The following is a 90,243-nucleotide window of genomic DNA, read 5'->3' as shown; positions in this document are numbered from 1 at the left end:
ATTAATATCATCAGCAAGTGCGCTTACACCTGAGCTGAACCTGAAACTAACTGGAGCATACAGCCCGTCTTTTGAATAGGACAGCCACAGGTTAACCGATGAATGTCTAGTGCCCCTGAATTGCTAAAGGACTGGTCATCAGGCAGCGGTAAACGCCGCAATAAGAGAGCCTCTATATGTGTTTGCTGTAAGTGTATTTAACAGCCGACAGAGACAGATGAAGTAAACGACCTTGCTAATGGTTTTACAATTGGCCGCTAACGCGGCCGATAAGAGTTACTTTGGCTTATTTACTTGAGAAGGCTCATATGTGTTAGGTCATTGTACCAGTGATGAGCACTAACCCGACTATTCTTCCCTTTTCTTCAAAAACTAATTTCATTGCGCGTATTTCTTCAATTGCTTTATCAAATTCACTCTGCTGGAAACTACATATAATGTGCTCTCTTAGTTCTGAAAATGTTCGTATTTCTTTTTCAATATACAACATCACTGCAACGCATATGTCATCCAGAGTTTTTTCACTAGTTTTTGCTATTGGACGAGTATCAATAAGAACATTTTTAGATCCAGAAACATTAAGTTTTAGAGTGTATTTTTCCTTATTTTCAGTCCAGTCACTAACTTGATGATCAATCGCTCGATAGAGCAAGTTGAGCTCACTACAAATAGGATATTGTTTTTCGAAAACATAACAATATTTTTCGAGGCAAAATGAGGTTGATCTAATAAACTCTTCTGAAAAAATCACATTATAACGATAATGGTATTTCCTATCGTTTTTAATACCAAATTTCCCAGGTTTTTCAGCTAGTGGTGAATTTCTAGTAATGAGGACTTCTACGCTTGTATTAGGAGGATCAAAATGAAAAAGTTGAGGTAAAAGAGCTAAAAGATTTTCATATTCTTCTATTGTGTCAACTGGAAACCCATATAGGATATTGTAGTGAACAACAATCCCCAACCTTTTGGCATTCTGCAAGAACATGACATTCTGTATTGCGCTTACCCCCTTTTTCATATACCTGAGAATAGGAGTACTAAAAGATTCAATCCCTGGTTGAACCTCGATAAATCCAGCATTCGCCATTGCATCTAACTGGCCTGGAAATAGATTCGCTTTCATCTCACACGTAAGGGATACTTTTTTTTCCTGAGGCAGGTTTTCAAGAATCGGAATCACAGATTTTCGGTAAGAATATGGGAGTATATAGTCGACCACCCTTACTATACTTGGGTTGTATTTTACACGCACTTCATTCAATAACGAAATAAAGTTATTTGGAGATCTAGCTCTATATTTCATAGCATCTTCATCTATACCGCAAAATATACAGTGATTCTTTTGTCCCCACCAACACCCTCTTGAGCTTTCTATAGATAACGATTTAGATCTTATCTCAACTTTATAATTGCTTTTCATCACTGCCAATTGATCATAGAAGTCTGAATAATCAGGAGCTGGGGATTCATCCATCTCAACTTTTGGCCCCTGAGTTTCCTTCTGAGAATATGAATCATGACTAGCAGCAATTACCGACGTGCTGTGGGCTAGCTGCTTGCAAATATCCACAATGGCATTTTCACCATCACCATAATGAACATGATCAATCCAAGGAAAGACCTCCAGAATATGTCGTCCTGTTTCTCCGCTAATCGAATACCCTCCAAAGACAACTTTAATATTTGGGTGCAGCTCTTTGATTTTTTTTGCTAACGCAATTGACGGTATGGTTTGTTCAAACAGGCAGGTAAATCCAACTATTTCTGGGCTGTATTTAGTTATCTCTCTAGCGCAGTGATCAATGTATTTAGGCGTTACTTCCTGCCGTATTTTTAATAAAAGGTCGCAGATTTTAGACGGCTTATCAAAACGTTTTGACCAATAGTGGCTGCTTAGCCATAACCCTTTTGTTATACCTATAAGAGCTTCTAACTGAGTATCATCGAGATCTTGATCTAGCTCACTAGAGAAAATAAAATCACATAACGCCCATAAATCAGCTATCTCTCTGTATGTTTCATATTTCATCCAGTTTAGAAGTTCTAAATTAAAATAAAATACCTTTGAATCAATATTTTCGCTTTTTAAGCATGTTTTAAGTATTGAAAGCCCTAAAGAAGGTTCCGTTAACTCTCCCCACGGCATATTTACGAGAGCTATTCGCATAAGATTAAAACTTTTCGATTTGGGAAAAATCTAATACAGGTGGGATTCCACCTTCATGGCCGTTAGCGATGCGTACTCCAGCGTATACGACTACAACTACTGTAATGAGCCCTATCCTAAGTACCGCCTGCTCACCTTCCAAATCTATTAGGTCGCTTATCTCTAGCTGCTCTAACTCATTAATGGTTTCAGGGTTGCTCGCTATTCCAAGCTCAGTCAGAGTTGAAGGGATATCTTCCTTCCAAGAGGATATATATCGCCCATCCAGTATAATCGAATTTAGAGCCTCTAATGCTCCATTGGATAGATTAGCAGCCCGTTCTGCAAGAACCGATTTATCGATCGATTTTATTCCTTCAATTAGTTTTTTATCGATATCAATGTCAGTAAAGTTTTTAACTGAACTAGGATCATCAGCAATGCTTTCTACACTTAATCCAGCTTGAATGCCATCTCTTATCAAGCGGACTTCTCGTAATCCAATCATTTCTTTTTTCATAGCACTTTACCTTTATAGTTGATGGAATTTTTATTCTCAATGCCAATAAATATATTGACCTAACGCCTTTGTCAGCCGCGTTTTGGTTGTAGTAGATTTTTGTGCAAAGATGGCCGAAGGCCATGCACAAAAAGGAGCGAAGACCAAAACGTCAGCTGGACAAACTTGTTAGGCTTTTTGTACATTAGAATATTTCCATTACGAAGGCTTCACCTTCTGGAAGAAAATCGAATATTACAGATTCGTACTGGCTTTCCTCGGTTTCTATATCGATTGAGTCACCACTTTCGAACTCTATGGTTAATAACTTGGGTGATTTCAAAACAGCTTTTTTAGCAAGCTGCCTGCCTAAAGCACCCCAAGGACCAGAGTTCGGAGCATCGTCCCACTCATATTCTTTACCGCTTATTGATGCGAATACCCGCTCATTACATTGAACTCTAAAATTGACGAACTGGATATTGAAACCATATGAGGCAAGCAGTATCGACTCAACACGCTCGTCTTCTTTGGCGAAATATTGATTGAGTAGTTCAACAATTTTTTCGTTAAATAAAATCATTCTTGATCCACTTGGAGCCTAACATTTGTATATACGGGGGTCCGTGTATCTACCCACACTGTTATTAATTAAAAACAGATGTAATCGTTTGAAAAGGAAGGTAAATCTTTAGAAATATAGAAACCTCTTCCGTGGCAAACCGCGCATGCGTGTTAACAATTGATATACGGGGGTCCGTGTATCTACCCATGCCAGACATCCATCAGTCTGATTTTCTTATATTTTTAACGCAACCTCTGAAGCAATACAAGCATTTGTGCCGTTCTAGTTTGTGTAAACAAGCATGAATTTTGCCAACCTATAAATATACTGTATATTAAAACAGTAATTACAAGGAGGTAATTTCATGTCTCAGAGCTCATTTTTAATAAAAGTACGTAAAGAAATTCGACTACGGGGTTACAGCATTCGTACGGAAAAAACCTATATATACTGGATCAAACAGTACATATATTTTCATCATTACAAACACCCTGAGGCAATGGGCGCAGAAGAGGTGAAAAGTTACCTTTCAAGCATGGCTGAAAATAGATCCGTGGCTATTAACACTCAAAAAGTGGCTTTAAATGCATTAGTTTTCCTTTATCACAAAGTACTTAACAAACCATTAGGTGATCTTAATTTTCGTTATGCGACTAAACAGCGACACATACCTACAGTTCTCTCCAAGACTGAAGTTCACAAAATAATCAGCTGCACGAGCGGGCGAAATAAAACCATTTTTAAAATACTTTACGGTAGCGGCCTCAGATTAAATGAGTGTCTAAGGCTGCGAATTCAGGATATTGATTTAGTCCAAAATTCACTGACGATAAGAGATGGCAAAGGAAATAAGGATAGAGTTACCCTACTCAGTCCTTCTTTGAAGATGGAACTAGAACAACTAATAGATAAAGCAAAGAAAACACAGGCTACCGATAATAAACAAGGTATTGGCCCTTCCTTACCTCATGGGCTTTGTAAGAAATATCCTAATGGTTTTCGCCAACATAAATGGATGTATATATTCCCTTCAAGTGGAATATGTACTTATCCAGATTCCTCTACTCAATGCCGTCACCACTTACACGACAGTGTTATTGGTAAGGCTCTAAGAAAGGCGGTAGCCGCCTCAGGCATCACTGATAAACGAATTACTTGCCATACTTTTCGGCATTCATTTGCGACCCATTTACTCCAAGATGGGCGTGATATCAGGACAGTTCAAGAGCTGCTTGGCCATAATGATGTAAAAACAACACAGATTTATACTCATGTTATTGGATTACACTATGCAGGGGCAAGCAGCCCTCTTGATTCATTAGATTTATAACTTATCGCCACAAGGTGTGCGGTTGGTAATAGATAACAACAATGAAACATCAGCTTTTAGAGGCGCCTTTACACGCCGGTGACGGCATGACTTCTCCGTTCTTCTTGGTCCATTCATCTTGAGTATAGAGGTGCATTGATAATGCATGGATAGGGCTTTGTAATTCTTGGGCAAGCGTTTTGTATATCATTTGATGGCGCTGCACTAAGCGCTTTTCTGCAAAGTCATCCGACACAAGTACCAGCTTAAAATGGCTGTCTGTTGCCGGCCCCGAGTGCATATGGCTTTCATTTAATATTTGTAATTCAATTACATTAATATCTGCACGTAACTTTTCTTCAACAACGATCGCAATACTCATATTACTTTTTCACCTTAGTGCGCACTTTTTCATCAGCTAGATCTGCATCTCGCTGCTCTTTTGCCAAAGCAAGGAAATGCTTATGGATTTTACGGGTCGCTAACCATACGCTGCCAATAACAACAGGGACTGCTATGCCTAAAGCCATGCTTTTATTAAAGTCTAAGCCACTATCATAGGCAGCATCCATTAGTATTTTAACCAGACCAACAGAGTAATAACTAATGGCAGCTACCGACAAACCCTCAACGGTGTGCTGCATCATCAATTGAATTTTTGAGCGCCTGTCCATCGAAGCGAGTAGCTGCTGATTTTGCGCTTGAATAGATAACTCTACACGTGTACGCATCATATCAGACACTCTGTCGATGCGCTTTGACATATCTTCTAGACGCTCTCCCACTGCCTGACAGGTACGAACAGCCGGTGTTAAGCGTCGTGTTAAAAACTCAGTCACGGTTAAATGCCCAGATACCTCATCTTCGCGCAACTCAACTAAACGCTGTAAGACGAGCGCATGATAAGCCTTTGTGGCCGTAAAGCGAAAAGTGGTCTTAGCGCGGTAATCTTCTACATGGGCGGCCATGTCTGTAAGTTTGCATAATACCTCTTGCTCATTCACTTCGATGCTTTCTGAAAGTTGATGGGTCAAATTAGCTAACTGTCGATCCATAGAACCTAAATGAGGACCGCACTCTCGTGCTAAAGGTAGCGCTATTAATGTCATTAATCGGTAGGTTTCAATCTCAATAATACGCTGCGCTAAACGCCCCAGCTGACTATCACTCATACGTTTATTATAAATGAGAAAACGCCCGAATCCATCGCTATGCAAACGCAGTGTCGTCCAGACTCTCGCATCGCCTTGCTGCGGGCTACTACCGACCAACCTCATTCCTTCAAAGTACTGTTTTACCAGCGGAATCATCACTTCATCATCTTCAGAGGACTCTTCTACCGATAAATGAAATGCAGTGACGACTTCGCCAGGGATACTTTCTAACCACCCAGCCGGCAAAGCGGCAGCTCCTGTTGTATCAAATGGATCCGAGCCTTCGGGGATATCAAAATTGATAAAGGTATATGCTGTAAACTCCAGATGTTTTTCGCGTCGAATTCTTAAACCACCTAAGTCATATTGAAGGCAAACGTCATCGTGCTCAGGCGGCATAACAAAGAATTTGTTAAAGAGTATCTTAAGATGCTCAAACTGTTCTTTTGACTGCTCTTCGTCACAAAATACAGCAAGGTGTGTTATGCGTGCAGGGCTAGGAATAACTTGAAACGGCCGCGAATGCATCTCTTCATACAGGGCCTCACGAAGTGGGTGAAACCTCATTTCGTTTTGCACTACTGGCTTAATTTCATCATTCATGCCGACATCATCATTCAGGTAAGTTATCTAAAGGCGCAACTAACAAGACGTCGTCTGATACATCAAACGCCATAATCTGGTTAGCACATTCAAACCATTCAACAAATAAGTTGTAAGTGAGTACTTCAGGCCAATGGTCGCCAAATTCATCCCATGCACCTAGCTCATTTTTAAAGATGTCCTGCCAAGAGCCTTTTAAGATTTCAGTAAAGTCGGCTTCTTCCTCAACCTCATTAATCAGGTACACATTCCCCTCTTTTCTCAATTCATCCAACGAGACGGGAGCATTCATCAGCTCGCTATCTAACGGCAAACTTGCCACCCATTGTGCGAACGGAGCCCGAGCTAACAAAGTGATAGCTGATCTATTCAATAGTTTCATGATGCGTTGTGTACCTATTCTCTTTATAATCTTGAAAAACTGACCGACCTATAATGATGCATATTCCCGTTCTAAATCAATTAGAAACCCGTACTGAGTGGATCTCCTTCTTTAGAAGGGAGCGATCATACGCATATTTGACCCATCCTTTATGCCTAATTGATCTACAAACGACTTTTTTACAAATCACATTACTAGAAGAAGATATGCTGGATGGCCGCCAAGCTACCAAATATAGCTTAGGCTCAAAAAGTAGCATAGAGCCTATTTGGAAAATGATTAAGGCCTGTAACTGGCAACTATCGGCCATTATTAGTGGCCTTGACGAGCTTTCTTTTGGAAGTAATGCCCGTGACAACGCGTTTCCTGATATACATCGAGAACTCACCGTCAGAAAATTTTTCGCGAAAGATAAGCAGCTACTAGCCCCCTCTCTTATCGGGCCACTTGAACCTTTGCTCGCTACGCCAGAAATATGGGACCTTAAAGCAGTGTGTCGATTGCTAAGCAACGGCCAGTTCAGTGATATTGAGTTTATGCCTAGCGCTAACGCTAAAAAGCCTGGTTCTCAAAAACCAGTCCCTATACGCAGTATTCTGCTTAAAGTGTTAGATTCACCTTCTGGCTGGTCTGTTTCTCTAAGCAAGCATACAGTGCTTCTTAGTTACACCAGTAAGGTCATACTGCGCATAGCACCTTATCTGAAAAAACCAGCCCCTCGATTAAAAGAGGCCCGTTAAACATCACACTGTTTCTAACAACCCGTCAGACAATTCAGCTTGTTTCATTAGCTTATGCGGGTTGTCTGAGTTAAGCAGCTCTTTACCTTTTTGCGTTGGGAATTCCACATCAATATCAACAATACGTCCATCACGACATACGTTGATAATGGTTTCCATGCATGAAGATAACAACGAATACTTTTCATCCGGTGCGGCGATAATCGTTTGCAGCCCCAAGTCGGTCATGAAGCCGAGAGACGTTATGGTATTTTCTGAATCCAGTTTGTTAAAGGCTTCATCAAATACCGATAGACTCATTCCACCAACGGCCTTACCATCTGGCCCTTCTTTTAGACGGTAAGCCGCACCCATTGCAGCCGCCATAGCCACATAGAATGGAACTTGATGCTCACCACCAGAACCGGTTTTAATACGCTGAGTTAAGGTTGTTTTACGATGACCGTTAAGGTCTTTAACCACCAGCTCAAAGTTATAGAAGTTTCGGTAATCTTGCAAAAGACTACTTTCACCTTCATCTTTTAATACATCGTGAATCTTTGACAATGCATCTTGATGCGGTTTGTCTTCATCAAACTTCAAGTCAAACAATGAACCTACGTTGGCCTGATCCAGGCGTGTATAAGCCTCTACTAGCTCAAGGATATCCTTGAGTTCTGGATTAGGCATCATCTCAAAGCTATACATTTCCTTATGGAAAGGACGGTTCTTTAGATGGTTATTCAACTCACGAATTAGATCTTTGATGTTGTTTATCTGGTCGTTCAAGTGCGCAACAAAGTCTGATCTAAATGATGTTTCTGCTTCCAAACGAGCACGCTCTGCTTTTTGCGTATACAAGGCCAACTCAGAATCAGTTAACGCTTGAACCGTTTCATCAACATATTGCTCTAACTCTTCATGGGTCGAGTCTGGGCCAATTTTATCTAAGCCCTGATGGCTCATACCGCCGCCATGAAACTTCGCTTTATAATTAGCGATAGCATCACGAACCGAGTACTTTTTCTTTTCGTGTAATGAGAGTTCTGATTGTGCTTTTTTGGCCGCTTCAAAAATAATACGCTCTAACTCACCCGCACATGTTTCATCTAAGTAGTCGCGTTTTTCTTGAGCAGATTGTGCATCAAAGTCCGTTTTGGCTTCACATACGTTACGTGCTTCAGAGTGCTCTGTTAGCTCTTGGTCCAATACTTCTAATGCGGCTGAATCTTTTATCATATTCGTACGGATACGCTGCAGTTTATCCATCAGAAGCTTATTCTTTTCTTCTGCTGTTTTCTGCTCTTCTGCTAAATCAGCAATGCGTTGCTGTATACCCGTATCGTCGTGATTTCGCATATCGGTAATCGCTTGGCGATAACCTTCAATCTCGGTACCTAGTTGCTCACGCTGCTGAACGAGATCAAATACTTTTTCACTCGCACCCACTAAGCTTGTTGTCAGGTTAATCAAACTATCACGTAGTTTTTCTAATGACTCATGACGTTTACCCAAGGTAGTAAATTCGGACAGCATCTCATCGACTTGCTTACCTTTTGAGGCAAGCTGGTCACCACGACGACGAACACCCATAATTGGCGACATTTCATTAATCGATGTTGTCGAACCTTCCGTTTGCAACATGCAGTCGTACGTCAACGCACGTTCTTGGCGAAGGAGCTCAGCTTCTGTTTCTACAGCAATCACTCCACCTAAAGCACGGTTCATATACGCTTGCGCATGCTCATTATCGGTATCAACAAAATGCGCCAATGACTGTGGCTTAGAGCGACGCAGCCAATCCTGCGATTTTGTTGTATTAATAATACGGCAACCTTTCAAATGACGCCCTTTACGGCGGTACAGGGTAATCGCTTCTCTTACATGCTCTGGGTCAACAATTAAGGCTTCACGGCGCGCACCCAAGAAAGACTCAATCGCAATGCGCCACTTATCTTCATTGATATCTACAAGTTCGCATATGGGTGTTGATTCAATGCCATATTCAGCCAGCAACTCCATGAGCTCACGGGTGTTATGTCGCACCGGAGCACGCCCCTGCTTAAGCTGTTCAACAGCGCCTTTTTGGCTCTGAATATTTGTGCGCAGTTCATTAATACGAATGACCGATTCTTCAAATTTGCGACCGATATCGCGTCTTACTGAATCCACACTCTGCTTCAATTGATCGATGGTATTATCAACTTCAACAGGCTCAGGCGGCCACACATCCGCCATCATATCTTCACCCGATCGCCACAAGTCAACCGAGCGCTTTACCAACGGCAAGAATGTCTCAGGCAATAACTGCTCATAATTGGAAAAACCAACTGTAGTGCGGAACAAGCTATAAACGTTTTGGATCTTGTCTTTTACGACGCCTTCTTCATGCAAGCGTGCAGTAATCGAGTTTTCCAATGCCTTAATTTGATGAGCCGCGTTAGAGTTATTTAGCTGAGCACGGGCATCCGCTAGATGCTGCATTACACTGCTCATATTTGCAGCGTGATTTTCTAGTTCGAGTTGAACAACGGCTTCTTTCTCTTGGTTGGCGTCTAAGCGTTCCTGCGCATCTTCCTTTTTAAGATCTGCATTTTCAAAACGTGACTCGTGTACAACCCATTCATACTCTGCAGCGTTTTTGATATTGCGCTGTATGCCTTTGCACTGCTCTTGTACTTTTTCCAGCTCGGCAATTCGATTAAATACTTCTCGTGTTTTTTGCTCCATCGCACGATACTCATCGAGCGATTTACGAAAAGCACCTACGTGAACAATATTTTCATCGAGCACAAACTCACGCACAAAGCGCGTTGGGCTATCAATCGGCACAAAGCGCAGCGCATTTTTAAAGTTCTTAACAAACTTTTCATCATCATTCGGCATCTGCGCATCATGACTCAGCGCCGTTGTCACTTCGCGAATAAACTTACTGGCACGTTTTTCTAAAATCATATCAGGACACTGCTTCAGCAATTGGTCCCGTACTTGTGTCCATGGCTTAGGTAAACGACCATCGCCCTCCATTATGGAGAAGTCATCCAAACCAACCGAAAACTCAGGCATGATAAAACGTCCGAGTATTTCTTCTTCTGGCGATGAGGTTGAGGCATTAATGGCTATGCCTATACAGGTTTCTTTCGCAGTTTCAGTATCAAAAAAACTCAGTGCCATATAAGTAAGCGAGTCCTCTCGGGCCATTGCTTTCTTGCTACCATCATCAAGGTAACCCAAACAATAAGTGCGCAGAGAGCGCTCACTCTTTTGGCCTGCCGAGGCGTTAAAGCTTAAGTGACGCTTATGCCCACCCATCAAAACAGTTTGAATAGCATCCAGCAAAGCCGACTTACCAGAACCATTAGGGCCTACAATTGCAACATTGCCCTTAATAGGCACTTCAACGGCACCTAATACATACCAGTTAACTAATACTATGCGGTTAAGCTGTTTCATCAGCGATCGCCTCCTCTTCTTCGGTCAGAGCATCTCGTGTATCTGTATCACACAAGGCTTCTAGCTGGCCGATAAAATCTTCTACTACAACCTGACGAATAGTCGGCTGAATGCTGAATGGTACATTCTTAGGCTCTGTTTCGTTTGGTTTGCCACGCTCAATAACACCATGACGAGCGAACAACGAAAGAATCTCTTTCATTCGTGTTTCATTCGGAATCTCTTTGTTGGTCAAGTTTTCGTATAAAGACAGCAACTCATTAATATTGGTGTACGCTTTGCCACTTTCTACTTCGAACTTTTCTAGTTTTTCTTCATATTGTTGGCGCATACACAACAGCAGTAGAGACTCATCCAAGCGCAACTTCAAGTTACGTTCGCTATCTTGCGGCAAAATACCGAGATAGGCTTCATCAGGTTGATAGATAAAAGACCAGCCAATCGCTTCGAATAAGTTAGTAAAGTAATCAATATGTGAAGAGACAAGGAAGTAGCTATCCCTGTGTGATGAACGATCAGCATGTAAGAACTGGTTGGTCAGTAACAGATTGGCTGCATGCGAAAAATCGGCAGCTTCATACTGATCGCTTCGGCTGATTATTTTTTGTAGATCACCAAGCATTAGCGTTTCCTATAAATAACAAAATCACGACACTCAACCATTCCGGCCACACTGGTGTATTGATCATTAAACTGGATATTGAACTGTTCAGCTGTTTTCTTGGCTTTTTTACCAAGTGAGGCCAAATGGCGGATATAACTGAAGCAGATATAATCTTCGATACTGTCAATCTCAAACTCATCTGCGCGTAACGTTTCTTTGCTACCCAAATGACGATCAAGATACGCATCTATACGGTCTATCTTCACTTCGCGGCGTTCTTTAAAGTCTTTAAATAACTGCCTTAATTGAAGCGCTTTAGGATCAATAATTTGCTGACGTATTACTCGAGGCTCAGCCTGAATACGCCGTTTAAACGGGGCACGTACGCTGGCAGGAGAGATGAAACTAACTTCCTCTAGGGTATCAATCACGGGTAAAGCATCGTCTTTCGCCACTTCTTTTATTAAGCGAGACAGTCGAGATGCCATGCCGGGAGTCGTTTTATCCATATAACGGACAGTATCTGCCACGCGCTTCTCTAGTCGGTAACGGAAGTCATCAATGGTATCAAGGCGCTTATCTACTGAGTCGAAGATACGCACAATTCGATTTATATGCAGATGAACCATCGCCTCAGCATCGTCGTAATCGGATTCAAACTGTTCTTGGTAGTGCCGCGTTAACGTATCTAGCTTAATCGTATCAAACTGTAAATCACGTAATAAAGATAAGATTTGGCGTCTAAATCTAAAAGGGTTATTTTTAGTTTTCAGTGTTTTGTAATCGGAAACTAAAATTCGTTCAACAAAGCGGTCAAAGAAGCCACGTACAACTTCCTGTGGGCTTTCAGCATGAGACAAACTAATTTTGAGTTCTCGTAAACCCAACATCATATCCGTTAAATGGGCACTAAAGTCCGCAGCAGTTTGTGCCGCTTCTGACAGCGTAATACCGCGCCCTGCGGGATCATTAACGGCAGACTCTAACGAGCTAAGAACATTTAAAACTGCACCACCGTATGAACGCTTCTCAAGATTAGAAATAGACACTAAAGAGCGTAACAAGTAACTGATAGAGGGTGACATTAAAACAAACGTGCGATAGATGCGCTGCTCTTCTTCTACCCAGCCGGTTTTTACAAGGCGCCTGTATATGCGGTTAGTGTACTCAGCTGTGGAGCGTGGTAACTCTTCTCCTTCGGAATCGTCTTCGTCTTCCGGTTCCCAGCGACGCACACCCAAACGAACGACGGCGTTCTCAATAGTAGAGCGTACCAAATCCTTTGGAATAAATGGGTCTATTAAGTCTTCATCAAAAAACAGATCTGCTAACTGCAGCAAAACGGCTTGATAGATATGACGATTTTTGCCTGACAAGGGCAAAAAAAGATCATCAGGGAGCTTGTTAAAAAGCATTCAGCATCCAATATGAATTAGGCTACTTACTCAACAAGCAGCGCTTTGTTATAAATTTGTATCAGCACTGAATTTTAGCCTAGCTAGACATGACAAATCTATACATCTGGATTAAAGGAGCCATATTAACAGTGCTATAAAAACAAAAACCCCAGCACAGAGGCTGGGGCTTCTCACAAACCGCTTTAGCAACACGGATAAAAACTGAATAAACTATTGATCCATTCTAGTCATTCGACGTTGATTCTATTTTATGGATGCTTAAATCAGCACCGTTAAATTCTTCCTCATCACTGAGACGTAATCCAAGCACCGCTTTAATACCACCGTAGACAATTGCAGCTCCCACGACAGCAACAAGGATACCTGCAAACGTTCCGATAATCTGAGATATCAGGCTAACACCGCCCAAGCCGCCCAATGCTTCACTGCCAAAGATTCCTGCAGCAATACCACCCCAAACACCACATAATCCATGCAGTGGCCACACACCTAGCACATCATCAATTTTCCATTTGTTTTGCTGCAGCGTAAACATCCAAACAAAGACGACACCTGCAATAGCCCCCACAACCAACGCACCAATCGGGTGCATCACATCAGAACCTGCGCACACTGCGACTAAGCCCGCTAACGGACCGTTATGTATGAAACCGGGGTCATTTTTACCGACGATTAACGCAGCAATAATACCGCCCACCATCGCCATTAAGGAGTTAACGGCAACCAAACCAGAGACGCCATCGAGAGTTTGAGCCGACATCACATTAAAGCCAAACCAACCAATAGAAAGAATCCATGCGCCTAATGCCAAGAAGGGTATATTTGACGGTGGGAAAGCAACTAAACGGCCATTGCGGTAACGCCCTTTACGTATGCCTAAAAACAGTACGGCGACTAATGCAATCCACCCACCAACACCATGCACAACAACTGACCCTGCGAAATCATGAAAGCCAGCACCGAAAGAGGATTCTAACCACGCCTGAAAACCGTAATTACCATTCCAGATAATGCCCTCAAATAGCGGGTAAACAAAAGCCACTGTTAACGTTGATGCTAATAAAACAGGCCAGAATTTAGCACGTTCAGCAATACCACCTGACACAATCGCCGGAATAGCCGCAGCAAAAGTCATCAAGAAAAAGAATTTAACTAATTCATAACCGTTACCTTTGGCCAATGTCTCAGCATCTTGGAAAAAAGTAACGTCATACGCAATCCAGTAGCCTATAAAGAAATAAGCTACAGCAGAAAAACCAAAGTCTGTCATGATTTTTACGAGGGCGTTTACTTGGTTTTTATGACGTACTGTTCCCACTTCAAGAAAGGCAAAGCCAGCATGCATGGCAAACACCATGATAGCTCCCATCAGAATAAATAGGGTATTAGAGCTTTGAACTAGTGTCTCAACGGCACTATTAACATTATCCACGAATATCTCCTCAGTTCATGCAGGTGCACACTTTTGCACTGTCTTGGTGCGCTTTCTTATATTTAATCCCAAAGAGGTGCATTTATATCGATATCGGCTTACTTAAATACAACATAGAAACTCAAAAACAGAGGCTAATATGTTGTTTTATCTAGAGTAAATAACGAAACGCGCACGTTTGGTGCAACAAGACCTCTAAAAGAGATCTTGTGTCGCACTAATACAAAGCATGAACTATGCCAGAAAGAGATGAACGCACTGACTTAAGGCCAGCGTATTTCGAAACAACTATGAATGCGCGCATTACGCTTAAAATCAGGATCAATGGTTTGTTGTGTTATTTCTTTAATATCAAAGCCTGAAAGCAACTCATAATCCAACTTAAAGCGGCGATAATTATTAGAAAAAATAAGCACACCACCTTTGCGGAGTAGTCTCATTGAGAGCTTGATCAAATCAACATGATCACGCTGCACATCCAAGACATCTAACATTTTCTTAGAGTTTGAAAACGTTGGAGGGTCTAGAAAGATCATGTCATAGGCAGGCTTACGTTGCTTTTTCAACCAGCTTAAACAGTCCGCTTCGATAAAGTGATGCTCTTTACTGTTAAAGCCATTCAGTGCCATGTTTTTCATTGCCCACTGAAGATAGGTCGCAGACATATCCACACTGGTAGTCGATCTAGCACCGCCAATAGCAGCATGAACACTTGCTGATGCGGTATAGCAAAAGAGGTTTAAGAAGTCTTTCCCATCTGCTTGTTGCTGAATTTGATGGCGTATAGGGCGATGATCCAGAAACAAACCTGTGTCGAGGTAATCGTGTAAGTTAATTCTAAAACGGCACCCATGCTCCTGGACTTCAAAAAAGCGACCCACACTGGCTTGTTTGTTGTACTGCCCTGTACCACTTTGGCGCTTACGTTGCTTTAAGACGACCTTACGTGGGTTAACATCAAGCGCTTCAGGAATAGCGGCCAACACATCTTTAATACGGTCAAACGCTTTAACCTTATCAACCGAAGCGGGAGCTGCATATTCTTGTACATGTACCCAATCATTATACAAATCAACCGCTACCGCATACTCAGGCATATCGGCATCATAGAGACGGTAACATCCAATGCCCTGCTGCTTTTGCCACTTTTTCAAACCTTTAAGATTTTTCTTCAGGCGATTTGCAAACATTTGAGCATTGTCGCTAAGCGCAGCCACAACGTATTCTTGGTTCTCTTCACCAGGCTTAACGTCATTACGGTCTGCGTATAGAGTGTACAAAAACAAACGACCGTCGATCGGACCATTATTCAAGCTATAGCTTTTATCTGCTTTTAGCCCCACTACCTGGCAAAGTTCAGGGTTACCGGTAAAGATGGCAGCCTTCCAGCCTGCAAAATCTTGCTTTAAAGCATCGCCAATATGGCGATACAAAAACATTAGTTCAGATTCATCTCCCATGCGCTCGCCATAAGGAGGGTTGGTAACCAGCAGTCCCGGAGAGTTTTCCGGTACCACCATCTGCTCGACAGAAGCCCTTTTGAAACTTATAACGTCGCTAACGCCTGCTCTTTCAGCATTATCTTTGGCTAGTTCGAGTACTGAACCGTCCTGATCAGATCCATAAAAGCGCGCTGTTAGGTTCTCTAAGCCTGCTTTTTTACGTGCATCTGCTTCATCTAGAAGCGCTAACCAAAGCTCAGCCTTATGTTGTTTCCAACGCTCAAAACCAAACTGCTCTCGTAAGATGCCCGGTGCAATATCTGCAGCCATTAAAGCACCTTCAATAACCAAGGTGCCTGATCCACACATAGGGTCAAACAGAACAGGACTGTCTGCAGCCAATTTTGGCCACGACGCACGGCATAATATCGCCGCTGCTAAATTTTCTTTTAAGGGCGCGGCCCCTGCACGTGTACGATAACCACGACGATGCAAACTACCTCCAGATAAATCCAGAGATAAACTCAGCTTACCGCGATAGATGTGTGCATGGATGCGCAAATCAGGATTGTCACGATCAATACTTGGGCGCATTCCCGTCTTATCTCGCACCTGATCAACAATCGCATCCTTAACTTTTAAGGCGCCAAAATGAGTGTGGTTAATGGCATCAGTTTTACCCGTAAACGCTACCAAAATTGAAGCTTCTTCGTGCATATGCTCTAACCAATCAACTGATTGAACTGCATCATAAAGCTGGTCTGCTGTTTCTACGTTCTCTTCAATAAGAGGTAGTAAAATTCGATTGGCTAGGCGCGACCATAAGCATGCACGGTATGCTTGTTCAATTTCACCACTGAACTCAGCGCCGGTTGCCGTTTGTTTGACCTCAGCTGCTCCTAACTCAGTTAATTCAGTTACTAGCAGTAGTTCCAGCCCTTTTGGACAGGTTGCAAAAAATTTCATATGTATTCCAATTTAGGGGTACTGTCTGTAAAAAACCATGAGATCAAACAGTTACAATTTCATTCAATAAAAATCACATCATAGTGATTTTTTTTCATATCTTTTTTCAGCATTAATGAACTGATCTAAGCTGCTGATAGCGCTCCATTTTTGCAAGCGCTTACTATTAAAAACAATAAATCAATAGATAATTCCAATCGCACTTCTTAATAAATTTCGTTATCTATAGTGTTCTGTGATGAGCCACTAATGGAATAAATCACTACCTTGAGAACATACAGTCTCAACTATCCACACTCTCATAATAACGTAATAGAGGCACTTTTATATGAAGAGACAGAAACGAGATAAAACTTCGACTCTTTTCAATCGCGGCTTTCAGGCAGGCCTAAGTGGGAAATCTCGCGATGATTGTCCTGTCAAAGTAACCGACTTGCGTAGCCACTGGTTGAGTGGATGGCGTCAAGGTCGAGAGGCACAATGGGATGGAATGGCAGGCGTTTCAGCCATTCAGGCTCACCCAGCACTACATTAATGTTGCTCCCCCTTTACAACAGACTAAGCTCCTCTGTTTGAGGAGCTTCTTTTTACTCCCCTTCTTACTTGCTTGGCAATGCCTGAATAGCCCTTACAGAATCACTTATTAGAGTCGGCCCTTTATAAATAAAGCCTGAGTAAGCCTGAACCAAACTAGCACCCGCTTCAATTTTCTCAGCGGCATCAAAGCCTTCAGTTATGCCACCCACACCAATGATAGGCAAAGCACCATCCAGTGCTTTTGATAAAGTCCGAATCACTTTTGTTGATTTATTCCTTACTGGCGCGCCACTCAGCCCACCCGCTTCTGATCGCATGGGTGAATCTTCTACACCTTCTCTAGAAAGCGTTGTGTTAGTTGCAATCACTCCATCCATTTCATAGGTTTTTAGAGACTCAGCAACCATCTCAATCTCTTCTTCAGTCATGTCAGGTGCAATTTTCACTGCAATGGGAACATAACGGTCATGCAGATTAGCTTGTCTAGCTTGCTCATTCTTAAGCGCTTCGAGCAAGGTATTTAAAGAGTCCCCAAACTGCAGTGTTCTCAATCCGGGTGTATTCGGAGATGAAATATTGACCGCTACATATGAAGCCCTTGAATATACCTTTCTTAAACAATAGATATAGTCACTGTTAGCATCTTCATTACTGGTGTCTTTATTCTTGCCTATATTAATGCCCAGCACACCGTTATAACGTGCTCTATCAACATTCTTTAGCAGCTCATCAACCCCATGGTTATTAAAACCCATTCGATTAATAATCGCATTATGCTCTGGAATACGAAATAACCGTGGTTTTGGGTTGCCTATTTGAGGGCGTGGCGTCACAGTGCCTACTTCGATAAAGCCAAATCCCATCGCCGCCAAACCATCAATAGCAGAGCCGTTTTTATCTAGCCCAGCTGCCAAGCCAACAGGGTTTGCAAAGCGAATACCCATTACTTCCGTAGGCAAATCTAGCGTTTCTGCGCCCAGGACCGTTGGCAGACCCAGTGCTGCTGCAACATTCATACCACTTAAAGCAAGGTGATGCGAACGCTCAGCATCCATATTAAACATAAGAGATTTTGCCAAGGAATAAAGCATAGCTAGACCGTTATTGAATAAAGATTGCGGCATTATAGCGGTGCAACGATAGTTTTACATCCCGCCTAACCAACTCGCGTGATTGTTTTAAACTTCCCTGCTGAATCAAAGATAATTCTAAAGCTACCAACAATGCCATTATGAAGCAGAAACGGTTGTAGAATATCTGCGGGAAAGCGCACCGAACGCCCATCTCTTGCATGAGTGCTCACCATACAGCTAGGGGCCCGGTACTGCTTTAGATACTCATCAGGTGAAATACGTATATCAACAATGATTTCATTCATAATTACTTAGATACTGCTACAGGCACAACGACGATAATAGAGCCGTTATTATACTGATTTTTTGTTTGTGTCGGGAAGCATTACATCTTCACTCAAATTAAATAAACTGCGATACTACTTAACACCGCCCCACAAACAACGTTGTTTACATTCAGTTTGCCATACTCCAATCAAGTCATTGATATTACAGGCTGCTTAATGAATAATAAATGCTCGTTTACCTACTTTCTGCTTGGATCACGAACACGGAATGCGAACCTTCCTGCTCTTCATATTTGCCTTAGCCTCTTCTGCTCACGCGGACGTTAACACCTACCTGAATAAATACAGTATTTCTATCAATGAAACCGTTCGGCTAACGATTGAGTCAACGCAACAAGGTCAGCCCCAAAGACCTGATCTATCCGTATTAAATCAAGACTTTACTTTATTAGGCAGCAAAAAAATAACCATCTCTAGCTTCCAAGGAAACACTCGTCAAGCAACCACACGCTGGCAGGTATTGTTACGCCCGAAACATTCTGGCGAGTTAAAAATTCCTATATTGTCGGTTAATGGCAAACAAAGCTCACCTATCCTTTTATTAGTAGCAGGTAACGTAAATACACCGTCAAGTTCGACTACACTTTACCCACAAGCGATACAGGCACCTGTCTTTATTACTACGTCCATCGATCATACTGAAGCCTATAAAAACAGCCAGCTCATATATACGGTCAAGCTTTTTCATAAAGAGACACTCAGTAAAAATGCCGCTCTCTCTGAACCATTTTTGAACCAAGCACTCGTCATTCCTGATGAAGATGTGAAGCGCAGTGAAACATTAGTAAAAGGGCAACCTTACTTTCTTGAAGAAAGACGCTACTTCATTTTTCCAGATGAACCGGGAACTCACTCAATTGAGCCTCCTCTTTTTTCTGGTGCTTCCCAAACTGGCCAATATTACGAAACACAGGGGAGTGAAATTGAAATTGCTATTATTCCTCAAGCTAATACCAACGCTAAAGGGTACTGGCTACCTTTATCGTATCTTCAGTTAGAAGAAAGCATAGACAAAAATGCTCTGCTTGAACCAGGCACTTCTCTGACAAGAACACTCACTCTTACTGCTCATGGGCTTCCAGCTGCTCGCTTACCTTCACTGTCCGTTCTAAGCAACGAACTGGCAGATATCGAGCTACTATCAACAGAGCTAATTGAAAGTTTTGATGAGCAAGGCTTAGTCAGCAAGCGCACTGAAACAATTAAAATAACAATGAAAGAGAGAGGAGAAATCACTCTACCTCCTATTGATATACATTGGTGGGATACTTATGAGGATCGCAGTAAAATTGCATCACTTCCTCCTGTGATTTTGTATGTAGAAGCAAGTCAAATAAAAGCTCAGTCAACTACATCAGAAGAGCTAGAAGATCCAGCATCTACTCCGGCTAAAGCAGCACAAGAATTTAACAACTTAAAACCTCAAGCAAGTACAGCGCAGACGCAAAATATACCACTGTTGGTTTTTTTAACGAGTATCAGCATCATTTCATCTCTTGGGTGGCTATATAGCTACAACCGCCTACGAAAGATGAAAAAGCACACACAGAAAAAAAGAAACGCTGTTACTGAAAGACAAAAAGAGAAAAAGAAACTCACACACTCCCTAGCAGAAAAAAACACATTTCAAGCACTTGCTATGGCATGCCAACAAAATAATGTCGATATCAGCAAAATTCGCTTAGTAGAGTGGGCTCAGCATTTTTGGCCAGAAACCTTTATTGAAACCCCTGAAGATATCTGCAGACTTGCTAAAAACCAAACACTCGACTTTCTAATTATTGATTTAGAGCAATATCTTCACTCATCCGAAAAATCTTTGTGGCAAGGTGATCTACTCTTACAAGCAATAGAAACGCTTCGTAAACGCCGTCAAAAAGGCAAAGCATGACTAAACGGAATCCATAATGACTTACCACAAACACCAAGCCTTTCTTAGCAAACTTGGCTTTGGTGGTGTAGACGATAAAGAAAATGTCAGAGCCCAGCGTTGGTCACGACGCTTAGAAGGTCCCATGATGCTGGTTGCCCTTTGGATTATTGTTGATTGGTATCTTCGTGAAAAGGGCTTGTCTGCACCTAACATCACATTTTTTACCGACTGGTTTATCTGGCTATGCTTCATTGTAGAAACCAGCATATTGTTAACGTTAGTTGATAGCAAAAAACTGTATTTACGCAACAACTGGATGAACATATTAATCATCATTGCCGGTTTACCTATCATATGGGGAATGGAAACATTCTATGCGGGTGTGCTTAGGAGCCTGCGTTTACTTATTATGTTCGGCATATTCCTACGCATATCAACCGATGTACGCGCTGTACTCTCACGTCATAGCTTGGGGCTAACGCTCTTTATCAGTTTTCTGATTATGCTATTTTCTGGTTTTATCATTTCAGGTATCGACCCTGCTTTTGAAACTCCCATAGATGGCATTTGGTGGGCTTGGGTGACTATTACCACCGTAGGGTATGGAGACCTAGTTCCCAGCACAACAATTGGGCGCCTTTTTGGTGCTTTGTTAATTTTGCTGGGTATAGGCTTGTTCTCAATGTTGACAGCTAGTTTCTCTGTATTTTTTATAGAGCAAGATGAAAAAGACATGATAGAACGTGAAGATGAAAATATTCGCCGAATAAGTCGAATAGAAAGCCAACTTGAGCGTATCGAAGCTCAGTTGGAAAAAACATTAGTTCACCTTGCCCAATCAAACACCCACAACTCAGACTCTCAGAGCACACTTTTAGATGAGGATCCCCCTGCAAAATAAGACAATTTTTATACAGAATGCTTTAGTGCTTCTTCAAGTTCAGTGTAAGTAAACTCAAACCCTGCATCTAACAATCGCGCCGGATATACCCTTTGCCCCTCAAGCAGCAACTCACTGGCATCTCCTAGCAACAGCTTCATCACAAATGCGGGCATCCTTAATTTTGCAGGCCTATCAAGCACACGGCCTAATGCTTGACTAAATACTTCATTTGTCACTGCATTCGGAGACGTTGCATTAAAACTTCCTAGCAAAGTTTGGTGCTCCATCAAAAACCGAATGATAGATACTTCATCTAACAAATGAACCCATGACATCCACTGCTTCCCACTACCTATGGGCCCACCCAGACCGAAATTAAAAGGCGGTAACATTTTAGCTAATGCGCCACCTCCCTGCCCTAGCACAACACCCGTTCTCACTAAGCACACTCGCGACCCTAAAGCCTTCTCTGCCTCAAAAGCAGCGGCCTCCCAGTCACGACATAAATCATGCGTAAAACCTGATGATGGGTGACTTACTTCATTTAACGGTGCGCCTCCCTCGTGCGCGCCATAAAAACCAATAGCTGAACCACTAATAAAGAATTCAGGCCGGGCACTGGCGCGCTTCAACTGTGCTATTAGCTCTCGGGTAAAATCAATCCGGCTTTCACAGAGTAATTTTTTTCGAGCTTCACTCCAACGCTTATCAACAATGGGCTCTCCGGCTAAATTAATGACACCGTCAATCTTTTTGCTAATCTTATTTACTTCATCAAGATCAATGCTTTGAGTTGCGCCTTTAAAAAGAAGTGCCACTTTCTCTGGGGCACGAGAAATGACCGTTATCTGATGCTCTTCACCCAATAAAGCATGAATCAATGCAGTCCCAATAAATCCTGTTCCACCACTGATCAGATAATGCATGCGAACCTCCTAAGGTACAGGTATTTTACTTCTATTTACGCTATCCTCTACGCTCAAGATTAATCGCAAGACACAGGAAAGGTAAAGATGTTTACAGGTATTGTGCAAGGACTCGCTAAAGTCATCGCACTCAACAAGCGTGATCAATTTATGCAATTACGCCTCAGCTTGCCTGAGCGCAGCTCCTCAAACCTGAAAATAGGCGCCAGTATTGCCGTTAATGGTACCTGCTTAACGATTACCGAATTCAATCACAATGAAGTGCAGTTTGATGTAATTGAAGAAACACTAAATGTGACTAACTTAGGAAATTTTAACGTAGGTGACACTGTCAATTTTGAACGAGCGGCACGCTACGGTGATGAAATCGGCGGGCATCAACTATCTGGTCATATTTCATCTGTCGTTACTATAGATGAAATTATCCGCACGTCTGATAACTGTACTCTTTGGTTAAAAACACCGGAGCGGCTACTCCAATACCTACTGCCAAAAGGATTTGTATCATTAAACGGCTGCAGCCTAACTATAGGAGAAGTACTGGGCACACGTTTCAGTATTCATCTGATTCCTGAAACACTAACAGTTACTACTTTTGGAAACGCCCAACAAGGTGACAATATCAATATCGAAGTCGACCCTCAGACGCAAGCTATTGTAGATACCGTCAATCGCTTTCTAAACAACCGCAACCTATAAACTGTCGTAGAAAAATCATATATGAGCACTTTCGAATACCTTAGACAAAGTTTTTTCTTCTTTAAACAAAACTTCGCTGTCATTGCAAAAATACAGTTACCTTTCCTTATTATTTTAAATGGCCTGGCACTATGGTTAGATATCAATGTAACTGACACCAATGAGTTTAGAGAAAAGACTGCTTACATCTCAATTCTTAGCCTGTCGTTTTTGCCCATCTATTGGGGCGCCACTATTCTATTAATGCAGTCTAAATTAGAGAATACCCCTCTTTCAGCCTCACAGGCTATTATTGCTAGCTTGTCGTTCTGGCGTAGCTTATTGTTCACCTTTATTTTGACATCATTTGCTGTATTTGGTGGACTGTTACTATTTATCCTGCCGGGCGTGTACATAGGGGTACGTCTTGCTTTTGCAGATTACATCTGTGTCTTAGAAAAGAAGTCAGCACTCGATAGCTTAAAACAAAGCTGGAAAGATACTTCTGATTATTTTTGGGTTCTGCTACCTGGCTTGGCCATCCTTTTTACAGGCATCCAACTAATAGAAATGCCAATTGCTCATACACTTCGTAATATGGAAGAGCGAAATATTCTCGTTGAACTGCCGATTGTTGCTGTAGTCGACCTTTTAGGCGCCCTCATTACTGTTTTTGGTTTTCGAATCTATTGCGTTATGCGAGAAGAAAATAAGCCAAAAGAAAACGGGCCAACCCAACTTGATGATAATTCCACTGAAAATGACCAATAATAACCTCCCATTAATATGAAAGATGGTATTAAGACTTAATAACGGTATTATCAGTATCGATTTGAATACCAATAATTGTAATATATTGTAACTTTGAGTAACTACAGCAATGTCAGAGAAAAAAATTCCTGCCCAAGTCAACATCAAAATGGTGTTACTTGACCCGCATGGTGAATACCTTAACTGGCCAAAGTTACTCAATAGTACAAACAGAAACTGGGATATCACTCGCGTAGATGACCCTGAGTTATTAATCTTCCATCTTGAAGCGAATAGTTACGATGCTGTCATCATTAGCAGCACAGTTAAAGACTATACTGAGTTGAGCGTTTTACGCCGAGCTCAGGAAATACAACCTGCTATATTACGCTTTCAGCTTGGTAGTAAGCTTGAAACGCCTAAAGAAATGGCGCAAAAATTAGAACTAACGCACCGAATCTTCCCCATACCCTCTGATGTCGAGAAAATAGCAGAGACTATTGAGTACTTATTTAAAATTACGCGCTTGATTAACCGCCCAACGTTAAAGCAGTTTATCAGCCAAAATAAGCGCCTCCCTGCGGCACCTACAACCTATAAAGAGCTCAGCCAAGCACTCAGCTCCGACACTACTGACGCAAAACAAATTGGGGCAGTTGTTGAACGCGACCCCGCGCTTAGTGCGAAGATTATTCAACTCGTTAACTCTTCTTATTTTGGCTTGCCTAGGCAGATTAGTCATATCCCTGAAGCGGTTTCAATTATCGGAATACGGATGCTACGTGGATTAGCATTATCCAGCCAAACATCGGGCATTTATCCGCCTCATAAAAACTGGACGTATTTTTCATTCGAAAAAGTCAACCAACGATCTTTATTAGTTGCACGTCTTGCACGTGATATTTGTCAAGATGTCGGTGTTGATAAAGGGATAATGGAGCAAGCATTTTTAGGTGGCCTTCTTCACAATGTCGGTATTCTTGTTATGGCATCTCAAGACCCAACCTCTTACCTTAAAGTGCTTCAATACGCAGTAAAAGAAGAAAAATCCTTACATGCAGCAGAGAGAAAAATCACAGGTGTATATCACGGAGAAGTAGGTGCTGCCCTCATGGCTCTTTGGAATATTCCGGCATTAACTGTTGAGGCGATTCTTTTTCATCCAATCCCTGCCTTGTCAAAAGACGAAGGTTTTCAACCGCTCACCGCCGTACACGTTGCAGACGCCTTAATACCCCCCGTATGGCAACATAACGAAACAAAAATGAACAGCCAGTTATCTAAAGCGTATCTAGAAAGAATAGGCCACCTCACAGATTTACACCGCTGGAAACTGATTGCATATGACTACAAGCTATTAATGCAATCGGCCTAAATCTTACCTCTCGTCCTGTATTCTCAACTTACTATAGAAGGATATTGATCAAATAAAGCAGTTTAAGAGCACATCCCTTGCTCTTAAACCCCCTCTTTACACAGACATCTCTTCATGACTATTAGTACGGCGGCTGTACATAAATATGGCCACAAAAACAGCCAATGATATCAAGCTAATTAAGATTTGATGGTGCGGCCACAGTAAACCCAACCCAGCCACTCCCGACATGAGTCGTAGTACCAGTGGTAATGGCCCTTCCAGATAGCCTTCCATAAAACCTACCAAGGCATACATTCCAAAAAGAGAGAATGCAAAGATAGTCAAAACCTCTGTGGCTGATCCACCAATAAAATTAGTATATGCAAACAACACAGGTACAACATACATACCCTTCGCTATTTTCCATGCAGTCATTCCTGTAGCCATCGGCGGAGTTCCAGCAATAGCCGCAGCCGCAAAAGCAGTCAAACACACCGGAGGGGTAACATTTGAATCTTGTGAGAGCCAAAAAATGATCATATGTGCTGAAAGAAGTAGCATGGCCAAAGACGTAGGGTCAATAGCTTGCTGCAACAGCTGTCCCTTTAAATCACTAGGGATCAGATCGACCAATGCTAATGCATCCACTTCAGACATAGGGGCAGCTAACAGAGCCGCTTTATCCATATCAACTAACATAAAAATTGTTTTTGCTACCTCAGGCAAAGCACCTTCAACAATTAATTGAACCAACTGCATCTCTGCCATCAAGCTATAAAGAGCAGGTGCTGATAGCGTTGCTAACACAATATAAGCAGCCGTTACTGGCAACCCCATCCCTAACACCAAGGAGGCTAATGCTACCAATACCAAAGTAATCAGCAAGCTCCCTCCAGCCCACTCAGTCACCATTAGCGAGAACGTATTACCAATCCCTGTCATTGCAACAACGTTCACGACTAAACCTACCGCGATCAATAAAATAGCGGTTGTGGCCATATTTTTTGAGCCTTGCGCTAGCGCATCAAGAATATCTTTTATACCCATAGGGCTTTTAGATAACCATGAAGAAGCAACAACAGACAAAATTGAAATACCCGCAGCATAAGTCGGCGTAAAACCATAAATAAGCAAACTCACTAAAACACCCAGTGGTAATAAGAAATGCCAGCCTTCTTTTAATACTTCCTTGACCGGCCGAGTATCGAGTTCCACTGCTTGAGCATGACTGCGCTGCGCTTCAACGCGCACATAAAAACCAACTGACATGAAATACAATAGAGCAGGCAGAGCCGCTATCGCAATGATGTCTACATAAGGAATCTGAGTGTACGAGGCCATTATAAAAGCACCCGCGCCCATTACTGGAGGCATAAGCTGCCCACCAGTAGAGGCTGCCGCTTCAACACCCGCGGCAAAGCGTGCAGGAAAACCTGCTTTTTGCATCAGTGGAATAGTAATAACACCCGTTGATACTGTATTCGCAACAGAAGAACCCGAAACAGACCCCATCAAGCCCGAACCTAACACAGCAACAAAACCTGGACCTCCAACAAAGCGCCCCGCTGCACAGCGGGATAATTCAATAATAAATTCCCCTGCGCCGGACTTCACCAAGAAAGCACCAAAGAGGATAAACATGAAAACATAGGTCCATGAAATACGGGCTATTTGCCCGAACATCCCTTCTGATGAAAAATAACTACGATACATCACGGTTTCAAGACTAAGTCCCGCAAAGCCAAACATACCATCTATGTACGGCCCCCACCAAAACACATAAGTGAGTGCAAATAAGATCATCGTCGGAATAAACCAACCCGTGGTTCTTCTTGTCAGCTCTAGCGCGATACCAATAGCCAGAGTCGAAAACACCCAATCCCAGTTTGAAAACTTCACGCCGCGCTCATACAAAGCATCTTCAAAGCCAATCAAATACAACGCGCATATTACGGCGGCTACACCGAGCAAAATATCTAATAAAAGAACTGATTTTCTAGCACCACTAGGCCCCTTCATCATGGGAAACATTAATGAGCAAAGCAAAGCAAAGCCACCAAAATGCAGGGCCGAGACCCATAACTCTGACAAAGTTCCTAGTGTATTAAAGTAGATATGAGCAATAGCAAAACACACGCCTGCCCAATAGATAAAACGGCCTATGGGGCTGGCATCATCACGCTGCGCTAACTCCAATTTTTTTAATTTTTCCGCAGTGTCCTGCACAGAAACAGATGATGCCTGAGTCATAATCACTCACCTTGGTTTTAAAAGACAAAAGAAAAACCGATGCGGCTGGTTGATAGCCGCATCTCTTGAGATGATCAGTTAGCGATCAGGTGAGCCGGAATAGTTAATCCCATCTCTTTATAATAGCGCGCAGCACCCGGGTGCAGAGGTAACGGTAATCCAGCAATAGCTTTATCAAGCGCCATCGCTTTCGTTGCTTTATGAATACCATTTAGGAACGGAAGGTTTTCATAAAACGTTTTAGTTAACATATATACATCATTTTCTGAAACATCATCACGTACTGCCAGAAAGTTTGGCTGTGCCATTGTGTTAATTTCTTTTGTTTGTCCAGGATAAGTATTTGCTGGGATATTAAACCTTGTCCAAAGTTTGTATTCTCCGTTTGCTTTCCTAATTTGCTCATCGGTAAAATCCAGCACCGTGATGTCGCTACCCATCGCTGCATATGCACGAGTAATCGCTGACGTTGGCACGCCTGAAGGAATATTCATACCTTCGATTGTTCCATTTTGCAGGGCATCAGCTGAAGATCCATATCCCATATATGCAAAATTAAATTTTTCGGCATCAGATCCTAAATTTTTCAGAATTTCGCGCCCGGAACCTTCTGTTCCTGAATTCTTTTTACCTATCGAGAATTTCTTACCATTTAATGCATTAATATCATCAATAGTGCCCGAATTTGCATACTTACTCTTGACTACAAACTGCTCAACGTTTTGCCACAACATAGAAACCGAACGAAGATTTTTTTGTGGTCCATTGGCTTTAAGTTTTCCGTCACCTCCCCAAGCCCAAGCACCATACAAGCCTTGAAGAATCGCAAACTGTGCTTCATTTTCACTCAACAGCTTAATATTCTCTCCAGATCCAGCAGAGTTGATAGCCGACATTGAAATTTTATGTTTTGGTTCAAGCTTCACCTTTGCCAAGGTTGCTAATGCAACACCAACGGGGTAATAGGTACCACCGGTTGAGGCCGTCGCCAAGATATAAGAGCGCTTTTCAGCCGCCTGAGCTAAACCACTTGCACCTGCAACCGTGCTCAGAGCAATAGCCATAGACAATGTTTTAACCAATGTGCGTTTACTAATTTTCATTCTGTCACCTTTTATGATTGTTATAACTGCAACGTAGATACAGAATAACTAGAGCAGAAAGCAAGCCAACAAACACAACCAATTGTTTTATAAGTGCTTTGTATATTATTTAACTATTTCTAACTAAAAATGAGCATTTTATTGCTTATATGCCAGCAGCAATAGGCAACAAATAGCTTATCAGTTATTCCCCCGTGACTACGGGGTTTCAGGAGAGTAACGGCTTGTTTAAAGAAGTATTCGCACCAAAGTGCGCTATTTTCTGCCTATTCATAAAAAAATGACTCACCTGCACAGCAAGTAAGAATGAAGACGAGCTAGCTTTTAAAATCATTCCGGTTGATACCGTAACGAATCATCTTCTGGTTAAGGGTGCGGCGTGGCAGGTCTAGCTGCTCCATTGTTAGTTTGATATTACCTTTATGAAACCGTAAAGCATCACGAATAGCATCCGCTTCAAAGTTTGCTACCTGTATTGCTAACGAGAGTTCCCTAGAGTGGACCTTACTCATATTTGGCATCCCTTCAGACGCCATGAGAATATCAGCAACCGATAAGTCAGGATCCAACGAATAACGGATGGCTATATTCTTTAATTCTCTAACATTACCCGGCCACTGGTAGCCGATGAGAGTCGATTGATCTTGAACAGACAATACTCGAGGGTTTCTGTCATGGTCAGATGCAACAATTTTTAAATAATGATTGAATAATAGAGGCACATCTTCGAGGCGCTCTCGCAATGGAGGAATATGCAATTGAGCAATACTCAATCGATAAAACAAATCTTCCCTAAAATTTTCTTCATCTCTTAAATCTACTTTTGCTGCAGCAATAACGCGTAAATCAACATGAATAGGTGTATTTGAACCTAAACGCTCTATCACCCCTTCCTGAAAAGCGCGAAGCAACTTAACCTGCAGATTTAGAGGCATACTCTCAATCTCATCAAGAAACAGTGTTCCTTTATCTGAGTATTCAAACTTGCCTATTCGTTTTTTTGCAGCGCTAGTGAACGCCCCAGCTTCATGTCCAAATAGTTCACTTTCTATTAAAGACTCAGGTATTGCTCCGCAATTTATTGGAACAAAATTATACTTTGTCCGATGGCTATACTCATGTAAACATTGTGCCACTAACTCCTTACCCGTCCCTGTTTCGCCGTAAACGATTACATGCGTACCTTGCTCTGCCAGTTTTACTAACTCCCGCTTCAAGCGCTGAATAGCTGGCGAGACACCTATAATTCTTGCATCTACGCCAGACAACGAAACAAGATTTTGCTGTAGTTTTTGGTTTTCTAAAATGAGCCTACGTTTTTCACAAGCTCTATGTACAGTTTCTGCTAAACGCTCAGGAACGTAAGGCTTTTCAATAAAATCATATGCTCCATTTCGCATCGCATTGATTGCCATATCAACATCGCCATGGGCGGTTAGTAATATTACCGGCACACCCGATACTTTTAATAATGCTTCTTGTAGAAGTTCCAAGCCATCCATACCTGGCATCTTCACATCAGTGACAACGACGCCGGAAAATGAATCATTTAGTACCTGCAGAGCATTTTCTGCTCTACTAAAGCTATCGACAGTAAAGCCACAGACCTTCAGCCATTGCTCTGTTGACTGACGCACAATCTCTTCATCATCAACTAAAACTACGTGCCCACGAATGTCCAATTAAAGCTCCTCGCTATTTTTTACTAGAGGTAAATAGACGGTAAAACATAAACCTTGCTTTTGGTTTTTACTGACTTCCACCTTGCCACCCAAATCTCGAACAATCCCCTGTGCAATAGGCAAGCCTAAACCTAAACCATTCCCCATCAACTTTGATGTATAGAATGGCTCAAACATATGGGCAAGCTGTTCATCATTCGCTCCTTTTCCTGTATCTCGAATGCTAAGAACTACCCAGTCACCCACTTGATCAAGTGACCGACTTTCAAGATGAGTAAGCGTAATAGAAATCTCACCAGAATGTAGCTCTAGCATAGAATCACATGCATTCGTCATCAGGTTAACTAACACTTGTTCGATACGAACAGCATCACCTTGTATCCAGTAATGTGGCAATGCGTGCTCAAAACCATGAACGATAGACTGCTCAACAAATCTTTCTTTATACTGCTTAAATACATGTTCAATCGAGAAAACTAAGTCGACCACACTGCGTGTATCCACACTTTTATATGCAAAGGTTTTTAGCTGTCCTGTAATAGTTGCCATCCTATCAACCAAACTATTCATTATGCTCAAATTTTCATTCAACATTGAAGGCTGATCAGCCAGCTTACGTATTATTGCTAGGTAATTTCTCATAGCGGTTAAAGGTTGGTTCAACTCGTGGACCATCACCGCAGACATCCTTCCCAGCGCAGCTAACTTCTCCGCTTGAATGAGTTCATTTTGTGCAGACTCCAACGCCTTGGTGCGTTGTTGCACTTTAAACTCAAGCGACTCATTGGCCTCACGTAATTTATATTCCAAGCGTTTGCGGCGCGTAATATCTATGATTGTCACTAAATAGCTTGGTTCGGGAGTCGCCGTCATCATTCGAATCGAAAATAGAACGGGAAAAACAGAACCGTCCGAGCGACGCCCAACCACTTCATATCCAGTAATAGGTGTAAACTCTCCTTGAGACAAACCATTTAACCAACGTTTCAATGGTGTGAATTGATCAATATCTGCAAAAATAGATGTTAACGGCTGGCCAATTATCAGCGATAAGGACACGCCAAACTGCTGCATAACCATTGAGTTAATAAAAACAACTGCACCCTGACGGTCCACAGTAATTAGTCCGACCTGTGCGGTGTTGATAATATAACGTTGCTGTTGTTCGCTCTCGATTCGCGCTCGGATCACTTGTGCTTGCGAACGCCGTTTTAACCGAAACTCTCTTAAATATAAAACCAATAACACAAAAGCTACACATCCACCCGCAACAGTGAAGCCTACATAAACAGCTCTTTGCTCCGCTTCAGACAACGGACTAAGAACACCCACTTCCCATTTCAGATCATCAAGCAATACCGATTCAATTAGTTGTCGCTTGCCGACAGAGGTCCAGATAGAAACATCTCGACCATCAAATAACTGATCATGTTTGATCGGAGCAAAAGGCCAAGTGTGATCAGCCCCCTCGAATAATGATTGACTCGCAAACAACAACTTACCGTTTTGATCTGCAACGTAATAAGAATGCTCAAGAGAAAGCTGCTCTTTTAAGGCCGCTATATCTAATCGCATTACGGACACACCGATTAACATTTGACGATGATAGATAGGAGCAGAAAGATAGTAAGAGGGCCGAGTTGTATCACTATCAAACATAAAGTATCTCCCTTGCTCTCCCGCTAAAGCCTGAAGAAAAAATGGTGCATTGGCATAATACCTTCGCGAAGAAGAGCCTTGGTCCCGCCAGTTACTATAAGCAACAATTTGACCTGTCAGGTCTAAAACAATTAATGCTGCAGAACCGGCTACCAAATTAGTTTGCTCAAGATAGCGGCTTACTTTAATAACTTTATCTGGATTAGCCTGAACCAAAAGGTCTTTCACATCATGATTTTGAGCAAGCAGAAATGGCAGATAACGATACTGATCAATGGCAACACGCAATGCACTGATGGTATCTAATAATCGAGAAGCACCTTGCTGATGAGCTTGAACACTTCCCCAGCCACGTGTGTATATGTATGACTGCCAAGAAACAAGCAAGCCACACAAGACAGCAACAACAAAAATGATAACTGACCGCTTAATCTGCAAACCTTCTCCTTATGTGTTTATATTACCTAAGAAAACTCATTAGATTATTGCTTAGAAAGATTCAACCTGTATACATGCCTGTGACATAATAACTCATAACCTACCGACAACTGACTCACGGAAACAACACTATCATGAGTACCAACATCATCGCTTACCAGGGCCATAAAGGCGCCTATTCTCATCTATCATGCCACCATGTCCACCCTGAAATGGAAGCATTTGCATGTGAGAGTTTTGTTGATGCGATGTTTATGGTTGAGCGTGGTGAAGCTCAACTTGCCATGATTCCACTCGAAAACTCTACCGCGGGTCGAGTAGAAGAAATTTATCGCCTAATGCCTAAAACACAGTTACACATTATTAGTGAGCATTTTGAACCGGTGAACCACTGCTTAGTAGCTAGGAAAGGCACTAAAATATCAGACCTTCACACAGTTTCATCACACCCTCAGGCACTGGCCCAGTGTGACGGCAACATTAAAAACCTAAATCTAGCCCAAGTAGCCAGCTTAGATACAGCGGGAGCGGCTGAAGCGCTATTAAGTATTGAAGAGCCAGGGCATGCTGCCATCGCATCAAGCCTTGCCGCTGAACTTTATGATTTAGATATATTGAAAGAAAACTTTCAGGACAAAACCGGCAACACCACTCGCTTTGTTATTTTGGCAAAAGACAGCCATATGCCCATTCTAGAATCAAACGTAACATTCATTACTACTATTATGTTTACTGTTCGAAACATGCCAGCGGCACTATACAAGGGCTTGGGAGGGTTCGCCACGAATGGAGTTAACGCTGTGAAACTAGAAAGCTATATGGCTTCAGACACAATGCAAGCCACCAGCTTTCACCTTGATGTTGAGGGTCACCCAGAACAGAAAAAGATGCAGTATGCACTTCAAGAACTTGATTTTTTTGCTAAAGAGGTCCGAATTATCGGCACATACCCTGCGCATCCTTTTCGCATAAAACAGTTTAAAAAAACACAAGATTAATCAAAGATGAATGCACTGCACAAATGCAAAAATTAAAATTTACTTTATAAATATTAACAAGTTAATCATATACTACTAAAGTATAATTGTGCAGCGCACAATAAAAATCGATAGTAGTAACTGATAGACACATTCGTATTGTATTCACGAAACCACGTATCTATCACATCCCTACTTTCAACTCTCTCCTATTGAGTTGTCTTTTTTTGCCCCTGCTTATCAGGGGCTTTTTTTTATGCATTTTTAACGACCCTCACGTGCAAAACCCAGATAGCCAGCTTGGGTTAAGATTCAATATGGAATTATAAGCTTCTAACTTAAGCAACCGCTTACTCACACACTTAAAAGGATTCATCATGGGTTTATTTGATTTTGCCTCAAACCTCGGAAAAAAACTCTTTGGCTCAGATGATGACCCAGCTGAAGAGATTCAAAAACATATTGAATCAGATAACCCAGGTATTGATGGCCTAACGGTTTCGGTAGAAAACGGAGTAGCAATGGTATCAGGGTCTGCACAAAACCAAGCTGCATATGAAAAAGCCATATTAATGGCGGGTAACGTGCAGGGGATTACAGAAGTAAAAGCTGACTCCCTTCAACTACTAGACAGCGCTTCTGTAAAAGTCGAGTACTACACGATTGAATCAGGCGACTCGTTATGGGCTATTGCTCAAAAATACCTAGGTAACGGTAACGACTACACTAAAATTTTTGAAGCTAACAAAGAAGTCATTAAAGACCCAGATCTAATATACCCAGGACAGAAAATACGTATCCCTCTAAATTAATTGCCTAATGAAGCAGCGGATTGTTTGCTTTTTGAACAATCCGCTTATCTTATTATTTTATTTCAAATTATTTTGTTTTTAGGGGTTGATCTCAACGGCCCATCTCATTATTATACGCCCACTTCATGCAGTGCCGGTATAGCTCAGCTGGTAGAGCAACTGACTTGTAATCAGTAGGTCCCGAGTTCGACTCTTGGTGCCGGCACCACTCATGAAGCCTTTCTTACCTCCCTGCAAAACCACAGTACGATACACATAACATTGAGATAACCTTTAAGTCTGTTTACACTCATATTAAATTCGATGAGTGAGATAGCTATGCAACAACCATCTGAAATCCTATTAGAAAAAAAAGCCCCTACCCTCGCTTCACTTGCACTCAACAAGTCAACCATCGCCAACAAAAAAAAATACGAGAAAAACCTAAAAAAATGGCAGAAGAGACTACTGCACGTACAGCAAGCTTATTTTCATAAAAACAAACGCGCTATCATCGTTTTTGAAGGATGGGACGCGAGCGGAAAAGGCGGAGCAATTCGTCGCTTAACCGCGCGACTCGACCCCCGAGGGTTTCAAGTACATCCAATTGGTGCTCCAGAAAAAGCCGAACAAGGGAAACATTACCTTTACCGCTTCCAAACACGATTACCAGCCCCTGGCAGAATCGCTATATTCGATCGCTCGTGGTATGGCCGCGTGTTAGTAGAAAGAGTAGAAAAATTTGCAAAGGCACCTGAATGGCAACGCGCATATCAAGAAATCAACGAATTCGAACGCTTACTCAGCGACGATGGCGTCCGAATCATTAAAATTTTTATGCACATTTCCCCCAAAGAACAACTTCAGCGCTTTTCTGAAAGATTAAATGACCCGATCAAACGCTGGAAATTGACGGAAGAAGACATTAGAAACCGTCAAAGCTGGGCAGATTACGATGAAGCGATCAACCAAATGTTCAAAAGAACATCCACCGTCTCATCTCCTTGGCACCCCATTGCAGCCAACCATAAATGGTACGCTCGTATAAAAGTACTCAAGACCGTTGTAAAAGCATTAGAGAAAGGAATGGACCTTTCTTCCCCACCAGCAAACCCTGCAGTACTTGAAGCGGCAAGAAAACATTTGAAGTTTGATATCTAATATTTCATTAGAAATTGACATGGTACTGTTGGATGATTAGGAAATGACATAGCAGACGCATTTATTGTTTTATGGATAGACTGAACTCTGAAAAAGCCGCTGTAGCAAACGAAAAGACAATTTTGCAGCATTCCCATCAGGCGGCCGATGGGGCCCTCACTCGTTGATTTTATTGCATCGTGCAGGAGCTGGGTATGCGTTTTATATCTCTAGTGGCTATATTATTATCGATTGTAAAGACAGCTTGGGCTCTCGGTTTTTCCGCGGAGCTCTATCCTACAGTAAAGGACGAAAATCTGAATGAGCGCTCTAAAAAGCTAGAATCTCACTTTGTCGACTGGTGTAACATTAGTTCCAACCAGCAGCACTCTTTCATATCTGCAGTTCTGGCAAAAAAAATTGAAAGTAAAACTCATATAATGATTAGACCGCGATCGGTTCTACAATCATGGAACAGTGCTGTCTTTGATTTAGCTGGGTACAAATTTTATTTTATGGGGAGGCGCCATACTGATGATAGGAGCAACGAGGGTTTAGGATTCGATTTAAACCTAGGCAAATGGGACTATCTGAAGAAGGAAGAACTTTTTATTGGCCTACCTACCCATGAAGCAGGAGCTTGGACCTATAAACATATGAATAAGCCCAAGCATATAGAGTATTCAAAGCATAATGCTCAAAAATTGGTCAATAATGCAAAGCTGGGTAGTAAAGTAACTATCCCGCCAGGTACTTATCCTCAAGGCTTATTTGTCAACAAATCACTAACAGTAGGATTAAAAGGGGTTTCTCTCAGAGGCATCGCTAATTCCAAGGCAATTATCAACATTTCCTGCAATCACTGCCGTGTGGTGATTGAGGATTTTCATGGCGAAGGTGAGAAAGCAAATTGCCAACGGGGTAACTGCGCAGGTGTAAAAGCTGAAGGACGGGATTTCAACTTGGTTCTCAAGCGCGCTCATATTGATCGTACTGTTATTGGGATTCTTACGGATAATCGCGGAGGCGAGCTAACTTTAGAAGACAGCCTCATCGAAAATACTGGCTGGAAAGATAAATCATCGACATTGGGCCATGGTTTTTATGCGGGCTCCATTGACCGGGTCATTATTCGTAATTCAATAATACGCCGATCATTTGGTGATGGGCATATCTTCAAAAGCCGTGCGGTAGATACTTTGATAGAAGGAAGTGTTATAGCCGGTTTGGATGGTTATCACTCCCGTACAATCGACTTTCCTTGTGGCGGAAAGCTAGAAATTAAAGACAGCGTGCTGCAGCATGGCGCAAATACCGACAATATTGACCTTATTAGTGTTGGCACAGAAATCAAGGCATGTGGCGGCTCAGTTCAACCTTCTAAGGTGTCATTAACTGGCAACTTGATTGTTATTGACCGTGACCGATCCCCCGATGAGCGTTCAGCAAAATCTGGACCTACACAGCTATTTACATGGCGCGCTTCTGTAGATTCAGTCAGGGTCTTTGGGAATATTTTTATAGAACCTACGGGGCAGTTCAGTTTTGATCCGGAGAGACGTGTGCCAGACATGACCGATCAGAATCGTTTTTATCGCAGCCGGAGTGATATCGGATTAACAGCGAATCAATTACCTGCAGCGGGTAGCTTAAAGATAAACTAGCAGATAGCTCAATTGATTTAGCCACTCATAATACCGTCACTTCCTGTAATGGATTTTACCGCATGGACCGGCTGGCGTCCTTATTGTTGAGCTTGACTGATTAAAGCCCTAGCAATAACTAGAACCACATTTACTCGGGGCTTGGCTTAGCTCGGATTTAAATAGCGCTCCAGCCCTAGATCCTGTAAGCTTCAGCACCGCTTTTGAAGGCGGAAGCAACCTGTAAAATAATCTGTAAAACACCAATAAGAGATAATCTATGAGCTTTGCCTCCCTGGGTCTGTCCGCACCTTTACTCGACGCTGTTGCTGAAAAAGGCTATTCCACCCCATCTCCCATCCAAGCCCAAGCAATACCTGCAGTACTTGAAGGCAAAGATGTCATGGCCGCCGCGCAAACAGGTACAGGTAAAACCGCAGGCTTTACACTCCCTTTACTGGAGCTACTATCCAAAGGCAATCGCCCACGCTCAAATCAAGTAAGAGCACTGGTACTAACACCTACAAGAGAGCTTGCAGCCCAAGTAAGCGAAAGTGTTGAAATGTATGGTAAAAACTTACCACTACACTCCACTGTAGTTTTTGGTGGTGTTAAAATTAATCCGCAAATGATGAGGCTGCGTAAAGGGGTCGATATACTCGTTGCTACCCCTGGCCGTCTAATGGATCTGTATAACCAGAAAGCCGTTAAATTTGACCAACTAGAAGTACTAATTCTTGATGAAGCCGACCGTATGTTGGATATGGGTTTCATCAATGACATTCGCAAAATCATTGCTCTGCTACCGAAGAAGCGCCAAAACTTAATGTTTTCAGCCACCTTCTCCGATGAGATCCGCAGTCTGGCAAAAGGCTTAGTTAACAACCCCGTTGAAATTTCAGTCAGCCCACGTAACACGACGGCACCGACTGTAGAGCAATGGGTTTCCCCCGTTGATAAAAACAGAAAGGCCGCTTTACTTACACAGCTCATTAAAGAACATCAATGGAGTCAAGTGTTAGTCTTCACCAAAACAAAACATGGCGCCAATAAGTTAACAAAGCAACTGGAAGCTGCAAAAATAAAATCTGCAGCCATTCATGGCAACAAAAGCCAAGGCGCTCGCACCCGAGCTTTAGCTGACTTTAAAAGTAATTCTATTCAAGTCTTAGTAGCCACTGATATCGCAGCTCGCGGGCTAGATATTGACCAATTACCACAGGTAGTGAACTACGATCTACCCAACGTTGCCGAAGATTATGTCCACCGTATCGGACGCACGGGCCGTGCTGGCGCCACCGGCCAAGCCATTTCGCTGGTCTGCGCTGATGAATTTAAGCTACTAGCGGCTATTGAGCGCCTCACAGGTGCACTTCTTGAGCGTAAAGAGATTCCCGGCTTCAAACCCGTCAATGATTTACCTCAATCTCGCTTGCAACGCCCCGCACACCCTAAGCGGTCAAAGAAGCCTAAACCAGGCCACAGAGATGGACAACGCTCTGGAGAAAACGCGAGAGGACACAAACCCACAACGAATAGAACATAGAAAGAATAAAAACCCGGCAAATGCCGGGTTTTCCATATTATCCACCTTTCTATTACCTCGCGACACTTCCTAATTACTAAGTTTACGTAAACGTAATCCTAACTATTGACCTTGATTAAAAGATCACCTATCTTTGCACCAATGCTTCATAAGAGCAGCGAATATAAACCAGCCTACAGGCCGGATAAAAATAACAAAAAGTGGAACAGTACTGAGATCCAGTATTTGTTTGAGGTATTAAAATGACAATTAAACCGCACCATACTGCTAGCTGCTGCACAGTACTCTTCAAAACTTTATCAGCCAAACCATATCAAGCCCTATTACTTGATTCGTGCTTGATAACGATTTCTAAACACATATCGAACCAAACACCTATTTCTTAACGTCTGATGGCCTTCGGCTTTTGATCGTTTCTTTTTTTGATTTGGATCTCTAACGAGTCCAAGGAAACATCACCTATCAATTCAGACGTTAATTCAAGTTGCCCACCTTGCTTCTTTTTAAGCAAGACCTCATGCGACTGTGAAATACGAATTGATGCGTGATGTTTCCGTATATGAACGGGAGTACACCCATGAAAGATGTGACACTCAATGATAAGTGGGAATTAGATTCAGGACGCGTATACCTAACAGGAAGCCAAGCGTTAGCGCGCCTGCCAATGCTGCAAGCACAACGCGACAAGCAGCAGGGGCATAACACCGCTGGTTTTATCTCTGGCTATCGCGGCTCCCCTCTAGGAGGCTTCGATAAAACTCTTTGGCAAGCCAAGAAATACCTAGCGACCCATAATATCTTTTTCCAACCCGGTATTAATGAAGACTTAGGTGCCACATCGGTTTGGGGGTCACAACAAGTCAATGTATTTGAGGGCGCAAAATATGATGGCGTCTTTGGTTTATGGTACGGCAAAGGGCCTGGTGTAGATCGCACAGGTGATGTATTGAAACATGCTAACGCATTTGGCACATCTGAATTTGGTGGTGTTCTCGCTGTCGCTGGTGATGACCATGCCTGCAAATCATCTACTCTCCCCCATCAAAGCGACTACGCTTTTGTGGATGCAATGATCCCGGTACTTTACCCCTCAGGCATTCAAGAAATGCTCGATTTCGGTCTCTATGGCTGGGCTATGTCTCGTTATAGTGGTTGCTGGGTTGGCTTCAAAACATTGGCAGAGCTATTAGACTCCTCTGTATCTGCGGATCTTGATTTAGAACGTATAAAGATAGAAATCCCTACCGATTTTGAATTACCCTCAGAAGGAATTAATGCTCGCTGGCCTGATAAGCCAATGCAACAAGAAGCCCGCTTGCATACATACAAACTGAAAGCTGCAGAAGCATTTTGTCGTGCAAACAATCTAGATAAAACAGTCATTGATAGCCCCGCTCCACGCTTAGGTATTGTCACAACAGGCAAATCCTACATGGATGTACTCCAAGCATTGGACGACTTAGGCATCACTCATGAAAAAGCTAGCGAACTAGGCATCAAACTTTACAAAGTAGGCATGGTTTGGCCACTAGAACCTGTGGGTATTCGAGAGTTCGCCAAAGAGACTCCTGAACTACTGTTGGTTGAAGAAAAACGCGGTATTATTGAAGATCAAATCAAAGACTATCTTTACAGCTGGCAGGATGATGCTCGTCCTAGAATTGTTGGTAAACGCGATGAGAATGGCCAAGAACTGCTGACAACCCTTGGAGAGCTTACTCCAGCAATGATCGCCAGAGCTATCGCTTCACGCATTGCGCCCTTCTATCAAAGCGAACAGATAGCATCACGCTTAGCATTTTTATGCGCTAAAGAAGCAGAGCTTGCACAGCCCCGATCACTCGTAGAACGAACACCTCATTTTTGTTCAGGCTGTCCACACAACACTTCCACTCGTGTACCGGAAGGCAGTAAAGCTTTAGGCGGTATAGGTTGCCATTACATGGCTACTTGGATGGATCGCGGAACAGAAACATTTACGCAAATGGGTGGCGAAGGTGCTACTTGGATTGGTCAGGCTCCCTTCACTAATAACAAACATGTTTTCCAAAACCTTGGTGATGGAACATATTTTCACTCCGGACTCTTAGCCATTAGGGCATCGATAGCTTCCGGCGTAAATATTACTTATAAAATCCTCTATAACGATGCGGTTGCTATGACAGGCGGTCAACCCGTAGATGGTCAATTGACCGTCCAACAAATCACTCATCAGCTGTTTGGTGAAGGCATACGACGCCTAGCTATCGTCAGTGATGAGCCTTACAAATACCCAAGCCGAGCAGACTTCGCTGATGGTGTTACTTTTCACCATCGTGATGACTTAGATGCCGTTCAACGAGAGTTTCGCGAAACTGAGGGCTGCACAGCATTAATATATGATCAAACTTGTGCTGCTGAAAAACGTCGCCGCCGTAAACGTGGTCAAATGCCCGACCCTGAAAAACGTGTTGTTGTAAACAGCGCAGTATGCGAAGGCTGTGGTGATTGTGGTGAACAGTCAAACTGCTTATCAATACTACCTAAACAAACAGAGCGCGGACGTAAGCGCCAGATAGATCAGTCATCATGCAATAAAGACTTCAGTTGTATACGAGGTTTTTGCCCAAGCTTTGTTACCGTTAAAGGCGGGACATTGCGGAAAGCGGCCGGCTTAAATGCTACACCTCCTGCTACAAACCTGCCAGAACCCGTATCAGCAGCGATTGATAAGCCTTATAACATTCTCCTCACAGGCGTGGGTGGTACTGGTGTTGTAACAGTCAGCGCATTACTGGGCATGGCTGCACACTTAGAAGAGAAAGGAGTCGGTGTACTTGATCAGATTGGACTAGCACAGAAGTTTGGTGCCGTTATGAGCCATATTCGAATCGCACCTACCCAAGAGCAACTTCATACTGTACGTATCCCTGCAGGTGAAACCGACCTGTTGATAGGTTTTGACCTCATGGTCGGCGCAAGTGAAGAAGCACTCGGTAAGCTCGATGGTAAACGTAGTTTCGCTATTATTAATAATCACGACACAATGCCCGCAGCATTTACACGTGATCCAGATCTAAAAGTTCCTAATAAAGAAATGCAAGCCGTTATTGAAGCAACAGCACGCCCAGAAGGCACTTTCTGCTTTGATGCAACTCAGCTTGCTACAGATCTAATGGGCGATGGAATGGCTGTTAACCTATTCACGATCGGTTATGCATGCCAAAAAGGACTCCTGCCTTTGAGTCGCGAGTCTATCGAGCAGGCTATCAAACTTAACGGAGCATCTGTTGACACCAACCTCAAAGCATTTTTGTGGGGCCGCTGCGCTGCGCATGATTTGGATAATGTTGTCCAAGTAGTTAAGCCTGCGCCCGCTGTACAAATGGTCCGCATGCTGCCTTCTTTGGAAGAACAAATAGAGCAAGAACTAGCGCATCTAACTGAATACCAGAGTGAAGCACTTGCGCAACGTTACCATAAGCGCCTTTCACAATTTAGCCGAACAGAAAAAGAGCAAACAAACAAAACTCACATCAGCCGCGCCATTGCTGAAAATTACAGTAAAGTATTGTCTTACAAAGATGAATATGAAGTTGCTCGACAACTAACCTCAGAAACATTCCGTCAACAGTTAGAAGAACAGTTCGAAGGAGAGTTCGAACTCGAATTCAATCTTGCTCCACCACTAATCGCTCGTAAAGACAAACACACAGGCCGCCCGCGGAAACGTGTTTTTAGTCAAAAAATATTGCCAGTGTTCCGCTTACTTGCCCGAATGAAAAACCTACGGGGAACACCGCTAGATATTTTTGCATGGAGTGAAGATCGCCGCTTAGAAAAGCAAATCATCCGTGACTATGAAGCCGATATGGACTTAATAGAAAAAGCAATGAATGCAAATGATGGGCGTAACTTTAACTACAGTGCAGCCCAACAGCTAGCTGACATTCCAGGCATGATTCGCGGATATGGCCCTGTTAAAGAGGAAAACTACCTCAAGGCTAAGGATAAGCGTCAGGCACTGCATATCTCATTGGTTGAAGATCAAACCATTAGCAGCGACTTAATCAGCGCACAAGCTTAATACAGAAAATAGTTAAGGATACGAGGTATACATGTCAGTTTTTAGCCATATTGAGTTTGACCATCATGAGCAAGTTAACTTTTTTCACGATGAAGCCACAGGCCTAAAAGCCATTGTTGCTGTTCACAACTCCAACCGGGGTCCAGCGCTTGGCGGCTGCCGTATGTGGAACTACGCCTCTGATGCAGAAGCATTGACGGACGCCCTGCGCCTGTCTAAGGGCATGACTTATAAATCCGCACTAGCAAATCTAGCCCTAGGCGGAGGGAAGTCTGTCATTATCGGCAATCCACGCCAACACAAGACAGAAGCACTGCTTGAAATGATGGGTCGCTGCCTAGAGAGCATGAGTGGCCGTTACATCGCTGCTGAAGACTCAGGAACAAGTGTTTCTGACCTTAAAGTGATGAACCGCAACACTCAATATGTTGCTGGTATTACTGAAAGACCGGGTATTGACGGCCAAGCATCTAATGGAGACCCTTCACCTGCCACAGCTTACGGCACATTTATTGGGTTGAAGGCAGCAGTCAAGCACCGACTAGGCACAAACAGTCTGAAAGGCTTATCTGTAGCAATTCAAGGTATGGGCAATGTTGGCTACCGCCTTGCAGAGCATCTTCGAGAAGCCGGCGCTATTCTATACGTGACTGATATTCACCAAGAGTATGTCGACAAAGCCGTTACACAACTCGGCGCAAAAGCTGTTTCTTCTCACGAGATTCTTACTCTAGATGTTGACGTACTCGCACCCTGCGCTTTAGGCGCCGTCTTAAATGACGACAGCATCCCACTCATTAAAGCCTCTGTTATTGCAGGAGCCTCTAATAATCAGTTAGCCGCATCACACCATGACCTGATGCTTAAAGAGCGCGGCATTCTATATGCACCCGATTTTGCCATTAATGCTGGAGGCATTATTGATATTTTCTATGATCGAGTAGGCCACACTCCAGAAAAGGTATCTCGTCATATAGAAACCATAGCAGACACACTCGATGAAATATTTCAGCGCAGCGATGCCAACAACCTACCCACAGGCATGATTGCTAACACATTAGCTGAAGAAAGGTTTCTGAAGAAGATAACGGTATAAAAAACGAACAATAAAAATAATTAATTGGAGATAAAAAGTGACTCAAATTAGTCAAACCTATACGGAAAATGCTTCTGTTGCTGAAGCGCGTAAAGATGGCCCAATGTGGTCTTCACGGCTAGCCTTCATTCTGGCAGCCAGCGGATCAGCAGTAGGGCTAGGTAATATCTGGAAGTTTCCTTATATCACAGGTGAGAATGGGGGGGGTGCCTTTGTATTAGTATATTTGCTGTGTATCGCACTCATCGGTATACCCATCATGATTGCAGAAGTTATGATTGGCCGCCGCGGTGGACGCAGCCCTATCAATTCTTTGCGCATGCTTACTCAGCGTGACGGTTTATCATCACGCTGGACATGGATAGGCTGGATGGGAATTACAGCGTCCTTTTTAATCCTTTCCTTCTATTCCGTCATTGGTGGATGGGCATTATCCTACGTAGGCCAGTCTGTCGGAGGTACTTTTACTGACAGCAACGCTGATAGCATAGGCGCATTATTTGGCGGGTTACTTTCTGACCCGTGGACATTATTACTGTGGCATTCTGTCTTTATGGTGCTAGTCATCACCATTGTTGCCGGTGGAATCCGATCAGGAATGGAAAAAGCCATCAACATATTGATGCCTATCCTATTCGTTCTACTATTGGTGATGGTCGGTTACGCCCTCAGCAGCGGTGATTTTGCACAAGGCTTTACCTTTCTATTTCAGCCAGACTTCTCAAAACTAACAACTGAAGGCATCTTAACGGCACTGGGACATGCATTCTTTACTTTGAGCCTTGGTATGGGTGTTATGATGGCATACGGTTCTTATTTACCAAAGAATGTATCCATTGTTAAAACCGCTGTTGCTGTATCTTTAGTGGATACTGCTGTCGCATTGCTTGCAGGCCTAGCTATTTTCCCACTGGTATTTGCTAATGGTCTTGAGCCTGGAGCAGGCCCTGGATTAATTTTCCAAACACTTCCTCTTGCCTTTGGGCAAATGACGGGTGGCGTACTATTCGGATCACTATTCTTTGCTCTATTGGTTGTAGCTGCAGTAACCTCTGCCATCTCGCTGCTTGAGCCTGTCGTAGAATGGTTAGAAGAACAAAAAGGCATTAGCCGATTATCTGGTACATTAATTGGTGGGATTTCTGTTTGGGTATTGGGTTTATTTACCATTCTCTCTTTCAACGAATGGGCTGATTTTTACCCTCTTAGCTTCATACCCGTGTTTGAAAATAAGACTATCTTTGACTTGCTTGACTACGTCACTGCAAACGTAATGATGCCTTTAGGCGGCCTATTCATTGCGATATTCGTTGGTTGGTTTATGAATAAACAAGCTGTCGAAAACCAATTAGACCTCAGCAATGGTTTAGGTTTCAAAGTTTTCATGTTTGTCTTGCGCTTTATAACACCAGCGGCTGTAGCAACGGTGTTTATATACAACTTAGTTTAAGATACAGAACAATCAAAAAAGGAGCCATATTGGCTCCTTTTTCATAAGAAAAACAAATAAACTTGACGCCAAATTCATGTTTCTGACTTAATCATTTAAATAGCCTAAGCGCTCAGACTGATACTTCAGAGAGTCTGCAGAATCAGATAAAGACTCAGCCAAAACTTCACTTTTATATACCAATGGATCCATGCTGTTTACAGACTTAGCAAGTAGTTCAACACTCTCCAGTTGTTCTAAGTCTAACTCGTCGCTCTCAACCACAGGCAACCCCAACACCCCTTCAGCACTAATCGCACTCCATACCTCAGAGTTTTCGATACTACTCTGCACAAGCTCAATATTAGTATTAACATATGACTTAAGCTCAGCTGCTGCCTTCGCAGCTCGCATAGCCTGCACTCTTACCTCAGAGGCAACTACTGCAAAGCTTTTACCTTGCTCACCTGCTCGCGCGGCCTCCACTGCTGCATTTAGTGCCAAAAGATTGGCTTGAAATGCTACTTGTTCAACCATATCAATAGCATCTGTAATACTTAGATTTGCACGACTAAGCTGCTTATAAGACTCAACCAGTTTTCCTATTAACAGCTCAGAGTGTTGTAGTTTTAATTCTGCTAGGTGTATTTCATTATTAAGAGATAAAGTAACCTTCTGTCTTTCTTTAGCAGTACTGACTAACTTATCAACCCCCATGTGTACGGGACCCAGCAGAGCAAACTGATCCTGCGTATTTTTTTGTAATTCACGAGAAGCCTTAAATATACTCTGCATATTGATACTAGCCCACTGAGATAACTCCTTTTTCTCGATAGCAAGCACACCCAAACGATCAGACAAACCTTTTACACTCACAAAAAGCTCACCGAAAACACCAGGAAGCCCAACCTCCAACGTCTTGCTTGAATCCCCCTCAATCAGTGCACAAACTGAACGTTGCGTATTACATATAACCAACTCAGTAATGTCCATAAGCTCATTTAAACTCCGACTAACGAGTCCATGGAATGAATGCGGGGACAATTCTTTTAGCTCATCAATAGAAACACGGTGAGATATATCTCCCACAGCAGCAGACGTGACTAGCATCTTTATTTGCTGCTCAGCCTTAAACTCATGAGTAATATCCAGCCATTCTAGTAAGAACCCTGATTGATCCAGGTCTTCCAATGGCGATATTACTACTGTCATAACCCTATCAGACACATGTATACGCGCTCGCATACGATGAGAAAGTCGTTTTAAAATTTCAGAACGCTGTTCAGGATTACGACGAAATAAATCTAATTTTTTCCCTACTAAATCAGCTATTTCAAACTCACCAAACTCATTCCTAAAAGCCTCACTATTTTTTTCAATTAATCGAACGATAGAACTATTCGCATAGACAACTGTAAAATCTTTATCGGTTAACATGAGACAAACGTGTGAGGCATCTAGCGCCTGGCGAACATACATTAAAGACTTTAGCTCAGTTTGAGCAACACTTACTTTTTCCTTATAGTGCGACAACAAACTATCAACAGCACAATATGTACTAGCAACATTTTCATTAACACTGGTACTTGGATGCACAACCAACTCATCTCCTAGTCTTTCCGATAAACCGCCCACTAAAGAATCCATTGACTGGCTAAGTTTTTTAACAGGCTTAATCCAGCGCTCATTTAAGAGAAAGCCTAAACGTATTAGAAGCAATAAAAATACTATACTGCAGATTATACCCGTCCATAAATGAGTCTGAGTTGCTGAAGTCGCATGATTAAGGCGTGCGTTAACTTTAGAGTTTAAGCGTTGACTAATAGCACTTAATTTAGCGACCATCGCGTTCGCAGTAACATTAAACTGCCCCGAAAAAAGAACTGCCACACCTCGCCCACCATCACTATAGGCCCGTGCCATACGTTGACCAACTTTGTAAAACTCATGAAATGTAGGTAACAAGGCATCGTATTCAAATGAATTAACGCTATCTTTCATTCGCATTTTTTGGACTGTGATACGAAAATCAAGTGCTAATTCGGCCGCACTGTTTAAACGAGCATCCCAATTTTTCTTATCACCTACTGAACTAAAATCAGACAATACATAACGAAGTCGAGCTTCTGAAAGCTGGAGATTTATGGCCAGAAAAACAAGTTCTCGATCTTTTGTTGAATAAGATTGGTTAGCAATTTCGTTACTTTGATAAAGAAGCACAGCAGCCATGAGGGACATGGCTACCAATAGAAGTGAAATATTTCGTGTAAATTTTAAAACGCTGCTGCCCATAATACCTCCATGGAAGCAGCTCAGGGGCTTATTTTGTAACTTCGACGTAAATCACCAAAGGTCCTAATCCAATAACCTGCTTTTTGAACAGCCTCGGGTAATGTTTTAGCTATCTTCATACTTGTACGGTTATTAGGGTAATTACCGTACAGCAAAATGTATCGGTATTGGCCGTCTTGTAAAGCATGAATGTAATATGAGTTTTCATATAAATCATGCTTCTTAATAAATTTAACGATACCACTCAAACTGCTAGCTTGTACTAACTGAATCGCATAACGCATATCTGCTTGTGCATTTACCCATTTAGCACCCCGCACTACAGGCTGAACGTCTAACGTTGGCGCTTTAATTGAAGCACTATTTGACGTCACCGATACTTCTTCTTTTACAATGGCGTTAGTACCGAGCTTTTGGACAGCTTGCTCTGCTTTCGTATTTGTTAGCTGTTTAGTATCTACTGACGTGCTTGCAACTATATGCGACTGAGCCGCTACTGTAGATCTAACAGCTTGCTTGGATGTAGCAGCAGTAGTTTCTTGTTCAACAGCATCATTTGCAGCTTTTACTAATTGATCCTCGAGTTCTTTTTGTGAAGAAACAGCCTGCTTAGTTGAGATAACAGCAGCATTTTCTGAAGTGCTTAAAGGTTTATTAACAATCGGTTGTTGTACCGAGGAAGGTAACTCCTGCACTTTTGGGGGAGCTACGGAGCTTGCTTCTGAAGTGATAACACTTACATCACCTTCAGCCGAAGTATCGTTATTGAAGTTGGGTAACGATGGTAAAATAGCTAAAAAATTCTGTAATACATTATTGCTTTTTTGTGCCTCTTCCTTCTCTACAGGTGGCTGCTGTATTTGCGCAACCGACTCAACTGAAGGTACAGGTTCGTCTGATTTAAAAACACCCGATGCTTGTTTTATCTGGATACGTGTTAAGAGCTCTTTACTTTTGTCAAAGCCTGCAGCAACACCTAGCTCAGATAAGTCCTGAGCTTTACGATAATTCTGAGGCACACCCATTCCATAATAGTAAAGTTCTGCAAGGCGGTGATTCGCATATAAATTACCACCCGCTGCCGCACGCTTAAAAAGAACAGCACTTCTTATTGCTTCAGTGTCTACTAACAGAATTCCCAACGCTAATTCAGCGTCATGGTTTCCATTATTTGCTGCACGATTTAGCCAATACAAGCCCTTATCTACATTTCGTTCTACGCCTTTTCCTTCTAATAGAAGTAGCGCTATTCTAAGTTGCGCATCAGAATCTTTTTGCATGGCGGCATTGCAATACCACTCATATGATTGGCTATTGTTCTGAGCAACACCCTCTCCTTGCTCATAGCTTTGACCTAATCTTGAGCTAGCCACAGGGCCTACGGATGTAATTATTTTTGCACTTCCATCGACACGGCAACTCTGAGGCTTATGCTGATAGGATGCTGCTGGCACATTACTTGAGTACGCAAGGAGCGCACTTAGCAAAATAAAACTCGTTTTAAAAGTTGACTGCACTACGCTTTATTCCATTTCCAGTCGAATGCTCGGGGAAAATTCTTATTTGCTAATCCTACAGGGAGTCGATTTACATGGCTACAACCCATAGTGCAAAAAGAAGGTAAGTAATTATTAATAATAACAGTTAAGGACACATTATGAAGAAACACAACTGACAATGATGCATGATTTACTCACCTACCCTATTATTTTCCCAAAATACTGATGGTTTCGTACACACAACAAAGAAAGGATTTAATAAAGAGTCCGGATTTGAGTTATACACCAGAGGAGATAACGAGCTTAATGCTAATACCTGCCCACCTGCAGCGATTACAATAGCATGGCCTGCGGCGATATCCCATTCACATGTAGGGCTAAGCCTAGGATATAAATCGGCTTTACCTTCCGCCATCAAACATAGTTTTAATGAGCTGCCTATTTCAAGAATTTCTGCCTCAGGTAATGAGCTCATAAATAACTGCAGCCTTGGTGACTTATGCGAACGACTACCTAAAACCCGCCAACCTGTCGGCCTTTCGGGAACCGGCGCTACCGATATGGATTCAATAGGCCCTAAGCCCACTTGCTTAAACGCTCCTTGCCCCAACTGCCCCCAATACATAGTATCTAATGCAGGCGCAAAAATAACGCCGGCAATAGGAATGCCGTTTTCGATCAAAGCTACATTGACAGTAAACTCGCCATTTTTTTTAATAAACTCCTTAGTACCATCCAGTGGATCAATTAACCAATAAGCAGTTTTCCAGTTGATTCTATCTTTTTTAACACTATCGTCAGACTCCTCAGATAAAGCAGGTATATCTGGCGTTAACTCATGCAAAGCATTGATCAAGTAGTTATGTGCTGCCAAGTCTGCTTCAGTCAGAGGGCTATGATCAGATTTTTCGTAAATAGAAAAATCTTTTTGATAAATATCCATAATAAGATGACCTGCTTCACGCGCAAGTACCACTACATCTTCTATTCTCATTATTTAAAAACCTTTATCCCGGTATTAATAATTTCGTACCCTGAGTGTTTTCACCTGCAAACATGCCTTATTCTACTCTAATCATGCCTGTCACAGACATTCTGTCTTGACAGTTCATGAAGCGAAAGGCAAATTCCATTTCAAGATCAAGTGAGAAAGATACTAATGCCTAAAGTTGGAATGCCTGAAATAAGAAAACCACAACTGATTAATGCCACTATGGAGGCAATCAACTCTGTTGGGTTACATAAAGCCAGTGTCGCGATGATTAGCAGTTACGCAGGAGTGTCTCCTGCTATTATTAATCATTACTTTGGCGGCAAAAACGGCTTACTCGAAGCGACAATGCGCTCGGTATTACAGCAGCTTTCTCACGGTGTTAAAATCCGTTTACAAGAGACCTCAAAAGATGATGTTGTAGGTCGTATTAAAGCAATTGTCGGCGGCAACTTTGATCCAATACAGCTAGAGCCTAAAGTTGTTAAGACTTGGCTGGCGTTCTGGTCTTTAGCGATGCACGATCCAGCGCTGTACCGCTTACAACGCGTCAATGAAAAAAGGCTATTGTCACACTTAGTCCTCGAATTAAAGCAGGTCTTACCCGCCGATAGAGCCTTAATTGTAGCTCAGAGTATCGCCGCGCTTATCGATGGTATCTGGCTACGAGGTGCATTAACACCCACAGGCATTGATAGCGACCTCGCACAACGCCTGATTATCGACTATTTAGAGCAACAACTTCCCGCTAACATTATTACTATGCACCGGTCTAACAACACATAGAATAAGAGCGTGGTGTTACGTTACTCCCAGCTCTGCTCAGCTTCTTTGCTTTTATAAAAGTACGGTCAGTGCTCAACACAATCCGACCATCAGCGGAACCACTCCCATAAGATTCATCAAACCAGAACCTCGATCTGGTGTTATTTTTTAGTCATCATTTATTACCTATTTGTTATTAATACTAGGGGGCTTTTGGGTGTAGTTATCCCTACCTGGTAATTCAGGCAAGGACAAAAACAACGGCTGAGGGTTAAATCAAAGAGGTTGTAATATCAATGAGCCGCGCTGACGTAACAGCAAACCATATACAGAAGCGTAAAGAGCTATCACTAGTAAACCCACCCACTCAATATCGAAAGGTGTAAATTGATAAGCCAAGATAAGACCATACATAACCACAAAATTACCGAGCATGTAGCCAATTTTACCAAAGCGCTCAACGCTTATATTCATATTGGATGTATATAGACGGATCAAAGAATCTAATGAGTTAATAACAAACACGATCCCTACAAATACCATTGCCAGTGTCAACAAGGAGGAAATCTCAATGGCGTTAGCATAGTAGTAGTAAAGAACCGAAAACCAAATTGCCAACGGTATGGATGGAATCACCAACAATGCTACACATAAATGCCAGGTTTTTAAGCCACCAACAAAGCGTGCGACAAACTGGCCAATCATGATGCTCCAGCTAAACCACCAAAACAAATAGAACTGATGATAATCAGAAATAGGATGGGTAAATTTATCCAAATTTGTAAAGTAACCACCAATGCTTCCCATCGTAGTAAACAGCTCAGTAACCCCCAAACCTGGAGCCCCCAACATAACTGCGGCTATCAAGGCAAAAAACAGCCATGTTGATGCGACGCTTAACACCTTGATATAGCTAATATCAGTACTGGAAAAAACAGCCAACGCAACCACGAGTGCAACTAACCCATAGCGTACCGGATCAGAAATGCCTTCAACATAGCTAGGCAGGTAATCCAAGAATAAGAACCCAGTGAAAGCACATGTGCTGATAATGACCACATTATTGATCAGCTTAACGAGAGGGATCTCAAACAACTTTACTTTGGGCTCGATTACGCAAAAGTAAAAGGTTGTCAGGAAGTAAAAACCCCATACCAGAAAACCCCAAAAACCAAACTCTATTGCTAGCGGATTAGTAAATTGATACGCCTCTTCAGCCGCATACGTTGGAAACTCTGTCAGTGGGAACATAATCAACCCCACATCTAGGCCAGAGGTGAATAAGATTGCCATGAAGGCGAACAACGAACTCGGCACTGTACCCGTGCAGCGTATATTACCTGCTCGAATGATGATAAGTGCCGATGTGACCAGAGCCACTAAAATAGCGACGGTAAGAATACTAGTCATGTGAAAATTTACTCCTTGTTATTATTTTGTTTTTTACTTATCAGTACATAGAATCTGGTTGTATTTATTCAAAACATGGCCAAACGTCAGGCAAACAAATGCCTAGGCATTGCCCATTCAATATAGTTAGACAGCGTTGAGAGACTAGAGTCTGGCGTGGAGCGCCAGACTGTGCGGTGCTTTTGTACTCACTACTGCATTGCTTGGATAGCGAATTTTGCCCAATCAGTGGTGTGTATTAACCCATTAAATTGGCTTGTGACTGATTCAGGCCCCCAAGCAACAATTGGAACGGGGGTGTTTGTATGAGTGCCCGTAGCCCAGACAGTATTTTGCTGCTTCCCAACAACACTGGCCAACAAATTATGGCGTACCTCATTTCCGTAAACGAAGAACTCTTTAAACTCATTCACTTTCGGAAAAGTTTTAGCACTCAGGTAGCCATGCCCTTCTACGAAATATTCGTTGTCTTCTGTTTCAAGTACTCTAGCCGCCTCAGCCTCAGTGATGGCAAAACGCGTATGGCTGTTAACAAGTATGGCCAGTGCTGCTGGTGTTTGCTCTACCACTGGTAAAGCATCAAACAAGCTAAAGATATCGGCATAAGATGCCGTCTGCTGATAGATTTTATCCAAGGTTTCATAACTACCAAAGTTATAATTAGGCTTAAATGTACTGCCTTCAAATACCTCACCAGGAAGATCTCTACCTTCAGGCAAATTACTACGCGAATAGCTAAAACCAAAACCACCCGTTTCATGGTCAGCCGTCACAATAATCAAGGTATCATCGCGGTCTTTTGCCCAGTCATAAAGATACTCTACAACGCCATCCATTTTCAGCATTTCATGCAACATATAGCCAGTGTCATTATCATGCGCCGCCCAGTCGATTAACCCGGACTCCACCATCATAAAAAAACCTTCGTCATTACGCTCTAAAATCGACACCGCTTTTTCTGTCATTTCGCGCAGAGTAGGAACGGTTCGGTCTACGTTTTTGCTAGTCATTGATTCTTCTATGCCATTCAGCGTTTGCGAATATGAGAACAAACCCAGAAGCTTATCTCCAGCAGATGCATTTAATTGCTCTTTAGTAAACGCCAACTGGTAACCTTTCGCCTGGGCCTCATCCAGTAAATTTCGCTCATCCTTACGCTTGGACTTTATGCGTACAACACCGTCAGTCATATCTGTCAGTTGGGCATGTATGTTACTGCTTTTATCATTCGCGCCTTTCGGTATCCAATGACGCAATCCACCACCCAATAGCACATCCACCTTGTTGCTAAGCATGTCTAAAGCAATCTCATTTTCTTTAGATCGATGAGTCTGATGAGCGGCAAAACCTGCAGGTGTTGCATGAGTCACACGGGTGTCAGTGATCAAGCCCGTTGATTTACCCATCTTCGCCGCTATTTCAAGCACTGTTTCTGTCCTGTGGCCATCCACATCAGCGCCAATCATTTCCGAACCAGACATTTTCCCACTAGCAAACTGTGTTGCTGAAGCCGCAGAATCAGTTACGAGTACATTCGCAGCATCCGTGTAAGCAAGACCTAACACTCCATCTTTAGATAAAGACTCCCAGGCACTGCGCCGGTTTTTATCTTTGTAAATTGAATTAGGAGCGTGTTTTACATAGCTATTCAATAAGCCAATTTGTTGCGGCCCCATGCCATCGCCAATAACAACGATAATGTTTTTAATTCCGCCGGCATAAGCACTTGTCACAGACAAGGCAACGACACCTATGAGCATCGCTACTTTTCGTAGGATCATATTGTTCTCCGAGTTATTATTTTTATTACAAAAAACGCTTAATCACTTCAGTGCTTAGTCAGGATCAACTGTAAAGTGCTTGCCTAGTAAAGCATGATAAAAATCTTTGTCTGATAACATACCAACCAACCGCCCATTTTCTTCCAGCAGCACCGGTAAGCCTGTTTTATATCGAACGCCAATTGCTGAACGCATCGAAACATCCGGCGAAGCTATCACTAACAACGCCTCTGTTAGCTGCTCAATATCCTCTCCTTCATTCCAGTGATAAAGCGACAAAGGCTGCCCTTGGCGAGAGGCGCTAGCCACAGCTCCTTGGCTATCAAGACCAATAAGCGTGTTATCGTGTTGATTCAATACCAACTGATCACCCAACACCTCCAAATCACTGGTATCCGACATCAAAGAGCGACCACATAGCACATTCAACGGATTAGTATGTGCAACAAAATCAGCCACGTAAGGTGTTTTTGGATTAAGAACTATCTCTTCTGGTTTTCCATGCTGAATAATTTTAGCCGACTCCATAATGGCGATATGAGTGCCAATTTTTAACGCCTCATCCAAATCATGGCTGACAAACAAAATAGTTTTATTCAAGCGCTGCTGCAGTTCAATTAATTCATCTTGCAGTTGGCTACGAATTAAAGGATCAAGCGCAGAAAAAGGCTCATCCATCAGCAATATGTCACTGTCCATAGCAAACGCTCGCGCAAGGCCCACACGTTGTTGCATACCACCCGATAATTCATGCGGAAACTTATCTTTCCATTCTGATAAACCAACCATTTCCAGCTTTTCCATCGCTTTCGCGCGACGCTCTGGCTTAGACATACCTTGCATGTCTAGTCCGAAAGCAACATTGTCAACTACGCTCATCCAGGGCATTAAGGCAAATTTCTGAAATACCATAGATATTTTGTTCGTACGCATATGTCGCAATTTATTGGCATCACATGTGGCAATGTCCACCATCTGATCGCCATCTTGAACCAGCAGCTCACCTCGGCTTATGGAATTCAGACCATTAACCGCGCGTAACAAGCTTGATTTACCTGAACCTGATAAGCCCATTAGAACGCAAATTTCGCCTTCTTGCACTTCGATACAAGCATTATCAACGCCCACCACATCGCCCGTGGCATCTATTATTTCTTGTCGGGTACTCCCCTTATCAAGCAATGCTAGACTTTTCTTTACACGGTCACCAAACACGACATCTACATTTCTAATACTAATTGCCGCCATGATTAACCTTCCTCTTTTGCGCCAGGCGCTTTACAGATTCGATCCAAAATAATTGCTACAAGCACTATCGCTAAGCCAGCCTCGAATCCTTGAGAAATATTAACTGTATTCAGAGCTCGTATTACTGGCTTTCCTAATCCATCAGCGCCAACAAGCGCAGCAATAACCACCATCGATAGAGATAACATGATGCACTGAGTTACACCCGCCATGATGTTTGGCATCGCCGCAGGCAACTCAACTTTATAAAGTAGTTTGAATGGCGTAGCCCCAAATGCTTTACCGGCCTCAAGCAAATCTTCTGGCACTCGACTTATTCCAAGATAGGTCAAACGAATGGGTGCAGCTACTGCAAATATGATTGTGGATATTAGTCCTGGAACAACACCTAAGCCGAACAAAACAAGTGTCGGTATAAGATAAACAAAGGTAGGTATCGTCTGCATAAGATCGAGAATTGGCCGTAATATGGTATAAACCCAAGGTTTATGGGCCGCTAAAATACCCATAGGAATGCCCATTGCAACCGACAATGTTGTAGCCGCTAATACCAATACAAAAGTTTCCAGCATCTCCTGCCAATAACCAAGGTTAAGGATTAGCATTAAAGCGACAACAACAAAAATCACTAAAGGAATACTACGATGCAGCCACCAAGCGACAACTGCGGTGAGAGCCATAGGAACTGATGGTGGAAACCACTGGAATATCTCTACCATTGAGACAATCATCCATTCCAGCGAAATTGAAACGGCATCAAAAAAACCCGCTGCATTAAACGTCAGCCAGTCTACAAACGCTTCCATCCAGCTACCAAGTGGAATCTTGTTCTCAGTAATCCAATTCATGTGTTTGCCTTTTTATATATAAACGAATTCATCACCACAAAATTGGGCGAAGCGGTACTCCAAAAATACAGAAGGGATCTGCTGCCTATGCCTTCAGCACTCGGCAGCAGATTGATATTGGATCAGAGATCCAAGTGCTTGCGTACAGCAGACAGCGCATCGCCACCATCTTTAGTTGTTACACCCTCTAACCAGCTACTTAGCGCTTCAGGGTTAGACTTTAACCAAGCCAATGCTGCCGTTTGAGGTTTTTTGCCATCATCAAGAATGGCGCCCATCACTTCGTTTTCCATTTCCAGCGTGAAGGACAAGTTCTGTAACAGACGTCCTACATTCGGGCAGTCTTGGCTATAATTTTTACGAACATTGGTATAAACGCTCGCACCACCATAGTTAGGGCCAAAGAAGTCGTCACCGCCCTGTAAATACTCCATCTCGATGTTGGCGTTCATTGGATGAGGTGCCCAACCTAAAAAGGCAATCCACTGCTCACGTTTAGCTAAACGTGAAACCTGTGAAATCATTCCGGCCTCACTCGACTCAACCAGCTTAAACCCCTTCAGACCAAAAGCATTTTGGTCAATCATATCCTGCATCAAACGATTGCCATCATTGCCAGGCTCAATACCGTAAAGACGGCCTTTGAATTTATCTTTGAATTTAGCGATATCAGCAAAGTTCTTTACGCCTGCATCAAATACATACTTTGGAACGGCTAATGTGTATTTAGCCCCTTCTAGATTGGCACGTACGGTTTCAACAGTACCGGCTTCACGATACTTAGCGATATCCGCTTCCATTGTAGGCATCCAGTTACCTAGAAACACGTCGATATCTGCATTAGCGAGAGAGGTATAAGTCACCGGCACAGATAACAGCTGAGTCGTTGATTTATAACCCAGCGCTTCGACTACTTCACTGGTTACTGCCGTGGTCGCCGTAATATCAGTCCAACCCACGTCGGAGAAACGCACCGTGTCACATTGGCCAGCAAACACCATCGATGCAGACAAGCCCATCGCTACAGTTATGCCACGCATTAAATTATGTTTACGGCCAATTCTATTCTTTCGAGTTGTCATGATTATTTACCTTATTTTAGTTTTAAATTCTCTTACGATTACTGCTTTCAAGAGTGCATTTTGAACAATACACAACATAAATTTCACTTTTATAACAATTACTTAAGAGCTACTAAGCCTATGCTAGAGCTACTTATTTTATTTCACCTCACGCTTAGGGCTACCTAAACGCTGGCTTTGCTGCCAGTTTGGATCAATCCAAACATCAACATCTGCATCAGGTAACGCTTGTTTACCCAAAATCATATCTGCTGCTTTTTCTGCCACCATGATAGTGGGAGCATTCAAGTTACCGTTTGGAATAGTGGGAAAAATTGAAGAGTCTACAACACGTAACGACTCGACTCCTCTTACTCGACACTGCGTATCTAACACTGCCATTGGGTCCTCATCAGCACCTATTTTACAGGTACACGAAGGATGGTAAGCACTTTCAACATTTTCACGCACCCAGCGATCAACCGCTTTGTCTGATGTGACCTGTTCTCCCGGCTGAATTTCATCACCACGAAATGGGTCCAAAGCAGGCTGCTTCAGAACTTCGCGAGTCAGACGGATACAGTCACGCCAATCTTGTTTGTCCTGAGCAGTACTGATGTAATTAAACAAAATACTCGGCTTCGCTTTTGGATCAGCTGATTTAATCCATACGCGACCACGGCTCTGCGGTTTGTTTGGCCCTACGTGAACCTGGAATCCATGACCATCAATAGCCTTCCCACCATCATAGCGCATCGCCGCTGGCAAAAAATGATACTGAATATTCGGCCATTTCAAGCCTTCACGAGACCGAATAAAGCCACAAGATTCAAAATGATTAGTCGCCCCTAAACCATCTTTAAACAACAACCAACGTGTGCCTATCATGCCTTTACTGACTAAATCTAATTTGCCGTTTAAAGTAATAGGTTGCTTACAGTGGTACTGGAAGTAAACTTCCAAATGATCCTGAAGGTTCTCACCAACACCAGGCAAGTCATGCACAAGCTCAACGCCAGCCTCTTCCAATACTTTTGCAGGGCCAACGCCTGATAGCTGTAATAAATGCGGCGAACCAATAGACCCGGCTGCTAAAATCACCTCCTTGTTTGCAGTAGCATTAACCGTGCTGCCACTTTTTTCGTATTCAATACCAACGGCACGCTTACCATCCATGATGACTTTTCGAGTCAATACGCCCGTTATCAATGTTAAATTAGAGCGCTTCATCGCTTCACGAAGATATGCATTAGAAGTAGATGCCCGTACACCTGCCCTCACTGTCATGTGCATTGCACCGAAGCCTTCTTGGCGGTAACCGTTATAATCATCGGTCGTCGGGTAACCTGCATCTTCACCTGCATCAATAAATGCCTGATAAAGTGGGTTTAACTTCATGTCGTTACCGTTACAGGTAAACAAAGGACCATTACCACCACGATAATCATCACTGCCGTTAACCCACGTTTCTGCTTTTTTGAAATAAGGCAAGCACTGCTGATATCCCCATCCAGCGGCGCCCTTTTCGCTCCATTCATCAAAGTCACAAGCATGTCCACGGACATACACCATGCCATTTATCGAAGAGCCACCACCCAGCACCTTTCCGCGAGGGCAATGCATAGAGCGACCATCCAAATAAGGCTCTCCTTCGGTATGAAATTGCCATGCATACTTTGGAGTATTCATTGGATACGACAGCGCCGTAGGCATCTGAATAAAGATACTCTTATCCGAACCTCCTGCCTCAAGCAGCAGCACACTGTGCATACCATCTTCAGTCAGACGATTGGCCAGTACGCAACCAGCAGAGCCTGCGCCAACAATGATGTAGTCATATCGTGTATCAGTGGTCATACTAATTTTCATCCCTCAGGTCGCAGCTTAAGCACTTGTTTGTACTAGCGTGGTACTATTTTTAAAACTTAAAGATAAGGGCAGTCAACATCGCCCAGTTCAACAAAAACGCTTTTAACTTGGGTGTAGTGATTAAGCGTTTCAATGCCATTTTCACGACCAACACCTGACTGTTTATAACCGCCTACTGGCATTTCTGCTGGCGACGCGCCCCACGTATTAATCCAACAGATACCCGCTTGAAGACGAGCAATGACACGATGCGCCCGAGCAAAGTTAGTAGAGAATACTCCGGCAGCTAAGCCATATTCAGTGTCATTAGCACGTCGAACGACTTCGTCTTCATCGCTAAAGCGCAGAATAGACATAACCGGCCCAAATATTTCATCTTTAACGTTAGGCATATCATCCGTGCAGTCGGCAAAGACGGTGGGTTTAACAAAGTAACCTTTCTCCAAACCGTTCTCTATAACACGCTCTCCACCACAAGCTAACCTTGCTCCTGCTTCTTTAGCAACATCGATAAATCCTAATACTTTAAACATATGCTCTTCAGAGATTAAGGCACCCACTTGTGTGTTCAAGTCTGTTGGATCCCCAATGATCATACGTTCAGTACGCTCAACTACTTTGCTAACAAATTCGTCATAAATACTGTCATGAACAAATACACGCGTACCATTGGTGCAAACTTCACCTTGTGTATAGAAGTTGGCTAGCAATGCACCAGAAACGGCGTTATCAAGATCGGCATCCGCAAACACTAACAGAGGAGATTTCCCCCCCAGCTCCATGGTCACTTCTTTAAGCGAACCTGCAGCATCGGCCATGACTTTTTTACCTGTGCCGCATTCGCCTGTAAATGAAACCTTGGCAATTTGAGGATGGCGCGACAGGGCTTGCCCGACGCGATAGTCACCTTGCACAACATTAAAAACACCATCAGGCAAGCCCGCTTCGGTAAAGATTTCTGCTAACTTTAACGCGCTTAATGGCGTTTCTTCAGAAGGTTTAAATATCATGCAATTTCCCGCAGCGAGTGCAGGACCAGACTTCCACATAGCAATTTGGATAGGGTAGTTCCATGCACCAATACCCGCACAAACGCCTAAAGGTTCACGTCGGCTATAATAAAAATTATTACCGCCTAGGTCCTGTTGCTGCCCATGGATAGTGGCAGCAAGCCCTGCATAATATTCAATAACATCAGCACCTGATGCGATATCAACACAGTTAGCTTCCTGCAGAGGTTTACCCGTATCCAGCACCTCTAACATGGCAAGCTCATCATTACGCTCTCGCAATATAGACACAGCACGCATAAGAATGCGCCCTCGTTCTGCACCACTCATAGCAGACCAAACGAGAAAGCCTGCTTGTGCCGCTTCAACCGCCTTGTCTACATCAGCCAGAGAGGCTTGCTGAACGTCAGCTAACACTTCGCCTGTCGCTGGGTTGCGTGTCACAAAGCTTTCACCCGATGTAGCATCTTGGTATTGACCATTTATATAAAGAGTGTGTTGCATCTAACTGTATCCTACTGATTGCGTTTCATGACTACTCGGGGTGCAAATCACTTTACCGAATAACTACATAATTATTGATATCAAATAACGTATTCTATTAACGTTTTACGCTCTATGTAGAGCCTAGTGTACGCTGTTATCAGATTTTTTATTGATTGATCGTTTAATTAAAAATAACTCTGACTAAATTTTATGCAGATGTCAAAAAGCTAGAGATGTCGCAAACAAGAAACAACAAAAGAATTACTACCAAAAACGGCTAAGGTTTTAATTACTTTTTATAACATTTATCGACTTTTAGAGGGTTTTTAAAGACACTTTATAATTACTAGCAATATCCAAATGTCGTTTAAAGTTACATTTGAAAACATTTACGGAGGAAGTGTTGACGAGAACAGAGAACAACTTGTCGCTTTCAGTTAATTACCGACTTGTGAAACGAACCATTTCACAAGTCATCAAGATATATGGTCAGCTAAAAAATGCAGGTAGACGATACACACCCTCTATCTTGGGTTCAGGTTGATAAATGGGCGACAACTATCCGCACATAGAAGGTTTTCACAAACTTCACCCACTAGTCTCTAGAGTTATGTATGTCGCACTGACCACTATAATCCTAGAAAATTTTAAGCTTTTTAATATCAAATTACGTTTCGCGTTTCGTAATACCATTTCGCCCAGGGAAATCAGACGCTAACTCTCTGGCATTAGGCATCTTCAGCCACAATCTATATAAATGCCGTCTACGCTCTACTTCGTCGTAATCTTCGAAACTAGTACGAGAATGAAAAATTGTATAGTTATTTGCAAACTGGATATCACCTGGCTCCATCATCATATCTAAACGAATATCTGGGTTATTTAAAGTCGAATCAATAAGGTCTAGAGCTTCAACTTCTACATTCGATAGAGGAGCACCTGCATTATTTTGTGCAATTTCTATATATTGGCGTAAATATCGAGCGCTTAACTTACCCTTATGATAACTAAAGATCGGCGTAAAACCTGCCTCTCCGTCATCAAGGTGCTCCAATTGGAATAGACGGTGGAGAAGCCCAATATACTCTGGGTTTTTTCCCAAAATTTCGTTATAAAGCGTCATCGCACTTGAAAGGCTACTCATGCCTCCTGATCTTGCTTTACGAAGAGAAAGCAAACCAACAACATCCGATAGATCGGCGTGATAAGGAAGGTATTCATTGGTTTCATAAACACGAACACTTTTCGGATCTATTGCCCCAATATTTTTGACATGTCCTAACATATCGCCTTTTAAATTTTGCGGGACAGGCGTACCCATATGAAGGCCAAGGCCATAGTAAATAATGGCTGCTTCATCATCTGTATAACGCTCAATTGGCAAGCCGCGAATTAATATGAAACCCTTGCCATTTTCCAACTCTTCATTGAAGTAAGCGATCTCTTTGAAGAGCTGAGTAATCGGAAAATCTTCTTTAGTAAAGCCGGGTACCTGCAAACCTTTTCGCTTAACATTTTCTAAGGCCTTTTCAAGAACGCTAATCGATTCATCGGACCAATGATAAATCCATGAATCGTCGCCTTTTAAATCCTTTCCTTTCCACGCTGATGGGTCTGTAATTTTTTCTTTATGAATCACGCTCATTATCTATTCCTATAAAAAGCAGGTTGTTATTTTTTTGATACGACCCCACAAAGAAATGAGCACCGCCCAACCTAACATTTCAAATATTTATCGAACTTAGCAACATTTTAATCACATTTAATGGATTTTAAGACGACTTAACGAAAACACTCTTTCGTAAATCTTGCTCTTTTTTTAGAATAAACATAAAAACACGGATATAACAATAATTATTTTGTGGGCTTTATGAAGCTTAAACCAGCGCCTCACCATCTAAAATTTTCTGCTCGCAAAGCTGCTGAATCAATTCGATGATGAGAAGTTCAATAGCCCGGCAGGCCGATGTAAAGGGTCTATTTTCTAAGCGGACAATAGCGTGAATTCGGTCAATCGAAGGATTAATAATCCTTAGTGCATCTAAATCTCCTCGCTGTAATTCAGTTGCCATCACATCATACGGGATGATTGCATTGGCAATACCGCTATTCATCAAGCAGCGCAGCGTTAAACCCGTATCTTGCTCGTACTGAATATTCAAAGGCCACTTTGCCTCCAGTGCTTTTTGCTCAATATGCAATCGAATATTATGCGGGCGTGAGGGGGCAACCAGAGGGTAATTTGATAACTCCTCAAACAAAATTGTGCCGGCCTCATGCCCTTTCGCCACACCCTTGCCCACCAAGTGCAACGGCTCCCGATAAACCGGAATAACATGTACACCACTCAAATCAGCCGCATTGGGAATCAGCCCAATATCAGCCTTTGCGTCTGCAATTTGCTGGGCGGCATTCAAGCTCATAGCATCATAAATTTGTAACTGTACTTCTGGGAAACGCTGAGCACATTCAGTGACCAACAAGGGGATCAACGTGTAAGCCTTCGAAGCATCGATAACAACACTAACCTCACCACGCGGAGAGAACTCATCGCTAATAACATCCGCTTTTGCAATATCAACCTGACGCAGTATCAACTTTGCGTGATGGACCAATTTCTCGCCAGCAAGTGTGAGCTGTACCCCTTTGACACTGCGAACAAATAACGATGCACCCAGTTCATTTTCTAACGCGGCTACCTGATGGCTCAACGCTGGTTGCGCGATAAATAATTCACGAGCGGCAGCAGAGACGCTACCCACTTCTGCAATTTTCAGAAAATACTTCAGCTGAGTAAATTTCATATTCCCATCCATAATTAAAAAATATGGTTAATCATAGTTAATATGTATTTTTTTAAATAGCATTTCATCTTTAGAGTCATCTAGGTTCCCGCCTCTTCAACGAGCCACTTGGATACCACCATGAACTCAAACATTGCAGCAAGCATCAGAACAAAACGACTTGCCAGCCTCATTCCAATGCTGAGCATGTTGATTCCTGAGGATGCAATCTTGAGTGAACCAGAACAGCTAAAAGCTTACGAGTGCGATGCATTCACTACGATGCGCCAAATACCGTTACTGACAGTACTCCCTGATACCATCGAACAAGTTCAGCATATTATGCGTTGCTGCCATGCCCTTGATATTCCTGTCGTGGCTCGTGGAGCAGGCACAGGGCTAACCGCAGGATCTATGCCTGTCGAGAACGGTGTTCTGCTTGGCATGAGCAAGTTCAATAAAATACATGATATTAATCTGCATAATCGCACTGCATGGATAGACCCTGGCGTTCGCAACCAAGCCGTTTCTGATGCCGCCGCACCTTACAACCTGTATTTCGCACCCGACCCATCCTCACAGCTCGCATGCTCAGTGGGCGGAAATGTTGCTGAAAATGCTGGCGGCGTTCATTGCCTCAAGTACGGTCTCACCGTCCACAATATTTTGGAACTGGACGTTATCACCATTGAGGGTGAGCGCATCACCATAGGCGGCCAAGCGCTGGATGCCGCAGGGTATGACCTCATGGCAGTAATGACGGGTTCAGAAGGTTTGCTAGGGATTATTGTTGGCATCCGCGTAAAGCTTTTAGCGAAACCTGCCAGCGCTCGCGTGTTACTCGCAGCCTTCGCAACCATTGAGGATGCAGGCAATACCATTGCTGAAATTATAGGTGCAGGCATCATTCCAGCTGGCCTTGAAATGATTGATCAAAAAGGCATTCAAGCAATTGAAGCACTAATGCATGCTGGCTATCCGGTTGATGCAGCGGCAGTAATTATCTGTGAATTAGATGGCAGCGTTGAAGAAGTTGAAGATGAACTCACCAGTGTTATAACAATTCTTAACCGCTTAAATGCTTCAGATATTCAAATATCAACCAACGAAGCTGAAAGCAAACGCATCTGGGCTGCTCGAAAAGCCGCTTTCCCTGCACTCGCTTGCTTAGCTCCAGACAACTATGTGATGGACGGTACTATTCCACGCCGGGCACTAGCCCAGGTGTGGACAAGAATCAATCAACTCGCTGATGAGTATCAGCTTCTTGTAGTGAATGTTTTCCACGCTGGTGATGGCAACATGCACCCGTCGATATTGTTTGATTCCTCCGATGAGGATCAACATAAACGCGCCAACGATCTTGGCACACGCATTCTTGAGTTATGTGTTCATGTCGGCGGGACTATTTCCGGAGAACACGGCATCGGTTTAGAAAAAATAAATGAGATGTGTCTACAGTTTACTGGTGCAGAAATAAGCCAATTTCATGCACTAAAAAACGCTTTTGACGATAAATCGTTACTTAATCCTGGCAAGCAGATCCCGACCTTAGCTCGTTGCACTGAGTTCCATGCGATGCATATACATAATGGCGAAATGCCGTTTCCTCATCTGGAGCGGTTCTAAATGACTGAAGTATTAGTACTATCTCAAACTGATAAGCAGCAGGCGCCTGTTCTTTCTGAGCAAACACCAACAGTAACTGCAGAGGTTATTGCTGAGCAGGTAAAAAACGCCTATGAACAACAATCACCTTTAAAAATTATTGGTTGTGGAAGTAAAGCGTTTTATGGACGCAGTATATCAGGTGTCGAATTGACCGTTTCAGGATACAGCGGGATTATCAATTACGAGCCATCCGAACTCGTCATTACTGCACGCACAGGCACGCCTTTACGAGAGATAGAGCAATTACTGGCAGAGCATGGGCAAATGCTTGGGTTTGAGCCGCCTGAATTTTCTGATAATGCTACTCTTGGCGGCACCATTGCGTGCGGAATTTCTGGCCCACGTCGTCCTTATACAGGCGCTGTCAGAGACTTTGTTTTAGGCGCGACCATCATCAACGGTAAAGGCGAAATTTTAAAGTTTGGCGGCCAAGTCATGAAAAACGTTGCAGGCTATGATGTTTCACGCCTGATGACTGGTGCATTGGGTACATTAGGCGTGTTGCTAGAAATATCGCTCAAAGTCATCCCTAAACCAGCTTTTGAAGAAACACGCATTCTTCCCTATAACCACCAGCAGATGTGTACTTTATTAAGCACATTGGGCCGCCAGCCAATACCAATTTCTGCTACATACCTTCATAACAATCTTTTATATGTACGCTTTTCCGGCGCTAAAGCAGGGGTAGTATCTGCGGCAGAAAACATAGGTGGCGACGTTCTCAGACAAGCAGAGCTTTTTTGGCACCAACTGAAAGAGCAGCGCCTCCCTTACTTTAATCAAGATAGAACTTTATGGCGTGTGTCACTACCTCCTAGCGCCCCGTGCATTCCTGACTTACTAGTTGATACAGAGTCGATCACCGAATGGGGAGGAGCACAACGTTGGGTGTACCCCAAAGATACTGATGCGCTACAACAATGGGCTAGTGATAATGGCGGTCATGCTAGCGGCTTTCGTAATAGATGCGGCGCTAGTAACAGCAAGGCGAATAGTAGTGATGCTAATGGTTCTACTTTCAGCCCTCTAAGCCCTGCACTTCTTACATTAAGCAAACGCATAAAGAACAGCTTTGACCCACACAACATTCTCAATCCCGGTCGTTTATACAAAGACCTATAACCAATCCAACGCTGGGGGAGATACCGTGCAGACCAACATAGCTGAATTCATTAATAGCACCGCGCAAGGAAAAGAGGCCGATACTATCCTGCGTAAATGCGTACATTGCGGTTTCTGTCTAGCAACGTGCCCGACCTACAATTTACGAGGAAATGAATTAGACAGCCCTCGGGGGCGCATCTATTTAATTAAACAGGTTTTAGAGGGACAGCCAGCCTCCGCAATCACACAATCACATCTTGATGCTTGCCTCAACTGTCGCGCTTGTGAAACAACCTGTCCCGCCAATGTTGATTACCACAGCCTGCTTGATATCGGCGTGCAAGTTGTAGAAAAGCAAGTACCTCGTTCCTTTGCACAAAAAGCGCTACGCCATTCAATACTCAGCGTTCTTCCTTATCCAGATCGTTTTACTCCCCTACTGAGAGCCGCGCAATATATTCGACCACTCCTACCAAAAGTACTAAAAGCCAAAATTCCTTTGCGGCCATTAAAAATCAATTGGCCGATACGAGTGCATAAAAAACGAATGCTAGTACTAGAAGGCTGCGTTCAACCCGGACTCGCACCAGATATTAATGCAGCAACAGCAAGGGTCTTAAACCAATTCGATATCTCCCTAATAATTGCAGATAAAGCAGGCTGTTGTGGTGCGATAAGTTACCACCTGAATAAGCAGGAAGACGGGCGGGACTTTATGCGCAACAATATAGACGCATGGTGGCCAATAATAGAGAACGGCTGTGAAGCAATAGTAATGACTGCCAGTGGTTGTGGATCGACAGTAAAAGAGTATGGAAAACTACTTAAAAATGATCCTTTATATGCTAATAAAGCAGCGCACGTATCTGCACTAACAAAAGATTTGGTTGAGGTGTTAACTGATCTTCCATTAGAAAAACTCACTCTAAAGGCTACTCCCAGCGTTGCTTTTCAATGCCCCTGCTCTCTACAGCATGCTCAAGGCTTATCAGGCTCAGTTGAAGCTGTATTAACCAGATTAGGCTTTCCAATAAAACCCGTCAGTGATGGACACATTTGCTGTGGGTCTGCAGGCACCTACTCTATTTTTCAGCCAAAACTCGCTACTCAGCTAGGTATAGAGAAAATTGAAGCACTTGATAAAGCAAATCCTGACATCATCGGCAGTGCCAATATTGGCTGCATTACACATCTTTCGAATAAAACCAAGATCCCTATACAGCACTGGATTCAGATCATTGATACAGCCATGAAGAACACTAAAAAAAATAGTTCACTTTCACACCCTAAAACTCACCATTCATAGCGTTGAAAACAAGCCTTTATTGAAGGCATACAATAAGAAGGTAATTCATATGATAATAAAAACATTCATTAAATCATCTGCAGGTCTATCATTAGGTCTTCTACTATCAGGCAGTGTACTTGCTGATTCTGTTATGCGAGTTGCTAGCTGGCTTCCGCCAACACACCCTCAGAATGCCATTGTTCTAACAACGTGGGGGAAGTGGATAGAAGAGGCCACTCAAGGCCGGGTAAAAATGAAGATTGAATACGGTATGGGTCACCCTAAAACCATGTTCGACCTCGTGGAAGATAATGTTGTTGATGCTAGTTGGAGCGTTCATGGTTATATACCCGGACGCTTTAAATTGACAGAGTCTGTAGAACTACCAAATCTAAACGCAAATGCCGAAGCGGCCTCTGTCGCATTTTGGCGAGTTAGTAACAAATATTATAAGCAGGCAAACGAACACGATGGGCTTGTTGTAGCCGCCCTTTTCACACATGGCCCTGGACAAATACATTTAGCAGAACCAATCAACTCCCTTGCTGATATGAAACATCGTAAGATTCGTCTAGGCGGTGGAATCCAAACACAACTTGGTGAGCGCATGGGCGTAACCGCCGTTGGGGCACCGGCACCTAAAGTGTACGAAATGATGCAGCAGCGTGTAGTTGATGGTGTATTCATCCCTGTAGGTGAACAAAAGACTTTGCGCTTGAACGAAGTCACCAAGCAACTCGTTTTATTACCCGGTGGCATGTACGTCATGAGCTTTTCTATCTTTATGAATCCAGACTTCTTAGACAGCCTTAGCAAAGAAGACAAAGCGGCAGTTCTTTCCGTTTCTGGCGAGAAACTATCAGCCCTTGCAGGGCAAGCATGGGATGGCGGTGATGCCGAAGGACTTATTGCTGCCAAAAAAGCAGGGGTTTCAATTTTGGAAGTTAAAAAAGGTGACCTCATCGATAAGGAGTTTCAAGCCATGATTATTGGTATGGATGAAGACTACCTTGAGCGTGTTTCCAAGCGCGATGTGGATGCAGCCGCTGCATTAAAAGAGCTACGTAACATTGCGAGAAGCTATGTGCCTGAAAGCGCACAAACTAAAACAGCTCAAAACTGACACATATCTAGTAAATCTTAACTAATAACAACGTTCACTCTGGTTATCCAAACACGCATTCCCTGAGGATATCCAGAGTGCTTTTTGACGTCCTATATTAGAAACCACCGCCTGTGCTGAACCCGCCGCCACCACTGCGTTTACTACGCCCACTGCCCGGTATGCGAAAGCCTCCGCTTCCACCTCGCGAACTTGGCCATCTAAATGTACTGTTCCGATTTGAAGTTTGCCTACTTGAAGATCTACCACTGATACCATCGCTCCCAAAATCGGGCTGGGCGCCGCGATTATCATAGCGCTGGTTACGTTTAAGAACACGCCAAACATCGCTGCCCGCGACGACCCCTTGTAAAAACTGGCCTAGTACAGACTTAATAAGCGCTTCATTACCAAAACCCGAACGTACATCATCAAAGCGATTATTCTTGAAGTTATGCCGCACACTTTCAAGCTCTTTTAGCTTTGCTATTTTCGCCGAGTGTGCTCGTCTTAAATCGGTTAGGTCGTCTTCGTTATCTTCATAATTGTCCTGAAACTGATGAAGCTCTCTTACCAGCTCATCATCGACAGGAGATAAAGTCGCCTTCACATAACGGTCAATTTGATAAACATCTTTATGCGCCATAGCATCACTTAAACATTGAATACTACGTTGTGTATATTCATCCGACCCAGAAGCAAACCCAGCTCGTTTTTCCAAAGCAAAACTCAACTCATTTTCTAAGGCTTCAATTTGGTCGTCCTGCTCATCGAGTCTTACGCGAGCCTCTTCCAAGCGCTGTTCAACGGCCGGCACACCGCCATCAGACAGAGCCTTCTGTTCTAATGCCTGTAATTCTAAAAACTCGCCGTCAGCTTCCGTTTTTACTCTTTCAGCATGAGCAGCTAAGCGCTTTGGTATCTCTTGAAGATTCCAATAATTTACGCGATTTCGTTCATACTGTATTAGGTCTGCAACCCATTTATCGAGAGCGCGTGTCAACAACCCGCCTTCGTAATCGGGGGTTGTGTACTTTCGCCCCCATAAGTACATAAACAACTTATCATTTTGATACGGTTCATCTTTGATATCCATATCAGATTGAGCTGTCTCACTTTTTTGCAGCGCCTCAGCTGCTATTGATTCAGCTTTACTAGCACGTTCAAATTGCGCCAGATAGGCGGTGTCAGTTCGTAAGGTATTTTGGATAGACGTTTCATTTTCTGCTAGGTCGGCTGATACCGCATTAGCAACTGACAATAATTTCTCACGTGCTATTTCAGCCTTCTCCAACTGCTGCTTGAGATCTTTTATGTCGTGCTCAACCTGCTGAACATGCTGAATGCGATCGCTCAATATATTTTTTGCATTCAAGTCAGCAGCCGTAAGCGTGTCTTGAAGTTGCCCTGTATCAATCTCTAATAAGCGCACCTTGGCAATCTCATGAATCACATTACCTTGTTGGCGGAGGTTCTCAGTCAAGCTCTCAGTCAGGTGCGTTAAATTCTGATCCAGACGGTCAATATCATCACGCACCGACCTTAAAGTGCTATCGATACTATTTAAGGCTGTTGAACCACTCCACATCATCTAAACCCTTCTATAAATATGTGCTGATAAAAATATGTAAAAACGTAAAGCCATTTTTACCATTGCGTAATAGTGGCACCACTGGTGGCAATTTTATATTTTGGTTTTAAATATCCTGCCGGTTTCTCACCCACAATGTTTAACTGAATAATACCGTCATCACGCTTATCCGCCGCCACTGAGTTGAAGGTTCTATAATCCACTCGTATCCCCCATTTGTCGACGTCATTGCGCTTACCTGATTCTTCGCTCACTACCGGTAAGGTTAAAACAGTATCTGCTCGGCCTATTGCTTCAACAATTAAATAGTAGTTTCTGGCATTAGAGTTAACATCAGGAATACGCCACACACCTGACTGTTCTCCTGCACGAGATACTATTCTAATTTTATAACTCGCTCTCAATTGAATGAGTATGTTTTCCATATCTCTAAGTAAAGACTCAGCAACTTTAGGTTTATTGTTGTTTAAAGCAGCGATAGCCGAGCCTTTCAACTCTTCTGCTTGCACTACTACAGAAGGGTTCTTAGCAACGGTCTGTATTTCACTGTAAGTTTGCTTCAAGTCGCTAGGTAGCGCTTGAAGCGCCAACTGTTGCGGCCTTTCATTAATGAAATAATTTCCTCCATATAGAACAACGCCAACCAACAAGAGCGCGGCAAGAGGTTTACCCCAGGTTTTACGGCTTACATAAAGATGAGCTAGTTTGGTAGAGAAACTTTTCTTCGCCGGATAGTATTTAAAACGGTCTTCATCAAGAGCTCTAATCCCCTCTTCCAATATATGATCAGGGACATCCATCCCCTGCTCCGCATAGATTTCACGCAAACGCTCCAACAGTTGTTCACGCCGAGCATTAGTATCAAGCTCTCTTTCAACCATGCCTTGACGGTGACGCAGCGTGTCCACTACATCCATCGCCACCATAATATCTTCAAGTTTTGCTCTGGGCACTTCCACTTGGTCAGCAGAAGTACTTGCCGCATTAATACTATCCATTCATTTACTCGCCACTTTTGAACACATCTTAAATAAGAATTAACAACAACCTAGCTATTTGCTCCCTTGAGAGAAATCAGGCAATGGCAAGGAACCACCTCGCTGAATAACTCGGGCTAAGCGCTGTTTTCCTTCTTCGACAGAATCACGAATTTCTTCAGCATTTTTAGTTGATAGCACTCGCATCTCTTCTATGATTTCTTGCGAACGCTCTTGAAAGTTAACAACAGAGTCAACCAGCTTTTTCACAGACTCGGCGCGTATAGTTGGGCCATAGCCTGCTTTAATAGCCGCCTCTTGTACCTTTCCACCGATAGACGCTAGATCTTCTAAACTTTTAGAAACACCATCTTTCATTGCATTAAGAGTTTCAGTACTTTCATGCAAACCAAACATACCTGTGTAGGATGCAGTTAAGGCTGTAAACACGGATTCATTCGTGCCAAAGAAAGTAATCGATTGCTTATATACACGGTCTTTAGCACTGTTGGTTTGCATCAAACGCATCATAATAACTTCAGAGGTGTTGTAGCTGACGGTCAGATTATCTGAAAGATCTTTGGCAACCTGGTACCGGTCTTCAGCAAACTGTAAACTACGCATGCTTTCATCACGCGCTAGCTCGAGCTTAGCTCGATCTGCAAGATCATCACCGACAAACCGCTCTACCTTCTCGCCTGCTTGTTTAAGCGCTTCTTTCTCGGTATTCCACAATGCCTCTGTTTGCTTTAATAAATCCAATGCATAGATTTCGGATTCTTTAATGGCACCACGAAAATCTTGATAGGCATTTAGAATGACATGTTCACGCTCAATCTGATCTTTAGAATCGCGCGCCACTTCTAGGTAAGTATCTTTTATCTTATCGAAACGACTAGCGATATCTCCACGGGTAACTTTCATCCATACGTTACTAGCACGCTCAAATGTATCCACCTTGCCATCTTCGACTTGCTCAACCATCTTTTTGGCGTCATCGCGAATACTATTAAATGATTCAGTGATCTCAGCGTAACGCTGACCAATTTTCATCTGAGAAACTTGTTCGCGCACAATTTCATTAAAAACTGAAGCCTGAGTTAATGTTCGTGCAATGGCTAAGGCTTTAGTCTCATCAATATCAGACAAACGCTCGATAAGCGCCACAACTGGGGCTTCATCTACTTTTTCAGGCATCAAGCCTAAATCCCGCACCTGAGAGAGTGCTTTATCAAGATACTTAAAGGTCGAATTTGACATGATGGCTCCTTGTTAGTAAATGAAAAGGTGCGCCTATGCAGCACCAAATTCAGTAGTTGTTAAATACTATATGCCAGAAAGATGTAGCGGAGATTAACGCGAAATAAAATACGTCTATTATTTGATCAACAAATCAATCAACTCAACCGGTAATGGCTTACTGAAAAAGAAGCCTTGGAACTGAGTACACCCCATGTTAGTTAAACCTTCAACCTGCTCTTTGGTCTCAACTCCCTCAGCAACACTCAATAACCCAAGGTTGTTTGCTAACTGAAGAATGGTCTGGGCGATGGCGGCGTCTTTTTTATTGGTAACTATCTCATCAACGAATGACTTATCCACTTTTAGTGTGTCTATAGGGAATTTTTTTAAGTAGCTTAAAGAAGAGTAACCTGTGCCAAAGTCATCAATAGCTAAATTGATACCTAAACTTTTTAGTGATACGAGCAACTTCAGAGTTTCATTAACATTTTGAATAATGGCCGATTCAGTAATCTCTAACTCAAGTAAAGAAGGATCTAGCCCGGACACTTCCAGAGCACTGAGAACCTGCTCAGAAAGGTTTTTATGACTAAATTGAAGAGCCGACAAATTAACAGCCATACGATAAGATTTAGTGCTTTTTTGTGACCATTCATGTGCTTGCTTGCATGCTTCCTCTAACACCCAAGCACCAATGGGCACTATGAGCCCAGAGGATTCAGCGATGCTCATAAACTTATCGGGAGATAACAACCCTTTGGTTGGATGATTCCATCGAAGCAACGCCTCAAAACCGATGATTTCTTTATCTTCACCGTTAAACTGAGGTTGATAATAAATAACTAATTCATTATTAAACAAAGCAGATCGTAGATCGTTTTCAATTGAAAGCCTGTTTTTGTGGTAGACATTCAACTCTTCTGAAAAAAACTGGTAATTATTTCTACCACTTTCTTTGGCGTGATACATAGCCACATCAGCATTTTGCAGCAGCTCTTGGACGTTATCACTATCATCAGGATACAAAGCAATACCGACTGTCGCTGTAATATAAACAGTATGGCTATCAAGGATAAAAGGTTGAGATAAGGAGTCGAGCACCCTCTGGGCAATCGTTACGACATTATCAACAGCATTCACTTCACATAGTAAAACGGTAAATTCATCACCGGCTAAGCGTGCCACTTTATTTTGTGAGTCATCAATTCCAACTGAAATAACATCTGACATGCGAACCGAGTTTTTGATTCGGCTCGCTGTTTGTGTCAATACCTGGTCACCTACATGATGACCATAGCTATCGTTAATATTTTTGAAATGATCTAGATCGATAAACAAAAGTGAGACCTTCTCATCTCGGCGTCTCGCCATTGATAAAGATGCCTCAAACTGATCTAAAAATAAGCGCCTATTCGGCAGCTTTGTCAGAGTGTCGTAATACGCATAATATGATATTTCTTTCTCTGTATTCTTTTGCGAAGTTATATCATGCAAGGTACCAATAATGCGTTTGTAACCGTACTCTTCAATTATATCGGTGCGGTCGTGGAAAATAATTATTTCATCATCGGCCCGCCTCACACGGTACTCGATATCATACGATTTATTTTCACGCAATGCCTGACGAAAAGCACTATTGAATAAGCGCCGATCTTCAGGATGAATACACTTTAAAACAGAACGGTACTTTACTGAGGTGTTTATATTTTTAATACCTAGCATAGAAAGTAACTCTGCAGAGCACTCAATAAAACCGGACTTATAATCCCATTCCCAGTACCCTAAACGCGCAATAGATTGCGCTTTAGACAGCTTTGATTGGTTACGACTCAACTCTAAGAGTGTTTTATTTGCTTTAAGAATATAGCGTACGCGATGTTTAAAAAGAGGCCACTTCAAAGGCTTCGTCATAAAATCAGTTGCGCCCACCTCAAAAGCGGTTTCGATGTCTTCTGGCTTATCAAGTGCAGTGACCATTACTATCGCGCATTGCGCGCCCATATCTGAGCTTCTTAGCAACTGACAACACTCAAACCCCGACATACCTGGCATAGTAACATCCAATAACACTATGTCAGGTGATACTTTTTGAAAAACTTGGAGAGCTTGATCACCACACGTCGCTTCAAATACTGTTAATTCCTTATCCTGCAATGCATGCTTCATTAGCATGCGGATACCTGGATCATCATCAACAATAAGTACTGTATACAACGTATTTATATCATTCATATTGACGAGTCCTCTAACAGTCCCTTTAAAGTTTCTGTGGTTTGCTCGAAACAGCTAAATAATAACGGTAACAAATTGCTAGCCTCACCAATAACACCTTCACGTCCTATGCCCTCTAACCTTCTAGCTATATCAGATAAACTTTCAGCACCAATATTCGCAGAACTTGATTTAAGTGAGTGAGCAGACAAAAATAAGGACTCATTGTCATTATTCTGGACAGCCTTTTTAATAGTTTCTAAAAGAGCAGGTGTTCTATCGAAAAATAACTCTACTATTTGTTTTACAATAGTATTGTCCGACGTAATATTTGCTATTTCCTCTAAAACATTTGCGTTAACAAGTTTAAAGGTATCATCAGCGACAAGGTCAGCAGAAGCAGATGACTCTTCTCCCATCCATTTATTCAAACACAACTCTAGACTTTCACGCGTAAAGGGTTTTAATAAAATATCATTCGCCCCAGCATGACGAAATATTTTCCTTACGGTTGGCTGTATATCGGCCGTTAAAGCGATAATAGGCGTAGCATAGTTAACAGACCCTTGATCTAAATGACGTATTTTCTTTGTTGCCTCAACCCCATCAGCAAGAGGCATATGATAATCCATAAAAATCAAGTCATATTTATTAATAGTTGCCTCAGATATTGCCTCTATACCATCAGAAACCACATGGCACGAATGGCCAAAAGTAATTAGTAAATTCTTTATTACCATCTGATTTATCTCATTATCTTCCGCAATGAGTATTTTCCCTTTCTTGTGAGAAGATACCTTATCTATCTTGTTAATATTAATAGACGACAAATCCAAATTTACTTTTGTCAGCGGTATAGAAAACCAAAACTCACTTCCTTTCCCTACTTTACTCTGGACACCATACTGTCCATTCATCAACTCAATTAATTGTTTACAAATGGCAAGACCAAGCCCGGTTCCACCATACTGGCGTGTGATTGTGCTATCTGCTTGTACGAAAGGTGAGAAAATATCTTCTAAAAATTCAGGCGCTATTCCAACACCTGTATCTTTTATCGTAAACCTAAGTACTGCTTCTGAATGTCGATAAGACTGAGAAACTGTAACCATCACTTTTCCAGAATCAGTAAATTTCACTGCATTATTAATTATATTACTCAGCACTTGTCTAATACGCATAGAGTCACCTAAGTAAAAACCTTTAGACTCCTCAGATATTTCTAGTTTAATCTCAATGTCTTTCTTTTTTGCTATAGGTATTAACGACTCAACAACAGCAGTAACAAGAGAGGCCAAACTAAACTCACTGTTATCAACTTCAACTTTATGTGCGTCTAACTTTGAAAAATCCAAAATCTCATTCAATAGAGACAGTAATGATTGTGCTGATATATTTAAGTATTTAATCGTTTCAGTTACTTCTTTATTAAAACTCTGTAATTTCAACAGCTCTGAAAACCCAATAATTCCATTGAGGGGGGTTCTTACTTCATGGCTCATGACTGCTAAGAATTCAGATTTAGCACGATTACCTTCATTGGCTAAACTTAACGCTGCAGCCAAATCTTTAGTTCTTGATTCAACTCTGGCCTCTAAATCTGCATTAATCAACTCTAATTGATTATCTCTTTTATAAATCTCAGCTAACATATAGTTAAAGTTACGGCCTAATACTTCAAACTCAGTCGTGGAGCTTTCCGGTGCAAGTTTCGTATAATCTTTTTCATCAGCTATATTTTTTATAGTAGAAATAAGCTCATCAAGTGGTTTAGTAAAAATTCTTTGCAAAAAAAACATAATTATAAAACTAACAACAAATGCCAAGGAACTTATTATAAAAGCCCAATAATATAAATTATTAATTCTATGTTTAAATGTCATAAGATTATCAGCAATATAAACTAAACCAATCACTTCATTTTCACTAAATATTGGCATGTAAGATCGTAGTCCACTTTTATTACTACGGATCAATTTTTTTTCATTGCCAATTATAGTCAGTATTTCATGCTCTATAATTTTTTGATTAAGTTCATACCTTTTATATTCTGAAAAAACATTTCCATTCATATCGTAAATTATAGCGTTATATATATCTGGTTTCGCTTTTAGCGAGCTCAAGGTCTTATTTGCTGATATAGGATCTGAAAAAAGTAAAGCGGCTACTATATTTTCAGCAACCATTTCACTAATAGATATCAACTCACTCTCAGCTTGTGACTTTGCCGCCCTAGTTTGGCTATCAATGACTGCTAATAAAATAATTATTGTCACCAATACAACAAGAAAAATCATTGACAACAACAGCCTAACTTTTAAGGATTTAAACATGGCCATCAGTGTTTAACCTCTACAGCCAACTTTAACATTTGAGAACTAAGAACTATGTCTGATCCACCCACTGCCTCTAAGTCAATAAGAAATCTTAGCCTATTATCCCTAACTGTTATCTCTATCATGCCTCCTTCATCATAAAACCCTGAAATATCAGATACAGTTAGAATAGGTTTACCTTTAACTTTTATAAATAAACGATTTAAAATTTCTCGCTGCGACTTATCAATAAAAAGAAGATTGCAGTGTTCAACATCGTTGATATTTTTAATTTGTTTTATTGAAATTTTTAATTGAGAAATCTTCTTACCTGAAAGTCTCTCCATTCCCGGTTTATAACGCTCACTAAAATAGCAAACAGCCATACTCTTTTTGATACTACCGTTTGGCCATTTCGTAAACTTGGTGAAGTTATAAAGCAATGCTGCTTTTAGCTGATAGATATCAGCACTCTGAGCGTTCACAGCAGTACTAAAAGGAATAAAAAATAATACCCCTAACAATAAGATCAATTTAATAAATAGCTTACGCATCATGTTCAACGTCATCGCTATCAAAATAAAACAGATAACTTGCCATAAAACGAAGGCTCTACCCGATATGGTATATGAAACTGTTCAGCTTCATACTCAACGTATGAACCGCCTAACAAGTTCTTGCCATATAACGAAAGAGTAACATCTGATACGGGCAGCCAGTTTACCCCTATATCAACTCCATGATGACTGCGAATAGTTTTATTAGTAAAGGTAAAAGGAGACAGTGCCGGTACATCACTGGTATAACGCCATGTTGCATTCATATCAATATATTTATTAAGAGACCAATCAGCATTTATGGATACTATATGCTTTGGAGCGTCAGTATTTTGAGTGATGCTCTCACTAAAATCACCCTCAAATAAACTATAGTTCAACTTCATTTTAAAATTATTAGCCACTAACCATTGTGCAGAGGTTTCTATCCCATAACTATGTCCATAGTCATTATTTGAAAAAAAGTTCCGCTGCGTAATAAAGCCACTCGATAAGGTGCTCAAATCCGGGGGGCCGATAGTTACTGAACGAAGGCCATTATAATCATTGTAAAATACTGAGCTATCAAGAGAAAACACGCTAGAGGGTGTGAATCTATATCCTATTTCGTAAGTGACTAACTCTTCCGATTCATAATCATCATTACCAGCCACAACGACTTTCGTTAAAAAAGGTGCCGCAGGCATCAACGACGAAACTCTTACATTTGGAGGAATATTTACAGCATTAATCGACCAGTTATTCTCTGCTCTTGATGGTGTTCTCACTGAGTAAGCAACAGATGACCATAAGGTACTTACATCATCAACTTTATATAACAAACGTAAATTCGGCTGGACTTCAATTCCTGTATAACTGTTGTTCTCAATTCGTGAAGCGAGCGTTAACCAGAGAGTATCTTCAAGTAGCGTAATCTCATCACGAAAAAAAGCACTCCAGAGCTCGGTAGAGGCATCTTCATTAGATGGAGAGATAATTGCCGCCGCATTAATATCATCACTTATATAACGATAACCAAGACCCCAAACAATATTATGGTTAGTACCTGCCTTAAACTGATATTGAAAATCTACATCCACGGTGTCAGTGGTAAAACCCAAAAAACTTTCATCACGTCGAGCATGATCATAATATGCTTGGATACTGTATTCAGAAGTAGCTGAGACTGCCTCTGTATATTTTGCTAAAAGATTCCAACCATTCGCATCAAACTCATCGCTGTAAAACTCACCATAAAAAGGAGGGTTCATAGTGGGAGTAAATAGTGTTTGTTGTAACTGACTACGATAAAAATCAGCACTGACAGTTAATGAAGCAACACTTCCCACGGGTATATCAACTCGCCCACCTCCTTGTACATTTCCCCAGTCATTATCTGAACTAACGCCATTCATTAATAAGCGCTGTGGGAACAACATATCTTGGTTATTAAAAGTTAGAGAGTCTCTCTCGAACCCTTTTGCATAGCCACGAAAAGTTACTCCTCCATCTAACTTTCCACCAAAACGAAAACTGGCAAAACCTTGTTCATAATCACCAGCGCCTGCTTCTAAGTATACGCCCTGCGTATCCGCGCTATGCTTAGTGATGATATTTATCACACCATTAACCGCATTAGCTCCCCACATCGCTGCGCCTGGCCCACGAATAACCTCAATACGCTCTATATCTGCCATTAGAGTGTCCTGAACCTCCCAGTAAACGCCTGAGAACTCGGGGGAATAAAGCGTACGGCCATCCATCATGACCAGTAGTTTATTATTGTATCGACCATTAAACCCTCGGCTACCAATAGCCCACTTTTGTGAATCTAATTGAGCAACGTGCAGGCCGGGAACATCACGCAATGCTTGAGGAATGGAAGTAGCTCCTGAGCGCTGAATATCATCACTGGTAATGACATAAATTGCAGCAGGAGCTTTAGATAAAGCCTGCGGTTGTTTTGAAACAGAGGTAACTTCAACATCAAGTAGCTCCTGCAAACTCAATTCAAAGTTATCAGGTTCACTACTGGCTTGTATTATTGGAGAAAAGAGAAATGTTAAGCATGCCGTATAGGTGTACACTTTTTTCATGACAGAGGGCCCATTTTCCACTCGGCGCTGAACCAAATGCACTATCGATTAGTAGTGCATATTGCAATTCATCAAAACTTTTTAAAGGTATTCGCTATACATTGAGCAAAACTAAAATTCATGCTCTATTTAGCTATAAACATTACCTCTTACTAATAGCCAAAGCTTAGTACACTTTCGAAAAAATGGGACGCAAACTCTAGGATTACTCTATATCCTTTAGTGATAGAGCTAACTTGCATAATAAGGGGTGAGTGGAGTGCAAACACCCCCTGTTTACTGACTATTCTCTACCTGCCAAGTAGCGAACGAACTTATTCTAACCACTCCGTAAATTGCGCCTTTAATGAAGTTAGCTCTCGCTCAAGTTCTGTTACGCGTAACTCCAACGATTCAACCTTATCTTTATCCTCTCTTGCTCCCTGCGAATGCACTGTATTTTTCCTAGTGAACCCAAAATCGGAAGAAGCACCATCTGAAATATCAACCTCACCACTAAATTGATGAGCATAGCGAGACTCTCTCTTTCCTGGTTCACGAGGCAAGCAGACTACATATGATCCATTCTCTGGGCCACTTAAGTTCAGCAGTACTTTCTCAACATCATGGACATCGCCAAACTTACACAGTCGATTAGTTCGAGTACGCAACTCTCCAGGGGTTTGAGCCCCTCGTAAAAATAAAGTACAAATAATACCTAAGGCCTGCTCGCTGAGCTGTAATTCACTAAACTCAGTGTTACAGAAACGGTGCTTATATTTAACAACTCGGCTACCAAAGCCTACCTCTTCTTTGATCAATCGTTTTTTTGTCAGCTCATCTAGTATTTCTTGAACCTCAGACTCACCAAGCCCCATAACAGGCTCTCGATTGCTTTTCTGGTTACACGCCGCTGTTAATGAATTCAATGACAAAGGGTATTGATCTGGTGTTGTTATCTCTTTCTCAATCAAGCAACCAATAACACGGGTTTGGTTTAGGCTTAAATCCATGTCCACAATGTTTCCCCATACAAATTCTTAAACACAGGATAACGACTACCTGCCTCTTCAAAGCTTATAGTTGCGTCAATAATCTACTGACTCTTCGATACACTTTGTAATCAATATAAGATTCACACTCTTTGAAAAGCAAATGGAATTTAATAAATAGTTAGCCCTTTGCAAGTTCCTTTGTTAATTGAGCAGCAGATATTTCTTTACACCCAGTCACATTTTGCCCAGCCCATAGTGGAGAAAAATCTCCCTTGCCTTGTGCTTCAGCTGCAGCTCTTAGCGGTGCAATTGCCGTGGTTGCTAAAGGAAAAGCAGGAGTAACTGTACTCATGGGCCCTAACTCTTGCATCACTCTATTTACAATGCCTCGTGCAGGGCCGCCAGAGAACAAATTAGTCAATGCCGTGTTATCAACAGCCTGACTTTTCAATGCTTCACGATGTATTTTGCTAGTATTTGCCTCTGGGCATAACAAATAAGCGGTGCCTACCTGAACACCTGCAGCACCTAATGCAAGGGCAGCCTCTACACCAGCGGCATCCGCTATTCCTCCCGCGGCGATAACCGGCACTTTTACAGCATTTACAACCTGTCTTAACAGTGCGAATGTTCCCACTTGTGTATTAATATCATCTGTAAGGAAGATACCTCGGTGCCCACCTGCTTCCAGCCCTTGAGCAATAATGCCATCGACTCCTTGCTGCTCCAACCACAGAGCTTCTTCCACTGTCGTGGCAGACGATAAAACTTTAGCACCCCAGCTATGCACTTCTGCTACAAGTTTAGATGTGGGTAAACCAAAATGAAAACTAACAACCGCTGGCTTAAATTCTTTAAGGAGTGCTGCCGTATCCTCATTAAATGCTGCCCGACCAGGACCCTGAGGGATTTCTCTTTGATCAATATCATACTCGTCATAGAATGGGCTTAGCGCCTCACGCCATTTCTTCTCCTGTTGAGCACTTTCTTCAGGAGGAGTATGACAAAAAAAGTTTACGTTAAAAGGCTTGTTGGTTTCCTTCTGAATGGTTTCCAGTTCAGTCCGTAACGCCTGTGTACTTAACATGGCACAAGGTAAAGAACCTAAGCCGCCAGCATTAGATACTGCAATAGTTAACGCACTACCTTGCACACCCGCCATTGGCGCCTGAATGACCGGCAACTCAATACCAAATAGCTCTTGAATAAGCATAAAAAAAATCCCATTTAAAATGATATAAGAACACCGACATTAAGTGCGAAAGCACTCGCCGTTTTGCGCACGATATAAACATCACACTATTCCATTAAGAAATATAGAGCGCTAAAAACCTCAAGTCTTTTCAAAAAAGATATCTATTTATCAAATATTTTTTGAAAGTGATTAAACAACTACCCTGTTTTTACTTTATATCCATTCGCACATAATAGCTCCATAACATTCTTGGAGATACACAATGAAAGCATTTGGTTACTTGAACTCATTAGATATTACTCAACCAGATTCATTGGTTGAATTTGAACAACCCATCCCCTCCCCTTTAGGTCGAGACTTGCTAGTAAAGATTGAAGCAATCTCAGTTAATCCTGTGGATGCAAAAATTCGAATGAGAGTTCAACCCGAAAATGGCGATCACAAAATACTGGGTTGGGATGCAGTAGGCGAAGTTATTGAGGTAGGTAATGAAACATCAATTTATAACAAAGGTGACAAAGTATGGTATGCAGGGGACTTAACTAGGCCAGGTACCAACGTAGAATACCATCTAGTTGATGAGCGCATTGTGGGCCATAAGCCTGCGTCCGTGACGAATGCAGAAGCAGCCGCATTTCCACTCACCTCTATTACAGCGTGGGAACTGTTATTTGATCGCTTACAGATTCAACAAAGCACTACGAAGGACTCACAACCTAACCAGCAGATTCTGGTCATTGGTGCAGCAGGTGGTGTAGGTTCTATTTTGGTTCAGCTCGCATCGAAGCTAACGAATGCTCTGGTTATCGGTACCGCCTCACGTCCCGAGAGCCAGCAATGGGTTGCAGAACTAGGAGCTAATCACGTCATTGATCACCGCAAACCTTTAAGCGAAGAACTGGAGCGTATTGGTGTTCCCAATGTATCTCATGTTATTAGCCTGAATGCCACTGAGCAGCACTTTACCGAGATTGCTAAGGTCATTGCTCCGCAAGGAAAGTTTGCTTTGATCGATGATCCCAGCACCCCACTAGATATTGGCTTATTAAAAATGAAATCAGTCTCGTTGCATTGGGAGTTTATGTACACCCGCTCAATGTTTGGCACTGCTGATATGGGTAAGCAAGGCGAGCTACTTAATAAGGTTGCAGATTTAATTGATTCGGGTGAAATAAAAACAACGATGGGGCAACATTATGGCGTAATTACTGCGGACAATTTAAAACGCGCTCATGCGGATCTCGAGCGTGGTAAAACCATCGGAAAAATTGTTTTAGAAGGTTTTTAAATCCACTACTTATTAATGGAGACTTTACCGATGAAAAGCACACTCACTATAGTAGCTCGAATTGAAGCAAACCTAGACAAGGTAGAATTGGTTAAAACAGAACTGATCAAACTGATTGAACCAACACGTAAGGAAACGGGTTGCATTCAATATGACCTTCATAAGGATAATGATAACCCGACAGTATTCTTATTTTATGAAAACTGGGAAACACGTGACCTTTGGCAAAAGCATATGAAAAATGACCATTTAAAAGCATATATGGAAGCCACCGAAGGAGCAGTAGCAAGCTTCACATTAAATGAAATGAGCCGTATATAAATTTCTAGACGTGATCGAGTACCTCGCTGAAAAGAGTACCTACATTTTATAAAAATGACCGAGCCCACCTGGCAATGGTCATTCTTATTCTTTTCAGAGTTCTTGATAGCGCCTCGAAGAAACTCCACTGACTTCATTAAAGTCAGTGGATCGAGCACCGCATCGGCTACTTATGACGTCTCAAGTTGATTTAGTAACGTTATTTTTGCCCTATCGAAAGACTCAATATCATCAGACTTAGCCCGAGCGCATGAGTATTTTGAATACTCGCCTAACTTTCTATTAACACTATCCGCCAAATTCTGACGCTCTTTATCAGATGCGCATGTTTTAAATTCACGATTCAGGCTACGAAGATCATCAGTAGCATTTCTAAATTTAGCGATATTAACTTCAACCATTGTGATTCCTTTCGACAATTCAGTTACGGCGGAAAAATTATATACAAAAACATCTTTGCGCTACAAGCCGTTTTCCCATTGTATGAGTGGTCTAAGTAAATATACTAAAAGGCTTACAATGCCATCGCTTATAAAAACACCGTCAGAGTCCAAATAATAATTCATGCTTATTTAACTATTATTTATTTGGGGTTGCGATTATCGAGCCTCTCTCTTTAACAACCGAGATAGCTTAGTGCCTCACTTAGCAATACTAAAGCCATCTGAAACAACCCCATTACTATTAATCACACTCCTTACTCCCGAGTATGCCGCAATAGTGCTAGCTCACTTCAATGGTACGAAATGTGAGATTAATACGTGGCGTAGAAACCACTTTTGTAGGTGGAAGACGATGTAACCAGTGTGTTTGCGTTTCCCCTTTCATAACCAGCAAGCTACCGTGCTGTAACACTTGAGAGATGTTCTCTTTTGATTTTTTGTGCTTGAAAGCAAACTTTCTTACAGCCCCCAAACTCAAAGAACCAATAGCGCCGTTTTTCTTTAAGTCGAGTTCTGCATCACTATGCCAAGCCATACCCTCGCTGCCATCATGATAAAGATTAAGCAAACAAGAATTATAAATTTCGCCGCTTTCTTTTTCGACTAGCGCTTTAAGCACTAGCAGCTCTTTTGTCCATGGTAATGCAGTTTTGGTAGTGTTGGAGTAAGTATAGGGAAAAGGGTTATCTCCATGCCAAGCAACTTTACGCTTGGTAATGATTTTTTTACCAAAGATTACTGCTTCGTCATTTCTCCATTCAATATTACTGAGTAAAGCCTTATAGTAATGATCCGATTCATACAACGACATTACAGGCCCATAATAATGCACTGTACCATTATAAGGGAGCAAATTTCGTAGCGTGCCTTCTAGTTGCTCAAATAGATCCATACGTTAACTCAAGAAGCATTGTCAGGTGAAGTATAACTGTGAGTATACGCTGGTATTTTACATCTAAGAACTACATCCTTGTAGTAATATAAATGATGTTTAATGCTACTGATACTTAGATTTTATTTTTTCTGTGACCCCTTCAGCAACCATTTTTTTCAACTCGGCATTAAGTTTATTAATAAGAGCATCATCTGCTGACTTATTAAACGCTAAAGACATAATAGTTTTCTTAAATACCAAAGCAGGCTCTAAGCCACTTACGCCCTGTTGTTTTGCATAGTAAGGCCCTAACAAATGCCCAGTAGCCCATAAATCAATACGTCCCGACTGGAGTTTTAATACATTTTTTTCATCTTTTGCAACATTTTTAACCTTAAATCCTTCTGACTCTAAGAATAAAGAAGTGGCATCACCACTGTATGCGCCTACCTTATATTTTTTTGCATCTTCAAGGCTACTTAGTGAAATATCACTATCTTTTTTCTTTAACAAAACCCAGTTATTTTCTACAATAGGCCCTACCCATTTAAATAATTCTTCTCGTTCAGGTGTCCTTGTAGTAGAAAAAACGGCGCTATTCTCTTCTTTTAGAGCTTTTCCATAGGCCCGCTGCCAAGGTAAAAAATGCATTTCATAGTCAACACCTGCCCGTGAAAATAACTCTTTTACAATATCTGTAGATATACCAGTAATACTCCCGTCTTTACTTCTCATATTAAATGGAGGGTAGTTCTCAGTTGTAAGAGAAATTTTCTCTGCATAAACGTTCACAGATCCAAATCCTAGTAGAATAGTAAAAGCTAAAATCACACTGGAGGTAAGTTTTTTATATGAATATTTTTTCATTTTATCTACGCATCCCGTTATTTTTATTAAATTGAATCATGACTTATTTATTAAAATAGTAGGTCACACTTTAAGTTTGTTGAAATATGCTTGTTTGTCAAATAAACCTCAAACAAAAGTATTAGGCTTGTTGCCTCTATTATCGAACAACCTTATAAAGGCCTTTTCCTATATATTTCATGTGACAAATACCAGTGCATAAATCAAGAAAGGAACAATTAAATCCAAAACTATGTCTGTAATTCTAAAAGCTCTGTACTTTTTCTTCTTATACAATTCTAACCACTATAACGCCGCTTCTTGTGATGCTTCCCAACCAATAATGGCTGATTTTCGAGTAGCTCCCCACATATAGCCACCCACATGTCCATTCGCCTGTATGACTCGGTGGCAAGGAATAAGGAAAGCTACCGGGTTACTCCCAATGGCTGTACCGACCGCCCTAGACGCTTTAGGATTGCCCATTGCCGTTGCTATTTCACCATAGCTAGCAAGGTGACCTTTAGGTATTTTAAGCAAGCTATCCCATACTTTTAATTGAAATACAGTGCCATGTAAATGCAGTTTAATCTGATCTAATTTCTGCCAATCTTTTTGGAATATTAATAAAGCATCTTGTTGAAATTTATCAACATGATGCTGATAAAAACCGTAAGGAAAACGTTGTTTAAGCGTTACTAGCGCCTGTTCTGCATCCTCCTCAAACGCCATATGGCAAACGCCCTTCCCCGTTGATGCAACAATTATTTGACCAAAAGGGCTTTGCGCAAAACTGTAGTTTATCTGTAGGGCTTCGCCTCCTTTTTTAAACTCGCCTGGCGTCATTCCTTCAATATTTATAAACAGGTCATGCAAACGACTGGTACCTGAAAGCCCCGTTTCATATGCCGTATCCAGCAAACTTAAATGTTGATCCTTTAGCAATCGCTTTGCATATTCAAGGCTGATATATTGCATGAACTTTTTCGGGCTCACACCCGCCCAATCAGAAAACAGACGTTGAAAGTGAAACGGACTGAGGTTTGCTGCTGCCGCGATTTCATTCAAAGAAGGCTGCTCTTTAAAGTTATCTTTGATGTATGCAATTGCCTCAGCAATGCGAGCGTAGTTCATATTATCTTTATCAGTCATGATGCACTGCTTCTCCAACTAACACGCTACGAAATTATCACTTGAATGTAGAACAGATAATAAGAATCAAGACTAAAAGAGTCGACCCGAATCTTGCTTTAAAAAGTAACGCTATACGTTTAGGTAACTGCGCACCATTTTTAGCAAATATTTCATACCCTCTCTAATGGAGCCTCAATGAGAGACTGAAGAGATGATAGCCACCACTTAATGGCTACTAACTAAATAAAAAATCATTAAGAAAACTATAATCACTCTGAAATCTCCCGCCCCAATGGGCGGGAAATTTTTGGCGTGTAGGTAGGAATAACTGTACAACCACTCAGTAATAGTAATTAGCTACGACCATTAGTAGTGGAAGCGCCCTAATTGATTTTCCAATTTTTTCACCAGACTTAATAGCGATTGGCTTTCCTGATTTGCCTCAACCACACCATCAGATACCAAGTTGGTTTCATCACTTATATTAACAATGTTGCGTGTAATATCTTCTGTAACCGCTCTTTGCTCTTCAACGACACTCGCCATTTGAGTAGTCATGTTATCTATTTCAGAAATCGCCGTCACAACATGTTGTAAATGTTGAGAGGCTTCTTCTGCCAGTGTTAAGCAGTTACCCGATTGCTCATTTCCTTTTTTCATCGCATGAACCGCATTTTTAGCACGCCCTTGCAGTTTATCGATCAGCGTCTGAATTTCGCCTGTCGACTGCTGAGTTTTTGATGCTAGATTACGCACTTCATCAGCAACAACTGAAAAGCCTCGTCCAGAATCACCTGCACGGGCAGCCTCAATAGCCGCGTTTAATGCCAATAAGTTGGTTTGTTCGGAGATACCTTGAATGGCATCGACAATTTGACTGATGTTGTTACTGTCTTGGGCAAGCAAGTCCATCAGCTCTGATGTATTGCTAATTTGTTCAGAAAGCTCACGAATGGAACTAGTACTTTCCTCAAGGTTCATGGCACTACTGTCGACCGACCCTTTAGCTTCACTGGACGAGTCGGCTGTTGTTATCGCAATTTGCGCAACCTCACTCGCAGATGCAGCCAACTCTGTAATAGCAGCAGCAATTTGATCCACTTCAGCCCGCTGTTTCTCTATACCCAGAGCACTATTGTTCGATATCTCTGAAGCTCGGCGCGTAGACCGTTCAACATTCGCCATCTCAGTCGCTATGTCTTTGACAATAACATGAGTCTTTTCGATAAAAGCATCAATACCATTGGCTAAGTCACCTACTTCATCATCTCTTTGCAGTTTCAATCTTTGCGTAAGATCGCCATCATGAGATGCTAATTGATTAATCATATCTGCTGCACGACGAATTGGAGCAGCGATGCTTTGAGCAATAATAGTGAGCAAGACAATACCTAAACCCGTAATGATTAAACCTATAATAATGGATGTCACTAGGCTTTCATTAAACTGCGTAGACATTGATTGCTGAGTTTTAATTGCGCCAGCTAATACGACGGACTCATCAAGATTAATAACCACCGCCCAAGGCGTACTAACCCCCTCAAGGTTAATAGGCTGAACAGCCCATAAATGCCCATCGGCTTCTAGTATTTTTTGCTCACCATTAGCTATCAATGCTAACAATTGATTTTTTTGTTGGCCTTGGTAGACTTTAGCTAGGGCTTGTTGATCATCTGAATCAGCGGCAACAAGTCCTGTATTACTGATCAATAAAACTTGCCCTTGGCCTGAATAGAGTAACTGATCGGCGTCCTTTACCAGCTTACTTAAAAAGCTAAGCTCCATATCGATACCCGTCATACCTTTAACTTGGCCATTAACCAAAATAGGCAAGGTAATTGATGTACCAACAATGGTACGCCCGCCCGCTTCCCATGAATAAGGTTCAGCTAGACAGGTTTTAGCCGTATCTAGTGGACAGGTATACCATGCAGAATCTGTACTTCCTTTTGCAATATTTTCATACACTGTTTTTAGGTTTAACGGCCTAAAACCTAAACTGCCATCACCTTTACGAAACCAATAAGGAGCAAACTGCCCATTCTCATGAGTATGCTTACTGCCGATAAACTCTTGGTCTTTACCATCTACTGCATTTTTCTTCCACGCTATATACGTCCCTGTCACACTAGTATTTTGTTCAATAACGTCTTTCGTATATTCATAAAAGGGCTGTCGCTGAGTATCACTTCCATTTTGGCGAATGAAACTCCCCATCGTCTCAGCCATACTCTTAGCAACGTACAAAGCCTTATTCAGCTCGGCTGCCGTTTTACCCGCCTGAGCATCAGATAATGTAGATAATTGTGCACGGGCTTTCTCTGTTAGCTCCTGGCTAACCAGAGCTACTGTTTGAACTTCTACTTCATTATTTTTCCAAGCAACAACGCTTAGTAGAATGATGGAGGAAAGTGTCAGGCATGCACCGGTAGCCAAGGCAATTCTATTTTTAATTTTCATGTAAACATCTCAATTACAAAGAGTTAGCTTATTTTTTATACTTAATTAAACCGTGCAAATTATCCGTCAGTGTTACCCATATTGAACATTATCCGTAAAGTACCTAACCCAATATGCCGCCAACCTATACCTTTATCTGACTCGCTATTTAACACAGGTACCACTCACATTATTACCCACATAAAACACACTGAAAATAGAATAGTTTTCTCTATTCGTTCTCCAGAAACGCCTCACTTTTGTATATAAGGAATACCTATTTGAAGTGTAGCAGTAGTCCTAAAAAAAGCTCTCTAGGGGCATTGAAAAAACTAAGTTCTTTTAGAGTTCAAACCTTTGTAAGCACCTAATCTATAGAGTCTATCTTATGACTTTCGAGGTATAGTTTAAAAAAAGCCCGCAATAAGCGGGCTTTTGGACATGTTCAGATAATTGGAGAGTTTACGGATTAGAGCAGGGATCAGCAGCAGTTAAGTTGACTGTGCCTTTTTAGGTGCTAACTTATTAATAACAACGAAGACCCATACTGCCCCTATCACATCATTCTATCTACAGAACTTACCCGTCTCTGTAATAGGGAGACATATGACGAACCAAAGTGTACATGCCAATATTGAAAACCAGTCTCATGATTTATCACAGGTGGGAAAGAAAAGTGATAGGTTTACTGCATTAGCTCACTTTGTTCTGGCGGCTATTATTTTTACAATTTACGCTGATCAGGTTTGTCCGGTTTTAGAGTTATTGTCTCCGCTTCACCTTTTTGCACCAATTATTTTGGCTTACCCATTGCGAGTGCTATTTCTTACCACTCATCAAACACCCTCATACGAGCGCCGAATTGTTCAGCAGTTCATGTTAGATATCAGCCTCTTTCTCTTCGCAGGTATTGGTCTGGTAGTTATCAATTTGATGGCTTATGGCGCCCCCTGGCATAGCAATGCAAAAGTTCTAGTCGGCATGGCTATGTTAGGCCTTTTTGTCGCTGCAGATTTAGCGTTAACAGCGGAGCGCCAGTTGATTCAGGAGCTGGTACATTCAAAATGTAATCTGGAGTTGAGCCAGTACTTTGTTTCATTTGCTCAAAAATTCAACATGATGGCGATTACAATTATTGTTAGCACCGCACTTGTTCTTTTTTTAGTCGTCAACAAGGATTTAGACTGGCTATTGACCGAAGGCATACACAAAGGCGCTGATTCTGCTCGAAACAGTATCTTGCTAGAAGTGCTAATCGTTATGTTTGTTATATTGGCTTACAGCATCCGTATTATTTTATCCTACACAAAAAATTTGAAAATATATTTAACCAACGAAACCCAAGTTTTGACAGCCGCCGCCAAGGGAGATCTATCAGTTCGTATTCCCATCGCCAGTCAGGATGAGTTTGGCCATATGGCTAAAGAGACCAATGCAGTGATCAGTCATCTGCAGACGTATCAAACAGAACTGATCACTACGCGGGATGTATCTATTCTTGCTCTCGCCTCATTAGCAGAAACTCGTGACAATGAAACCGGTGCTCATATCCTTAGGACTCAGCGTTATGTGAAAGTTCTGGCAGAGCATTTAAGCCATCACCAGGATTTTTCT

General features: G+C 42.2%; 67 protein-coding genes, 1 tRNA gene and 1 pseudogene. 25 read left to right on the top strand and 44 right to left on the bottom strand.

From position 1 onward, the window contains the following. Nucleotides 1-313 precede the first annotated feature (313 nt). From QZZ55_RS09195 to QZZ55_RS09185, 3 genes are all read right to left on the bottom strand, one after another. Nucleotides 314-2,170 (bottom strand): RiPP maturation radical SAM C-methyltransferase, encoded by a 1,857-nt coding sequence (locus tag QZZ55_RS09195; RefSeq protein WP_293267028.1) that lies wholly within the window; start codon nucleotides 2,168-2,170, stop codon nucleotides 314-316. A 4-nt stretch (nucleotides 2,171-2,174) separates the two neighbouring features. Beyond that, nucleotides 2,175-2,669, bottom strand: coding sequence for a hypothetical protein (locus QZZ55_RS09190; RefSeq protein WP_293267027.1), 495 nt, complete (start codon nucleotides 2,667-2,669; stop codon nucleotides 2,175-2,177). A 184-nt stretch (nucleotides 2,670-2,853) separates the two neighbouring features. Continuing rightward, nucleotides 2,854-3,231 (bottom strand): hypothetical protein, encoded by a 378-nt coding sequence (locus tag QZZ55_RS09185; RefSeq protein ID WP_293267026.1) that lies wholly within the window; start codon nucleotides 3,229-3,231, stop codon nucleotides 2,854-2,856. Between the two features lie 346 nt (nucleotides 3,232-3,577). On the opposite strand from QZZ55_RS09185, the gene QZZ55_RS09180 reads away from it, so the two are divergent. Continuing rightward, entirely contained in the window at nucleotides 3,578-4,543 is a 966-nt protein-coding gene (locus tag QZZ55_RS09180; RefSeq protein WP_293267025.1) for an integron integrase, read from the top strand. Nucleotides 4,544-4,592: 49 nt separating this feature from the next. Here the strand turns inward: QZZ55_RS09180 and QZZ55_RS09175 are convergent, their stop codons facing one another. Genes QZZ55_RS09175 through QZZ55_RS09165 form a run of 3 tightly spaced genes read right to left on the bottom strand, consistent with a single transcriptional unit; the run spans nucleotide 4,593 to nucleotide 6,661 of the window. After that, nucleotides 4,593-4,904, bottom strand: coding sequence for a BolA/IbaG family iron-sulfur metabolism protein (locus QZZ55_RS09175; RefSeq protein ID WP_293267024.1), 312 nt, complete (start codon nucleotides 4,902-4,904; stop codon nucleotides 4,593-4,595). A 1-nt stretch (nucleotide 4,905) separates the two neighbouring features. Beyond that, complete coding sequence (locus QZZ55_RS09170) at nucleotides 4,906-6,279, bottom strand: DUF3422 domain-containing protein (protein ID WP_293267023.1); 1,374 nt, start codon at nucleotides 6,277-6,279, stop codon at nucleotides 4,906-4,908. 10 nt (nucleotides 6,280-6,289) lie between these two features. Continuing rightward, nucleotides 6,290-6,661, bottom strand: a complete 372-nt coding sequence (locus tag QZZ55_RS09165; RefSeq protein WP_293267022.1) for a hypothetical protein — start codon at nucleotides 6,659-6,661, stop codon at nucleotides 6,290-6,292. Between the two features lie 53 nt (nucleotides 6,662-6,714). Between QZZ55_RS09165 and QZZ55_RS09160 the strand changes: the two genes are divergently transcribed. Further along, a complete protein-coding gene (locus QZZ55_RS09160) occupies nucleotides 6,715-7,401 on the top strand; it encodes a hypothetical protein (RefSeq protein ID WP_293267021.1) in 687 nt (228 codons plus the stop codon). 3 nt (nucleotides 7,402-7,404) lie between these two features. Here the strand turns inward: QZZ55_RS09160 and QZZ55_RS09155 are convergent, their stop codons facing one another. The 5 genes from QZZ55_RS09155 to rlmKL all read right to left on the bottom strand — a co-directional run bounded on the left by QZZ55_RS09155 (nucleotide 7,405) and on the right by rlmKL (nucleotide 16,695). Continuing rightward, nucleotides 7,405-10,833 carry an SbcC/MukB-like Walker B domain-containing protein gene (locus tag QZZ55_RS09155; protein WP_293267020.1) on the bottom strand — a complete coding sequence of 1,143 codons (3,429 nt, stop codon included), beginning with the start codon at nucleotides 10,831-10,833 and terminating at the stop codon, nucleotides 7,405-7,407. Beyond that, complete coding sequence (locus QZZ55_RS09150; protein WP_293267019.1) at nucleotides 10,820-11,455, bottom strand: DUF4194 domain-containing protein; 636 nt, start codon at nucleotides 11,453-11,455, stop codon at nucleotides 10,820-10,822. The genes QZZ55_RS09155 and QZZ55_RS09150 overlap by 14 nt, the downstream gene beginning before the upstream one ends. After that, nucleotides 11,455-12,852, bottom strand: coding sequence for a Wadjet anti-phage system protein JetA family protein (locus tag QZZ55_RS09145; protein WP_293267018.1), 1,398 nt, complete (start codon nucleotides 12,850-12,852; stop codon nucleotides 11,455-11,457). Before QZZ55_RS09145 ends, QZZ55_RS09150 begins: the two co-directional genes overlap by 1 nt. A gap of 226 nt (nucleotides 12,853-13,078) precedes the next feature. Beyond that, a complete protein-coding gene (locus tag QZZ55_RS09140; protein ID WP_293267017.1) occupies nucleotides 13,079-14,287 on the bottom strand; it encodes an ammonium transporter in 1,209 nt (402 codons plus the stop codon). Nucleotides 14,288-14,550: 263 nt separating this feature from the next. Next, the gene (gene rlmKL / locus QZZ55_RS09135) at nucleotides 14,551-16,695 is read right to left on the bottom strand and encodes a bifunctional 23S rRNA (guanine(2069)-N(7))-methyltransferase RlmK/23S rRNA (guanine(2445)-N(2))-methyltransferase RlmL (protein WP_293267016.1); all 2,145 of its coding nucleotides are present in this window, start codon (nucleotides 16,693-16,695) and stop codon (nucleotides 14,551-14,553) included. Nucleotides 16,696-17,023: 328 nt separating this feature from the next. Between rlmKL and QZZ55_RS09130 the strand changes: the two genes are divergently transcribed. Further along, a complete protein-coding gene (locus tag QZZ55_RS09130; protein ID WP_293267015.1) occupies nucleotides 17,024-17,230 on the top strand; it encodes a ribosome modulation factor in 207 nt (68 codons plus the stop codon). Nucleotides 17,231-17,294: 64 nt separating this feature from the next. Here the strand turns inward: QZZ55_RS09130 and QZZ55_RS09125 are convergent, their stop codons facing one another. After that, complete coding sequence (locus QZZ55_RS09125; RefSeq protein WP_293267030.1) at nucleotides 17,295-18,323, bottom strand: quinone-dependent dihydroorotate dehydrogenase; 1,029 nt, start codon at nucleotides 18,321-18,323, stop codon at nucleotides 17,295-17,297. 65 nt (nucleotides 18,324-18,388) lie between these two features. Then, the gene (locus QZZ55_RS09120; RefSeq protein ID WP_293267014.1) at nucleotides 18,389-18,610 is read right to left on the bottom strand and encodes a DUF2835 domain-containing protein; all 222 of its coding nucleotides are present in this window, start codon (nucleotides 18,608-18,610) and stop codon (nucleotides 18,389-18,391) included. Between the two features lie 250 nt (nucleotides 18,611-18,860). Between QZZ55_RS09120 and QZZ55_RS09115 the strand changes: the two genes are divergently transcribed. Further along, the gene (locus QZZ55_RS09115; protein ID WP_293267013.1) at nucleotides 18,861-20,543 is read left to right on the top strand and encodes a BatD family protein; all 1,683 of its coding nucleotides are present in this window, start codon (nucleotides 18,861-18,863) and stop codon (nucleotides 20,541-20,543) included. Between the two features lie 16 nt (nucleotides 20,544-20,559). Beyond that, nucleotides 20,560-21,426: a potassium channel family protein gene (locus QZZ55_RS09110; RefSeq protein ID WP_293267012.1), complete on the top strand. Its 867-nt coding sequence runs from the start codon at nucleotides 20,560-20,562 to the stop codon at nucleotides 21,424-21,426. 8 nt (nucleotides 21,427-21,434) lie between these two features. Here QZZ55_RS09110 and QZZ55_RS09105 read toward each other — a convergent pair whose 3' ends face one another. Further along, nucleotides 21,435-22,334, bottom strand: coding sequence for a TIGR01777 family oxidoreductase (locus QZZ55_RS09105; protein ID WP_293267011.1), 900 nt, complete (start codon nucleotides 22,332-22,334; stop codon nucleotides 21,435-21,437). An 87-nt stretch (nucleotides 22,335-22,421) separates the two neighbouring features. Between QZZ55_RS09105 and QZZ55_RS09100 the strand changes: the two genes are divergently transcribed. From QZZ55_RS09100 to QZZ55_RS09090, 3 genes are all read left to right on the top strand, one after another. Next, nucleotides 22,422-23,033, top strand: a complete 612-nt coding sequence (locus QZZ55_RS09100; protein WP_293267010.1) for a riboflavin synthase subunit alpha — start codon at nucleotides 22,422-22,424, stop codon at nucleotides 23,031-23,033. A 21-nt stretch (nucleotides 23,034-23,054) separates the two neighbouring features. Continuing rightward, nucleotides 23,055-23,783, top strand: a complete 729-nt coding sequence (locus QZZ55_RS09095) for a YciC family protein (protein ID WP_293267009.1) — start codon at nucleotides 23,055-23,057, stop codon at nucleotides 23,781-23,783. A 109-nt stretch (nucleotides 23,784-23,892) separates the two neighbouring features. Further along, nucleotides 23,893-25,137, top strand: a complete 1,245-nt coding sequence (locus QZZ55_RS09090; RefSeq protein WP_293267008.1) for an HDOD domain-containing protein — start codon at nucleotides 23,893-23,895, stop codon at nucleotides 25,135-25,137. 96 nt (nucleotides 25,138-25,233) lie between these two features. On the opposite strand, the gene QZZ55_RS09085 is transcribed toward QZZ55_RS09090, so the two are convergent. The 4 genes from QZZ55_RS09085 to QZZ55_RS09070 all read right to left on the bottom strand — a co-directional run bounded on the left by QZZ55_RS09085 (nucleotide 25,234) and on the right by QZZ55_RS09070 (nucleotide 32,251). Further along, nucleotides 25,234-27,369 (bottom strand): TRAP transporter permease, encoded by a 2,136-nt coding sequence (locus tag QZZ55_RS09085; RefSeq protein ID WP_293267007.1) that lies wholly within the window; start codon nucleotides 27,367-27,369, stop codon nucleotides 25,234-25,236. A 74-nt stretch (nucleotides 27,370-27,443) separates the two neighbouring features. Next, nucleotides 27,444-28,472 carry a TAXI family TRAP transporter solute-binding subunit gene (locus QZZ55_RS09080; protein ID WP_293267006.1) on the bottom strand — a complete coding sequence of 343 codons (1,029 nt, stop codon included), beginning with the start codon at nucleotides 28,470-28,472 and terminating at the stop codon, nucleotides 27,444-27,446. 317 nt (nucleotides 28,473-28,789) lie between these two features. Next, nucleotides 28,790-30,154 carry a sigma-54 dependent transcriptional regulator gene (locus QZZ55_RS09075; RefSeq protein ID WP_293267005.1) on the bottom strand — a complete coding sequence of 455 codons (1,365 nt, stop codon included), beginning with the start codon at nucleotides 30,152-30,154 and terminating at the stop codon, nucleotides 28,790-28,792. Further along, nucleotides 30,155-32,251, bottom strand: coding sequence for an ATP-binding protein (locus tag QZZ55_RS09070; RefSeq protein ID WP_293267004.1), 2,097 nt, complete (start codon nucleotides 32,249-32,251; stop codon nucleotides 30,155-30,157). 134 nt (nucleotides 32,252-32,385) lie between these two features. Here QZZ55_RS09070 and QZZ55_RS09065 point away from each other — a divergent pair, with 134 nt between their 5' ends. The 9 genes from QZZ55_RS09065 (at nucleotide 32,386) to QZZ55_RS09025 (ending at nucleotide 44,960) form a co-directional block, all read left to right on the top strand. Continuing rightward, nucleotides 32,386-33,249 carry a prephenate dehydratase gene (locus QZZ55_RS09065; RefSeq protein WP_293267003.1) on the top strand — a complete coding sequence of 288 codons (864 nt, stop codon included), beginning with the start codon at nucleotides 32,386-32,388 and terminating at the stop codon, nucleotides 33,247-33,249. Between the two features lie 356 nt (nucleotides 33,250-33,605). Beyond that, entirely contained in the window at nucleotides 33,606-34,040 is a 435-nt protein-coding gene (gene lysM / locus QZZ55_RS09060; RefSeq protein WP_293267002.1) for a peptidoglycan-binding protein LysM, read from the top strand. A gap of 132 nt (nucleotides 34,041-34,172) precedes the next feature. Further along, a tRNA-Thr gene (locus QZZ55_RS09055) sits at nucleotides 34,173-34,248 on the top strand. Nucleotides 34,249-34,358: 110 nt separating this feature from the next. Beyond that, nucleotides 34,359-35,180, top strand: a complete 822-nt coding sequence (locus QZZ55_RS09050) for a PPK2 family polyphosphate kinase (RefSeq protein ID WP_293267001.1) — start codon at nucleotides 34,359-34,361, stop codon at nucleotides 35,178-35,180. Between the two features lie 194 nt (nucleotides 35,181-35,374). Next, complete coding sequence (locus QZZ55_RS09045) at nucleotides 35,375-36,823, top strand: hypothetical protein (RefSeq protein ID WP_293267000.1); 1,449 nt, start codon at nucleotides 35,375-35,377, stop codon at nucleotides 36,821-36,823. Between the two features lie 259 nt (nucleotides 36,824-37,082). Further along, entirely contained in the window at nucleotides 37,083-38,348 is a 1,266-nt protein-coding gene (locus QZZ55_RS09040) for a DEAD/DEAH box helicase (protein ID WP_293266999.1), read from the top strand. A 547-nt stretch (nucleotides 38,349-38,895) separates the two neighbouring features. Beyond that, nucleotides 38,896-42,414 (top strand): indolepyruvate ferredoxin oxidoreductase family protein, encoded by a 3,519-nt coding sequence (locus QZZ55_RS09035; protein WP_366512303.1) that lies wholly within the window; start codon nucleotides 38,896-38,898, stop codon nucleotides 42,412-42,414. 31 nt (nucleotides 42,415-42,445) lie between these two features. Beyond that, a complete protein-coding gene (locus QZZ55_RS09030; protein ID WP_293266997.1) occupies nucleotides 42,446-43,510 on the top strand; it encodes a Glu/Leu/Phe/Val dehydrogenase dimerization domain-containing protein in 1,065 nt (354 codons plus the stop codon). Nucleotides 43,511-43,613: 103 nt separating this feature from the next. Then, complete coding sequence (locus QZZ55_RS09025; RefSeq protein ID WP_293267029.1) at nucleotides 43,614-44,960, top strand: sodium-dependent transporter; 1,347 nt, start codon at nucleotides 43,614-43,616, stop codon at nucleotides 44,958-44,960. A gap of 87 nt (nucleotides 44,961-45,047) precedes the next feature. On the opposite strand, the gene QZZ55_RS09020 is transcribed toward QZZ55_RS09025, so the two are convergent. From QZZ55_RS09020 to cysQ, 3 genes are all read right to left on the bottom strand, one after another. Continuing rightward, nucleotides 45,048-47,231, bottom strand: a complete 2,184-nt coding sequence (locus QZZ55_RS09020; protein ID WP_293266996.1) for a methyl-accepting chemotaxis protein — start codon at nucleotides 47,229-47,231, stop codon at nucleotides 45,048-45,050. A 20-nt stretch (nucleotides 47,232-47,251) separates the two neighbouring features. Then, nucleotides 47,252-48,748, bottom strand: a complete 1,497-nt coding sequence (locus QZZ55_RS09015; protein WP_293266995.1) for a hypothetical protein — start codon at nucleotides 48,746-48,748, stop codon at nucleotides 47,252-47,254. Nucleotides 48,749-48,920: 172 nt separating this feature from the next. Then, on the bottom strand, nucleotides 48,921-49,724 hold the full coding sequence (gene cysQ / locus QZZ55_RS09010) for a 3'(2'),5'-bisphosphate nucleotidase CysQ (protein ID WP_293266994.1): 804 nt from the start codon (nucleotides 49,722-49,724) through the stop codon (nucleotides 48,921-48,923). A 165-nt stretch (nucleotides 49,725-49,889) separates the two neighbouring features. On the opposite strand from cysQ, the gene betI reads away from it, so the two are divergent. Continuing rightward, entirely contained in the window at nucleotides 49,890-50,507 is a 618-nt protein-coding gene (gene betI / locus QZZ55_RS09005; protein ID WP_293266993.1) for a transcriptional regulator BetI, read from the top strand. Nucleotides 50,508-50,762: 255 nt separating this feature from the next. Here betI and QZZ55_RS09000 read toward each other — a convergent pair whose 3' ends face one another. From QZZ55_RS09000 to QZZ55_RS08960, 9 genes are all read right to left on the bottom strand, one after another. Continuing rightward, entirely contained in the window at nucleotides 50,763-51,896 is a 1,134-nt protein-coding gene (locus QZZ55_RS09000; protein WP_293266992.1) for a BCCT family transporter, read from the bottom strand. Between the two features lie 191 nt (nucleotides 51,897-52,087). Further along, on the bottom strand, nucleotides 52,088-53,677 hold the full coding sequence (locus QZZ55_RS08995) for an alkaline phosphatase (RefSeq protein WP_293266991.1): 1,590 nt from the start codon (nucleotides 53,675-53,677) through the stop codon (nucleotides 52,088-52,090). 54 nt (nucleotides 53,678-53,731) lie between these two features. After that, on the bottom strand, nucleotides 53,732-54,925 hold the full coding sequence (gene choV / locus QZZ55_RS08990; protein ID WP_293266990.1) for a choline ABC transporter ATP-binding protein: 1,194 nt from the start codon (nucleotides 54,923-54,925) through the stop codon (nucleotides 53,732-53,734). A gap of 2 nt (nucleotides 54,926-54,927) precedes the next feature. After that, nucleotides 54,928-55,773 carry a choline ABC transporter permease subunit gene (gene choW / locus QZZ55_RS08985; RefSeq protein WP_293266989.1) on the bottom strand — a complete coding sequence of 282 codons (846 nt, stop codon included), beginning with the start codon at nucleotides 55,771-55,773 and terminating at the stop codon, nucleotides 54,928-54,930. Between the two features lie 122 nt (nucleotides 55,774-55,895). Then, nucleotides 55,896-56,855 (bottom strand): choline ABC transporter substrate-binding protein, encoded by a 960-nt coding sequence (locus QZZ55_RS08980; protein WP_293266988.1) that lies wholly within the window; start codon nucleotides 56,853-56,855, stop codon nucleotides 55,896-55,898. Nucleotides 56,856-56,993: 138 nt separating this feature from the next. Then, nucleotides 56,994-58,691, bottom strand: a complete 1,698-nt coding sequence (gene betA / locus QZZ55_RS08975; RefSeq protein WP_293266987.1) for a choline dehydrogenase — start codon at nucleotides 58,689-58,691, stop codon at nucleotides 56,994-56,996. Between the two features lie 68 nt (nucleotides 58,692-58,759). Beyond that, the gene (gene betB / locus QZZ55_RS08970; RefSeq protein WP_293266986.1) at nucleotides 58,760-60,217 is read right to left on the bottom strand and encodes a betaine-aldehyde dehydrogenase; all 1,458 of its coding nucleotides are present in this window, start codon (nucleotides 60,215-60,217) and stop codon (nucleotides 58,760-58,762) included. Between the two features lie 649 nt (nucleotides 60,218-60,866). Then, nucleotides 60,867-61,844, bottom strand: a complete 978-nt coding sequence (locus QZZ55_RS08965; protein ID WP_293266985.1) for a TauD/TfdA family dioxygenase — start codon at nucleotides 61,842-61,844, stop codon at nucleotides 60,867-60,869. 232 nt (nucleotides 61,845-62,076) lie between these two features. Continuing rightward, nucleotides 62,077-63,003 (bottom strand): LysR family transcriptional regulator, encoded by a 927-nt coding sequence (locus QZZ55_RS08960; protein ID WP_293266984.1) that lies wholly within the window; start codon nucleotides 63,001-63,003, stop codon nucleotides 62,077-62,079. Nucleotides 63,004-63,123: 120 nt separating this feature from the next. Here QZZ55_RS08960 and QZZ55_RS08955 point away from each other — a divergent pair, with 120 nt between their 5' ends. From QZZ55_RS08955 to QZZ55_RS08940, 4 genes are read left to right on the top strand one after another with little or no spacing between them, the layout of a single operon-like run. Then, entirely contained in the window at nucleotides 63,124-64,611 is a 1,488-nt protein-coding gene (locus tag QZZ55_RS08955) for an FAD-linked oxidase C-terminal domain-containing protein (protein WP_293266983.1), read from the top strand. Then, on the top strand, nucleotides 64,612-65,775 hold the full coding sequence (glcE, locus tag QZZ55_RS08950) for a glycolate oxidase subunit GlcE (protein ID WP_293266982.1): 1,164 nt from the start codon (nucleotides 64,612-64,614) through the stop codon (nucleotides 65,773-65,775). Between the two features lie 25 nt (nucleotides 65,776-65,800). Next, on the top strand, nucleotides 65,801-67,063 hold the full coding sequence (gene glcF / locus QZZ55_RS08945) for a glycolate oxidase subunit GlcF (RefSeq protein WP_293266981.1): 1,263 nt from the start codon (nucleotides 65,801-65,803) through the stop codon (nucleotides 67,061-67,063). 49 nt (nucleotides 67,064-67,112) lie between these two features. Continuing rightward, nucleotides 67,113-68,168, top strand: coding sequence for a TRAP transporter substrate-binding protein (locus QZZ55_RS08940; protein ID WP_293266980.1), 1,056 nt, complete (start codon nucleotides 67,113-67,115; stop codon nucleotides 68,166-68,168). Between the two features lie 97 nt (nucleotides 68,169-68,265). On the opposite strand, the gene QZZ55_RS08935 is transcribed toward QZZ55_RS08940, so the two are convergent. From QZZ55_RS08935 to QZZ55_RS08895, 9 genes are all read right to left on the bottom strand, one after another. After that, the gene (locus QZZ55_RS08935; RefSeq protein WP_293266979.1) at nucleotides 68,266-69,738 is read right to left on the bottom strand and encodes a hypothetical protein; all 1,473 of its coding nucleotides are present in this window, start codon (nucleotides 69,736-69,738) and stop codon (nucleotides 68,266-68,268) included. A 56-nt stretch (nucleotides 69,739-69,794) separates the two neighbouring features. Further along, a complete protein-coding gene (locus QZZ55_RS08930; RefSeq protein ID WP_293266978.1) occupies nucleotides 69,795-70,736 on the bottom strand; it encodes a DUF6384 family protein in 942 nt (313 codons plus the stop codon). A gap of 54 nt (nucleotides 70,737-70,790) precedes the next feature. Next, on the bottom strand, nucleotides 70,791-71,975 hold the full coding sequence (locus QZZ55_RS08925) for a hypothetical protein (RefSeq protein ID WP_293266977.1): 1,185 nt from the start codon (nucleotides 71,973-71,975) through the stop codon (nucleotides 70,791-70,793). Nucleotides 71,976-72,092: 117 nt separating this feature from the next. Next, nucleotides 72,093-74,189 carry an EAL domain-containing protein gene (locus QZZ55_RS08920; RefSeq protein WP_293266976.1) on the bottom strand — a complete coding sequence of 699 codons (2,097 nt, stop codon included), beginning with the start codon at nucleotides 74,187-74,189 and terminating at the stop codon, nucleotides 72,093-72,095. After that, nucleotides 74,186-76,507: an ATP-binding protein gene (locus tag QZZ55_RS08915; RefSeq protein ID WP_293266975.1), complete on the bottom strand. Its 2,322-nt coding sequence runs from the start codon at nucleotides 76,505-76,507 to the stop codon at nucleotides 74,186-74,188. The genes QZZ55_RS08920 and QZZ55_RS08915 overlap by 4 nt, the downstream gene beginning before the upstream one ends. Continuing rightward, nucleotides 76,507-77,040, bottom strand: coding sequence for a YfiR family protein (locus QZZ55_RS08910; RefSeq protein WP_293266974.1), 534 nt, complete (start codon nucleotides 77,038-77,040; stop codon nucleotides 76,507-76,509). The genes QZZ55_RS08915 and QZZ55_RS08910 overlap by 1 nt, the downstream gene beginning before the upstream one ends. A 17-nt stretch (nucleotides 77,041-77,057) precedes the next feature. Continuing rightward, nucleotides 77,058-79,115, bottom strand: a complete 2,058-nt coding sequence (locus QZZ55_RS08905; RefSeq protein ID WP_293266973.1) for a TonB-dependent receptor plug domain-containing protein — start codon at nucleotides 79,113-79,115, stop codon at nucleotides 77,058-77,060. Between the two features lie 314 nt (nucleotides 79,116-79,429). Continuing rightward, complete coding sequence (locus tag QZZ55_RS08900) at nucleotides 79,430-80,107, bottom strand: DUF480 domain-containing protein (RefSeq protein ID WP_366512302.1); 678 nt, start codon at nucleotides 80,105-80,107, stop codon at nucleotides 79,430-79,432. 160 nt (nucleotides 80,108-80,267) lie between these two features. Beyond that, nucleotides 80,268-81,302, bottom strand: coding sequence for a nitronate monooxygenase (locus tag QZZ55_RS08895; RefSeq protein ID WP_293266971.1), 1,035 nt, complete (start codon nucleotides 81,300-81,302; stop codon nucleotides 80,268-80,270). Nucleotides 81,303-81,546: 244 nt separating this feature from the next. On the opposite strand from QZZ55_RS08895, the gene QZZ55_RS08890 reads away from it, so the two are divergent. Together QZZ55_RS08890 and QZZ55_RS08885 are read left to right on the top strand one after the other, a co-directional pair. Then, nucleotides 81,547-82,572, top strand: a complete 1,026-nt coding sequence (locus QZZ55_RS08890) for a zinc-binding alcohol dehydrogenase family protein (protein WP_293266970.1) — start codon at nucleotides 81,547-81,549, stop codon at nucleotides 82,570-82,572. 30 nt (nucleotides 82,573-82,602) lie between these two features. Then, nucleotides 82,603-82,893 carry a putative quinol monooxygenase gene (locus QZZ55_RS08885; protein WP_293266969.1) on the top strand — a complete coding sequence of 97 codons (291 nt, stop codon included), beginning with the start codon at nucleotides 82,603-82,605 and terminating at the stop codon, nucleotides 82,891-82,893. A 170-nt stretch (nucleotides 82,894-83,063) separates the two neighbouring features. Here QZZ55_RS08885 and QZZ55_RS08880 read toward each other — a convergent pair whose 3' ends face one another. From QZZ55_RS08880 to QZZ55_RS08860, 5 genes are all read right to left on the bottom strand, one after another. Next, a complete protein-coding gene (locus QZZ55_RS08880; protein WP_293266968.1) occupies nucleotides 83,064-83,294 on the bottom strand; it encodes a hypothetical protein in 231 nt (76 codons plus the stop codon). Between the two features lie 322 nt (nucleotides 83,295-83,616). After that, entirely contained in the window at nucleotides 83,617-84,228 is a 612-nt protein-coding gene (locus QZZ55_RS08875; RefSeq protein WP_293266967.1) for an alpha-ketoglutarate-dependent dioxygenase AlkB, read from the bottom strand. Nucleotides 84,229-84,333: 105 nt separating this feature from the next. Further along, nucleotides 84,334-85,077, bottom strand: coding sequence for a transporter substrate-binding domain-containing protein (locus tag QZZ55_RS08870; RefSeq protein WP_293266966.1), 744 nt, complete (start codon nucleotides 85,075-85,077; stop codon nucleotides 84,334-84,336). Between the two features lie 285 nt (nucleotides 85,078-85,362). Then, nucleotides 85,363-86,208: a methylated-DNA--[protein]-cysteine S-methyltransferase gene (locus QZZ55_RS08865; RefSeq protein WP_293266965.1), complete on the bottom strand. Its 846-nt coding sequence runs from the start codon at nucleotides 86,206-86,208 to the stop codon at nucleotides 85,363-85,365. A gap of 348 nt (nucleotides 86,209-86,556) precedes the next feature. After that, nucleotides 86,557-88,650 carry a methyl-accepting chemotaxis protein gene (locus QZZ55_RS08860; protein WP_293266964.1) on the bottom strand — a complete coding sequence of 698 codons (2,094 nt, stop codon included), beginning with the start codon at nucleotides 88,648-88,650 and terminating at the stop codon, nucleotides 86,557-86,559. 585 nt (nucleotides 88,651-89,235) lie between these two features. Between QZZ55_RS08860 and QZZ55_RS08855 the strand changes: the two are divergent. Then, a pseudogene (locus QZZ55_RS08855) lies at nucleotides 89,236-90,243 on the top strand (hypothetical protein); the annotation flags it as partial.

The sequence above is a fragment of the Neptunomonas sp. genome, assembly GCF_016744175.1.
GTDB lineage: Bacteria > Pseudomonadota > Gammaproteobacteria > Pseudomonadales > Balneatricaceae > Neptunomonas.
Note: the sequence above shows the minus strand (reverse complement) of the source record. Positions and strands in the feature narration are given on the sequence as shown.

Bases quoted from the DNA above. Each gene is read 5' to 3' on its own strand.
- QZZ55_RS09115 (WP_293267013.1), top strand. From the start codon at position 18,861: ATGCGAACCTTCCTGCTCTTCATATTTGCCTTAGCCTCTTCTGCTCAC.
- choV (WP_293266990.1), bottom strand. From the start codon at position 54,925: ATGGCGGCAATTAGTATTAGAAATGTAGATGTCGTGTTTGGTGACCGT.
- QZZ55_RS08915 (WP_293266975.1), bottom strand. From the start codon at position 76,507: ATGGCCATGTTTAAATCCTTAAAAGTTAGGCTGTTGTTGTCAATGATT.
- QZZ55_RS08955 (WP_293266983.1), top strand. From the start codon at position 63,124: ATGAACTCAAACATTGCAGCAAGCATCAGAACAAAACGACTTGCCAGC.
- QZZ55_RS08900 (WP_366512302.1), bottom strand. From the start codon at position 80,107: ATGGATTTAAGCCTAAACCAAACCCGTGTTATTGGTTGCTTGATTGAG.
- QZZ55_RS08875 (WP_293266967.1), bottom strand. From the start codon at position 84,228: ATGGATCTATTTGAGCAACTAGAAGGCACGCTACGAAATTTGCTCCCT.
- QZZ55_RS09080 (WP_293267006.1), bottom strand. From the start codon at position 28,472: ATGAAAATTAGTAAACGCACATTGGTTAAAACATTGTCTATGGCTATT.
- QZZ55_RS08865 (WP_293266965.1), bottom strand. From the start codon at position 86,208: ATGACTGATAAAGATAATATGAACTACGCTCGCATTGCTGAGGCAATT.
- QZZ55_RS08920 (WP_293266976.1), bottom strand. From the start codon at position 74,189: ATGAATGATATAAATACGTTGTATACAGTACTTATTGTTGATGATGAT.
- QZZ55_RS08885 (WP_293266969.1), top strand. From the start codon at position 82,603: ATGAAAAGCACACTCACTATAGTAGCTCGAATTGAAGCAAACCTAGAC.
- QZZ55_RS09085 (WP_293267007.1), bottom strand. From the start codon at position 27,369: ATGACTCAGGCATCATCTGTTTCTGTGCAGGACACTGCGGAAAAATTA.
- QZZ55_RS09030 (WP_293266997.1), top strand. From the start codon at position 42,446: ATGTCAGTTTTTAGCCATATTGAGTTTGACCATCATGAGCAAGTTAAC.
- QZZ55_RS08960 (WP_293266984.1), bottom strand. From the start codon at position 63,003: ATGAAATTTACTCAGCTGAAGTATTTTCTGAAAATTGCAGAAGTGGGT.
- QZZ55_RS08965 (WP_293266985.1), bottom strand. From the start codon at position 61,844: ATGAGCGTGATTCATAAAGAAAAAATTACAGACCCATCAGCGTGGAAA.
- QZZ55_RS09130 (WP_293267015.1), top strand. From the start codon at position 17,024: ATGAAGAGACAGAAACGAGATAAAACTTCGACTCTTTTCAATCGCGGC.
- QZZ55_RS09190 (WP_293267027.1), bottom strand. From the start codon at position 2,669: ATGAAAAAAGAAATGATTGGATTACGAGAAGTCCGCTTGATAAGAGAT.
- QZZ55_RS08925 (WP_293266977.1), bottom strand. From the start codon at position 71,975: ATGTCAAATTCGACCTTTAAGTATCTTGATAAAGCACTCTCTCAGGTG.
- QZZ55_RS09035 (WP_366512303.1), top strand. From the start codon at position 38,896: ATGTTTCCGTATATGAACGGGAGTACACCCATGAAAGATGTGACACTC.
- QZZ55_RS09065 (WP_293267003.1), top strand. From the start codon at position 32,386: ATGAGTACCAACATCATCGCTTACCAGGGCCATAAAGGCGCCTATTCT.
- QZZ55_RS09120 (WP_293267014.1), bottom strand. From the start codon at position 18,610: ATGAATGAAATCATTGTTGATATACGTATTTCACCTGATGAGTATCTA.
- rlmKL (WP_293267016.1), bottom strand. From the start codon at position 16,695: ATGAAATTTTTTGCAACCTGTCCAAAAGGGCTGGAACTACTGCTAGTA.
- QZZ55_RS08880 (WP_293266968.1), bottom strand. From the start codon at position 83,294: ATGGTTGAAGTTAATATCGCTAAATTTAGAAATGCTACTGATGATCTT.
- QZZ55_RS08895 (WP_293266971.1), bottom strand. From the start codon at position 81,302: ATGCTTATTCAAGAGCTATTTGGTATTGAGTTGCCGGTCATTCAGGCG.
- QZZ55_RS09155 (WP_293267020.1), bottom strand. From the start codon at position 10,833: ATGAAACAGCTTAACCGCATAGTATTAGTTAACTGGTATGTATTAGGT.
- QZZ55_RS09170 (WP_293267023.1), bottom strand. From the start codon at position 6,279: ATGAATGATGAAATTAAGCCAGTAGTGCAAAACGAAATGAGGTTTCAC.
- QZZ55_RS09185 (WP_293267026.1), bottom strand. From the start codon at position 3,231: ATGATTTTATTTAACGAAAAAATTGTTGAACTACTCAATCAATATTTC.
- QZZ55_RS09175 (WP_293267024.1), bottom strand. From the start codon at position 4,904: ATGAGTATTGCGATCGTTGTTGAAGAAAAGTTACGTGCAGATATTAAT.
- QZZ55_RS09180 (WP_293267025.1), top strand. From the start codon at position 3,578: ATGTCTCAGAGCTCATTTTTAATAAAAGTACGTAAAGAAATTCGACTA.
- glcE (WP_293266982.1), top strand. From the start codon at position 64,612: ATGACTGAAGTATTAGTACTATCTCAAACTGATAAGCAGCAGGCGCCT.
- QZZ55_RS09050 (WP_293267001.1), top strand. From the start codon at position 34,359: ATGCAACAACCATCTGAAATCCTATTAGAAAAAAAAGCCCCTACCCTC.
- QZZ55_RS08870 (WP_293266966.1), bottom strand. From the start codon at position 85,077: ATGAAAAAATATTCATATAAAAAACTTACCTCCAGTGTGATTTTAGCT.
- QZZ55_RS09025 (WP_293267029.1), top strand. From the start codon at position 43,614: ATGTGGTCTTCACGGCTAGCCTTCATTCTGGCAGCCAGCGGATCAGCA.
- QZZ55_RS09195 (WP_293267028.1), bottom strand. From the start codon at position 2,170: ATGCGAATAGCTCTCGTAAATATGCCGTGGGGAGAGTTAACGGAACCT.
- QZZ55_RS09020 (WP_293266996.1), bottom strand. From the start codon at position 47,231: ATGGGCAGCAGCGTTTTAAAATTTACACGAAATATTTCACTTCTATTG.
- cysQ (WP_293266994.1), bottom strand. From the start codon at position 49,724: ATGAGAATAGAAGATGTAGTGGTACTTGCGCGTGAAGCAGGTCATCTT.
- QZZ55_RS09095 (WP_293267009.1), top strand. From the start codon at position 23,055: ATGAGCACTTTCGAATACCTTAGACAAAGTTTTTTCTTCTTTAAACAA.
- QZZ55_RS09100 (WP_293267010.1), top strand. From the start codon at position 22,422: ATGTTTACAGGTATTGTGCAAGGACTCGCTAAAGTCATCGCACTCAAC.
- QZZ55_RS08910 (WP_293266974.1), bottom strand. From the start codon at position 77,040: ATGATGCGTAAGCTATTTATTAAATTGATCTTATTGTTAGGGGTATTA.
- QZZ55_RS09145 (WP_293267018.1), bottom strand. From the start codon at position 12,852: ATGCTTTTTAACAAGCTCCCTGATGATCTTTTTTTGCCCTTGTCAGGC.
- QZZ55_RS08890 (WP_293266970.1), top strand. From the start codon at position 81,547: ATGAAAGCATTTGGTTACTTGAACTCATTAGATATTACTCAACCAGAT.
- lysM (WP_293267002.1), top strand. From the start codon at position 33,606: ATGGGTTTATTTGATTTTGCCTCAAACCTCGGAAAAAAACTCTTTGGC.
- betB (WP_293266986.1), bottom strand. From the start codon at position 60,217: ATGCAACACACTCTTTATATAAATGGTCAATACCAAGATGCTACATCG.
- QZZ55_RS08905 (WP_293266973.1), bottom strand. From the start codon at position 79,115: ATGAAAAAAGTGTACACCTATACGGCATGCTTAACATTTCTCTTTTCT.
- betA (WP_293266987.1), bottom strand. From the start codon at position 58,691: ATGACCACTGATACACGATATGACTACATCATTGTTGGCGCAGGCTCT.
- QZZ55_RS09110 (WP_293267012.1), top strand. From the start codon at position 20,560: ATGACTTACCACAAACACCAAGCCTTTCTTAGCAAACTTGGCTTTGGT.
- QZZ55_RS08980 (WP_293266988.1), bottom strand. From the start codon at position 56,855: ATGACAACTCGAAAGAATAGAATTGGCCGTAAACATAATTTAATGCGT.
- QZZ55_RS09045 (WP_293267000.1), top strand. From the start codon at position 35,375: ATGCGTTTTATATCTCTAGTGGCTATATTATTATCGATTGTAAAGACA.
- betI (WP_293266993.1), top strand. From the start codon at position 49,890: ATGCCTAAAGTTGGAATGCCTGAAATAAGAAAACCACAACTGATTAAT.
- QZZ55_RS08940 (WP_293266980.1), top strand. From the start codon at position 67,113: ATGATAATAAAAACATTCATTAAATCATCTGCAGGTCTATCATTAGGT.
- QZZ55_RS08860 (WP_293266964.1), bottom strand. From the start codon at position 88,650: ATGAAAATTAAAAATAGAATTGCCTTGGCTACCGGTGCATGCCTGACA.
- QZZ55_RS08935 (WP_293266979.1), bottom strand. From the start codon at position 69,738: ATGATGTGGAGTGGTTCAACAGCCTTAAATAGTATCGATAGCACTTTA.
- QZZ55_RS09150 (WP_293267019.1), bottom strand. From the start codon at position 11,455: ATGCTTGGTGATCTACAAAAAATAATCAGCCGAAGCGATCAGTATGAA.
- choW (WP_293266989.1), bottom strand. From the start codon at position 55,773: ATGAATTGGATTACTGAGAACAAGATTCCACTTGGTAGCTGGATGGAA.
- QZZ55_RS08995 (WP_293266991.1), bottom strand. From the start codon at position 53,677: ATGATCCTACGAAAAGTAGCGATGCTCATAGGTGTCGTTGCCTTGTCT.
- QZZ55_RS09165 (WP_293267022.1), bottom strand. From the start codon at position 6,661: ATGAAACTATTGAATAGATCAGCTATCACTTTGTTAGCTCGGGCTCCG.
- QZZ55_RS09105 (WP_293267011.1), bottom strand. From the start codon at position 22,334: ATGCATTATCTGATCAGTGGTGGAACAGGATTTATTGGGACTGCATTG.
- QZZ55_RS09125 (WP_293267030.1), bottom strand. From the start codon at position 18,323: ATGCTTTATTCCTTGGCAAAATCTCTTATGTTTAATATGGATGCTGAG.
- QZZ55_RS09090 (WP_293267008.1), top strand. From the start codon at position 23,893: ATGTCAGAGAAAAAAATTCCTGCCCAAGTCAACATCAAAATGGTGTTA.
- QZZ55_RS09160 (WP_293267021.1), top strand. From the start codon at position 6,715: ATGATGCATATTCCCGTTCTAAATCAATTAGAAACCCGTACTGAGTGG.
- QZZ55_RS09000 (WP_293266992.1), bottom strand. From the start codon at position 51,896: ATGACTAGTATTCTTACCGTCGCTATTTTAGTGGCTCTGGTCACATCG.
- QZZ55_RS09040 (WP_293266999.1), top strand. From the start codon at position 37,083: ATGAGCTTTGCCTCCCTGGGTCTGTCCGCACCTTTACTCGACGCTGTT.
- QZZ55_RS08930 (WP_293266978.1), bottom strand. From the start codon at position 70,736: ATGGATAGTATTAATGCGGCAAGTACTTCTGCTGACCAAGTGGAAGTG.